This is a genomic window from Candidatus Francisella endociliophora (assembly GCF_000764555.1).
In the GTDB taxonomy this organism is placed as follows: domain Bacteria; phylum Pseudomonadota; class Gammaproteobacteria; order Francisellales; family Francisellaceae; genus Francisella; species Francisella endociliophora.
In genome coordinates this window covers 57,672-173,014 of sequence record NZ_CP009574.1, presented here as the reverse complement: position 1 = coordinate 173,014, position 115,343 = coordinate 57,672, and the positions used below count along the sequence as shown (strand labels likewise).

The following is a 115,343-nucleotide window of genomic DNA, read 5'->3' as shown; positions in this document are numbered from 1 at the left end:
TATTCTTCAGCAAATCTTATTAGATCGGAGCCTTCTTTCATAGCTGGCGTAATTCCAACAAGTTTTTTATCTTTACCAGCTTTTTGGCAAATCCAATCACCAAATATATTTGAATACGTAGGTTTAGATGCTTTTGTTGCCTCTTCACCTGTATGAAAACTAGGTGCTACATGATGAAATTTAATAGGATCAGATTCAGCCTTTGTATATCCTTTGCCTTTTTTAGTAATAATATGTAGAAGCTTAGGCCCTTTATGATCTTTCAGAATTCTTAAAGTCTTAACTAACTCTTTTACATCATGACCATCTACAGGCCCAACATAATAAAATCCTAAGTCTTCAAAAAAATTAGCAGGAACAAACATTCCTTTTGTTTGAGTTTCTACTTTCTTAACTAAATCAAACATCGGAGGGATATTTTTTAAAACTTCCTTACCTTTTTCACGTAAAGCATTATAAAAGCCACCCGAAATAATTTTACTAAAATGTGCAGAAAGTCCACCTACATTATCTGAAATAGACATTTCATTATCATTCAATACGACAAGAATATCTTCTTTCATACCTCCGGCATGATTTAGTGCTTCAAAAGCCATACCACCTGTAATAGCACCATCACCAATTACAGCTACTGTTTTTGAAAACTTTTTCTGTAATCTATCAGCTGATGCCATACCAAGAGCAGCACTTATAGAAGTACTAGAATGACCTACCCCAAATGTATCATACTCACTTTCTGCTCGCTTTGGAAAACCAGAGATACCACCGTCTTTTTTGATAGTAACAAGTTTATCTTTTCTACCAGTGATAATTTTGTGAATATAAGTTTGGTGTCCAACATCCCAAACAATATTATCATGTGGTGCATTATAAATATAATGTAAAGCAACTGTAAGCTCCGTAGCTCCAAGACTACTTGCAAAGTGTCCGCCACTTACATCTAAAGTATCTACCAAAAAACCTCTTAATTCATTGCATAGTTCTTTAAGCTGCTCTTCATCAAGTAATTTAAGATCATCTGGATTATTTATTTCATCTAAAATATTATAATTTGCCATAGCATAAAATCTTATTAATCTATAGAGTAAAACTCTAACTAGTAATTTTGAATTATTACATTTTATCTAAATGCTCAAAATCACATTTAAAACCTATAACTTATTTTACTAGGTTATTTATTCCCACTCAATAGTTCCTGGCGGTTTGCCTGTAACATCATATACTACACGAGAGACTTGTTTTACTTCATTAACAATTCTGTTAGATACTAATGATAAAAAGTCATGTGGTAAATCAGCCCAAGTAGCTGTCATAAAATCAATACTAACAACTGCCCTTAAAGCGATTACATACTCATATCTACGCTGATCACCAACAACACCTACAGACTTAACTGGCAAGAAAACACCAAAAGCTTGTGAGATATCATGGTATAAATTATGTTTATAAAGCTCTTCTGTAAAAATCGCGTCTGCTTTTTGAAGAGTCTCAACATATTCTTTTTTGATTTCACCTAATATACGTACCCCTAAACCAGGCCCTGGGAACGGATGTCTATACAGCATATGAGCAGGCAAACCTAATCCTACACCTAACCTACGCACTTCATCTTTAAAAAGCTCTCTTAAAGGTTCAAGAAGTTTCAGTTTCATTTCTTTTGGTAGACCACCAACATTATGGTGAGACTTAATAACGTGAGCTTTTGATTTATCATTGCCTGCAGACTCAATTACATCACTATATATAGTTCCTTGAGCTAGCCATTTAGCATTTTCAATTTTAGCAGCCTCTTCATCAAATATTTCAACAAAAAGTTTACCAATAATCTTACGCTTAACTTCAGGATCATTTTCACCTTTCAAAGCATCTAAAAATCTATTTTTTGCATTAACACGAATTACATTAATGTCCATATGTTCTGCAAAAACCTTCATCACTTGATCGCCTTCATTTAAACGAAGTAATCCAGTATCAACAAATATACAAGTTAATTGATCTCCGATTGCTTCATGAAGTATTGCTGCCACCACAGATGAATCAACTCCTCCTGATAACCCTAAAATAACTTTATCAGAACCAACTTGTTCTTTAATCTCTTTAATATCATTTTCAATAATATTTTCAATATTCCAAAGAGCATCACATTTACATATTTTTAATGCAAAGTTCTCAACAATCTGTTTACCATTTTCAGTATGAGTCGTTTCTGGGTGGAACTGCACTCCAAAGAAAGGTTTAGTCTTATGTTGCACTGCTGCAACAGGAGCATTTACAGAAGCTGCAATAACTTCAAAATATTCACCTGTATTAGTAACTTTATCACTATGACTCATCCATACTAGCTGTTCATGCTCTAGATCAGCAAATATATTATTAGCAGAATGAGAAATATTTATAATAGCCTTACCAAACTCACTCTGATCAGAACCTTTGACTTCTCCGCCATGTTGCATAACCATTGTCTGCATACCATAGCAAATACCAAGTACAGGTACGCCTAATTCAAAGACTATTTCAGGAGCTTTAGCATCAGAATCATAAACAGACTCGGGACCACCTGAAAGGATTATTCCTTTTGCTTGATAATTTTTGATAAAGTCAGCATCTATATCATGAGGGAAGATTTCACAAAAAACACCAACTTCTCTAACTCTACGAGCTATAAGCTGCGTATATTGTGAACCAAAATCTAAAATCAAAATTTTATGATTATGTATATCTGTCATCTTGTAAAAATTTGAAGAAATGATTAATACGATATTTTATCCTAAAAGAGCCTAATTGTAATTAGCTTTTGGCAATAAAATACTATTTATACCAATCGCTAATATAAATTGGTATTTTTATTACAAAGCAGTTTGTATCTAATTTAAGTTTTGATATATAAGCAATAATTGAGTTTATTGGCAAATATGTATTAACTACTTTTTAAATTTTTGACCTCAAGTAAAACATCTTTGATATTTTCTTGGATCTCAGTAGTTGGTGCTTGAGTAACTACAAATATCTTTAAGAATATAGCACTAGCCACAGCAACTATAAGATTATCATAAGGAAAAGCAACTAATCGCAACTCATGAGCATAAGATATTGCCCATAAAGATATAATATAAGCACAAACAAACCAAGTCTGCTTAAATACTAGCCCAAACTCTGATCGCATAAATACAAACCAATATAAAACACAAACTACAGCTACTAATACAACCAAACATAGTAAGTTAAAAGTGCCTGACCAATAGATAAAATATGAACAAGATATAAAACCTATATAACCAAAAAACTTATAAAATGGTAATTTAAATCTTCTTTCTAACTCTGGAAATTTATTTCTAAAAATTATCAAAACTACAGGTCCTGAAAGACAACTAAATAACACTAAGGAAGATAAAAAATTAACCAAAGCTGTCCATGTTGGAAATTGAAATAAAAATATTAACCCTACAAAAAAATTAATCCAAATGCAGTAAATTGGCACATGATTTTTATTAAGTTTTGTTAGTACTGACTTTTTAAAAAATTCTAAGCCGAAAGCTTGTAAAACTCTACCTGTAACAGCAGTATATACATTCCCTGTACCAAGTGGAGCCACCATTGCATCTATGAATAGAATTGTATAAATAATATGTAAACTAAATAAACTTAACAGTCCCAAAAGAGGAGCAACTCCAGCATTAAAGCCAGCTACTGATTCAGGTACACAAAACATAAACAATAATGATAATGATATGTACATTGTTAAACCAACAACTACTGGCGCTATTAAAGATAGAGGAATTGCTAATTTAGGGTTCTCTGCTGAGTTTGCAACTATCAAACCATTTTGGAAACCTGAAAAAGCAAAGGCTAATCCAGATCCTGTGATTGCCAATAAAATATGCTCAAAATTTACAGTTATATGAGCAGTATTTGCATGATAATTCTTAAATGATCCATAAACAGCTAACATCCCAACAGCAATAGCTATTGGTAAAAATATCTTCCAAATACTAACTATTGAGTTTATTTTAGCAACATTTTTTAGTTGATATGTATTGAGGTAAGTTAAACCTAACATTATTAAAAATGCTATCATAACTCCATAATATGATAAAAATACTCCTTTTGAGCCAGAATCAACTAAATTTGGAAACCAAAATCCAAGATATTGCACTACTGACTGAGCTTCTAATGGCAAATAAACTAGATAGCTAATCCATCCCAGAGCTACAAATAAAAACCCCAAAGTTCTAGAATGGGTAATTCTTAGAAACCTCATTGCTCCAGAAACTATTGGTAACATTGAGGCAACTTCTGCGAAACATAATGCTACAAGCAAAGTTAAAAATGCAGTTATAAACCAGGAGATAATAACCCCCTGCCCTGCTGTCTGGAATCCATAATATGGAGAGAATAGCCAACCACTACCAATCATCCCGCCAGTTGAGATGAATATTACAGCCATTGTAGATAGTTTTTTCATAAATTTGTTTATGTTTTTTGTATCTATTTACTAGTATACATTTATTAAATTCAAAAAAGTAAGTCATTCTACAACTTGATCGTAGAATCCAAGGATCATGTTTTATTATTTATTGTAGTGACAGCATAGTATGCTGTCTTAATCTGATTACTGACAGATCAATGATCTATCACTACTATAAAATTAGTAAATATACTAACAAAACAAGCTTGTTACAGGTCTTATAAAATTAAACTCTGGATACTTGACACCAACAAAGTACAAACCATGTGCTTTTGCCGTTTCAGCTGCTTGGGTTCTGTCTTTCGCTTGTAAAAGTTCTGCTATCCATGTAGGTTGTTTAATCTCAAGTCCAACTTTTAGTAATGAACCTACTAAGTTTCTAATCATATGATGTAAAAAAGCATTGCCAATAACTTCAAAAATTATAAAGTTACCTTGTCTAACAAACTCTGCCTTTTGAATATATCTAAATGGTGTATTTGACTGACATTGCGATGATCTAAAAGATGTAAAATCTTGCTCCCCTATTAGATATTTACAAGCTTGATTCATCTTATCAATATTAAGAAGACGATTCTCCCATAAGCAATGTTCTGAAAATATTGGAGAACTAGTCGCAGAATTGTAGATGATATAATTGTAGGTTCTATTTATCGCTGTAAACCTAGAATTAAAATCATTATCAACTTCTTTGATATCTAGTAGCTTAATATCTTTGGGTAATAGAGCATTTGCTCCTCTTATCCAAGAACTAAGAGATCTGTCAGCATTTGAATGAAAATTAACGACTTGGGAAGTTGCATGAACTCCAGTATCAGTACGCCCTGCACAAGTAACCTCTACAGGCTGATTTGCAATTTTTGAAAGTGCTTGTTCAAGCTCTTCTTGAACACTTGGAGAATGAGTTTGTCTTTGCCAACCGCAATAATCTTTGCCAAAGTATTCGATTTGTAGTAAATAGTTTTTCATATTAGCCTAAAAATTTCATAACTCTAGAGTGTAAAACATCCATCTCTTTTGGAATCAATTTTGAGAAATTAATAAAACCATGAACCAAACTATCAAAATGATAGTGCTGAACTTCAACCTCATGTCTTATAAGCCTCTCAGCAAAAAGTAATCCTTCGTCTTTTAGAGGATCATAACCCGCTGTCATAACTAGAGTTCTTGGCATATTTGCTAGATTCTTAATATAAAAAGGAGATATTTCAGGAGAACTCTTATCCACACTTTCTGAAACATAAAGTTCTGAATACCACATAGTTTTTGCTTTAGTTAAGATATAACCACTCTCAAAATCACTCAAAGATTTAGTTGGCATATGTGATAAATCAACAGATGGATACAAGATAATATTGTTAGCAACTTTAACTTCACCTTTTTGCAATAGATTATATGTTGCAAGTACCGTTAAATTAGCACCAGCACTATCACCCATTAATGTAAATTTTTTCTTAGATATAGCAAATTTTTTAGAATTTTTATAAACATACTCAGCAACAAATTCAACATCATTTAATCCTGCTGGGAATTTATGTTCAGGTGCTAGTCTATAATCAACAGAGAATACTACTCTGTTTGTAGTCTGTGCTAACTTACGGCAAAAAGCATCAAATGACTCTAGCGTACCAGAAACAAAACCGCCCCCATGGGAAAAAACTATAGCCTTTAGTTTCTCTTGGCTGTTTGGATTATAAACTCTCACAGGTATATTATGTCCATCATCATGAGTAATTTGTAGCTCTTGCACCTTTTCCAGATCAACTTTAGGATAGCTGTATAGATTAAGTGATGCTGCAGCTTTTCTTGTAGCTTCTAAATCTCTTCTACTACCCTCACGATCAAACTTACCAATAAATGTAAGTAGATCTTGCAGTTTGGCTGGTATGGTTTTGATACCTCCATATAGATCTGGTACTTTCTTAAGTACTTCCGCTTCAAGAGCTTTTTCATGCTTCGAGTTATCACTACCTATAACTTTTAACCAAGCTTTTTTGTTTGGTGCTAGTGATTCAATCGGTGTAGATAAATATCTTGCAATACCTAGTTCATGGCAATCATTTTCAGCATAGAAAGGTAAATTATGAACCAACCATTTAACTATTTTCTCAGCTTTATGATTATTAGTTTCACGAATTTCTAATACATTGTAAAGATTTTTCACATCATATGACCAAGGTACATAATCTACTATGAAATTACAGCTTATATAGTTAAGCCCTGCCTCTCTAGCAAGCGCAAACTCTGGAAAAGCCGTCATACCAATCACGCCACCACCCATGCTTTGGAAACATTTAGCATCCATTATTGTTGGAAATTGTGGGCCTTCGATACATACATAGCTTTGTTTAAAATGTATATCAAAATCAAATTCACTCTTCTTCTGACGGATTTCTTCGGCAATGCTTTCTGTAATTGGTTTTGATAAAGATACATAATTCAAAAGCCCCTGCTCACAATATGTAAACTCACGCAAAGACTTTGTTCTATCAATAAATTGATATGGAATCACCATATCTCCAGGTTTTAGCTCATCTCTTAGACTCCTAACAGAAGATAAAGCGATAATTGATGTAGCACCATATTTTTTTAAAGCATAGATGTTAGCTTTGTAGTTTATTTGATGTGGCAATATTGATTGACCTAAGCCAGTACGATTAAGAAATAATGCTTCTTGACCATCAACTTTGATTTTAAACAATCCATTTGAACATAACCCAAATGGAGTTTCTCTTGGTAATTCCTCTAAAATCTCAAAATCATCAAAAGATTCAAAACCACTACTACCAACTATTGCCCACATATTTTAACCTTAAAAGTTTGCTTCTAAAATTTTATCATCTTGCAAGAAAAGCTCTATTCTAAACTTATCGCCACGATTAACTATACCAACACCTTTTGGTGTACCTGTCATTAATAAATCATTTTCACATATAGAAATTTCACTTTCGTTCAAAAAATTTATGATCTCATTTGGTTTATACATCATTAAATTATAATCAGCATGTTGAATTAGTTCATTATTTTTATATGCTTTAAAATTTAAATAAGAGATTTCATTCTCAGTAATCTCTACAAAATCGCTTATCACAGCACTGTTATCAAATGATTTTGCTAGTTCCCACGGTAAACCTTTTGCTTTAAGTTTTGATTGTAAAGCTCTATCAGTCAGATCTAAACCAAGCCCTACTGCTTTGATTTTAGAGTCTTTATCAAATGCAAATATTATTTCACATTCATAGTGAGTTTCTCTTTTATCTGATAATTCTAAAGTTTTAGAAATACTAGAATTAGGTTTAATGAAAATTACTGGGCTTTCTGGAGTTTCATTATTTAACTCTTGGATATGCTCGATATAATTTCTACCAACACATATTACTTTTGATTTTGATGTATCTATTTGCATTTTTTTCCTAAATAAACTATACAATATAGTTGATAATGAATAAGTTTATGTAGTGACAGATCATCGATCTGTCAGTTAAATTAACATAATATGAATGTTGTACTTCATATAATTAATTATTATTGAGGTTACAGCTTAAAATCTTCACCAAGATATACTTTGCGCACAGTTTCATCTTCAAGGACTTCTGCGGGAGTGCCCGAAGCAAGCATATTACCTGCATTTACAATATATGCTCGTTCACAAATATCTAGAGTCTCACGTACATTATGGTCGGTAATAAGAACTCCAATACCTCTATCTTTAAGATGGCGAACTACTTCTTTAATCTCAATAACAGAAACTGGGTCAACCCCTGCAAAAGGCTCATCTAGAAGAATAAATTTAGGGTCCATTGCAAGTGCTCTAGCGATCTCAACCCTTCTACGCTCACCACCAGATAAACTCATTCCCAAACTTTTACGAATATGTTGAATACTAAACTCATCCAATAGATTATTTAACTTCTGATCTATATCAGCCTTAGATAGATCTTTACGAGTCTCTAAAATTGCTACAATATTATCTTCAACACTAAGCTTTCTAAAAACAGATGCCTCCTGAGGTAGATATCCTAACCCTCTTCTAGCTCGCAAGTGAATAGGCATTTTTGTAACATCCTCATTACCCATACGAACTTTCCCGCGAGTAGCTGCAACAAGTCCAACAATCATATAGAAAGAAGTTGTCTTACCAGCACCATTAGGACCAAGTAAACCAACAATTTCTCCTGTTGTAACCTTCATAGAAACATTATTTACAACCCATCGAGAACCGTATTTCTTACCTAATCTTTTTGCTTCTAAAGTATATTTTTCCATTTTTATTTAAACCTACATTATTTCATTCTGTGGCTGAGTTGGATCCGTATTTGAATTGTTATCAAATGCCATTGTACTACCACTATTAGCATCTTTATGGTATTCACTAATTGGAGTTAGGCCTACATCTATCTTAGTTTGTTCAGCGACTCCATCCAAAACAATAGTTGATCGTTTATGTCTACTACCAGGAATAGATATTAAGTCATGATTCATATCATAGTTAACCTTTTCACCTTTATATCTATTTCCATTCTGTGTAACTACTGCTTTTTTATTTAATTCTAAATCTTTTTTTGCAACATTATAAATAATTTTCTTTGAAACTCCTTCAACAGGGCCTTTTGTTACTTCTTTACTTTTTGAGAAGTCTGGATTTGCATCTGTTGGGTAGTTATAAAGTTGAGAATTTTCTTCCCCTTTAGATTCCATCTCTAAAGTTTTAACTTCCTTATCTTTACCTAATTGCATAAGTAATTTCTGTCCAGATATGAAATTACACTCTTTTTCTTTAGAGCATAATTTTTTTACATGCTTAAACCATTTCTTTTGTAACTCATTAAAAGGTATTTTATTATCTCTTACAAAATAAGTAGTTCCTTTTTTTATACTAGTTTTGGGCTTCTTACATAAAATATGCATATTATGAATTTGGATAACAAAAACATTATCATAATATGTCAATGTTTTCTTATCATCATCATATACCGCTCTATCTGCACATATAGTTATAGGCCCATAATCTTTTAAAACATTATTAGCAGAATTATCTTCTTTCTCACTATCAGCAACCTTATCCTCTTTCATAGATGTATTATATTTAGAAGAATTATAGTTTATATTTTCTGCATCTTTATCTAGTGATATTCCATATGAAAAACTTAGGCACAGAGCTGCTAGCATTAAGTATTTAGCTTGACGCATAGTAACTCCTCACATTTTTTTTAAGATTAATAACTTTTGACTCAGAATTACCCTTAACCCCAATAGCTGTAGTATTATTGCCAGTATTTGGATCATACATTCTAACAAATCTGTCGTTATAAAAGTCTTTAGAATCATTGTTATAATACATCTCTGATGTCTTTATATAAATCTTATTTGGTGAATATTTACTAGAAGAATTACCATCTGCAGGCTTATTATTATCATCTTTTGATTTATTATCTTTTGAATACATTATAGCATTAACACCATCGTATAAACGTATTAAGTCATCACCTTTTGATTTACTAGAAAAGCCATGCTTTGATTTTACTTCTAAACTTTTTTTACCAGTTTCTTTATCATAGCTTGTTTCAAAAAGATCTGTCATTCTGACATCCTCGTTAACAAATCTTTCAAGTTTATCAGTAACGAAATTAAGAGTTAAATCACCATCTTTGTCATACTTATTATAATGAAAATTAAAAGCTGTCAGCTCCACTTTATCTTTAGGAGAAAATTTTTCAGGATCTCCTCCTCCTTGAAGAGCTTTATAACTTATATACAAAATAGCGATTACTATAACCACAATAGAAAAAATATTAGCGAATAAGGAATATTTTGTGAAAAACCTCATACTTATATTTTATTTCACTCCACCATAATTAACAAAATCATCAATAACTTTATCATATAAGCCTAGTTGCTCTATAATATAATCACAGAATTCTCTAGCAGCCCCATCGCCACCTCTACTTTTACATATATAGTTAGAGTATTTTTTTACAATACTTATAGAATCTACAGGAGTTGCTGATAAACCAACCTTATTCATCAAAATAAGATCTGGTAAATCATCTCCCATATAAGCAATATTTTGATCTTGTAAGCTATACTTTACTTTCAGGCTTTCATAAGCTTTAAGCTTATTTTTTTGCCCTTGGAATATATCTTCAGGATCTACACCAAGCTTTGTAAGTCGATCTTGTACTATTTTAGATTCTTTACCAGTTATAATTGCTATCTTAATTCCTAATTTTTGAACAAGAACTAAGCCTAGACCATCTTTAACATTGAAGTTTTTAAATTCATTACCATCATTAGAGATAATAATCTTACTATCAGTCAAAACGCCATCAATATCAAAAATTAGAAGTTTAATATCTTTTAAATTATTTGTTTTCATTACTAGTACTTAAAAAGAATTGTTAAATTCAACTAGAAATATTATCACAAAAGAGAGAGAGACTAAAATTATTAAAGATAAAAGAGAAAGAATTATTTATAGTTTTTTACAGATTTCTCAATTTCTTGACGAGCAAAAGCGGCATTATCCCAGCCATCAACTTTTACCCACTTGCCAGAATCTAAATCTTTATAATGTGTAAAGAAATGTTCTATCTTTTGAGTAAGATGCTTTGGCAAGTCTTCAATATCATTGATATGATCATATTCTTTAGTTAATTTTGAACTAGGCACAGCGATAATTTTAGCATCAACGCCTCCGTCATCTTCCATCTTGAAAACACCGACTGCTCTACAATTAATCACACAACCTACAGCTAAAGGATATGGAGATAATACTAATACATCTATTGGATCACCATCATCATATAGAGTGTTTGGCACAAAACCATAGTTAGCAGGATATCTCATAGTAGAAGACATAAACCTATCTACAACTATCATATTACTATCCTTATCAAATTCATATTTGATAGGATCACTATCTTGAGGTATTTCAATAACTACATTGAAATCATTTGGAACATCTTTTCCACAAGGTATATTTTTTAGCATAACAATTTCTCCTATATTTTTGCTAAAGTATAAACACCTGATACACTAGCACAGAGTCTATCATAAAAACCTTTGTATTTATAATACATAAATATTAAAATACCCAAAGTATGACTTCAAAATTAGCACTTTTATAAAATTAAAAGAGGAAAAGTATGAAACTTAAGAAAATAGCTTTATTAACAGCTAGTTTGACAGCTGGTATAGCTGTTGCTGCTCCAAATATATCTGCAAGTTCTGATCCATATTTCAATGGTGGTAATAGCGTAAAACAAAAAGATATAATTGTAAAACCTGTAAATATACAATTAGATGCTCCAGCTTGGGTTGCAATGAACTATCGCACAGGCGATATAGTTAGCCAGAAAAATATGGATGTAAGAAGAGCTCCTGCAAGCTTAACAAAAATGATGACATCATATATTGTTGCTAGTGAAATAAAAGCAGGAAATCTTAAGTGGGATACAATGGTTCCAATTAGTGGAAAGGCTGCTAGTACAGGTGGGTCTAAAATGTATGTTAAAGCTGGGGCTAGAGTTTCAGTTAAAAATTTAGTTACAGGTATGGATGTGGTTTCTGGAAATGATGCTACTATTGCTCTTGCTGAGTATATTGGTGGCACTACAGAAGCATTTACTGACCTTATGAACCAAACCGCAAGAGCAATAGGTATGAACAATACTCACTTTGCTAATCCAGACGGTTTACCAGGTGGTACACAATATACTACAGCACATGATATGGCTCTACTTGCAAGATCATATATATATAACTTCCCTGAAGCATATAAAGTATATGATAATAAAGGTTTAGTTTGGAATGCCACAAAACAAGATTCTGTAAGTATTGCAGATCGTAAACAGTGTTTACCTAAATTTGATCGTTCAACAGGGGACGTATTACAAAGCTATTCAGCAAAAGATTTAGACGATGCTACAAAAGATAAATGTTCTAAGCTATTCCCTAAACGTGATAATTTTGTACTTCAAAACAACAGAAATAGACTACTTTTCACATTTGATGGTGCTGATGGTATGAAAACAGGTCATACAGATGAAGCAGGATACTGCTTAGTCTCTTCAGCAAAACAAGATGGGGAAAGGTTTATATCAGTAGTTCTTGGTACGAGTAGTTCTGCAAAAAGAGATAATGAATCAGCTAAATTGTTAAGATATGCGTTAACTAAATATCAAAACATGTTGCTATACAAAGCAAATTCACCAGTAAGCTTAAGTGCAGATAATATTCCCAATGCTAAACCAGGTCAAAAGATTACGGTAGTATCTAATCAGAATATTTACAAAACCGTACCAAAAACTTATATTCCTCACTTAAAACAAGGGATTGAATTTAACCGCGGAGTTAAAGCACCTATTAGAAAAGGACAAGCTATAGGTAACTTAGTAATAACTGTTGGCGATACAAAAGAAAAAATCGCAAGCGTACCAGTAATTGCACAAAATGATATTGCTAAAAAAGGCTGGTGGTAATAAAAACTATAAGTAAGGATCTGAAATGTCTGATAAAGCTAATGATAAACAGCAAGAAACTTTTTTTGAGTTTCCTTGTGAATTCCCTATCAAGATTATGGCAAACCCTCAAAAAGAAACTGTTGAAGCTATACTAAATGTCTTTGAGAAGCATGTTCCTAATCATGATAAAATTGACTTTAAAACTAAAGAAAGTAAAACAGGTAAATATATATCTATAACAGCTATCTTTACTGCTGACAGTAAAGAACAATTAGATAATATTTACAAAGAAATCTCGAGTCATCCTGAAGTTCATATGGTTTTATAAGCTATAGTTAAATGAATATTCTAATTAAAAAACTTGGTTTACAAGACTATAGCTCTATATATCAACAAATGGTTAATTTCACAGCTAATCGAACAGAGCAGACCTCTGATGAGATTTGGTGTGTTGAGCACCCTGCTGTCTTCACTCAAGGCAAGCATGGCAAGCCTGAACATATTCTTAATTTAAATAATATCCCAATAGTAGAAACAGACCGTGGAGGCCAAGTTACCTATCATGGACCTGGGCAAGCTATTATATATTTTTTACTTGATGTAAAGAGAAGTAAGCTTGGTGCTAAAAAATTAGTTACTAATGTAGAGAAAGCTTGCTTAAATATGTTTGAAAAATATTATGGCTTAAAGGCACATACTATAGAAGGTGCTCATGGAATATATATTAATGATAAAAAAATTGCTTCACTTGGACTAAGAATTAAACAAGGTAGAAGTTATCACGGTATAGCTATTAATACAGATATGAATTTAACACCATTTAGTTATATTAATCCTTGTGGATATAGTGGCTTAGAAATGTGCCAAATTACTGATTTTAAAAAGTCTAATGTTCAGATGATCCAAGAACAATATGTTAAAGAATTTATTACTCTGCTAGAAAATTAATAATTCTGATGTAAATCATCTTCTACATCTTGCAATAACTCTTGAGATCTAACTTTATCACCAAAAATATCATATTTAATTTCTAAAGTTGATGAAGTCGGAGTAATCTCGCTAATTGTAATCTCAAATGTACCTTTATATCTTCTTGAATCAACCTTACCATTAATTCGTGATTTTTCATTAGTAAGAGTTTTCTCAGTTAATGTGATATTTTGATTATGTCTAAACTGATCTAATACTGCTTGAGCAACTGATTTAGCAGGATAGTTAAAATTTTCAGAATATGTCGCTTCTTGGTCAATTGCATAAGGTACAAAAAGTATACAACTATTTAATACTCCTAATAAAAGAAGTAGTACACCAACTCTTCTTAAGAAATTAAACACTTTACTGCTCTTCTCAAGCTATTATCATAAATACTTTAATAGTTTATAGCATATTTATGATTATAAAAGCTATTCCTCACAGCACAATTATAAATAATAAACTAGAATTCAACCAGTAGGCAAGTTTGCATTTTTAACCACTAGGCTCAATAAAAATAAAGATGGACTTACATAGCTCCAAATAACTTATATAATTTCAGATGATACCTCCTTGCATATATCTGAAATAAAACGCATTTTTTCATTTTCAGGTAAGTTCATGAGATATTTCTGAATTTTTTTAAATATTTTTCTCTCTACATCCTTAGTTAAATTCTGTATTACCTTTCCTGTAAATCCAGGTTCCATACAAATTATAAGCCCATCAAATTCATTTTTATCACTTTGTATTTTAAGATAGTTGCCTAAAATATTTGCAAAGTCCTTTTTCTCTGCTTCATGAGGGCTGGTTGATGGCTCATATACATTAAAGCTCCCCCTATTCGACATATGTCCACCTGGCTTATCTGTCATTAGCTCACTATCTTTAAGCTTGCTCTCTAGGTGTGATAACTTATCTACTAGCTTAACAGGAGGGTGAAATTCATCAACAGAGTCGTTTGAATTATTAATACAATAAATTTCTGCAGTAGCTGAATCAGCTATAATTAACCATTTTTTCATATTATCTCCTTATGAAAATCTAATTTAAATATATAAATATTATTTTTTATACCAATTACCAGTTTCTTCATCTTTATAGTACTGCTGCTCTACAGCTGACCATGCTACTTTATGGGCAATAGTTTCTAAGTCCTCATTAGTTTTTCTTTTACCCTTATCTTTATATTCTGTACAAGCATTATTAAAAGCTGACTGATAAATATTTTGAGCATGTTTAGGCAGTACATTTTGTACTCCTTTTGGCAGCTCAGCTATCTTATTATAAGGCATACTGTTCTCCTCCGCTTTTAACCATTTACTATTTCCCCACCATTTGGATGTAATACTTGCCCTATAAAGTACTTACTTTCTATTTCATTAGCTAAAAATACATATGCTGGAGCTATATCAGCTGGATGTGCAGGTTCTCCCAATAGACATGCTTTACCAAAATCTTCTACTTTTTCTTTTTCAAAACTTGAGGGAATCAACGGTGTCCAAACAGGTCCAGGTGCTACTGCATTGACTCTTATTCCCTTATCAATAATATTTTTAGCTAGTGATCTAGTAAAAGCTACAATGGCTCCTTTGGTAGAGGAATAGTCGATCAAATCAGGTTTTCCTTTATATGAAGTTACAGAAGCTGTATTTATAATACAATCACCCTTTTGCATATACTCTAATGCTGCTTTTGTAGTATAAAAACAATGGTAAAAGTTAGTTTCAAATGTCGTTTTTAACTGATTATCTGATATTTCTTTAAAGTCATTCTTTGGAAATTGGACCGCAGCATTATTCACTAATATATTTATTTTTCCAAAGTGCTTGTACACTTTACTAATAAAACTCTTACACTGCTGAATATCTCTAACATCTACTTCAAATGCTATAATATTAGCTTTATTATCAGTAAGTTTGTACAATTCGTTTAAAGTCTCTTCTGCATCTTTTTCTTCTCTTTTGTGGTAAGTAAAACCAACCTTAGCACCTTCTTTTACATAGTGAAGAGCGACTGCCTTACCTATACCGCTGTCTCCCCCTGTTATTATAGCAACCTTATCCTTTAACTTATTTGCAGAGCTATAATCTTTGTACATATGTATAGGTTTAACCCTCATATGCTCAGTTAGACCAGGTTGCTGTTGAGGTTTTTCTGATGCTATTTTCATGATCTCCTCCTCTTTTAATTGAAATAAAATTAGATTATCTCTTTTTTGCATTGGCTAAAAAAAGAGATAATTTGATTTTTATTAGCTCCAATATTCTGAGGCAGTACTTGGCCAATTATTTTTATCAAACCCAGGAGCTTTTTCGAACGCTTCTAACATATTATGCAAAACTAACGTATCTTTATATGATTTTTGCTTTGAATTGTACCCCTTTTTTCTTGAGTTAAAAGTCTACTCATATTACACATTTTCTTATTATGTGTTTTATTTTCAACTTCGACAGCTAGATTAACTGACATTATCTCCTGCTTCTTCTACGGAGTCTGAAGCTTCTTCTAACTTATCAGTTGCAGCAGATTTAGTATCCTCAGCTGCATCTTCAACCTTATCGGAAGCATCTGGAGTTACAGCATCTTTTGCACTGTAATATGCATTTTTAGTAGATGTCGCTACTGCATCACCTGCATCATTGAGTTTCTCGCCGGCTTGATTCATCAATGAATCACTATTATCAGTTGCTGCGTATCCAGTTGCTATACTTGACGCTGCTAATACTGCTGTAGTTAAAATAGTAATTTTTTTCATTGCTTTCTCTCCTCTTTTTATGAGTTAAAGTCACGTTCTAATTCTTTTGCTTGCTCTTCAGCTTTTTCTTTACTGATACCATATTTTTCTTGTAGCTTACCAGCTAGTTTTTCTGTGCCAGCTTCAATCTTTTTTAAATCATCATCAGTAAGTTCAGCATACTTACTTTTTACTTTAGCCTTAAACTGTTCCCACTTGCCTTTTGCTTCATGTTTATTCATATTTGCACCTCCTTTTTGTTTATGTGCACCTTTACACTAACATCCATATCAAATAGCAGTAAACCTTTTTACGATTGAGTTTAGTTATAAGAAAATTATGATAAATAGCCTTAGCTTATAGGTAAATAAGAATTTGGATAGCCATATAAGCTCGCATATATGTGGGAGAGAGATGGAGTTGATAGAGTAGGAAGAACTATGGTTATATAAAAAAATGATTATTTTTTCTTTTTTTTAGTTTTTATAAATTCAATAGAGCCTATTCTTTTGAAAAGATAATAGGTCAGCCAATTAAAACCAACTACAAATTTATTCCTTATACTTATTAGAAAAGTTATATGTACACCGCCCCAAATAAACCAACCAAGTTTCCCCTTAAATTTCAAGCCAAAAATATTAGCTATAGCCTCATGTTTCTTAATAATTGCCATACTACCAAGATCTTTATACTTAAAAGGTTTTAATTTTCTGCTTTTTTCTTTTCTCACTATATTACTAGCAATATATTTACCTTGTTGCTTTGCAACAGAGGCTAAGCCTGGTAAGGGATTATTTTCTATATATGAAATATCGCCTGCCAAATATATATTTTGAAAATCTGGATGAGTTAAATCATCTGAAACTTTAATCTTACCTTGATTATTAAGTTGATTACTCATCCATTCACCTAAGCCTTCTCCTTTTAATATAGTACTCCATATAATTGTAGCACCATTATAGGTATTTTTTTCAGTGGTTACCAAACCCTCAGAAATATTTGTCACGGGTTCTTTAAGTTGAATATTAACATTTCGATACTTCAAAGAAGTATATGCATGATTTGATAAATCTTCGGGGAATACCGAAAGAATAGATTTGCTTGCCTCAATTAATATAATAGAGATATCAGCCACTGAGAAATTATTATAAGTTTTTAGAAAATCAGTATGTAATAAGTCTAATATGGCTCCTGTTATTTCAACACCTGTAGCTCCTCCTCCTATAATTATGAAAGTTAAATAATAGTCTCTTTCTGATTTTGATTGAGCAATTTCAGCTAGCTCAAATTGTTCAAGTATATGTGATTTAATATTTTGTGCATCTTGTGCTGTTTTTAAAGAAAGAGTGTACTTTTCCCAGTTTGAGTTACCAAAAAAATCATACCTAACTCCTGTTGCAATAATTAGGTAATCGTAATAATACAAGGTATTATGAATAGTCCTTATTGATTGTTTATTAGGTAATATATCAATAACTTCTTCCATTTTAAATTTAATATTTTTTTGATTAAATAGTTTCCTTATAGGATAGACAACGTTATTTAAAGGAATAAAAGCCGTTGCTGCTTGATATAACATTGGCTGAAAGACATGATGATTATTTTTATCAAACAAAGTAATATCATATTCTCTACTCTTTTGCTTTACTATTTTGTTAAGGAAATTAACTCCAACAAAACCTGCTCCAATAACTATTATCTTTTTCATGTTTATACTCCTATATATCTGGCGAGTATAACAAAATTAATAACTATAGATAAAGACTATAAAGAAAGAAACTAGCAGAAATGTGAAGTATTAAAGATTTTATAAGAATGTCTTTAAGAATGAAGATCTAGATGGATGTTTAAGTTTTCTAAGAGCTTTTGCCTCAATCTGTCTAATACGCTCCCTAGTAACATTAAACTGTTTACCAACTTCCTCTAAAGTATGATCGGTATTCATACCAATACCAAAACGCATCATTAGAACTTTTGCTTCTCTTTCTGTAAGACCTGTCTCGATAAGCTCTTTTATAGCTTCTCTTAAGTTCTCTAAATTAGCAGCCTCTATTGGGGAGTAATTATTTTTATCTTCAATAAAGTCACCAACTGTTGAGTCTTCATCATCACCAATTGGACTTTCCATAGATATTGGCGTATGAGAAATATTAAGAATCTTCTTCAGCTTATCTTTAGTCATATTTGGTGTATGTTCAATAATCTCTTCTTCAGTAGCCTCACGCCCCTTTTCTTGTAGGATTTGACGCTTGATTCTATTTACCTTATTTATAGTTTCAATCATATGTACAGGGACACGGATTGTTCTAGCTTGATCGGCAATTGAACGAGTTATTGCCTGACGAATCCACCAAGTAGCATAAGTAGAGAACTTAAATCCTTTGCGATAGTCAAACTTATCTACAGCTTTCATTAGACCGATATTACCTTCCTGGATAATATCTAAGAAATGTAAACCTCTATTTGTATATTTTTTAGCTTCCGAAACTACCAATCTTAAGTTAGCTTCAATCATCTCTTTTTTTGCTTGAGTAATTTTTGCTTCACTCTTAGAGATTTCAAGATTTACCTTTTTAAGCTCTTCAATATCCATCATCATTAGATCTTGGAATTGATTAATTTGCTTAGTAAGGTTTTCAATCTCACGAATTGTATTATCTGTAAACCTATACTTTTTAATTAATGGTTTAAGCCACTCAGTAGACCCTATAGTATAAATTTCAATAAATTCTTGTCTTGGTGTTTTTGCTCTTTCAACACATAGTCTTAGAATTTTTCTCTCGAACTCTTTAACTCTTGCATAAGGTAAACGAATATAGTCTACTAATTTTTGTAAATGAGATGTTGATAGTCTTAAACATTCAAACTCTTTAACAATATTTGCATATTGTTTTTTAGTTGGTTTTGCTTGATACTCTTCAAACATTTTTTCAAGATTTACAAAAAACTCATACGCTCTTTGTGTGTCAATCTTTTCATCATGATCATCTTCTGCTACTTTTTCTTCAGAAACTTGTTCATCACTAAAACCAGCCATAATTTCATTAAAACGAACATACTTTGCAACAGGCTCTTCTTCAATGTCCTGAGAAGCCATATAGTCTATCGCTTTTTCTTCAACTTCGCGAAAACGCTCAATATATGTTTTGATTACAATTGGATAACTTAGAATTGTGCTAAATACTTCTGTAGTACCTTCTTCAATTCTTACCGCGATTTCTGTTTCACCTTTTTTATCCAAAAGATCTACAATTCCCATCTCACGCATATACATACGTATAGGATCAGAAGTTTTTCCTTTTAAATCATCAAGATTAGCTTCACTAACCTTTCTCTCATCAACCTCTTCTATTTGAGGTGTTCTATCATAAACATCAATACCATTATCAACAAGTATAGCTTCTATTTCTTCATATACTTTTGGATCTTCAGAAACATCACCAGGTAAGGCATCCAAGATATCGGCTCTAGTTAGATATCCTCTTTCTTTACCATCGACTATCAAGTCTTTTAAATCTGAGAGTAAATCTTCTCTTGTCATCTAATACTCCAAAATAGATATTTTTATTTTAAATGTTTATAGCTTTGCTACTAGGTACTTACGCTCCATTTCTTGAACATCAGTTCTAAAAGGTAATGTACCTAGATATTTTAGCCTTTTTTTTACACTAGAGTTTTCAACTCTTTTTAGCATTTCTTTCATCTGTTCTTGATACTTACCATCAGCATATTTTTTCAAAGTATTTTGAATTCCATAGCTTAACAATTCAAAGAAATACTCTCTATAGTCAGGATAGTCCTCTGTCAATAACTGTATAAGTATAACAGCTTCAATTTCATTAGATGAGTCTTCTTTAAGAATTTTCAAGCTTTTTGCCAAAATATCAAGGTTTTTTGATGCGCTAAATATTTCAAAATCATTATGTTCTTGTAAGATTTTAAAATCTGTTAAATTAACTAACAATTCGGCTAACACTGTTTCCTCAAGCAAAAGAGTTTTTGAAAGCCTTTTTTGTGTTAGATTACTATAATTATCTTGCCTATTAATACTGTTATTAGGAGAACTTTTTTTCTTTAATAATTTTTTTACTTGTTCTGTCTTTAGACCTATTTTATCTGCTACAGCTGCTATAATGCTTTCTGAATAAATATTTTCTTGAACATCATAGACAAAACTCTTCAAATTTTCTAAAACCTCTGCTTTAGATTCTGCTTTACTAAGGTCTTTATCATCAGTGAAATTATCAATTAAATAATCTGATACTACTACCGACTTATTTAAAGCCATATTAAAAGCTTCTAAACCATTCTCTTTTATATAATCATCTGGATCCTTGCTATCTGCAAGAGTTAAAATCTTTAATTTTTTATTACCATCAAGTATTGGCAAAATTATTTTAATTGTTCTAATAACTGCATTTTGTCCTGCACTATCACCATCAAAGCATAAGACAACAGAGTTAGTTTCTCTAAAAAGAATCTTTGCATGATTTTGAGAAAAAGCAGTCCCTAAAGTTGCTACAGCTCCATAAAAGCCATGTTGTGCCAATCCAACAACATCCATATACCCTTCAACAACAACTAAGTTTTGTGAAACAGTATTTTGATTTTCTTTCTTTTTTTGTCTGTACTCATATAGACCATATAAAATATGACTCTTTTGGAAAACTATAGTTTCTGGTGAATTAATATATTTGACACCATCGTTATCATCTATAACTCTACCACCATATGCAATAACATTACCCTGAATATTTCTGATGGGAAACATTATTCGACCACGAAAACGATCATAAATATTTCCTTTATCATTTTTAACCACAAGCCCAGTCTCAATAAGTACTTCATTATTGATCTTTATTGATCTTGCCAACTGGGTAATATTGTTCCAACCTTCTGATGAGTAACCAATCCCAAAAAATTTTGCAAGATTGCTATCTATTCCTCTTTTTTTAAGATAATTTATAGCTTTATCTTTCATCGTAGAATTCCCAAGATTCCAACGATAGTACTTTTGTGTAGTTTCTAAAAAGCTAATACATTTATTATAAAGTTGCTCTTTTTGAATGTCTTCTTGTGAGTAGTTCTCATACTCAATCAGTTTACCAACAGTTTCTGCAAGATTTTTTACAGCATCAATAAATTCAAGATTATTAATTTTTTTTATAAAAGTAAGAGCATCGCCAGATTCTTGACAACCAAAACAATGAAAAAAATTTTTATCTGGTGCTACAAAAAATGAAGGAGTCTTTTCATTATGAAAAGGACAACACCCTTTATAGTTTTTGCCTGATTTTTTAAGATTTACATATCTAGATACAACATCAACAATATCAGCAGTAGCAACTAACTCTTTTATAAATGCATTTGAGATTCTTTTTGCCATACTGATATTAAGTTAATTATGCTAAATTTGATTTTACAATGGCACTAACTTTGCTCATATCTGTTCTACCAGCAAGCTCTTTTTTGACACTTGCCATAATTTTGCCCATTTCTTTCATAGATGTAGCACCAACAGATTCTATAGCTTTTTGTACAATTGCGACAACCTCTTCATCACTTAACTGCTTAGGCATATATTTTGTTAAAATTTCGATTTCTTTCTTTTCACCTTCAGCAAGCTCTGCTCTATCAGCTTGGATGTATTGATTGTATGAATCTTGTCTTTGCTTAATCATTTTTGTAATTATAGCTATTACGATTTCATCTGTAATATCAACTTTTTCATCTATCTGTTTTTGCTTAACGGCAGACATAGCCATACGAATAGTTGTTAATTTATTTTTATCTTTATTTTTCATTGACTCTTTCATATCAAGAGTCAGCTGATCAAAAATTTGTGACATTTAATAAGAATTCCTAGTGAAAAATGAGAGCTATATGCTCTCATTAGGAGGTGGATTAAATAATTAAAACTACCTTCTAGCCATCATATTGCTTTTATAAGCTCTTTTAACAGCAGCAGCTTTCTTTCTTTTGCGTGCCCAAGTTGGCTTCTCAAAGTACTCTCTACGGCGTACTTCTGATACGATTCCAGCTTTCTCACAAGATCTTTTGAATCTTCTAAGAGCAACGTCAAAAGGCTCTCTTTCTTTAACTCTAACGCTTGGCATACTTTCTCACCTCACTTAAAATGCCAGTTTATTAGTTTACTAAAATTAGGGAACTAACCCCGTTACAGTTTTATAGGCGGATATTTTAACAATATAGAAAAATAATTGCAAGCATGCGGTATTGATGAATATTCTTTCCCGACAACCACTGTTAAATTAAGTATATCAACTATATTTATAAGGCATAAAATGCTATTATTTACAGTTATAAATTTTAAAGATAATACTACTGGTATAAGTTTTGATAAAGAAAACTAAATTTCTAATAACTTTTTGTTTTTTTACATTTAGTATCCATAGTGGTTTTAGTGCAAGTGCACGCAGTGATATTCAATACTTAGTAAAAAAATATGGCTTAGGAGATGCAAAAATAGCCATTGCGGCTCAGAGAACTCAAACAGGCAATAATTTATACTCCTATGCTCAAAACAGATCTATGAAACCTGCTAGTAATAATAAAGTTTTCACAATGGTTGGAGCTTTATTTTCAATTCCTAGTGATTTTAGATTTACAACATCTGTTAACTACCCATCAAGCAAGGTGAAAAATCACGTCTTGTATGGCGATATGTATATAAAATTCACAGGTAATCCCGCTCTTACAGGCAGTCAATTAGCTTCTCTTATTAGGAAAATTAAAACACAAAAAGGAATATCACAAATAACAGGAGATGTTTACTTAGTTGGTGTTTTTTCTGGGCCATATATTCCAGAAGGCTGGTCTAAGGAAGATAGTACATTCTGCTATGGTGCTCCAGCATCCAGCTTTACATTAAATAGAAATTGTACTGTAATAAAACTTGCAAAAAATGCTAATAGCTTAACAACTAGAGTTATAAAATTAAGTAATGCTAGCAATATTCATATAAATAATTCTGCAAAATATACTAGCGCATCTCAAGCAACTATTATATCAATGGATGATGAAAACGAGTTATATATCAGGGGGTATTTATCTAGAGCTGCAGAAAAAATGTTTAAATTAGCAATAAGAAACCCAGCCCTTAAAACGGTTGATACAGTTAATGATTTCTTGAGTGCTAATGGCATAAAGCATGGAGATGTTACTATTAGTAGTAATATACCCGCAGGATACACTCAACAAATAGCTACTAATTCAGCGACTATTGGTCACTTTATAGATCAAACATTAAAACATTCTGATAATCTATATGCTGAAACAATATTAAATACCATAGGACTTAAACAAAAAGGCATTGGTTCAACAAAAGTTGGTACAGATGCTGTAGAAAGTATTTTATATTCAAAACTTCACTTAGATACATCTGCTCTAACTATGTATGATGGTTCTGGCTTATCGCACTTAGATAGAGTATCTCCTCAGTTTATGGTTAACTTTTTAACCAAATCATTTAATAGTAAAATAGGTCGAAAATTCTATAATTATTTACCGGCTTCTGGAATGAGTGGCACTATAGCATATAGAATGGGCGGCAAGTTACTTGGAAAAGTGCATGCCAAGACAGGAACTTTGTCCGGAGTATCTACACTATCAGGTTATGTATTAACGGCAAAAGACCATCGTGTAAGTTTCTCTATTATGCTTAATGATCTTAACAGATCTCAACGCTATAATGCTCGTAGATTCCAAGATAAGGTTGTAGATGTCTTTTATAGGTACTTATAAATATGAAAAAAATAATTAGATTAACTACATCAATTGCTTCAGTAATCATTCTTGGCTCTTGCTCAACAAAACCTCCAAAAAATATAAACAATGCCTGTAGTATAATTCACCAATATCCTGACTGGTATTACGATATGGTTGAATCATATGACCGCTGGGGTGTACCTTTAAATGTGCAAATGGCATTTGTACGTCAAGAATCTTCTTTTAGAGCTGAAGCAAAACCTTCAATGAAATATTATTTTGGATTTATTCCAAAGGGTCGTGCTTCTAGTGCTTATGGCTATGCTCAAGCTTTAGATGGTACATGGAAACATTATAAAAGAGAAACTAAACAATCTTTTGTATCTAGGTCAAACTATGCAGATGCTGTTGATTTTATAGGCTGGTATCTAAACAATGTTCATAACAAAACAGGCATAAGCAAAACAAATACCTACGATTTATACTTAGCATACCATGAAGGAATTGGTGGATATAAAAGAAGGAGTCATAAAAACAACTCCTTTTTAAAAAACTATGCTCGTAAAACTTCAGATGTTGCTCAAAAATACGCTACTCAGCTTGAAAGTTGTGAAGTACCACGTAAACCACTATTATCTTATATTTTTTAGGGATAAATGTAATGGAGACTTATAAATATATTACAAATATTCGATTTTCAGATACTGATAAAAATGGTCATGTAAATAATGCTAGATATTTTGACTATTTTGAAGAAGCTCGTACTACATGGGCTTATGAAAATACAAATATTATGGAATGGGGAGAGGAAAGCTCTATTCATTTTGTAATAGTTGAACAGAGTTGTAAGTATATACACCCTCTTCTTCACCCTAATAAAATTGAAATTACTCAAAGAATCCTTAAATATAGTGCTGCTAGTATTGAATTTAGCTTTGAGCTGAGAATATTAGGTAGTTCAAAAATTTATACCACAGCAAGTGTAAAAGTAGCCTGCTTTAACTCTAAAAAAAATAAGCTAGAACGTATTCCTAATGATATTAAACAATTAATTATAAAAAATAATGACTAATATAAATAAACAAACTCTTAAAAAGCTTGAAAAACAAATTCTAAGAAAAACCGCTCAAGCGATTAATCAATATAATATGATTGAAGATGGTGACAAAATTATGATCTGCCTTTCCGGCGGTAAAGATTCATATTGCCTACTTGAAATGCTAATGCTATTACAGAAAAAAGCTCCTATTAGATTTGATCTAGTAGCTGTTAACTTAGATCAAAAACAACCAGGATTTCCTGAAGAAGTATTACCTGACTATTTACAAAGCAAAGAAGTAGATTTTCATATTATTGAAAGAGATACATATAGCGTTGTTAAAAGAGTTATTCCAGAAGGTAAAACCACCTGTGGACTCTGCTCAAGAATGCGCCGAGGTATTTTATATGACTTTGCAGAAGAAAATTCAGTTACAAAAATAGCTTTAGGACATCATCGCGATGATATAATTGAAACATTCTTTTTAAACTTATTTTATAATGGGTCTCTAAAAGCTATGCCTCCAAAACTTTTAAGTGACGATAAGCGAAATATTGTAATTCGCCCTCTTGCTTTTGTAACTGAAAAAGAAACTTTGGAATACTCGCAATTAAAAGATTTCCCTATTATTCCATGTAACTTATGTGGCTCACAAGACAATTTGCAAAGAGTCTTTATAAAGGATATGCTTAACAGCTGGGAAGAAAAGAATCCGGAAAGGAAAAATGTAATTTTCAAAGCTCTTTCTAATATATCTCCATCACAGATGTTAGACAAAGAGCTTTTTAATTTTTTTGATATTTTAAAAGATGATATACAAAGATAAGGAGAAAATATGAAACTAAAAAAAGTAGCAGCTATTGTATCATGCACAATACTAGGTATAGCAATTAGCTCATGTTCTGCTGAAAAAGCAGATAATGATACTACAAGTGTTCAAAATATGAATACTAAAGCAAGTACTGAGCAGCAATCACAATCTACTAGTACACAACAAGTAGAAAAAAACCAAACAACTCAATCAGAACAAGCTAAAGATCTAGTTGCAAATACTACAGATACGGATGATTTAAAATTAAAGATGAATGCTGATGCTAGTTATGTGGTTGGTTATCAAGTTGGTTCTGGTATAGCTAAGCAAAATTTCGGTTTAAATAATGATCAAACAATTGCTGGCTTTGAAGATGCTGTTAAAAGCAATCAACCAAAGATTTCAGAATCTCAAATTAGAAGAAATATGGAATCTTTAAAAGATAAAATGATCAAGAAACAATTAGAGGTTTCTGATAATAATAAAACTAAGTCAAAAGAGTTCATATCAAAAGTAGCTGGGCTAGATGGCGTAGTAAAGGTTGATGATGGTGTATATTATCAAACGATCAAACAAGGCGATGGTAAAAAACCTAATGCAGATAGTCAAGTAACTATCTCATATAAAGGTACTACACCAGTTGTTGCTTATGACGCAGATAGTTCAAAATTTGATGATGTAAAAGATGGAAAGTTAATTGGGCCTAGCTTTGACTCAAGTGATGGAGTGACTTTTCCTCTTACAAATCTAATCCAATGTTGGAAAGATGCCCTTCCTCAAATTCAGAAAGGATCTACAGTTATTTTATATTGCTCTCCTGATAAAGCTTATGGTACTAGAGCCCCTGCAAGCATTGGTCCAAATCAAGCTTTAGCTTTTGAAATAACTTTAAAAGATTTTAAGTAAATCCTAGGCTTTTTAAAGCTTCTAAAAATTTATTAGTTATTGTAATTAGAGATACTAATATTTTTTACATACCTTAAGTTCAATAACTATTTATGTTTCTAGCTTTTCCTTTTAACAGCTAAATCACATAATAAAATCATAGCTTGTTTATATTCTGACTCAGGTAAGAAACCTATAGACTTTTTTGCTTTGTCAGCATATTGACAGGCAACTTTATAAGAATATTCAACGGCACCACTATCTTTAACAATAGTTACAATTTCATCTATATTGTACTCGCCTTTTTCTATAGCATTTTTAAGAGTTTGCTGTTTATTAGTATCTACATTAGCTAAAGCATAAATAGTAGGTAAAGTCATTTTACCCTCATCAAGATCATCGCCAATATTTTTTCCTAGACTTTCAGCATCTGAAACATAGTCCAAAACATCATCTGCGATCTGAAAAGCATTACCTAAATAAACTCCATAATTTTTAATATTATCCTGATATTGTAAATACTGTTCTTTACTCAAGCTAATAACGCCTGCTAATTCACAAGCAGCCTCAAAGAGTTTTGCTGTTTTGCAATATATTACATTAGTATAATCTTTTTCTGTGAGTTCAGAATTTCTGGCATTCAAAAGTTGTAACACCTCTCCTTCCGATATTTTATTAGTAGCATCTGCTAATATTTGCATAATTTGCATACTATCTAGGCTCACCATCATCTGAAAAGCCCTTGAGTAAAGAAAATCTCCTGTAAGCACACTCGCAGCATTACCAAATACATTATTGGCTGTCTCCTTGCCTCTACGCAGCTGTGAATTATCAACCACATCATCATGTAAAAGAGTTGCAGTATGGATAAATTCAATAATAGCAGCACACGCTAAGTGATCTTTACCATCATAGCTCAAAGCCCTAGAAAATAGCATTACCAAAAGAGGGCGCAACCTTTTACCTCCACTATTAATTATATAGTGACTAATTTGGTTAATTAAAACTACTTCAGAAGAAAGAGAATCTATAATAAACTGGTTATTATCTTTCATATCTTTTTCAATGAGACTTTGGATATCTTTTAGCTTTTGCATAGCCTATTAAAATAATAGTAGGTAATTAAGAATAAAGAATAAAGGAGCAAAATATATTAATCAATATTTATTATTAAATATGCTGACTTAATTATCTTCATCCTCATTATAAATCTTAAAATGTTTCAAAATTTGCTTATCTTGAGTACTTAGCTCCACTTCTTTTGCATCTGCTGCTTTATTAAACCCTTCTACAAAACTTTTTGAATTTTCTTCATTAATTGTAATCATTTTTTTTAACTTTGACTTATATTGAGCTGCTATAATCATACCAACTTCATATGAATCTTTATCAGATACCTTATTAACATCAGGTTTTTGGTTTAATATGGTATTATCAAATCCTGCTATAAAGTCTTTTTTGCGTAACTCTTGATCCATCGCTTTAAAACTCTTATGAGATACTTTTCCTAATGCTTGACCTATATTATAGGCTGTATATGTATTATCTACAGCAAAAGCACTTCCACAAAACATAATCATTACTAGTAATGCTAAAAATTTATTAAAAAATCTCATTAGTTCAAACAACTTTTCACTATATTTTATTGTTCATCATTTTATCACAAAGCTCTGGTAAGTTTATAGCTAGTTTATATGTGATCGTATTGAAACTAAATTTTTATAAAAAATATACTGAAATATTTGGATTAATACTAAAATTGATAAACAACTTGAAACAACTACAGAAACTAAAGGCCAGCCTAAAAATATAGCACTATTTATATCACATAAAATACTAATCAATGAAAACCCTAAGTAAAATATACTAAACCCCTCTGCTTCTTTTTGACGAAAATTTTTATAAATTTGAGGAAGCCAATAAATGTTATAAATAACTCCACTTATAGAGCCACTCCAAAGCAAAGCATTTTCATTTAGTTTAGTTAAGAAAGTCACTAAAGCTATTATTGCTAAAAAGAAAAATATAAATAATGTATGAATAAAAAAGTATTTTTCTCGTCTATCATTTAAAATCTGAAGCTGCTGTATACTTAAAAAACTCAATAAAATAACATCTACTAAAATATACTGCCATTGCATATTAAATCCAACTGCATAAACCAAATCTAACGCATTAGCAAAAATCATTAATGAATGAGTCCAGAGACTAATCTCAAAAGTCTTATGCTTAAATTGATTATGTATAGTTTGTGGTAAAAAATGAATGAAGTAAATTACTAGTGATATATTTAAAGTTAAATAGCCGAAATTTTCCAATGTTTATCTCCTATTACTTAAACAAAATAATAAGAGTCTGAATGATGGTTCTTATAAAAGAGATATCAAACAAACTCCCTACGCTAATATTAATTAGATCAGGTACAAAGGGTAATTCTCAGCCATTTCTTTCATGAAATTAGCACCCCTGTTGTTGTCACTCACTATAACATAATTTATTCTAGTTTCATATTTTTAGCTGGTAAATTAACGCATCACTATATTTACCATTAGCTTTTTTATAATAGTTTTTACGTTTTGAAATTTCTCTAAAATTAAGCTTATTATAAAGCTTTATAGCACTTTGATTATTAACATCTACTTCCAAAAATATATTCTCAACTTCGGACTTTTTAGAAAACTCATTTAATGATTTCTGTAAAATCTGATAGCCTAAACCTTTTTTCTGATTACTAGCCAATACACAAATATATAAGAGCTCTACTGTTTCAAAAATCTTACTAAAAATAGCTACAGCTAAAAGCTCTTGATTATCATTAATTAAACCAAAAACCATATCATCTGTTAAAGAATCTATAACCTGTTTATCAGACCAGCTAAAATCTTTATCTGATACTCTTATTAAATTTACTACTTCTTTAGAAAAAGATTTATTTAACTGCGAAATCTGCATATTCATAAAGCTTAGAAAGAATATTTTTTTTGCTTTGGATACTAAGCAAGTCTGTATCTTTAATGATAAGATCTTTCTCTAAAATATTAATACCTTTATATTTATCTAATACAGGATCAATTTCTGAATGAAAAATGTTAATCTGTGAATTAAAAAATAAATTAGCAGCAATATTTTTATAGAGATTTATGTTTAATGTGTCTGATATGAAAAAATTTATAAGTTTGGAGCTATTTTTTTCATTCGAGTAAAGAAGTTGAGGTTCTATAACAGCCTCTTCATTTTGTGTTTCTTTTTGTTCTTCAGCGACTACTAAAGATTCAGACTTACAAGGTTTATATTGCTCTTTAAGCTCCCAAAGATCAATATCAAAAACTTCTTGTAACTGATTTTCAAAATTCATTATTTTTTCTCTAATCTATCTACCAGTTTCTTAGGAAAAGAATATTCTTTAAGTTTAACAGACTTTCTAAGTCTATTAACCTCAGAAGGGTTAAGTTCTAGAGTCTTACCTCTTGATATAAACTTGGGTAGAATAATGTCTCCAAACCTAACTCGAGTAAGTCTACTAACAGTAGCACCTATTGCCTCAAACATTCTTCTAACTTCTCTATTTCGTCCTTCAGAAAGAGTTACATAATACCAGAGATTAGCACCTTCTCCACCAGAGAATTTTACATTGTTAAATTTAGCAATACCATCCTCCAGCTCAACCCCTTCTTTAAGTTTTGCGATAGTCTCTTCTGATAATTGTTCACCAAATACACGTACTGCATATTCTCTCTCTATTTCATAAGATGGATGCATCAATCTATTTGCAAGATCACCATCTGTTGTAAATAATAAAAGCCCCGTAGTATTTATATCTAAGCGCCCTACCATTATCCAACGAGATTTAGCCAGCTTTGGTAACGAATCAAAAACCGTTTTTCTACCTTGTTCATCTTTACTAGTACAAACTTCACCCTCTCTCTTATGATATATAATCACTCTAGGTCTAGTCATTGGTTGACCATATAAGTGCAAAGCTTTTCCATCAAAACTAATTTTATCTTTCTCTGTAGCTTTATCACCTATAGTAGCTACCTTACCATTAACTCTAACTCTACCTTGCTGAATAAATTCTTCAATTTTTCTTCTTGAGCCAATACCATATTTAGCTAATATCTTTTGCAATCTTTCAGGCGTTGCTTGGTTAAACTGTGTTGTTCTACGCATCTTTAGAAGTATCTCCTTGCGTTGTTACTTTAGAGAAGAATTTCTCCATATCCTCATCGTTATAATTATTTGATGATAAAATTAATCTTACTGCTGCTGCTTCATTTCTATTATGGGCATATTCAGCTAGCTTCAGTCTTAAGTCTAAAATTCTCTTATTGTTAAAAAATGCTCTATCACCTTTCATACTATAGATAGTTTTATAACAAGCTTTATAATTTTTTGCTTCAAAATACATTTCTGCTAGTCTTAACTTAGCAGCTCTATAATCTTTTCTAAACTGATCTGCTCTTTTCATAAAGTCTAATGCATCTTTTTTTCTTCCTTGCTTATATAAGCATTCAGAATAAAGAAATAAAGTTTGAGCCATATCATTGTTTGATGACATATACATAGATTTTTCAAACAATTCTTGAGCTTTTTTGAAGTCATATTTTTGACTGCATAAATATTGAGCATAAAAATTCATAGCTTCAAAATCTTTAGGATGATAATAAACAGCATTATCATAATATTTTTCTGCTATAGAATTTGCACCAATCATTTGGTAGTAGTATCCTGCTGCATAATCTACTATAGCTAAATTATAACCATGTTCTTTTGCTAGATTCTGTGCCTTTATGAGCCTATCCTTTGCTCTATCTAAATATCCTTCTGTAGTATAAGCAATAACTAATTCTGCTGTTAGTTCAGTAGCTTTTCTATAGTCTGCTTTCTGTTCAAGCTCAGGCTCAGCTGATACTGTATATTTCGCAACATTACCCTCCACCACTTCATTATTCTTATTTTGATTCTGTTGTGAACTGGTTGGTTTTTGTTGATTTGACGGTGTCATACAGGCTGACAAGCCACTAGATAAAATAGTTATAGCTATAATCTTTTTTAAATTAATTGGCATCACTATCCCCAATATTCTTTAGGTATCTTTGCTTTCTATTTGTTTTATCCATTACATCTCCAGCAAGCTGTCCACAAGCAGCATCAATATCATCACCACGCGTCTTTCTGACAGTAGTAACAAACCCTTTATGTTGAAGATATTCTTTAAATTTATGAATTCTATTACCACTAGGCTTTTTATAAGGTGTACCTGGATATGGATTAAATGGTATAAGATTAATTTTAGCAGGAACTTCACGAGATTTTAATAATTCTACCAGAGCTTCAGCATCTGATAAGTTATCATTAACTTCTTGCATAAGAGTATATTCAAAAGTTATATGCTTATGAGGTCCCTTTTCTGCATATAATTTACATGCATCTAAGAGTTCATCAATATTATATTTTTTATTAATTGGAACAATTTCATTACGCAAAGCATCTGTTGGGGCATGAAGTGATACTGCTAAAGATACTCCAGATTGCTCTAGTAAGTCATAGATTCGAGGAACTACTCCTGAAGTGCTAAGTGTTACTTTTCTTCTTGATAAACCATAAGCTAAATCATCCATCATGATATCCATAGCTGGAACCACATTTTCAAAATTCATTAGTGGCTCACCCATTCCCATCATTACAATATTTGTAACTGTGAAATCATGTTCACCATTTTCTTTTGATAGTGTTCTAGCGGCTATCCAAAGTTGAGAGATAACTTCAGCTGATGATAAGTTTCTATTAAAGCCTTGTTTACCAGTAGAGCAAAAACTACAGTTTAGAGTACACCCTACTTGTGAAGATACACATAAGGTTCCACGTCCTTCCTCTGGAATAAATACAGTTTCAACCGCACTGCCACCAACATCAATAAGCCATTTATGAGTACCATCTTTAGATGCTTTACTAAAAACAACTTTTGGTATATTTATTTCTGCTTGCTCTTTTAATTTAGCACGCAAATTTTTACCAAGGTCAGTCATGAAATCAAAATCTATAACACCTTTTTTATGAATCCATTTAAAAACCTGTCTAGCATGAAATTTTTTCTCACCAATACTTAAAAAAAACTCTTCTATTGCTTTTTGATTTAACCCAAGTAAATTTACTTTATTTTGTTGCATAAAAATCTCTTTTCATAAAAATTATTCGTTATAACCCATATCACCAGGTAAAATATTATCATTCTCATTTGTTAAATTCGCAAAACTAACAAACTGACCATCAAAGCGCACATGCACTGTACCAATAGGGCCGTTACGTTGCTTACCTATTATTATTTCACCTAGATTTTTATTATCTTCGCTATCTTTATTATAAACTTCATCTCGATAAATAAACATAATCAAATCAGCATCTTGTTCAATTGCACCAGACTCTCTTAAATCTGACATCATTGGTCGTTTATCTTTACGATCATCTACAGCACGATTTAATTGTGATAAGGCTATAACAGGTATATCAAGTTCTTTAGCCAAAGCTTTTAATGATCTTGATATCTCTGATACCTCAAGCGTTCTGTTTGTTTCATAGCCAGGTATTTTCATAAGTTGAAGATAATCTATCAGAATCATTGATAAACCATCATGTTCATTATATAGCCTACGAGCTCTTGAACGCATCTCAGCAGGAGTTAGTCCTGATGTATCGTCAATATACAACGGCATATCACTAAGATCTTTCATAGCTTTTGTAATCTTAACCCAGTGAGCATCATTTAGACGATTACATTCTTTAAGAAGATTCATCTCAACTCGAGCTTGGGAAGCTAGCATCCTTGTAACAATATCTTCTGATGGCATCTCCAAACTAAATACAAGCACTGGTTTATTTGCAGATTTTGCGACGTTTTGAGCGATGTTTATACCTAATACAGTTTTACCCATAGAAGGACGAGCTGCAATAATCCCCATATTAGCTCTTTGTAAACCAGATGTCATTTTATCTAAATCTATAAACCCTGTAGATGTACCCGTCAAACCTGTACCAGCATCAACTATAGCGCTCATTCTATCAACAAGTTTAGGTATCACAGTCTTTATTGACTCTGGACCTTTTGTCATAGTTTCGCGCTCTTTAGTTATATCTAAGATTCTACTTTCAGCATAATCAATTACATCATCTGGATTTTTTGAATCAGCAGAATAAATTTTCTGAACAATATCATTAATACTATTCTGAAGGCTTCTAAGCTTGGCTTTATCCTTGACTATATTTGCATATGTTTTAATGTTTGAAATAGATGGGGTATTTGTAGCTAGATCGACTATATAAGCCTCACCACCAGCCTCTTCTAAAAGTCCTTCAGTTGCAAGATACTCACTTAGAATTAAAACATCAAAAGGCGTGTTAGCTTGGTTCAAAGCAAATATCTGCTTATAAATAATCTTATGCTTTTTATCAAAGAAATCATCTTCAAGGAGCATATCCTCTACAAGTTCAATATTTTGATTATGTAGAAGTATATTTCCTAAAATAGCTTTTTCGGCCTCAAGAGAATAAGTAGTTTCAGCCAGCTTAAAGTGATAATCTGTAGACATCAAAAACCCTTATTTTAAATACAAAAAAACCATGCCTAACACATGGTTTTAATATTTATACAGAATGTGTTAGTTTATATATTATAAAACTAACCTTCAGAAGCTACAACATTTACTTTGATGTCAGCGTCAACATCTGTGTAAACATGTACAGTAAGCTCGAATTCACCAGTAGTTCTAATAACACCTTCTGGCATACGAACTTGGCTTTTCTCGATTTCTTTACCAGATTCTTTAGTGATAGCTTCAGCAACTTCCGCAGTACCAACAGAACCAAATAGCTTACCACCGTCACCAGCTTGAGCTGCAACTGTGTAAGTTTTATCTTTGATAATATCTGCAACGGCAACTGCAGCATCAAATCTAGCTTTTTCTGCTTTTTCTAACTCAGCTTTTTGAGCTTCGAAAGTTTCGATGTTAGCTTTAGTAGCTTGAACAGCCTTGCCAAAAGGGATAAGGAAGTTTCTAGCATATCCTGGTTTTACGTTTACTACATCACCTAATACACCAAGGTTTTCAACTTTTTCTTTTAAAATAACTTGCATTGTAATCAACCTCCAGTATTAGTTAAAGTGACGATCACAGTAAGGTAATAACGCCAAGAATCTTGCTCTTTTGATAGCTGTAGAAAGCTGTCTTTGATACTTAGCTGATGTACCAGTTACACGACTTGGTACGATTTTACCTGTTTCAGTAACATAAGCTTTTAACTTATTTACATCTTTATAATCAATTTCTTTTACGCCATCAACAGTGAAACGGCAAACTTTACGACGACTCATCTTAAAATCCTTCTATTAAATTACTTCTTTTTCGTTTGATTCCATCATAATAGATGGCTCTGTAACAGCTTCTTTCTTAGAAATTACTAAACGACGTAAAACTGCATCGTTGTATTTTAGGTTTTCTTGAAGCTTCTCTAGAGACTCAACATCACACTCAACATTGAAAAGTACATAGTGTGCTTTATGAAGTTTCTCGATAGGATAAGCTAATTGACGACGACCCCAATCTTCAAATCTGTGGATTTTACCGCCTTTTTCTTCAATGATTCCACGATATTTACCAAGCATAGCATCTAGCTGCTCAGATTGATCTGGATGAATCATTAATACGATTTCATAATGTTTCATTTTGTAAACTCCTTCCGGTTTATCATTTAAGTTAGTTTTTACTGATAAGCTATGCAGAAATTACTTCACATAGCAAAGAGCAAGACAAAAGTATACTAAGAATAGCAAGATATCGCAAGTAATCTACTCAAATATTTAATCAGTTTAAATAAAATTTTTAAAAACTTGCTTACTCAAAGAGTATTTTATGCTCCCTACTGCTAAAATATATTCCATAAACTCGTGACTTTTATCTTATCTAGAGAAAAGTTCTAATTTTAAGGTTAAAACATGAAAGAAAAAATCTCAAAATTTGAAAAATTTTTAACACAACTTCAAAAGAATATAACATCTGCATTAGAAAAATGTGAAACAAACGATGCAAAATTTATCAGTGATAAGTGGGAAAAACCAAATACTCCTGATCAAAAGCTTAAAGGTTATGGTAACTCTATGATTATAGAAGGCGGTGAAATTTTTGAAAAAGGTGTCGTTGCTTTCTCAAGAGTCCATGGAGATGCTTTACCATCGTCCGCTACAGCTAAAAGACAAGAACTTGCAGGTAAATCTTTTATCGCGACAGGCGTATCGCTTGTTATTCATCCTCACAATCCTTTTGTGCCAACATCACATGCAAATTTTAGAATATTTGTAGCAGGAGCTGACGCAGATAATCCAGTCTGGTGGTTTGGCGGTGGTTTTGATTTAACACCTTATTACCCTTTTGAAGAAGATGCTATACATTGGCACCAAACTGCTAAAGATGTTTGCGACAAACATGATAAAGAATATTATCCAAAATTTAAAAAATGGTGTGATGATTATTTCTACCTAAAACATCGTGATGAGTGCCGCGGCGTTGGTGGATTATTTTTTGATGATTTAAACGATAAGTCTTTTGATGAATGTTTTGCATTTGTAACAGATTGTGCAAATTCTTATCTAGAAGCATACCTACCAATAGTAGAGAAAAGAAAAAATCTCGAATACTCTCAAAAACAAAAAGATTTCCAGCTATATCGTAGAGGCAGATACGTAGAGTTTAATTTAGTATTTGATAGAGGGACTATCTTTGGTTTGCAAAGTGGTGGTCGTACTGAATCGATATTATCATCAATGCCTCCAATGGCTACTTGGAAATATAATTGGCAACCTGAAGAAGGCTCAGAAGAAGCCAAAGTTTATGAGTTTATTAAGCCTAGAGAATGGATAAAATAATAATTAACAACATTTATCTCAACATCAGTTATGCTACAATTATTTAACAATTTTTAAAGAATTTTACACTATGAAAACAAACTTTTGTGCAGGGCCTGCTGTAGTTCCAAATACTATAATTGAGCAATTACAACAGATGATGGTCAATTATAAAAATACTGGTGTTTCTTTATTATCTATCTCACATAGAGATAAAGTTTTTGATGAAGTACATACTTCTATTCAAAAAAACTTACGAAACCTACTTAATATTCCAAATAATTACTCTGTGCTTCTTATGCAAGCTGGAGCTACAGCTCAATTCTCTGCAATACCAATGAATCTATCTGATAAACACAAGAAAGCTCTATATGTATGTAGTGGACAATGGTCTGAAAAATCAGCCAAAGAAGCAGCTAAATTTATAGATGTAAATGCTGTTAGCTATGATGAAAAAATCAAGGAAAGCTTTGAAAGTAATAAGTATGACTATATTTACTATACCGATAATGAAACAGTAGATGGTTTTCAAATAAAAAGCCTAGCAAAATCATGCAATACGGAGCTTGTATGTGATATGTCATCAAGCTTCTTATCAAAACCTATAAATATCTCAGACTATGGATTAATCTACGCAGGCGCTCAAAAGAATGCTGGCATTCCTGGTTTAACCATAGTTATTGTTAAAGATTCTCTAATTCAACAAAAAAATAATATCCCTGTAGTTTTTGATTACTTTATTACAAAAAAATCAAATTCTGTTTACAATACTCCTTCTGTAATTTCTTGGGTAACTTTTGAGTTGACTTTAGAATATCTAATTAAAAATTACGGTAACTTAGCTAAAATAGAAATATTTAATAATGAAAAAGCCAAGCTTCTCTACTCTACTATAGATAGTTCTAAAATTTATACTAATGATATAAAACCTGAATATCGTTCAAATATGAATGTAATTTTCCACCTACCTTCTGCTGAGTTGACTGATAAATTTTTAGATAATGCTGATAAAGCAGGTTTTTATGGCTTAAAAGGTCATCGCCAAGTTGGTGGTTGCAGAGCTAGCTTATATAATGCAGTATCTTTAGAAGATGTTAAAAAATTAGTAATATTTATGCAGGATTTTGAAAATGAACAACTCTAAAATTATAACGATTGATGGACCTAGTGGTGTAGGCAAAGGAACTTTAGCAAAAGCCCTAGCAAAACACCTTAATTATAAACTGCTTGATAGCGGTGCTATATATAGATTAGCAGCTCTTCATTGCTATAAAAATAATACCAACCTTGAAAATGAGCAAGAAGTACATCAAGCTCTAGAAACTCTTGATATTAACTTCAAAATTGAAGGTGATATTGTCAAAGTATTTTTAAATAATGAAGATGTAACTAAAGAAATTCGTACTGAGCAAACAGGTATGCTTGCCTCAAAAATTGCTGCTTACCCTTCTGTTAGAGAAATACTTTTAGATAAGCAAAGAGAGTTTGCTACAGAGCAAGGCTTAGTAGCAGATGGTCGTGATATGGGCACTGTTGTATTTACAGATGCTAAATATAAATTCTTCTTAGATGCTGATACAAAAATTACTGCCAAGAGAAGATTCAATGAACTAGAATCTAAAGGGTTAAACCCTGATTTTGATAAAATCTTAGCAGATATTGAGAAAAGAGATTTCCGAGATCGTAATCGTAAAGTTGCGCCTCTAAGACCAGCTGAAGATGCTCAAATAATAGATACTTCAAATTTGTCTATAAAAGAAGTTTTTAAAACTGTAATTTCTAAAATTATTTAAAACCCTACTTTAACTACTTCACCATTAGCTATCCCAGCTACAGCTTTAACATAAGCATTTGCAACATCTACAGCTTTCACTGGCTTATAACCCACAAAAAATGGACCATATTTACCCAGAGCTTCTTCAATGACTGTTGGACTTACTGTATTTATACGAAAGTTTTTATATTCTAATGATGCAGCTTTTACAAACCCCTCTAAACCAGCATTAACTGTAGCAGCTATACTTCCCATAGCTATTGGCTCAACATTTAATATCCCAGTAGTTAAAGTAAATGAGCCACCTTCATTGATATATTTAGAGCCAATTTGCACCAAATTAATTTGACCTAAAAGCTTATTACTTAAGCTTAAGTCCCAATCTTTTTGCTCTATTTCTGCAATAGGTTTAAAAGCCACTTTTCCCGTTGTTGATACTAAAGCATCAAAACTACCAATCTTTTCAAATAACTCTTTAATTGAATTAGGATCTTGAATATCTACAGTAAAATCTGTTTCCTGTCCTGAGAAACTTACAGAAACAACTTCATAGCCAGCGACTTTTAAACTTTCATACGTTGCTGAGCCAATAGTCCCTGTCGCACCAATTAAAACTACTTTTTTGATCATTTTTTATACTCCTAAATACAAAAAAAGCTAGCTACTCTATAAAAAGCAACCAGCTTTATAATTTTTTAGAATAAAGTTATGAGTAATTACTTAGACTCAAGATACTTCATTACAGTTTCTGGAGAAGACTCACCATACGGGTCATCATCAGCGTTATCACGCTTGCCTGGCTCTACAAACATTTTTTCGATTTCGCCATTATCAACAACCATAGCGTATCTCCATGTTCTGTGACCAAAACCTAAGTTAGATTTGTCAACAAGCATGTCCATACCTTTAGTAAACTCACCATTACCATCTGGGATTGGCTTAATATTTTTAACGCCTTGAGCTTGAATCCACTTATTCATTACAAAAGTATCATTTACAGATAACACATAAATATCATCTATACCTAACTCTCTGAATTTAGCTGCATTCTCTTCAAAACCTGGTAGCTGGTAAGTTGAGCAAGTCGGAGTATATGCGCCAGGTAAAGCAAAAACGATTACTTTTTTATTATCAAAAAGATCACTTGTAGTTACATCTTGCCATTTAAATGGATTATCACCACCAATACTTTCATCTCTTACTCTAGTTCTAAAAGTTACATTAGGAACTCTTTTAGTCATTTCTAACTCCTTATTTTTTGTTAAATCAATGTTCTATGTGATCTATTGTATTAATATTACACATAATTTAAAATATATAATAATTATACGCACTATAAGCTTTACTTATATGAATACCCGCACTCTTGAATATATCATAGCAGTATATGAAACCAAAAGTTTTATTACAGCATCAGAAAGATGTTTTGTTAGCCAGCCTGCTCTTAGTATGCAGATAAAAAAATTTGAAGAGTTTATAGGTATTCAGATATTTGAAAGAGGCACAAAGCAAGTATTAATAACAAAATCTGGCATGAAGATTGTCAATCAAGCATATAAAATTCTTGATGAAGTCAACAATCTAAAAAGAATCTCTGACCTACTACTAGATAATGGTAAATTAAGTATTTCAATCGGTGCGTTTCCTACTTTATGCCCATATTTAATGCCTAAAGTCTTACCTATCATAAAAAAAGAGATTCCAAATATAAGCATATCAGTAGTAGAAGAAAAAACTGATATTCTTGTCGATATGCTTAACCAAGGTAAACTTGATTTTGCTTTTTTAGCAACTCCTACGGATAATTACCAGTTTGAAAGAAAAAAGGTCTTTGATGATAGATTCTACGCTGCTGTATCAAAATCAAATCCTATAGCAAAAAATAAAAAAATTTGTGTAACTGAGCTTGTTAAAGAGAATTTAATGATGTTAGATGAAGGTCATTGTCTTAGAGATCAAACATTAAAACTTTGTGCTCTAAGTGATTTTAATAATAATGATTTTAAAGGTAGTAGTTTAGAGACTCTAAGACAAATGGTATCTATAGATGAGGGTATAACTTTAGTGCCTAAAATCGCTTGTACTAAGACAGAGAATGTTAAATATATAGATATTGATAATGCTGATTTTTATCGTGAAATCGATTTAGTTATGCGTAAAAGTTCTGTATACGAAGATTTATTTGCAAAAATTGCTAAGATAATTTCTGAAAACCATTAGAAACATCTTAATCTTTTTTAGTTTCAATAAAAGTCATCATTCCTGAATGCATGTGATAAAGCATATGACAATGTATAAACCATTTTCCAATTGCATCTGATTTTAATGCTATTGTTATAGTTGATTTAGGCTCTACATATAACGTATCTCTAATAACTCCATCATTTATAGATTTTCCGTTAATTTTAACAACTTTAAAGTCATGACCATGAATATGTATAGGATGTGACATACCTGTTTCATTTTGAATCTCAAAGAAATATGTCTTACCATGTTTTAATTCTATAGGAGTGACATTCGGCCATGTTTGATTATTAATTTTCCAAACATAATCTTTCATATTGCCTGTTAGCTTTAAATCTATAGTTTTTTCAACATTATCTATTTTAATAGAATCTTTTTTAGGATGTAACTTCTCTAGTTGTTTATAATTAAAAGCTCCTAAATCGGTACTTGCTTCTTTAGAAATTTTAAGATCTTTATTACTTTTATTGGTAGTTAAGATAAGTCCAGTTTGTTTTTTCTGCCCCTCAACCTGACCTATAATAGGAAAAACTCCTGTCTTAGGAAGTGTAACTTCAATATCCATTCTTTGAGCAATTGCTAACTGAAAGATATTACTTTGATAAGGTTTAACATCTACACCATCCACAGCAACAACCATACCCTTTAAATCACCTAAGTTTATCCAAAAATTTGTCGATGCTGAGCCATTTATAAATCTTAATCTATATGTTTGATCAGGAATTACATCTTTAATTTCAGGATTATCGTCTGTTTTATAATTAGTTAAAAAGCTATCATATTCAACATCATTTAAATCCATCTGCATATTTAGTTTCATAGCCATAGCACCCTTATGCATATGATGCATGTGATGATTACTACCATTATTATGTTTTAGATCTTGCATTATCTTTTCGGGTTTCTTAAAACTGAAATCCTGAAACATCACAATGATATCATTTTTGTTATTATAATTTTTTGGATAAACTATGAGAGGAGCTTCTACATAGTTTTGCTCTTGAAAGCCATAATGAGAATGCATCCAAAAGGTTCCGCTTTGATTTAATTTAAATTTATAAGAATAAGAATTATTAGGTTTAATATAGTCTTGTGTTAATTCTGTACCATCATCTTTGTTCGGTAATAATAAACCATGCCAATGTAAGACAACAGGCTCTTTTAGTTTATTTTTGACAGTAACATTAAACTCATCACCAACTGTTGCATAATAACCCCATGTACCATCTGGCTGTTCTATCGTATTTACAGATACATTTTTTCCATCTACTTTTATATTCTTATCTATAACGAATAACTCTGTAGTATTGCTGTTTGTGTAAGAATAAATAGCTACTATAGATGCTAATGTTATAAAAGCGATTAACATAATTATTCTAGTTTTTTGTTTCATTTATATAACCTTTATAAAAATAACATCCAAATACCCATAGCGATCATCATTATATTTTCAGTTAATGATAAAAATCCAAGAGGTACATTACTATCTCCTCCAACACATGCACATTTCAAATCACGTTTTTGGATATATACAGCATAAAATACAGAAACAGCTCCAATCAGACCAATTACAATAGCTATTATGGTTGCTAAATAACTAAAGATTGATGCAACTATACATATCCCAACAAAAGCTTCGGCAAATGGATAAATATATGAATATCGTACATATCTCATCGCTAATAAATCATAAGTAATAAATTGATTTGAAAAGCTATCTAAATTTTGGAGTTTCAATGTTGCTAAGAAAGAAATACTTAAGCCCATGAATAGTTTTATAACTAACAAATCAAAAACATTACCTAATGTAAAATAACTAAATGCTAGTGCTAATAAAAAAGTCATTGCAAAGACAGCTAACACTGGCTTATAAGATTTTTCTTTTTTGTCTTTTGCTAAATCAAAAAAACCAAGTAAATCATCATAACCTCCTATTCTATCTTCACCTATAAATATCTGAGGTGTAGTTTTTACATTCTGCTTAGTTTTAAAATCATCTGTCTCTTGTTTGTTTTTAAGATGAATATCTTTTATTGAATAACCTTTACGTCTTAATAAATCCTTCGCTTTAATGCCAAAGGGACATATATGTTTATCTGTAACCATTCTATAAATAGTTGCTTGTGGTTTACTCATTAATCTCTCCTTACTCGTATTTTTTAAGTAGCTTCATTAACTCTGATATTCTTTGGTCTAAAGGTATATCAGCATCTTGATGACAAGATTTCTCTAAACAAGATCGCATATGTGTTTCTAAGATTGCTAACTCAATAGATTTCAAAGCACTACGAGCTGCTTTTATTTGTGTAATAATATCTACACAATAGCGTTCACTCTCTATCATATTCTTGATTGCTTCAACTTGACCAGCGACTCTGTTTAATCTACCTAGCTGTTTTTTATGACAAGGATTAGACATTTCCCTCTCCAAAATATACCCATATAGGGTATATAATATCAAAGAAAATCTATTTTTGAAATTTATCTAGCGTTAGAATTAGTATTTGTACTCTCAAATATTTTATCTGCTGATTTTGCTACAAAACCTTGATATAACTTACCATTTTGATCAGGGTACCGCTTCGCAAACTCATAATAGCAACAAGGAATTTCTTTTTTACCCTCGATAAATTTAACTTCAGACTTCCCTGAAACTGTACTTGATTGTTCTAAATAATCTGCAGGTGTTCCTTTAATTTCACCTCCAGAAGTATTTAAAATAAAACCGTTTAACTTAAGAAAATTATTAACTTCTGCAACTTCATTAAAGTTTTTTAAATCATTAATAAAAACAGTAAAATGATTTGCTCTAAATCCAAAAACATAAAACCAAGCTGCATATTCAGACTCTTCTAAAAGTTTCTGATAAGTCTTATAGCTTATAAAACTCCAACTTGCACCAGATGTTAATAAAACTTCTAGATCTTTTAATAAACGACTAGGTATTGCTTCAACATAAGCTTTCAAAGTTTTTTGCAAAAATGGGCTAAACTCTTCAACTAAAAGCTGACTAATAAATATCTTAGGCTGCATGTGATCACTATGCTCAAGATGTATAGCCTTTAGCTTCTTAACTTTAAAATCATAATGCCCACATACTTTATAGCCAATATCTATAAAAGGCTTTGATAGTACATTTATATCTACTTTAGGATCATCTAAAGTTCTTAGTGCGATGTGATCATTGATAGGCTTTTCACCCTCTTCCACAAAAGAATCATAAACTTGTTTAACATGAGGGTTCGCTTTGATATATTGTTCCCAGAGTTTATCTAAAATCTTAACACTCATAAATCACTCCTCCAGATTAAATTTAATACCTTGTGCTAATGGTAAATCTTTACCATAGTTTATCGTGGTAGTTTGTCTACGCATATATGCTTTCCAAGCATCTGAACCAGCTTCTCTACCACCACCAGTATGTTTCTCACCACCAAATGCACCACCAATCTCAGCACCGGAGGTTCCAATATTTACATTTGCAATACCACAATCACTCCCCAAGCTTGATAAAAATTTCTCAGCATTTTGAAGGTTATCGGTAAATATTGAACTTGACAAACCATACTTAACAGAATTATTTAACTCAATAGCTTCATCAATAGTCTCAAAAGGCATCAAATATAAGATTGGACAAAAATTTTCTTCGCCAACTATTTGCATATCAACTTGAGCCTCAATAATTGTTGGTTCTACAAAAAATCCTTCTTTTTCTATTTTCTTACCACCAGTTAAAACTTTACCGCCCTGCTTAACTGCTTCATTCACAGTTTTAGAAAAGTTATCAACTGATGCCTTATCAATAAGAGGCCCCATAAGATTATTCTGATCTAGAGGATCTCCAACTTTTATTTGTTTATAAGCATTAACCATTTTTTCTTTAACTAAATCATAAATTGATTTATGCACAAAAAGTCTACGAAGAGATGTACATCTTTGTCCAGCAGTACCAACAGCTCCAAATACAGCGGCAGGAATGGCTAATTTCAGATTAGCAATTTCATCAATTATGGTTGCATTATTACCGCCTAATTCTAAGATCGACTTACCAAATCTCTTAGCAACTTGCTGACCAACATCTTGACCGACTTTTGTAGAGCCTGTGAAAGATACTAAGTTTACTCTTTCATCATTAACTAGAGTCTTTGATACTTCAATCTCATCAGAAATTACAGTATAAAAAACATTTGGATAATCATTTTTCTCAATTACCTTTTGACAGATATTCTGAATAGCTAGAGAACATAATGGAGTTTTTTCAGAAGGTTTCCAAACTACAGTATTACCACAAATTACAGCTAAAAAAGCATTCCATGACCATACAGCAACAGGAAAGTTAAATGCAGAAATTACACCAACAACTCCCAAAGGATGCCATTGTTCATACATACGATGATTGTTACGTTCAGAGTTCATCATAACACCATATAGCATACGAGATTGGCCAACTGCAAAATCAGCCATATCAATCATCTCTTGAACTTCACCATGACCTTCTTGTTTAGATTTACCCATTTCTAGAGATACTAAACTTCCAAGATAATCTTTATTCTTGCGTAATTCTTCACCAATTAGCCTAACTAGCTCTCCTCTTTGAGGTGCTGGAACTTGACACCATTGTTTAGCAACTTTATTAGCATTTGTAATAGCACTTTGCATATCAGCTACATTTTGATTTTTAACTTTTGCTATTAACTCGCCAGTCGCTGGATTAAAAGTTTCTATAGTATTATTTGCTTCATTGATAGTATATTGCTCTAAGTTTAACTCTTTCAAAATATTCATATACTCTCCTATTTTATTAGTCTGCTTGAACTAATAGCCCAGATTCTTTGTAATATTGACCAAACCTATTACTATAGAAATCTTTTAAACAAATTGACTCTTGGTTTATAAAGCCTCTTGGATCATCATCAGAATTCAATAATAAATCTATACTGACACATAAACTAGTTGCTGTTGTTAATTGCAATGCTGAAAAATGTTTACCAAACATAAGCTTAGATGGATATTTTTGTGCAAAGTGTCGTTCTGTTTTTAAACCTTTGCGAATACCATCTACAGACACGTAAATTAAAACGATATCTTGATTTATCCTAGGTATAGCATTATCCATAATTTTAGCCATAGTATCTAAATCTTCACCAAGCTTCATATCTTGCATTAGGAATTTCATTTTCTCGCAATGCCCTGGATGACGAATACTTTTATAATTAATATTTTTAACCTTACCAGCATATGTTTCTATCATAGAACCAATGCCACCAGAGGTGTTAAATGCTTCATAAGTAAGACCATCAATTTTTATCTCTTCGATATCAGCTAGAGGGGCTAAGGTTCGCTTTTTACCATCAACTACACTTTCACAAGGTTTAGCATACTCATTTATAAGACCCTCTGTTGACCATGTTAAACCATACTGTAAAACATTTGATACATTCAAAGGTAATGCACCTACTCTCATACGTACAGTATCTATTGATTCGAACTCTTGCATTAAATTGTTTGATACAATACTAATAAATCCTGGTGCTAAACCACATTGCGGAGCAAAGAAATTATTCCCTGAATTTTTAGCTATATCCTTAATATAATTTGTAGCTTCAACATCTTCTGTTAAATCAAAATAATTAAGTTCAAGTTCACCAGCTAATTTGGCAATATCTTTATTAAGAAAGAACGGTAAACATGAAACTATAGTTTTAATATTGTACTTGTGTATGTAGCTCTCTAAGTCTTCTGGATTTGTAGCATCTAACTCTACATATTTTAAGTTTTTAGTATTTTTTTCTAATTTAGGTTTATCTTTTGGAATGAATTTATCAATTAGGTGTACTACATAATCACCACTCTCAACCAGTAGACAACTAGTCAAAGATCCAACTCTACCAGCACCTAAGATTATAATCTCTTTCATAAAGCACCTCCAAAGTTACATAATCAGTTATACCATTTGAGAAGTCATGAGTAAATAAATTATGTTACCTCTTATCTTACTAAATTTTAAAACTCACTTTGTTTTCATCTCAAATTATGATAAAACTTTATTATAAACTGATATTAACAATTATAGAGGAAGATATGCTAAGAAAAGTTTCAATGTCAATTGCTCTACTGAGCATAAGTGCAGCAGTATATGCTAATGGAGAAAGAGCAGGAGAGTTTGACACATACAAACTAGCTATAACTTGGGCTCCTGGATTCTGTGCCGAAAACCTAGATAAACAAGAGTGTCAAAACTTAGATAATATGCTAAATAAAGATTATAATTACGCTGTATCTTTACATGGCTTATGGCCGAATGTTAATGGTTCAACAACATACGGTGACTGTATAGATACAAAATTTAGTAAATACAATCCCTCTTCATTTAACAACCTCTTACTAAACTACTATGAACCTGCTGCAAAGTACTGTGATATAAGTGGGTTCTGTTTGCCTGAACATGAATGGAATAAACATGGTACTTGCCAACTTACATGGGATCAACCAGAATTTTTCTATGTTCAAACTAAAATGATTGATACATTTAGAAAATCATTAGTAGATAAGCTTGAAAACAAAGATAGCATTAGAAAACAGGATTTATATAACTTACTTATAGAAAACTTTAAAGGAAAAAACAAAAATGATTTTGATTTAATCTGTAATGATAAAACAGGTAAAATTAAAGAAATAAGAATCACACTAAACAAGAATATTGAAAATATATCTGACGATGAGTGGAGAACTTTAACACCTAGTGATTTAAGTAGTTATATAATACCAACTAACAATTTACACAAAAATTGTGGCGATAATATAGTTCTTAAATAATAAAGTAATAGACTTTATTAAACTTACCAATAGATACAATCCATAATAAAGTAGTCTTACCTTGCTTAACTTCAATATTTTGACGAATATTATTTACCTGAATTATATAGTTACCACTATCAATTTGTTGTTCAAATAAATCAACACTATTTGGAAGTAATAGCCAGCTTCTCAAATCTGCTCTTTTAGGATCTGTTTTAGATAAATCAAATTTTAACGTACTTCCAAGCGCCCCACCTAAAGAGAAGTTTTTATCGATATCTTGTTTAAATGCCTCAATCACAACATTTTGTGTAACAATTTTGGAATAAGCTTCTATAAGAGATCTCATCGCAAAAAGCGTACCATCTAACAAAGTTTCTGTATAAGTGTCAACAACTTCCTGACTGCCTGCTGTAATAGTTATTTTTTTTGGATCAAAGAAATTATAGTTAGTGCTATATACTGGTAACTTTATTTTCCTTAAACCGATATCACCTAAATCTAAATTTGCTTCAGCTGATCTTCTTATATTTACTAATCCTTGTTCATAAAAAACTACTACTCTACCCATTCCCATAGGAAAAGGTGAAGTTTCACTATTAATAGCTGCTTGATATTCACTTTGGCTTTGAATTAAATAGCTATTACCTACAGTATATTTTTGTGCTTTTTCTAAGTCTTTCATAGATTTCTTATAATCTTTTGAGATAGCTGAATCAAGTATAGACTTCAAATAATAACTCATAGGATTACCATAAGCATTAGGAATTCTATCTGAGAAATTCAACATTTTATTTAACTTTTTGAAATCCTCTAAACCTAGGTTTTCTGAAACTATATCATTCCTTTTTAAACTTTTTCTAGCCAAATATGTCATACCATCAGAGATAATATCTTGTTGATCAGCCCATATCTTTGCAATTTCTAAATTATCTAGAGATTTTTGAGCTTCTTTAATACTATTAGTTTTTAAATAATTCAAAGCCTGATAAGTATATAAAAAACTTATTGCATAATCAGGAATATTATAAGCAGTTCTAATATCGTAATAATTATAAGTGTTTTTATCTAGAATTATCCTTTTAGCTTGTTTTAAAGATTCGCCTTCATTTTTAGCAACAGAATTTAAGGCTTTATTATAATTCTTTATAGACCCTTCAAAATCATTACTTAACTGTAATAGTCTAGCAGTTTCCAATTCATTAAGGTTTTCTAACTGTTTAGCATTTCCTATATGAGCATTTTCCTTAATAGCATCATCTAAATTTCCTTGTACTAAATCTTTACGTACTGAGCTAAAAATCCATGGGTAGTTACTTGCAGCAAACTCAACTTTTGTTATAGCTTTCTTAGTTGTACTACATGAGCTTAAAAGAACCATAGCTGAAAATATAAGTATAAATTTATTAGTCTTTTTCATTTTGATAACACCAATGCCAAGGCTCATAAATAAAACCATATTTATTATCTCTTGGAAAACTCATTTTAAAACCAAATCTACCAGCATTCTGAGTAAGCCACTCAAAAGCCATAGTATTTTCAAACTCTTCTGTTAGGACTTCTTTTTCACCTACTGTAGTCAAATCAATAGCCCTACCAGTATGATGCTCACTTTGTCCTGGCAAAGCATTAACTTTAGATATCTGTTCAAGAGTTTGGCCAGCAGCAAGTTTCTTATCAATTATTTGTTGCTGATAAGCATAATTTCTAAATCCAGAGACGATAAATAATTCTATGCCATCACTTTTTGCAGCTTCTTTGAGGGCTATCCATGCGTCATATGTATTTTTTTCAAGTAATAAATCTCTATCAAAAAAATCTTTACCAGCCAACACTAAATCTTCAGCTTTAGCCTCTAGAAAGCTTATTGTTTCTACCATTTAGCCTCTGCTTCTAATTTTAACATTTCTGTAAGGTATTTATCATGCTCATCCAGATTATGAATACTACTATCTGCACTGCGTAAATTTAATTTACTAACATCTATATCAATATTGTTTTTACTAGATGTTTTTTCTGCTTGAAGCATCAAGTTTGTTTGACCACCAGTCATGGCAAGATATACATCTGCTAGAAGCTCACTATCTAGTAAAGCCCCATGGAAATTACGATGGTCGTTTCTAATTTGATATCTTTTGCATAATGCATCAAGGTTGTTTTTTTGAAGCGGATGCTTTTTTCTAGCTAGTTCTAAGCTGTCAATTATCTTAGCAACATGATTTTCAAGAATTCCATACTTATTATCTTTTAAAAGCCCCAGTTCCCAGTTGATAAACGGCACATCGAAAGCTGCATTATGAATTATAACTTCAGCATCAGCAAGAAACTCTATCATTTCTCCTGCTTTCTCCTCAAATAAAGGTTTATCTGATAGAAACTCATTTGTCAGTCCATGAATAGCTAAAGCTCCAGCTTCAACTTCATAATTGGGATTACAATAAAAATGCAGCGTATTACCAGTTACTCGTCTATCAATAACCTCAACAGCTCCAAACTCAATTATTCTATTACCAATTTTAAAATCAAAACCTGTAGTCTCTGTATCTATAAAAACCTGTCTAGACATTAGAAAAACTCTTATGAATATTTGTATATTTAATTATACCAATAGATCACTATAAATATAATGTATAGTTTAGAGAAATATAGCTTTGCCTCTCATTTAGGTGTTCACTACGTGAGTTAATATTTGTATAGTCTAAACCAAGCCAAGACCCATAAAATGCATTATATCTAAAACCTGCTCCATACTGATATGAGTAGTTACTAGAATCTTGTCTAATATGAGAATAATCAACATACGGAATTAATCTCTTGTCAAATATAGTAGCAGTATAACTAGTTTGTAAGGACCATGTTGCAATATTCTTTCCAGATCCTAAAAAACCATCATATATCAAATTAGCACTTGGTCTAACAGAGCCAAAAAATGGTACTCCAGCAATATTCTTCGGACTAACTGATGATGAATTATTTACACCGCCAACACCTTTATCAGTTATTAAAGCTTCTGCTTCAAAGTTTATATCAGATATTGCTATACCATAGTTAATATCAAAAGCTCCTACATTCCCACCAGTTTTACTTTTAAACCCTGAGACATTTGAATAAGCTGCACCAAAAAATTGATAATCTCCCACTGTATCCATTTCATAGATATATTTACTATTTAAAACAAAACCAACGCCACTCTTACTACCAGCATTAGTAACATTAAAGTAACTATCTGGATTAGCATCAAGTAATACTGCATTAAGATGCAAGCTTGCAGTATGGTAAGATAAGTTAATATTACCACCAGATTGCATAAAGTATGTTCTAGTTAAAGTTGGTACATAGTTAGATACTATATCGAAGTTACCATACATAACTGTTGAATTTGCAACATAACCAAAAAATGGCGACTCTGCTAAATTACCAACAATAAAATATAGTGTACTTGGAAAAAAGTTAAACCCGCTATGATCTTCATAAAGTGAAAAACCAACTAAAGCACTAAACCATGATGAGATAGTTGAAGCAGCATAAGCGTCAACATTATATGAAAATTGTTTATTTTCACCTCCTGGAGGGACTCTATTTAATCTTTGCCAATCAATCAAACTAACTCTTGAACCAAAGTAAATATAATCATCCTCTAAAATACCTTGCTGTCTTGCTTGAAGCATAAACAGAGGATCTCCAGTATCTTGCTGGGTGTTTAACATTGCATGGGTAAAAGTCTCACTAACTCGAAACCCATTAAAAAATGATGTTTTAATTGCATTAATGTTTAATGCTTCATTTACTTTATTATCAAAACTTTTTTTAGCTACAGCTTTTTTTTCACTATTTGTTAGAGCTTCTCCCTCTTTTACAGCTAAATCTTGGATAGCCTGTTGGGCCATTTTCTCTTGATCTTTAGTACTTAAGGGAGCTCTATCAGCTAGATATGCCTCATTAGGAAAGACCCTTCTAAAAGCATTAGATTCTAATTTTCTAATAGCATCAGGAGAGTATTTGTTATAATTTTCAGAATTAATAGCTTGTGAATCATCATTAGTAGTAGCTATAGCAACACCAGATATTATAAAAATACTTAGCAAAGAAGCTATTACTTTTTTATACATATTTTATAATTCTTCTATGCCAGAACCACTATCGTTAACTATATTTATAATCTGTTTTTGACTAAGAGCTTCACCTTCTTTGATCTCTATATCATCTATAATATTTGCTTGGTTTCTATTAACAGTTACTTTTTTACCATTTTCATCAATGTAATAAGCGTAACTAAATGCAAAAATAGATATTAAAACTAGAGATAAAGAAAATTTTTTTAGTTTCATTTTCAGGTTTGTATTATACCTTTTTTACAAACTGCGATTTTAGTTTCATAGCTCCAATACCATCCACCTTACAGTCGATATCATGATCGCCCTCTACAAGACGAATATTTTTAACTTTTGTTCCAACTTTGATAACTTGAGATGAACCTTTCAACTTAAGATCCTTAATAACAGTGACTGTATCACCATCTGCGAGTAAATTTCCATTAGAATCTTTAATAGTTAACTCATCATCACTAGCTTCGCCATGCTGCCACTCATAGCCACACTCTGGACATATTAATAATTGACCATCTTCATAAACATATTCTGATTGACACTTAGGACACTCTGGTAAACCTGACATTTCAAAACCTTAATAATTAAAAAGAAGTTTAGGTAAATATACCATTATAAAATATTAAATACCATTATTACTAAAGATGATACTTCTACTTACTATATAAATATCCGTAAATATAAAGCCAAAAGATTATCCTGCTCAACAAAACTATCAGCTTCTCCCTTTACATAAGTATAACTAACTCCAGCCCAAGCATCCGCAAAGGCATTATATCTAGCTCCAGTTTCAACAATTGTTGCATAATTCGTACCAGATTGTTGAATTTGAGAATAGCTAATATATGGAATAAGATCTCTATTATATAATTCTGTTGAATAAGAAAATTGTGATGCCCATGAATATATATTTCCATTATTAGTCAAAAAATTAGTATCCTCTAAAGATGGCAGCACTGAAGCAAAAAAGCTCTCTCTTAAATTAAATGTTGCAGATACATCTGTTTTTTGTGTTACTTTTTTATCAGTAAACACAAACTCATTTATAAACTTAAATTTATTTATATTAATACCAAAATTAAAATCTACTACTCCGATATTATCATTATTATTATTTGTAAAACCTGAAGAATTTGAATAACCTGCTCCAGCATACCAGTAGTTGCCATCCTGCTCTAATTCATATGTATACATTAGATTTGCTGAAACAGCAACTTTACTATTACCCTGATAAGCATTCGCGACTTGTAGAAATTGATTTTCATGGGGAGCTAAAAAAGCTACACTAGAATGTAACCCACCTTCATTATAAGCAATGCTGACATTACCTCCAGATTGCATAAAGTACTTTCGAGTCAGTGTAGGAATAAAATTTGTAACCTCATCAAAACTTCCAAAATCTACCGTTGATAAGCCTACATACGTAAATACTGGAAACTTTTTCAAGTTACCTAGCATAAGATACATATCTCCAGGATTTATATTCCATTCTCCATCAATTGTAAAGGTGTTTAATGAAGCATAAACTGTAGTCCAATCTCCTAAAGTACTCAAAAAATAATATTCAAGGTTATAGTTATTTATAGAATTACCTTGTTCTGTTGATGCAGGAAGCCATATTGGAAGAAATGCTGCTGTTCCACCAAAATATAGACTATCATCTTTTAGCAATCCATTTTGCCTTGATTGTAACTCAAATATTGGACCTTGAGCGGCACCATCTTGTGTATTTAAGACAGCCTCAGACAAAATAACACTATTATCTATACGATCAAACAGTGGAGGCTTAACTTTGTCTAACCCTGTTAGATTTAACATAGATTTCCCTACATCAAACCTATTTTTAGATATTGGGGGCTCAACTATATTTTCTTCAAAAATATCTTCTGCTGATAACTCATTAGATTTTTTTGTATTATTATCTAACTCTCTCAATTTTTGTTGAATATTAATATCAGCAAGATCACTTTCATTAGCAAAACTAGTACCTATAAAAGCTAAAAATAATATAGAAGATAGAATTTTTTTCATTACAAAATATTTTTGATTATTTGTAAGAAGATAGAAATATAAAAAAGATAAAAATTATAGATCTACAACGTGATCTGATAGATATTCTGCCACACCTTCTGGAGATGCTTTCATACCTTCATCACCTTTGTTCCAACCAGCTGGACAAACTTCGCCATGCTCTTCATGGAACTGCAGAGCTTCAACCATTCTAGTTACTTCATCCATATTTCTACCTAATGGAAGATCGTTAACTACTTGATGACGAACTACACCTTCTTTATCAATAAGGAAAGTACCTCTAAAAGCCATTCCACCTTCAGATTGAACATCATAAGCTTTTACAATCTCTTGATTAATATCCGCAACCATAGTGTACTTAACTGGCCCAATACCACCATCATTTACAGGAGTATTTCTCCAAGCATTATGAGTAAAATGTGAGTCAATAGATACAGAAACCACTTCTACACCAAGCTCTTTTAACTTAGCAGTTCTTTTATCTAAAGCAATAAGCTCAGACGGACAAACGAATGTAAAATCTAGTGGATAGAAAACCACAACAGCATACTTACTTTGTATAGCTTTTGCAAAATCAAAGCTATCTACGATTTCACCATCACCTAGAACAGCTGGTGCATTAAAAACAGGTGCTTTTTTACCTACTAATACCATAATCATATCCTCCATCTAATAAATTTTATGGTCAATTTATCGAAATATCGATACCAATTTTGCTTATTAAATATACTTATGTCAACATTATTTATTGTATATAATATCCTTAATAATATTGACTATAGAGAATGTCATGCTTCTGCCTGTACATAAAAATACTAAACTTCTAATTTTTGATTGTGATGGTACTATCGCTAATAATATGCAAATACATATTGAAGCATGGATGAGTGTGTTAAAAGATCGTCAGATAAATATATCATCAATAGATTTAGATAGATATAACGGCTTACCTAGTGAACATCTTTTAAAAGAGCTTTTTGAATTTAAAGATCATGAAATACCAAGCATTTCAGAGAAAATAAAACATGCTTCTCATGAGTTATTAATTCATACCAAGCCAATTCAACCTATTGTTGAGCTTGTTAAACATTACCACAACAAAATACCTATGATTGTTATTTCTGGTGGTAAACGAGAAAATGTACAGAAATCACTAGATGTTTTAAAAATTTCAAATCTATTTGATGAAATTATAACAGCAGATGATAATCATCCTTCAAAAAACTCCTCTAAGGCATTTTCTCTACTAGCAGATAAATATAATCTCACTCCAAGAGAATGTCATGTATTTGAAGATGGCGTACCTGGTCTTATAAGTGCATTACAAGCAGGTATGACTGTTACAGATGTCAGAAATATCAATTTAGATTAAAATATTAAATATCGATTTTTACAGGTTACTGAAAATTATGAAAAAGACATTATTATTAAGTTTACTTTTAGCATCTACTATAGGTTATACGGAAATTATAAATACTGTAACTTGGGAGACCAAAGACGTAGAAAAAAATTACCAGACAAAAGAGTTCTGTAAAGAAAATCTTTCAAATGAAGATTGCGAAAATAATATTAAAAATATCAAAGAGTATGGTATCGATATTAAATCATTGGGTGATAAGAATATTAAAGATATTCAGCTAAATAAAATTTCATACCAAACTACAAACTCATTTCCAGCAACAGGTAAAGTCACATCAAAAGTATCTGGACTGCTAATGATGCCTAATACAGATAGTCCCAAAGGAATTGTTCTTTACTATCATCCTACTGTATTTGATAATGCTGGTTTACCATCTAATTTAAGTAAAGACAATGATACAAGTTTTACATTTAATACAATCTTTGCAGCAATTTATGCAGCTAATGGTTATATTGTTGTCGCTCCTGACTATATTGGCCAAGGAGATGATTATAAAAACTACCACCCGTATGTTTTATATCCTAGACAAACAGTAAATACAGCGGTTGATCTGCTAAATAATGTTAGCAAAAATATCCAAAAAAAATATGATTTAAAAAATTCTGAAAAACTTAATCTCTTCTCCGTTGGTTACTCAGAAGGTGCTGGATATTCTATATGGAGTGCCAAATGTTTAGGTTGGCCTGGAAACTGTAAAGGTGTAAATACACTCAATAAATTATATAAATATAGAGCTGGAGCTGGATTAGACGGTGCTTATGACGTTAGTAATACTACTCTTAAATTTATGATTGATAATAATACTTCAAAAAAAGATAAACTACATAACAAACTAATCACATCAGTTCTAAAACCAGGATTGCTGGCAAATACTTTTATGAGCTATATTAATTATGGTAATACTTCTAAAACTATTACAGAAGATGATTTTGATAAAGGCTTCTTTAATATGCAATGTTCAACTTTCTCACAAGATAAATGTGATATAGAAGGTAAGCATTATACTTTTGATACGTTATTTTTACAAAAACACATTCCTAATGCCAAATTTGCTGGAGCTATATTTAATAGTGCATTATACAAAAAATATCCAAATCAAAAATCAGCGTCTCATTATGCGATACCTACTGGCAATATCTCTATGTATGACTTATTTAATGAAGAAATATTCTCAAATAAAGAACTTATTCAAACCATGAAAGCAGCTGATATTGTTAATTTTGGTGAAAAGACTCGAGTACCGCTATACCTATATACTCTTAAAGAAGATTCCGTTGTTAGTCGACTTAATTACGATAAATTTATGAAAAATGCTAACGCTATTGTTGATGGATTTGTCTTTGACAATAGTAAAATAGTAACTAAAAGTGTTGATTGGCTACCTATCCAACTTGATATAAATGAAGTTGACCATGTCTCTGGAGAACCTTATGCAAATTTATTCGCTTATAAATATATAGATGATATGAACAAACTCTATAGCTATTAATTCTTAACATAGTAATTTATATTTTCACCCTATATACTTAAATAAATATATACTTTATAAATTTTTAAACATGTTCAAAAAGCTTCTGGCTAGTCTAGTGACTATATTTGCTAGTTATCAAATTACTAATGCTGAAATAGTTGACTCAGTAATATGGCAAGCTAAAGAAATCAAAGATAACTATCGTAATAAATACTTTTGTAATCCAACAGTTTCTGAGCATACTTGCAAAAGCAATATAGCTAATATTAAAAAACTTTCTGGTATAAACATTGAGAACTTTGCAAATAAAAGTATCAAGGATGTTAGTTTAAATAAAATCTCATACGAAACGATCAATTCCTTCCCAGCTACTGGTAAGATTGCATCAAAAGTATCTGGGTTACTAATGATGCCAAATATTGATAAGCCAAAGGGAATAATTTTATATTATCACCCTACTGTCTTTAATAGCGCTGGTACACCATCAAACTTTAGAGATGATAATATAACCACTCAGTTATTTGATGTTTTATACGCGGCAATTTACGCTTTAAATGGTTATATAGTAGTAGCTCCTGATTATATTGGCCAAGGTATAGATTATTCAAATCACCACCCTTATGTTTTTTACCCAAAACAAACAGTAAATACAGCTGTTGACTTACTTAATAATTCTACAAAGATTATAAAAGACACATATAATTTAGCAGCTGATACAAAGCTTAATATCTTCTCATCAGGATACTCGGAAGGAGGTGCATATTCTATATGGACGGCAAAATGTTTAGAAAATAAACAAAACTGTCCTAACGTAAATACCTTAGATAATTTATATAAGTATACTGCTGCAGCTGGTTTAGCAGGTGTTTATGATATATCCGACACTACTCTTGATTTCTTAATTGATAATAATGATCCTAAAGAGTATAAACTTAATAATAAATCTCTAACTACAATGTTAAAGCCAGCATTAGTTGCAAATGCTATGGTAGGATACTTAGCATATAGTAATGTTAGCAAAACTATTAGTACAAATGATTTCGATCAAAAATTCTTTAATATGGATTGTGCATTTCCATTTCAATTTTTATGTAATATTAATGGTGAGCAATATAATTTCCAAGAAGCCCTCAAACTAAAGGAATTATCAGAAGCTTCTTTTGCAGGTGCTGCTTTTTATAGTGCTATTTACCGTAAATTTCCTAATCAAGAATCTGCTTCTCACTATTACATTCCTACAGGAAATAATTCTGTATATGATTTATTTAATAAATCAATTTTTAAAGATCCTGAATTAATACAAACTATGAAAGATGCTAATATTGTAAATTATAGCAAAACTACAACGACTCCTCTATTCTTATATAGTTTAGAAAAAGATTCTGTCGTTACTCCCATTAATTATAATAAATTCATAAAAAATGCTAACGATAATGTTACAGGCTATAAACTTGATAATGATAAAGTTATAACTACTAGTCTTTTAAGTTGGATACCTTTTATTGACTTTAATATTTCAGATGTTGATCACATATCAGGAGAAATTTATGCTAATATTTTTGCATATAAATATTTTGATGATTTGAATACAAAGGTTAATAAAAAATGATACAAGCTATTACTGAAAGAACAGGCATACTAGTTAATGATGAAGGACTAAACAAACTCGAAAATGCTAATATCTTTGTTGCTGGTTGTGGCGGAGTTGGTTCATTTGTTATAGAGGCTTTAGCTAGAGCTGGTATTGGTAGTCTTACAATAGTTGATATGGATGTTGTTGATCCTTCAAATATTAACCGTCAACTTATAGCTCTACATAGCACAATAGATACTCCTAAAGTTGAGGTAATGGAAAAACGTATTGCTGATATCAATCCAGAATGCAAAGTTAATGCTTTAAAAACCTTTATAAACCCTGAAAATGCTCAAGAACTGCTAACTAGTCAGAAGTATGATTATGTTGTAGATGCTATTGATACTCTTAACGCCAAAGTTAACCTTGTGAAGACATCTCACGAGCTAGGGCTAAATACTATTTCAAGTATGGGTGCTGGCGGTAAAACTGATCCTACACAAATTAAAGTAGATGATATCTACAAAACTGATATGTGTGCCTTAGCAAGAGCTATGAGAACACGCCTAAAAAAGCAGAAAGTCAAAAAAGGTATTAAAGCAGTATACTCTACTCAAAAAGGCATAGAACCTCTACCTCCCAAAGATCCTGAGCCAAATCAACAAGGTAGATCTCGAGCGACAAATGGAACACTAAGCTATATGCCATCATTATTTGGTCTCACTATAGCTGGTATAGTTATCCAAGAAATAGTTGGTGATGATTTTAATAGATAAAACCCTAGAAATACTTTTTTATATCCTTTAACCTTTATATTTAATATCCGTAAATAAAAGATAAATCAAATATGCAAATGAAATTTAAGCTTAGATATGTGTTATTAGCGATTATTATAATTGCTGCAGCTATTATCGCAACAGACTATACTGAAGATGTAACGGTTGATGCAAATATGAGCGGTTGTGAAATACTTGATCAACACCCTACTTGGAAAACATCACTCAAATCTGCTCAAAATAAATATAATCTACCTCCTGCTTTTGCTATGGGAATTATTTATCAAGAGTCTCGCTTCAAAGCAGAAGCTAAAAGTAAATATTCATCAGCTTATGGCTACGCTCAAGCTATTGATGGCACATGGAAACACTTCCAGCAAGAAGTTAAAACAAACGCTAAACGCAATAATTTTGATGATAGTGTACAATTTATTGGTTGGTATATGTCCCAACTATCAAAAAGTCTTAATCTGAAAATGTCTGATGGTTATAATCTCTATATGGCATATATGCTTGGAGCTACTGGCTTCAAACGTTATAAAAATGGCACATTCAAAAATAAAGCTAAAATCCAAGAAGATAAAAAACTGGCAGCTAAAGTAAAAGCATATACAAATGCTTATACTAATCAATTAAGAAAATGTAAAATTTAAAATCTATAAGCTAAAGTAGTCATAACTTTTGACTGCAACTTCATTATAACCTTCACAGGTTTTGATAATTTTTTACCACCTGCTTTTTCTGCTTCTACCGCATGCTCTGACTCATCTATATACATTTGTTTTAGTATTTCTCTTGAGCGATTATCATTAATTGGTAAACTTTTCAAATGTGAATCAAGATGTTTCATAACCTGTTTTTCAGTTTCTATCACGAAACCATAACTTAAACTATCATTTATTGATCCAGCAGTAGCGCCAATACCAAATGATGCCCAATACCAAAATGGATTAAGTAAACTAGGTTTAGCTTCTAACTCTTCTAACCTCTCTCCACACCATGCTAAATGATCATATTCTTCATCAGCTGCATGATATAGGTGTTCTTTTGTTTCAATTGATTTTGCAACAGACGCTTGCCCTCTATATAGCCCTTGAGCACAAATCTCACCAGTATAGTCAACCCTCATGAGTCCAGCTGCATGTTTTTTCTCACTAATAGTCAACTCACCATCAGTAACGCCTTTACTTGGAGATTTCCTATTAGGATTTAAAGGAACTTTTGTAAATCTAGCATAGCTATCAAACTCATCTACTATTCTATCTAAAAATGATAATTTTCTCATAATTATTTCCTTAATCAATAAAATCCATATAATGCATTAGCTGCAACTACAGCAAATAGTATATTTAAAATCAAGAATACCCATCCAACACTAAAACCTTGCTGTATAGAAAACACCGCATAAATCGCTAAAACAATTCCACATACAACCATAGGCTCATTTCTGCCAAGTAGTATCCCAAGACACAATGCTACAAGCCCTACAAAGGCAAATATTCTCGCAATATTTAATTTAAAACGACCAAAATAATATACAGCAAAACCAAATGATAGTACCAAAAATATCACCATATTATATGTATAGTTAATATTATAAAACACTAAAACAGCACTTACAAAAGCAATTCCCTGCAAACCGCTAAAAAACGGTTCTTTTTGTATTATTGCAGATAAAAACAATAAAAAAGTAGCTAATAACACAATAAGGTTTTTATTATCTATATTAGTTTCAGTAAGTCCAAACATAAAGATAACTAATCCAATAACACCTAACCATAAACCAATATTTTCTATATATTTTTTTAACATACTTTTTAAGTATCAATTTAGTTTATAACAATTATAAATATAAACCATGAGTCTTACAAAACTTTTCATTGGATAACAGCTAAACTATTAGTATAATTACAGCATCTAACTTAAGTTCATTTCTTAGCATAATAAAGGAGATTTTGATGGCTAGAAAAAAAATAGCACTTATTGGTGCTGGTCATATTGGTGGAACACTTGCTCACTTAGCTCTTATTAAACAATTAGGTGATGTAGTTTTATTTGATATCACAGAAGGTATGCCTCAAGGTAAAGCTCTTGATCTTTTACAAACTTGTCCTATCGAAGGCGTTGATTTCAAAGTAAGAGGGACTAATGATTATAAAGATTTAGAAAACTCTGATGTTGTAATAGTAACAGCAGGTGTACCAAGAAAACCTGGTATGTCTCGTGATGATCTTTTAGGTATTAATATCAAAGTCATGCAATCAGTTGGTGAAGGTATCAAACATAACTGCCCTAACGCTTTTGTAATCTGTATTACTAACCCTCTTGATATTATGGTCAATATGCTACAAAAATTCTCTGGTGTACCAGATAATAAAATTGTAGGTATGGCAGGTATATTAGACTCTGCTAGATTTAGAACTTTCTTAGCTGATGAGCTAAATGTTTCAGTTGCTCAAGTTCAAGCTTATGTAATGGGTGGTCATGGTGATACTATGGTTCCCCTTACTAAAATGTCTAATATTGCTGGTGTTTCTCTAGAACAACTAGTAAAAGAAGGTACGCTTACTCAAGAAAGGCTAGACTCAATTGTTTCTAGAACTAGAAGTGGTGGTGGTGAAATTGTTGCCTTACTTAAAACAGGTTCAGCGTATTATGCCCCTGCTGCCGCTGGTATTCAAATGGCTGAAAGTTTCTTAAGAGATAAGAAGATGATTCTACCATGTGCTACTAAAGTAAAAGCTGGTATGTATGATCTTGATGAAGACCTATTTGTAGGTGTTCCAACTGAAATTTCGGCAAATGGCGTTAGACCTATCGAAGTTGAAATTTCTGATAAAGAAAGAGAGCTACTTCAGGTATCTATTGACGCTGTTAAAGGCTTAAATAAAGAAGCAGCAGAAATTTTAGCAAAATAATTTTCTTATTATTTGACAGCAAACCTTATGCTGTCTACATCTTATAATCGTTTCTTCAAAGTCAAGAACAATAATTACTTTTTTACTATTCTAATATCAAAAAAAATTGATAAAATTTAGGTATTAGTACATTAACTATACTAAAATAGTATAGTTAATAAATTACAGAATAACTTTAAATAGGGTTTTACTATGTCTAAAGAAAACTACCTTGGCATTAACATTGATATATCAAAGGATCAAGAACTTTCAGAACAAGCTCAACAGCTACTGACAAATTATTATTGCTTAGAAAATGAACCCTCTCCTCAGTATGGCTTTGCAAGAGCTGCTGTAGCATACTCTTTTGGAGATATGAATCTAGCTCAACGTATATATGATGCTGCTTCAAGGGGCTGGTTCATGTTTGCATCTCCTGTTCTTTCAAATGCTCCTTTACCTGGAGCTAAGGTAAAATCGCTCCCTATTAGCTGCTTTTTATCTTATGTTCCAGATTCATTAGATGGACTAATTGAGCACTCGTCTGAATTAAGATGGTTATCAGTAAAAGGTGGAGGTGTTGGAGGACACTGGTCAAAAGTAAGAGCAGTCTCAGATAAAGCTCCTGGACCAATTCCATTTATGCATACTGTTGATGCTGATATGGTGGCATATAGACAAGGAAAAACTCGTAAAGGATCTTATGCTGCTTATATGGACGTATCTCATCCAGATATCGTTGAATTTTTAGGTATTCGTGTTCCAACAGGTGATGTTAATAGAAAATGTTTAAACTTACATCATGCTGTAAATCTTACTGATGATTTCATGCAAGCAGTTGCTAATGATGAAGATTGGAAACTTGTAGACCCAGATGATAAAACTGTAAGAGACGTTGTCAAAGCTCGTCGTATTTGGGAAACAATTCTTGAGACTCGTTACCGTACAGGCGAACCGTATTTAAACTTTATTGACACAGCAAATAGAGCCTTACCCAAAGCTCAAAAAGATCTTGGACTAACTATTAAAGGTTCAAATCTTTGTAATGAAATACATCTTGTTACTGATGAAAACCGTACTGCTGTATGTTGCTTATCGTCTGTAAATCTAGAAAAATACGATGAATGGAAAGATACGACACTTATTAAAGATTTAATTAGATTCTTAGATAACGTTTTACAATTCTTTATAGATCATGCTGGAGATGAGATATCTAAAGCTAGATATAGTGCTTCTCGTGAGAGAAGTTTAGGATTAGGAGCTATGGGGTTTCATTCTTATTTACAGCTACATAGAGTGCCTTTTGAATCTCAAAGGGCTAAAGAGCTAAATGAAGAAATTTTTAAACTTGTTAAAGAACAGGCAGTTGAAGAAACTCTAATTTTAGGAGAAGAAAAAGGTGAAGCTCCTGATATGGTTGGTACTGGCCGTAGAAATGCTCACCTACTTGCAATTGCACCTAATGCAAATAGCTCATTAATATTAAATACTTCGCCGAGTATCGAACCATGGAAAGCTAATGCTTTCACATCTAGAACAAGAGTAGGCTCACATTTAAATAAAAATAAGTATTTAGAACAAGAATTAGAAAAAATTGGTAAAAACAATGAAGAAACTTGGTCTGAGATTATCACCAATGGAGGCTCTGTACAACACTTAGATTTCCTTAGTGAAAATATAAAAGATGTATTTAAGACAGCTATTGAAATGGATCAAGATTGGCTTGTATATTTAGGTGGAGAGCGCCAAAAATATCTTTGCCAAGGACAATCTTTAAATATATTTTTCCCAGCAGGTGCTTCTCGTGAATACTTACATAAAGCTCACTTCAATGCTTGGAAATATGGTTGTAAAGGATTATATTATCTAAGAACAGAAACATCTAATAGAGCTGAGAATATTTCTAAAAAAGTTGAAAAACAAAGACTTGTAGAATTCTCTGAGCTTAAACAATCAGAAAGCGAATGTATTGCTTGTGAAGGATAAAATAAAATGAATGTTAAGATATATAGTAGAAATGGTTGCCCTTTTTGTGTATGGGCAAAACAATGGTTTGAACAAAATCAAATTGCTTTTGAAGAAATTATTATAGATGATTATAATGAACGTACTAAGTTCTATAATGATATGAATGAAAGTGGCAAAGTTAACTACCCTATTTCAACTGTGCCACAGATATTTGTAGATAATGAGCATATTGGTGGCTTTACAGAGCTAAAAGCATATGCTGATAAAATTTTAAATAAGAAGTAGATATAATGGTTGAAGTAAAAATATACACTAAAACAAACTGTCCTTTCTGTGATCTTGCAAAAAGCTGGTTTGGTGCAAATGACATCCCTTTTACACAAATAACTCTTGATAATGATGAAGAAAGATTTAAATTTTATTCAGAAGTTAACAAGAACATACTTTTAGTAGAGGAGCATGTAAAATCTGTACCACAAATCTTTGTTGGAAATGTACATATAGGTGGTTATGATAACCTTATGGCTAGGGCTGGTGAAGTTGTAGCTAGAGTTAAAGGATCATCTTTAACGACATTCTCAAAAACTTATAAACCATTTAGCTACCCATGGGCTGTTGATCTAACAGTTAAGCATGAGAAAGCTCACTGGATCGAAGATGAGATTGATTTATCAGAAGATGTTACAGACTGGAAAAATGGTAAAATCACAAAAGTAGAAAAAGAATATATAACAAATATTCTAAGACTTTTTACTCAATCAGATGTAGCTGTAGGTCAAAACTACTATGATCAGTTTATTCCAGCTTTTAAGAATAACGAAGTCAGAAATATGCTTGGCTCTTTTGCAGCTCGTGAAGGTATTCACCAAAGAGCTTATGCCCTTTTAAATGATACTTTAGGTTTACCTGATGCTGAATATCATGCTTTTTTAGAATATAAGGCTATGACTGACAAGATTGAATTTATGATGGATGCAGATCCTTCTACTCGCCGTGGTTTAGGGCTATGTCTTGCTAAAACTGTATTTAATGAAGGGGTTGCCTTATTTGCATCATTTGCTATGTTACTTAACTTCCAACGTTTTGGAAAAATGAAAGGTATGGGTAAAGTAGTAGAATGGTCAATTCGTGATGAATCTATGCACGTTGAAGGTAATGCCGCTTTATTTAGAATATATTGCCAAGAGAACCCGTATATAGTTGACAATGAGTTTAAAAAAGAAATTTATCTAATGGCTACAAAAGCTGTAGAACTAGAAGATAAATTTATTGATCTTGCTTATGAGCTTGGAACTATTGAAGGTCTAAAAGCAGATGAAGTAAAAGAATACATCCGTCATATTACAGATAGACGACTGAATCAATTAGGACTTAAAGAAGTCTATAATATTGATAAAAACCCTTTAACTTGGTTAGAATGGATTTTAAATGGTGCTGATCATACTAATTTCTTTGAGAATCGTGTAACAGAGTATGAAGTTGCTGGTCTTACTGGTAACTGGGATGCAGCTTATAAATAACAACTATTTTTTACAGAGGATATAAGATTAAACTTTTTTATTTTTATATAATCATTTTTTCTTATTTATCAAACTTAAAATCGCAGATATTATAAATAAAATTAAAAAAACTACAAAAGCTATCTTAGCAAACCCCGCAGCTACCGAAGCGATACCTCCAAAACCAAAAATTGCGGCGACAATTGCAACAATTAAAAATATTAGACTCCAATACAACATAACAAGCCTCCTTAGTTATACTCTATTACAAATTGAAATATATCATTCATATTCCACTATCAATGGTATTTCCCCAAGCTTAAAATGTCAAATTTGCCTAATTTCTTCTAGCTCCTCCAAAGCTTCAAACCATTCTAATTCAGCCGCTACAATTTTGTCTTTCAGCTGTGAATGCTCAAATAAAATCTGCTGGAGCTTTTCTTTATCATTATATAAGTTTTGATCTTGTAGCTTTTCTTGCATTTGTGAGTCTTGCTGTTGTAATTTTTCTAAAGCTCTTTCTAATTTTTTAACTTTATCCTGCAATGGTTTTAATTGTTTTCTTTTATTTGCTGATAATTTTTTAGCTTGTTTTTTAGAATCATCACTAGGTTTAGATAGTGTACTTGATATATTATTTTCTGCTTTTTTAACTTCTAGAATATATTTGTAATAATCCTTCATATCACCATCAAATGGCTTAACTTGACCCTCGCCTACTAGCATATACTCATCAACTGTTGATTCAAGTAAGAATCTATCATGAGAAACTAGAATAATTGCGCCTTGGAAACTCTGTAATGCTACAGTTAAGGCTTCTCGCACACCGATATCCAAATGGTTTGTTGGTTCATCTAGTAAAAGAAAATTAGGCTCTTGATAAACAATCATAGCTAGTGCTAAACGCGCTTTCTCACCACCTGAAAAAGTCCCTGCTTTTGCTAATGCTTTATCTCCGACAAAATTAAAGCTCCCTAAAAAAGTTCTGAGCTTTTCTTGGGTTGCTTGAGAATCTAAACGTTGCATATGTAACAATGGTGAAGCTTCAGAATCAAGCATATCTAATGAATGCTGTGAGAAGTACCCTACTCTAAGATTTGGATGTTTCTCAATCTTACCTGATAGAATATCAATCTCACCAATTAGAGATTTAATCAAAGTTGATTTACCAGCACCATTTAAACCCAAAAGCCCAATACGCATTTCATTGTAAATATTAAGTTTTACATTATTGAGAACCTTTTTATCACCATATCCTAAATCTGCACTCTGCAAACTTACTAAAGTTCCTCCTAAATGCTCTTTAACTTGCTTAAATTCAAAACTAAATTCTGACTCTGATTTTACTGACTCTATGCGTTGCATTTTTTCAAGCATTTTGACACGACTTTGCGCTTGCTTTGCTTTTGATGCCTTTGCCTTAAATCTATTTACAAAACTCTCTAGATGAGCAATATGCTTTTGTTGTTTTTCAAAACTTTTTTGTTGTAGAAGTTTTTGTTCATAAGCTTGCTTCTCATACGATGAATAATTACCTGTATATGTATCTATATTTTTATTCTCAATATGAAATATCTGTTTAACAACATTATCTAAAAAGATCCTATCATGTGAGATAAGTAGTAAAGAGCCTTTATACTCTTGTAAATATTCCTCCAACCATAAAACAGCATCTAAGTCCAAATGGTTAGTTGGTTCATCTAATAATAAAATATCTGATTCTTGCAGGAGTGCTTGAGCTAAATTTAAACGAATCTGCCAACCTCCAGAGAGCTCTTTTACTTTTTGTTGGAGTTGACTAATACTAAAACCTAAACCAGATAGTAATTTTCCAGCTTGAGACTCTATAGCATAGCCTCCTAGAGATTCATATTCTTCATGATATTTTGAATAATCAACAAAGTTCTCAGACTCTAAAGATTTTTGCATTTGGATCTTTAGTAGCTTTAATGACTCTATACCATTAACTACATAATCAATTACTTTAGCTTCAAAATCATCAACATCTTGCTTAACTGTCACAATACGAGTATTTTTAGCAATCTCAATATCGCCTTTATCGGGTGTTAAATTGCCTTGTATTAGATTAAAAAGTGTAGTTTTTCCTGTGCCGTTTTTTCCAACTAAACCTATTTTTTGATTAGGAAAAACTGAGAAATTAATATCACTGAAGAGCTCTTTTACCTCAACTTGATAAGATACATTTTTAAAGAAAATCATTTAGAGAAAGTTTTTATATTTACTGGACTAAATTATATACCTTATAGCATAAATATAAAAATGCTTTATTTCCTATAGTTTCTAATACCAGCTTACTATTAATTTTTTAAAAAGAGGCTTCTTGTTGACCACCTCCTTCAGAACTTTGTGGTTCTTCTGAATCTGATGAAACTTGGCAAATTGATGGCAACTGAGAATTGGTAAGCCCTAAAGCTGTGCAATTCAAGATATTGCTCCAGAAGAAATTGTAGGGACTAATGATACTGTTGAGTTAATCACAATAGCATTGGTATCTAACTCTAATGCTCCATTACTACCAATACTAGCCCCACTAGGTAAATCACCTAAATCATTTACTGTATATTCAGTACTTCCATTATTATGAGAAATATATTCTGAAGCTTGAACTTTTATACTGCCTAACTTTTCAATTTCCGAGCTAATTTTTGCTCTAGTTGTATAGTTTGGCTATTGCTGCTAGAATCGCAATAATAGCTATTACAACCATCAATTCAACTAATGTAAAACCTGCTTTGCCTTTCCGTTTCATTAAAAATACTTTAATATTCATAAGGTCATTATTATATGGCTTAACATAATTAAACTCAATGCTCACATAGTGTTATTTAGTCTTTAATATTCAATAAGGAATTAACTCTTCACTATTTATCATCAATTCTTTAAACTAACTTTTTATTGTTAGCTTTTTCAATATCATAACCTTATGAGCAAAATAAAAAAAATCATACATATAGATATGGATTATTTCTTCGCTCAGGTAGAAGAAAAAGCAAACCCAATACTAAAGGATAAGCCATTTGCTGTTGGTGGCACTAACCCTAAACGTGGTGTGATTTCTACATGTAATTATATCGCTAGAAAATATGGCGTACATTCAGCTATGCCTACTGCTATAGCTATACAAAAATGCCCTAATCTAATACTATTAAATACAGACTTTGCAAAATATAAGGCTGCTTCTGAAATTATTCGTGAGATTTTTCACTCTTTCACAGATAAAGTTGAACCACTATCTTTAGATGAAGCCTATCTTGATGTTACAGATATATTAAAATATCAAAATAGTGCAACCTTAATCGCTCAAGCTATCAAGCAAGAGATATTTGATAAAACTGGCCTAACAGGATCAGCAGGAGTTGCTCCAAATAAACTGCTTGCAAAAATAGCCAGTGATATCAACAAACCTAATGGACTATACGTAATCACTCCAGAGCAAGTTGATAACTTTGTTAAAGATCTACCTGTTAAGAAACTTTTTGGTGTTGGTAAAGTTTCCCAAGAAAAACTAAAAAATATGAATGTTGAAACCTGCTTAGACTTGCAGCAACTAAGCTTATCTACCCTTATAAATAAGTTCGGCAAATTTGGAGCTAGTTTATATAACTATGCTAGAGGTATTGATAACCGTGAAGTTAATCCTATTCGTATTCGTAAATCTGTAAGTGTTGAGAATACATATTTAGAAGATTTAAAAACTCTCAAAGATTGTTTAGATAAGTTACCAAACTTATATCAAAAACTAACTAGCCGTATGTCAGAAGAGCATTATAAATCTATAGTAGGTATTGTTATTAAATTCACAGATATAAAATTTAATAAAACAAGTCTAACTAGAGTAGCTAAAACTCTAGATCAAGTAGCCCTAAAGAATCTAATAATCGAGTTACATCAAAAACAAAATCATCCGATTCGATTAATTGGTATTGGTATACGCTTGGGTGAAGCTGATAATAAGCAGATGACACTATTTTAAAAAGTCTTTATACTCTTCTAAAACTCTAAAAATCTCCTGCTCATCTACTAACTGATTTAATTTTTGCCTAAACTCTTTAGAGCCTGGTAAATCTTGAAGATAAAAGCTTGCATGAGTACGAATTTCTTTAACGGCTACTTTTGCAGTTTTAAGCTTAATAAGTCTTCTTAGATGCTCACCTAATACTTCGACACGCTCTGCTGCATTTGGTGGAGATATTATCTCACCCGTATTCAAGTACTCTGCAATTTGTCGAAATATCCAGGGATTACCACGAGAAGCTCGCCCTACCATTACAGCATCTACACCTGTATGCTCGATCATAGCTTTTGCACTATGTGGACAAAATACATCACCATTACCAATTACGACTGTATCAACCGCTTTTTTTACATCCCGGATAATATCCCAATTTGCTTTACCAGTATACATCTGCTCACGGGTACGACCATGTAGGGCTATAGCACTGACTCCAGCATCCTCACAAGCTTTAGCCACTTCGATTGCATTTATATTTTCATCATCCCAGCCGATACGCATCTTTACAGTTACTGGTTTATGTACTGCTTTTACTACTTCTGTCAGTATCTCATGGATTCTATCGACATCTTTTAGAAGTGCTGCACCAGCTTGTAACTTCTTAGCAATCTTTGGCATCGGACAACCCATATTTATATCTAAAAAATCACACTCGGTATTCTCAGCAATATATTTTGTCGCACCAACGAAACTTTCAAGGTCTGTACCAAATATCTGTATCCCTAGTGGTTTTTCGCTGTTCTCCATATAGAGCATTTCCATGGTTTCCCAATTTCGCTCTACTACGGCTTTGTTACTCACCATCTCAGTATAGATCAGCCCTGCTCCATGCTCTTTGCATATAGTGCGAAAGGCACTATCACAAAAGCCTGCCATTGGAGCAAGTACGACATTATTTTCGATCTCGATATCTGCTATTTTAAAGCTCATTTTTTCCTATTAAGTTACAATACAAATATAGCTCAATTTTATAATTAATCGTAAATATTGAACTAGTATACTATCTCAATTACTTGAACAGTAATTTTTAATAAAAAAATACATAAAAAGAATAAATAGATAAAAATTTATTAATTAGATTAGTTTTTGAAAGCATTCATGATTGTGGGAACTAATTTAGCATTAAAATCTTGATGTAATTTTACTGACTCACCCTCTACAACTATTAATTCATCTCTTACATTGAAAAGACCTTTAGTAAGTCTATCTTGCAAATCAATACCTGCTTTTTTTGCAAGACCTTCAACAGGACCGATTTGAGCTTTTATTGATGCCCATACAGGAGTTACTAATACAGTATTATATTTAGAATCATCTGATACATCAGATACTTTTAAGTTCTTAAAAGTATCTATATGCTGCTGGATTCCTGGTCCAGCTATTTCTTGTACTTTTACTGTAACTTTTTCTTTTGCTGCACCCATTGCTTTTTCTTTTAATTTACCAAACATCTACATATCTCCTTAGTTTGATTATTGCTTTCAGACATCTCTTTATTAAACGCCTATAATCAACTATAATAATCTGCCATCTTCATGTCAATTAAAAATTAATAAATCAATATATAAATTTTATTTATTTTTTTTACCTTTTAATAAAAACCACTGTCCCATTTGGTTTGACTGCTCAAATGAAATACCATACTTTGCAAACTCTTGTTGAACTTCGTCAACTTGGTTTTCTATAATTCCTGATAATGCTAATCTACCACCTGATTTTAAGCTGCTTGCTATACTTTTACTCAAGCTTATAAGCACATTTGAAAAGATATTTGCTACTACTAGATCAAATTTTTGTGTTGGTTGATTGTCACTAAAGCAAGTTTTATCAGCTACATTATTTTCTTTGGCATTTTTCTGTGAAGATTCTATTGAATTTGGATCTATATCTATACCTTCGGCATAATTAGCACCCAGTTTGACAGCTCCTATAGCTAGCACTCCAGTACCACAACCATAATCCAAAACTGTTGAACCCTTCACAACATGTTCTTCTAACCACTCAAGGCACATCTTAGTGGTTTCATGATTACCACAACCAAAAGCAATACTTGGATCAACTATTATATATATATGATCATTGTCTTGTGGAGGCTCACGCCAGTTTGGATATACTACAATATTTTTACCAATCTTTATTGGCTCATAATCATATAACCAAGCAGCTTCCCATTGCTGATCTTTGATAATTTCATAATTTATTTCACTTTTTAAGCTATTTTCAAAAAATTTTGAAATACTTGAGATTATACTCTCAATATTATGCTGATTTTCATAAAGAATTGTTAAAGTAATTAGATCATCAGATTTTTTAGTTGTTGTAACTGAACCAGCATTATTATCAAAAAGATACTCTTCAAAAAGCTCTAGCTGATTAGAATTAATATCAAAACTCAATTGGTGCCATTGTTGCATTTTTAGATAATTTTTAAAGAATTAGTTTAATTTGAGAATATTATACAGTATTTAAGGCTGACTATAAGACCAGAAAAGTCTATCAGCATCTTGACCAGGACGAAATTCTGATTCTCTATTATCTATATACTCACCATATCTAGAATTAATAAACTCTCTATCTGGTGGCACATATGCTGAACCCTCAGCTCTTTCTTCCTTAACTTCTGGACCATCATACATATTATATGGATCTGCTGGACGCATATAAGCATAACTTATAGCTACCCCTAAAATCCCAAATGATATTAATGCTAATTTTTTCATAGTATATCTCCTTACAAAGACTTGTTAGTCTATTTTCATTATAGCTTACTTATTTTATTTATGAAGAAAATTTAACTTTAGAAAACAAATTATTTGTTACAATTACATCAGGCCAAACTTTGTAATAAAATATATGCAGGAATATAGCAAAGAATATAATAGAAAAGCTATTTTACTAGTAAATCTAGGAACTCCAGATAATTATGATGCTAAATCTATCAAAAGATATCTACGTGAATTTTTATCTGATAGACGTGTTATTGAGGCAAATCCAATATTATGGAAACTAATATTAAATCTTATTATCCTACCTATTCGCTCCAAGAAGAATGTCCATACTTATGAAGCAGTTTGGAATAAAGAGCATAATAAATCCCCTCTTTTACTTTATACCGAAAATCTTGCTAAAGCACTCAATAAAAATTTAGATAACTATATTGTTGACTGTGCTATGCGATATGGCAACCCAAGTGTCGAAAGTAAAATAAAAAGCTTACAAGAGCAAGGGGCTACTGAGATTGCAATATTTCCTTTATACCCTCAGTATTCTGCCACTACTACTGCAACAGTTTATGATGAAGTTTATAGGGTACTAAAAAGTCTTCGTTGGCAGCCAACTATCAAGGGAATTAATCCATATTACGATAATAAGTATCATATACAAACAATAAGCAATCAGGTTAAAGAGCATTTACAAAACTTAGATTACAAACCAGATACTGTTCTTTTTTCTTTCCATGGCTTACCGAAAGAGTACTTTGATAAAGGTGATCCATATTACTGTCACTGTCATAAAACCTACAGATTAGTTAAAGAATCACTAGAAAGTGAATATCCAAATATAGAATTTGCTTTATCTTTCCAATCTCGTTTCGGTCCCAAGAAATGGCTAGAACCTTATACAACTGTAAAACTAGAAGAGCTTGCAAAACAAGATAAAAAAGTGGTAGTTATTGCACCTGGTTTTAGTGTCGACTGTTTAGAAACATTAGAAGAGCTAGCAATTACAGAAAAAGTAAGCTTCCTTGAAAAAGGTGGTAAAGAGTTTAGTCTGATTCCATGTCTAAACGACTCTCAAGAACATGTTGAAATGCTATACAATATTATCAAAGAAAAATTATGAGCAAAAAAACTGCTATCCACTGGTTCCGCCAAGATTTACGCTTAGCTGATAATCCAGCTCTACACTACTCAAGTGATGCTGATGAGACTATCACAATTTTCATATTAGATGAAAATCAACATCTTGGTAAAGCTAGTAAACTATGGCTTCATCACTCTTTAACAAGTCTTAATAGATCACTTGATAATAAGCTAAATCTATATATTGGTAATCCTTTAGAGATTATACAAAAACTTATAAAAGAAAATAATATTACAGATTTCCATTGGAATAGATGTTATGACAAATATAGCATTGATAGAGACACTCAAATTAAAGAATTTCTTGTCAGTAAAAACATAAATGTCAAAAGTTTTAATGGAAGCCTTCTCATTGAACCTTGGGAATGTAAAAAAAATGATGGTACACATTACAAGGTTTATACTCCATTTTATAAAGAGCTAATAAAAGTCCGTAAATATTGTTCAAATATTGCTAAGCCTAGCTTTGCCAAATTGATAAAACTTGATAGCTCAGTGAATTTAGAAGCACTTGAACTTCTAGAGCCAAAATTAGCTTGGCAAGATATTATAAAACAATGGCAAGTTGGTGAAGATGCAGCTATTAATAAGCTTGAAGATTTTTTAGAGAATAAAATTAAAGATTACAAAGTAGCTAGAGATTTTATGAGTACAGATGCAACATCTACCTTAGCACCACACTTACACTTTGGAGAAATATCACCTAATCAGATATTTAATGCAGTACAGAATCTAGATTCTATTGGTACAAATGAAGAGCATTTTATCAAAGAACTTGTATGGCGAGATTTTTGCTACTACCAAGCCTATTATTATCCAAACTTAAATAAAAAAAACATCAATGAAAAATTTGATAATTTCAAATGGGATAATGATTCTAAATTATTAAAAAGATGGCAACAAGGTCAAACAGGTATTCCAATAATTGATGCTGGTATGCGAGAACTTTGGCAAACGGGGTATATGCACAATCGTGTTCGTATGATAGTCGCAAGCTTTCTTATTAAAAATTGCCTAACCCATTGGAAATATGGCGAGAAATGGTTTTTTGACACTTTGTTTGATGCTGATTTTGCAAGCAATAATGCTAACTGGCAATGGGTAGCAGGATGTGGTTTAGATGCCGCACCCTACTTTAGAATATTTAATCCTGTACTCCAAGCTGAGAAGTTTGAAGCTTATGAATATATTCGTAAATATGTCCCAGAAATAACAAAGCTTCCAAATAAGTATTTAGTTAAACCTTGGGAAGCTAGTGAATCAATATTACAAGAAGCTAAAGTTACACTAGGAAAAAACTACCCAAAACCAATTATAGATTTGAAAGCTAGTAGAGCGAAGGCTTTAGAGTTGCATAAGCAGCTAAAATAATTATCAATATTTAGCAAATATTTTTAGCATAATCTAAGATAAGTTTTGCGATCTCAATCTTTGATTTATCTGTATACTCTTCTGATTTTTCTTTGGATAAAATAGTTACACTTGAATTATCATTTCCAAACACACTAGTTGAATTTGCTACTATCATATTTAGATTTTTTCTTTGTAATTTAGATTGTGCATACTCAAGTATATTTTCAGATTCTGCAGCGAAGCCTATTGCAAAAATATTAGGATAAGTTTTTTTACAGTTTGCTAATATATCAGGATTTTTTACAAACTCTAAAGTTAAGTTTTCATCTGTTTTTTTAATTTTATTCTCAAACTTATCTTTGATCTTATAGTCTGCTACAGCCGCACAACCAATAAAAATATCACAATCTTTTGCAACTTCCAACATAGCTTGATTCATATCATCTGCACTTTTAGTAACAATAATTTCTAAGTTAATATGTTCTATATCAAAATTTATTGTTGTTTTTGCTTTTAAAACTATTACTTTAGCGCCCCTATTTAACAGCTCTTTTACTAAAGCTAACCCCATTTTTCCAGAACTATAGTTTGATAAATATCTTACGCCATCAATATCTTCTACTGTAGCACCTACTGTTATTAGTACTTTTTTATCTTTCAAATCTTGAGGTTGCGATAAAATCTCAAATAACTCCTCAGGTTCATGCAATCGACCTCCGCCAATATCTCCACAAGCTTGTACTCCATTATCAGGAGAGATTAAATTAAACCCTAAGCTTTGTAATTTTACGATATTCTCTTGAGTCAATTGATTTTGCCACATATTCACATTCATAGCAGGAGCTATATACACTTTAGAATTATCATCATTGGCAAGCAAACACTGACTAAATAAATCATCGGCTAAACCATAAGCTAATTTTGCAATTGTATTTGCAGAAGCTGGGATTATATAAATTTTATCAGCCCAGCGAGATAGATTAATATGTGCCATACTCTGCTTATAATCAAGCATATTTAAAGACTCATCTGTATAAACATCACAACCTAAAGCTACTAAAAGTTCTGGCTTAATAAACTGTTCAGCACCTTTTGTAATAATAGCTCTACATTCAACTCCACTTTTGATAAACAACCGTATCAAATTTATAGTTTTGTAAGCTGATACACTTCCAGTTATTCCGAATAATATTTTATTTGTCATAAATATTCTCTACTTCACTAAAACTTTCTTTCTTTTATAAAATATTACTATCAATAAGACCATAACCGCTACGGCAATTGCTAACAAATTTACATTTTGTCTAAAATATTCTTCATCAGTAATCCAACCTGCAAATATTATCCCAAAGAAAATACTACTCGTTCGACCTAATGCAAATATCATATTAGTAGCTAGTGATCTAACTTCTGTTGGAAATTCAGTAGCCGCATATTGTGCCCACATGATATTATAACCGCCACCTATCAGTCCGATAAGAACACCATAGATAAATATCATGTCATTTGAAATATATTTATAAGCAAAAATATTTCCTAAGAAAATACAGATATTCACAACAAAAAATAGATTTGGCGATTTGAAATATTGGTTATATATACCACTAAATATACAGCTAATAATATTTCCCGCAAAGAAACCGAATAAAAACAACTTAACCAAACTAGCAAAATTAATATCAGAAGCTATGAACTTTACTAGAGCAAACATAACAGTAATTACAAAAAAATATGGTAATGTTATTAAAAAATTTAAAATAAGTGGTTTACTATAATTTTTTAGTAAATAAGTTATGCTTCCAGCATTTTTAAATCTCTCTTCTGACATATATAGCTCAATAAAATATGGTGATTCCTCTAACACTCTTCTGAAAGCATATATCCCAAGCCCAGCAAAACCACCAAAGATAAACATTACCTTGTAAGAAAGCACTCCAAGCAAGGTTGCAACTACTCCACCAAGCACGCCTAATATATATAATAGACTCATTCCCCAAGCAGCTAATTTGGGTGGGAAAAATTCTACAATTAAAACACTTGAAACTGCAAATTCACTTGCTAATGCAAGATATGCTAAAAATCTAAGAAACATAAACACATAAATATTATCTACAAAAATACAAAGTATTGTAGTAGCAGAATAAAGTAAAATACTATACTTAATAACTGTAATACGACCCAATTTATCAGCTAAGATTCCAAATAAAACAGCACCTACTAATATTCCACCCATTTGAATATTATTTATTAAATAATATGTCTGCTGGATTTTAGTAGAATCTAATATGCCAAACTGCTGTTTTAGCATCTCTACATAAGAAACACTAAATACAGTTAAATCATAGAAATCTATGAAATATCCTAAGCAAAGGATAAGTAAAATCCATTTTGTATTTTTCATAAAGCTTGGAAAAATTTACAACACTATTCTGTATTATAAATTGTAAAAGAATAGATAACTATAGATAAAGAAATTAATCGACAATAATATTTTTTTCATTTGCTGTTGCTTTACAGAATGCCACATATCTTTTATCTGTAACAAACCAGTAGAATATAGCTCCAACAAAGCCTTCAATAATATAATGATCCATTGGAGAAACTATGCAAACAAATATTATAAACGGTAAAATAAGTGGTAAAAGATTTTTTAATCCTATTCTTCTATATTCTATACTTCCGTATATTGTCATAAGAATGATCAATATAATGCTCATATGTACATTAGTTTCTATTTCTACGGTATTTAAAAGTAATGTTAAAATTATAAATACTACTAAACCATATATTCTAGTTTTTGGAGCTAATGCACCCATACTAATTGGAGCAGCCATATATCCAATAATATGAAAACCTGTAACTACAAGCATCAATGCAGTCCAGTTATCTGAGAATAATAAGAATATTATTGATAATAAAAAGTTTGCTAATAATGATCTACGCGAGATATTAAATTTAGGTGTAATATGTGCAAAATATCTTGGCATCTGCCCTTCTGATGACATTGCATATAACATTCTTGAAGAAGCTCCTAGATAACTATACCCTGTTGCAGATGGACTGATCACACTATCAATAATAAGTAAAAATGATATATATCCCAATCCTAAAAGTGTAGCTAATTGAAGCAATGGAGATTCAAAATCTAAACCTGCCCAACCACCTTTACTAACTAGATACTCATGCGGAACAGCTTGCATAAATGCATATTGTAAACCTAAATACAAAATTAGCACTAATACAAGAGCTAACACAATAGCTAACGGTACGTTTCTACCTGGGTTTTTAACTTCACTTGCATAAGCAACAACTGTTTGGAAGCCGTTAAATGTATAAATCAAACCACCTCCAACAATAGCTGTTAGTGCAGAACTAAAACCAAACTGACTATTGTTTGGTATATCAGATGCAAACATACTGACATGATCATTGCTATGCATAAGTGCATATGCGACAAAGATTATAACAATAATTGCTGGAACAGCCATTTTAAATACAGTTATTGCATTATTTACTTTTGATAAAAGCTTAACTCCATAGAAGTTAATAACAAGATATATAAATAATACAAATATTGAAAATATAGTACCAGCAGTAGTTAAGACATTATTGTCCATCAGCCAATCCATAGACTTAACACCAGCAAGATACTGTGTAGTAGCAAGTGCTTCAGATGATATTACAACTACAATACCAAACCAGTTTGCAAAAGCAAACGGCATAGCAAATATATTATTATGAGAAATAGCACTTGATCTTGTTGTAGCACCTCTGACAGGATACAAAGATACTACCTTACCTAAACAAAGAGCTATCATTAGTACTAATAAAGCAGCAAGTATCCATGCTAAAAATGCCCAATTGCCGGCATTTCTTGCTGTTAACTGTGCACTAAATAGCCACCCAGAACCAACCATTGAAGTAGTGCCGATTAGAACAGCACTAAACAACGACATTTTTTTAGTTGTAACATCAGTCATTTTTTGTTCCTATTTTAAATTTTTAAAAGAGCGAGGAAAAGAGGTTTCCTCTTTACAAATTGAGTTATTTTAAATAGCAATGATTTTATCTATTTTTTAATGCTAAAAAATAACCCGATAAGATTTAAATTATCATTTAGGAAAAGGGTTTGCAAGAATTTTTATTCCTCTAGACTCATTAAGGAAGCATTACCTCCAGAAGCAGTAGTGTCAACACTTACAGTTTTTTCTACTACAAATCTACGTAAGTATAATGGAGAAACAGTTTCTATTGCTAAGTTAGTACATCTACCATCATTTGCAACAGTTTCAGCAACAAAAGGAATAATAGCTCCTCTGCGTAATGCTAATGCTTGATGAACTTGCTTAACTGCTGTTACACTTCCAGAAAATGCAACTAGAGCAACTTTACTATTAAATAATAACGCTGAAGTAATCTCTTCTTCATCTGATAATACTAGATGAACAGCATTTGGACTAATTCCAGCTTTATGCATCAATTTAGTAATATGATAAGCAGTAAGGTTTCCTGTATATGCGGGCTTAGCAACTACAGTATTACCTGCTAATAAAGAAGCTACAACTTGTCCTACAAATCTAACTAATAGATCACTACTAGAACACATACTTACTGCTACACCACGCCCTTTCAAGCTTAACTCATCTATTTCACCAGTTGGTCCTGGTAAAAGCTGAGGTTCTGAGAATTCTCTTTTTGCTTGTAGACAGTAATATGTTGCTTGCTCTATGGTTTTATCTATTTGGATTTGAGCATTTTCAATAGACACATTAGATTCAACAACAAGAGATGAAGCGATCAAATTACGCTCTTCTTCAAGTAAATTTATAAATTTCTCTACAAGTTCAGCTCTATGTGTAGCATTAATACTATTCCATATTTCGAATTCTTTATTGGCAATCTTGATTGCTTTATCAACACTATTTACAGATGCACAACATAATTTTCCAATAACTTTTTCATCGGCTGATTTCAAATTATTAAATTTACATTCTTTAGCCTCTATGCCATGGACAATACTTGAAACACTATATTTATCTTTTATTAACTCACTAGTCTTCTTAGTATATTCCGCTATTTTTTCAGCTGAATATTTTTCTTCTACGTTATCAATATTAGATAATGTCTCATTTGCTAAACGATGCATATAATATGGGCCACCAGCTTTTGGACCAGTTCCAGATTTCCCCTGCCCACCAAAAGGCTGTACACCAACAACAGCTCCAACTATATTTCTATTTACATAAACATTTCCTGCTTTTATATTATTTTTAACATAGTTCATTACTTCGTTAATTCTACTATGTACACCAGCAGTTAAACCATAACCTGTCGAATTGATATCCTTAATAAGCTCTGAAAGTTTATTAGCCTTAAACCTAACAATATGTAATATTGGACCAAATTGCTCTCTACCCATATCAGATAAACTCTCTATCTCAAATGCTGTAGGCATTACAAAAGTGCCTTTTTTAGTTTCTTCAGTTGGCTCTGCTTGATATACTAATTTAAATACTTTTTTCTTGTCTTCAATATATTTATTTAGATCATCAGCTGCAGCTTTATCAATTACTGGCCCAACATCAGTATCTATATATTTAGAATCACCAACTTTTAGTTCTTTCATAGCGCCAACAATCATTTTAATATAACTATCAGCAATTTCTTCTTGAAGGCACAATACTCTCAAAGCTGAACATCTTTGGCCTGCACTATCAAATGCCGAACGCATAACATCTGCTGTTACTTGCTCAGGTAGTGATGATGAATCAACAATCATCGCATTTTGACCACCAGTTTCAGCAATAAAAGGAATCATTTCACTATCTTTTCTAGCTAAGTTTTGATTTATATCAGCAGCTACTTCTGTTGATCCTGTAAAGATTACACCTTTACAATCAGATCCTTTTATTAAAGCATTACCCAATACTCTTCCAGAACCAGGAACAAACTGTAATACGTTTTCTGGTAAGCCAGCTTCAAATAATAATTTTGTTGCAGTATACGCAATTATTGGAGTCTGTCCAGCAGGTTTTGCTACTACGGTATTACCTGCTGCTAAAGCTGCTGTAACTTGACCTAAATAGATAGCTAATGGAAAATTCCATGGACTAATACATATAACCGGTCCTCGTCCTTTAAATTCAATTTGTCTTAGACTTTCTGGTAAAGACGACAGCTTTATTGGACCATTAAATTCTCTTCGAGCTTGAGCAGCATAATAACGACAAAAATCCACGGCTTCTCTAACTTCATCTATTCCATTAGTTAAAGTTTTTCCAGCTTCTATCATTGCTATAGCAATAAGCTTATTTGTATTAACCTCTAGTAAATCTGCAAATTTTTCTAAAATATCAGCTCTTTTAGATGCAGCAGTCGCATTCCACTCTATAAAAGCTTCTTCAGCGTTACTCATAGCTTTTTTAGCTACATCAAAATCTGCATTAATAACCGAACCAATTACTTTATTATTATTTGGATTAGTAACATCTTTTGCAGAATCTTTATCAAATGAAACTCCTGTAACTATTGGTAAAGCTTCATAATCATTTCTTAATGTATATCTTTCAATAACATTATACATATCATCTAAGGTCGCAAAATCATTTACATTATGACCTTGTGAATTTAATCTAGGAGCTACAATATCCTTTGGATATGGAATATTTGAATGTTGTCCACAGCCATTTGCTATAGTTTTTTTAACAGGATCTTCAATTAAATCCTCAATTGGTAAGTTCTCATCAACAATTCTATTTACAAAAGAGCTATTTGCTCCATTCTCTAGAAGTCTTCTAACCAGATATGCTAAAAGATGCTTATGTCCACCAACTGGTGCATAAATTCTACATGGAATACCCTCATACCCTTCTTTGCCAACAATATTATCATATAGAGGATCACCCATACCATGTAAACACTGAAATTCAAAATCTTTATTACCATTAGCTAATTCTGTCACAACTGCTACAGTTTGAGCATTATGTGTTGCAAACTGAGGATATATATATTCATTATTATCAAACAATTGCTTAACACATGCTTGATAAGATACATCGGTATGATATTTACGTGTAAAAACAGGATAACCATCTAGACCATGCTCTTGAGCATGTTTGATTTCAGCATCCCAATAAGCACCTTTAACAAGGCGAACCATAAATCTTCTATTAGTTTTTTTAGCTAACTTAGCTAAATAATCTAAAACATATGGAGCTCGTTTTTGATAAGCTTGTACAACAATACCAATTCCATCAAAGCCTTCTAAAGACGGCTCATGAGCTAGCCTTTCAACTAGTTCAAGAGATATTTGAAGTCTTTCTGTTTCCTCAGCATCAATATTCATACCAATATTATACTGCTTAGCCAACTGAGTTAACTTGAGTAACTTAGGATATATCTCTTCATGTACTCTTTGATGCTTAGCAACTTCGTAACGAGGATGTAAGGCTGATAATTTAACTGAAATACCTGGATTTTTCTTTATTTCAGTATTTGTTGCATACTTAGCCAGTTCCTCAGTTGCATCTAAGTATTGATTATAATAATATTCAGCATCTTCCATAGTCATTGCAGCCTCACCAAGCATATCATAAGAATAGCTATAGCCTTTTGCTACTTTTATTTGAGATACTTTGAGTGCCTCTTGTATAGTTTCTCCTAATACATATTGTTTACCAACTATTTTCATAGCTTGCTTCATAGCTTTACGAATTACTGGTTCACTAGATTTTTTAATGAAGTTTTGAAAAACTTTACGATATGATCCTCTGCTATCCTTTAGAATTTTACCTGTAAGCATCAAACTCCACGTTGCAGCATTTACAAATAAATGCTTCTCCATACCCACATGCTCTCTCCAAGCTGCACTTGTAAGCTTATCTTTTATAAGTAGATCTATAGTATATTTATCAGGGACTCTAAGTAATGCTTCAGCTAAACACATTAATACAATACCTTCTTCAGAAGATAAATCATATTCAATCATGAAAGCATCTATACCAGACTTTTTAAGTCTATTTTTTCTAACTTGCGCTACTAGTTTATATGCTCTTTCTCTCACATTTTTTTGTTGAGAATCTGAAATCTGTGCTTTTTCTACTAATCCAGTAACAACTTCTTTTTCATTAGTAATCCAATAATTAGAAATGTTCATTATCTCATTAGAAATAGGATACTTACCCGTATGGTTTAATAATTCATTCATAACTTTATCCTCCTACTTTAAATTTTCCTGATTATACCTTTTCTTTTCACTCGTAATTTTTTTTATTAGCTCTTGATATTTTTTTGGAGGCGTAACTCCTTTAAAAAGCCAATCAAACAAATCGCTATCTTCACTAGTTAAAAACTCTACGAACAATTTCTTTGCATCTAAATCTTCTTTCATATAACAATTATTTAGATATGGAGCTAAAATTATATCAAGCTCTAACATGCCTCTACGAGCAGAATATTTTATTTTTTCAACAGAATTGAATATCAAATCATCATTTTTTACAAACATATTTAATGGACTATAGATACTAGAATGACACTACTATACATTATACTATTGCAACAGCAAATATGCTTGGCAAAATTATTTAAAAAATTACTCTTTTAATTAGCTATACAATTATGTATTATTTGTTTAGATTTACAATTTTATTCAAATGACTACTAACTTATATCTAAGATAGTTTTACCAAACCAAAATTAATAAGGATTAATATCTAATGGCAATTAGTCAAAATGCTATCAAAATACTACAAGAAATCGATGAATTAGACTTATTTAGTAATATATCAGAAGAATGGTCAACCTTACTTAATGAAAAAGATGACACAATCAAAATTAAAAAGCTATATTCAGCTCTTGTTAAAGAAAGTGTTCGTCGTGAAACAGCAGAAAGACTAGCAAAAGATGCAAGATCGTACTGTGACTTAGTTCAAGAACAGTCTAAACAAAGAATCTCTGATTTAAAAGAAGGTCTTGAAAATCAAATAACTTTTTTAACCCAACAGATCAAAGATTTGAAAGAAGAGTCTGCTAAAAATTTAGATTATTACAGAACAGAATTAAAAAAAGCCACTAGAAATCTAATAGATAATAAAAGCTAACTAATATCTGCTTTTTTAAAGATAATTTGAGAAAAATATATTATTAAAAATCTCAACAACCCGTCATAGTTATATTTGCTTACATTCTATTATCTAAAGTTCCCAGTATAAGAAAAACTTTTTTATTTGTACTTCTTGAAAAAACTGCTCTAAAGAACTTGATCGTCTTTTTCTATGTTTAAATTATAATGGTTTGTTATTATTTTTATAAAAAAAAGTAAAACTTAATAATCCTCTAGAAATAACTCTAGCTTATCCATAGACTGTTTTTGTAATTTTAAACTTCCTATACCATTTATCAAAATAAATCTTAACTCACCATTGGAGTTTTTCTTATCAACTAACATAGCATCTAAAAATTCAGTTTTAGTAATATTATCTGGAAAGTTAGTGGAAATACCAAAACTAACAATGAAATCTTTAAAATCTCTAGCTTCTTGTTTAGTTACTAACCCAAGATCACAAGAAAAATCTATAGCCTGAGCCATACCAACTCCAACTGCTTCACCATGTTTTAGATCAAGATATTTTTGACATTTTTCGATAGCATGACCAAACGTATGACCAAAATTAAGTATCGCTCTAGCGCCCGTTATTTCCTTTTCGTCTTCTGCAACTATATCAGCCTTAATTTGACAGCTCTTTTTGACCATTTCTATCAAGGTAGTTTGGTCTTTTGCCAAAATATCATCCTTCTTTAGCTTTAACCAGTGATAAAATTTTTTTGATATAAATGCATATTTAACAACTTCTGCCATGCCGGAGATATATTCTCTATAAGGAAGTGTTTTATAAAAGTCTACTGAAGTATAGACAAATCTTGGCTGATAGAAAGCACCTATCATATTTTTACCTAAAGGATGATTTATTGCTGTCTTGCCACCAACAGAGGAGTCTACTTGAGAAAGTAGAGTGGTTGGAATTTGTATAAAATCAACTCCACGCTGATAAATAGCAGCAGCAAACCCCGTAATATCACCAATTACTCCTCCACCTAAGGCTATAAGCACAGTTGAACTACGAGTAAACTTCCTATTTAATAAGACTGCTAAAATATTATCTAAACTTTGTTGAGATTTATACTGTTCACCATCATCTAAAATACAAGTCTCAACTTTCGCTTTGGATGATATTGATGCTAAAAGCATATCAAGATATAGTTCCGCAACAGTTGTATTAGAGACAACTAAAACTTGCTTATTAGATATATATTGATAAATATAAGAAAAATCTATAATTGAATCTACTAAAATATCATAGCTAGGACTATTTGTAGGATTTACTTGTAGCTTATCAATCACAGCATTGATTCTTCTACTAAGAATGTAGATATTTTGTTAACGATATTTTTAACAGTCGCACCATTTGTTTCAACGACAACATCTGCAATACTTCTATAAAGAGGCTCTCTTTCAGCCATTAATTGTTCTAATACAGGTTTCTTATCATCAACACGAAGTAAAGGCCTCTTTGTATCTTTGGCTGTTCTTTCTAACTGCTGCTCAATAGTTGCTTCTAAATACACAACTTTACCACGTGAAGATAATAATGACCTTGTATCTGGATCTAATATTGCCCCACCACCGGTAGCCAATACAATGTTTTGCTTTTCAGATAAAATTTCTGCAATAACTTCTCTTTCACGATTTCTAAAGCCTTCTTCACCTTCTAAATCAAAGATCCAGTTAATGTCAACACCACATTTTTTTTCAATGGTATCATCTGAGTCTATAAACTCTAACTTTAACTCTTTTGCTAACTGTTTACCTATTGTGGATTTTCCAGCACCTACTGGACCTATTAAGAAAATATTTTTTGTTCTTATCATTTTTGACTCAAAATTATAAGTTTAATTACACACTGTGATAGTAGGACTAATCACCCCTTATATATAAAAATTATAGCTATATACAATACCCAAATATTAAATATTTTGCAAGCATTATATGCTTTTAACTTTGTATTTTTGACTCTATAATTTTAGGAGTTATAAATATTAAAAGCTCCGTATCTTTATCTTCAATTTTTGTACTACTAAATAAATAGCCCAAATACGGTATATCTCCTAACAAAGGAATCTTTGTACGAGTCTCATTTTGAATTTTCTCATAGATACCACCAATAACGACAGTATCACCATCTTGAGCCATAATTTTTGTAGTAACTTCTCGTTTTAAAATAGTTGGTGGCAAATCAGCACCTTCGGCTGTCTTACCTGGAGAGGTACCAACTGAGTTTTTAGTAACAATTATATCCATTACAATATTTCCATCAGGAGCTATTTGTGGAGTAACCTGTAACTCTAATACAGCTTCTTGGAATGCAATTGATGCTGCACCTGATGCTGTTGACTGATTATAAGGAACATCTTCACCTTGCTTAATAAATGCCGTTTCATTATTAGAAACAACAATATGAGGAGATGCTACCTGATTAGCTAGTGATTCATTTTCCAAAGCTTGTATTTCAACAGTTAGCTGCATACCTCCAAAAATACTCCAGCCAAGCTTAGCTGTACTACCAATAAATTGCTGTGCTGGGCTAGGATCATCACCTCCGCCACCGCTCTGCTGATTGCTAAAAGTAGAAAGGCCTATATCAGTACCATTTCCTGTAAGCCCATAGTTAAAGCCTAATTGTAGACCGCTATTTCTCTCAACCTGGACAATCCTTGATTCAATTAAGACCTGATCATTAGGAACATCAATTTCATTTATTACCTCCTTAATTCGAGGCATTTTTTCTTCAGTATCTGTAACAATAAGAGTATTAGTACGAGCATCAGAAGTTATACTTCCACGTGGTGACATAATTCCACCATTTTGCTTAGCCATTGATGTTATAACTGTCTGAGCTGCTTGTGCTGTAGTATAGTTTAAAGGAATAAATTCTGTTACTAACGTAGCATTATTCTCTAATGATCTTTTAGTTTGTAACTCAAGTTGCTCTTGAGCTGCAATTTCTGCAGCTGTAGCAACATATAAGATACTACTCATTTTTTTAGTTGCTAAACCTTTACTAACCAAAACAATATTCATCACCTCATTCCAAGGAACATTCTTTAGATCAATAGATATATTTCCTCGAACACTACTACTCACAACAAGGTTTAGCCCTGCAAATTCAGATAATACCTGTAGCACTGTTTGTACTGGAGCATCTTTAAAAGAAATTGAAATAGGTTCATTAATATTAAAACCTTCTACCCTACTATTACGTCTATCAATTTTGAACTTAAATGTATCACCTTCTTTCAAATCACTTAAAGAAATCCTATCTAATGAATGAAGTACAAAAACGACATTACTACCTTCTTTGTGTACTTTAATAGAGTCAATAATTGTATTAAATACTTTTGTATCAATATTACTAACCCACTTATCAGATATACTTGTATCTTCAAAAGTAATCGTTAAAGTGTAACCATCTTGTGAAAGTTTAGTTTTATAACCTGAGAAACTACTAATATTTTCTTCAAAAGAAACTTCAAATACTGCACTACCATTTAAACTGCGATGAAACTCTAAATCTTTGATATGTTTTTCATTATTAACTCTCTCATTTTCTTCTCTGCCAACTATTTTAGTTTGAGGCTGCTCAGAAGAAGTTGTCTGTGACTGATCCTTTGTATCAGCAGCTAATGATACATCACATCCTAATACACCACCTAAAATTGTTAAAATTGTTAATAATTTCTTTTTTCCAAAAAACATCATTTTACCTTAATGTATGACAGTTTGAATCTTTTCCCAGACTCTCTTTTGTGTATTTTTTTTCCATTCATTAACGACAATACCTTCTTTAGTAATATCACTAACTTGTCCATAATCACGACCTATTAGCATTCCTTCTTTTAGATATAGAGGATTCTTTTCCATAGAATTTTCTACCACTCCCCACCTTTGCTCATTTTGATAAACAACGCCTTTAAACTTAAAAGAACTTATTGGATACTGCTGTAACTTAGTAGATTTTTGTTTCATTATTATTTGCAACTCTTTAGGCACTACAATAGGCTTTAATTTTACAACTTTTTTCTCAGGTTCAGATTTTACTATAGGTTTTCTTTTTTCAAAAGGTAATAAATGATCAATATTAAAAACATTACGTATTTTTGAAAGCCTTTCAAATGTTAGAGTATCACCCTTGTACTCTGGTATATCAAGCTTTTCAGAGCTTTTAATAGTTTTCATCTTTGTTTCGATAAGCTGATCTATCTTTTTAGTTCTTGATTCATAACTAGCAAAAGACACACTATAAACACTAATTAAAATAATTAAAAGTAAGAGCCTAAATACATTATTTATCATACTCATATTAAGCCCCCACTCCTTGACGAGAATAGGTTTGTAAATTAAGCTCTATTACTAACTTATCATCAGATTCTTTTTTAATAGTAATATTTGTAATTACAGCAATATCTTTCATATCAATCAAAGCAACAAATAGCTTAATAAGCTGAGAAAAATTTCCTGTTAGCTTGGCTTTAAAGTCTAAAGCATATAAATCAAGATATTTATTTTTCTGAACACCTGCTGGAGCTAAGTCAATAATAGTAACTTCTGAGCTACTAATAGCTTCATTTAGTGCAGATAAAAATATTGGTACAGAATGACGTTCTGGAATGCTAAATCTTTCCTCGGCATTATGTTGTTCCAAAAGCTTAACTTGTTGCTTCAAAGCTGCTAAATCTTTTTGTTTTTTAACTAATCTAGGAATTTGGGCTTCCATAGAATCAATATGAGTTTTAACCTGCTCTGATTGTGAAAGCACAGGATTTACAAGAACTATATAAAAAAATACCATAAAAATAAGTAATACTACTATCATTATTGGTAGCTTTATCTTTATTGGGGCGTGTAATAACTTATTTATATATTTATTATTTAAAAGGTTCTGTAGTTTGTCTATCATCCTACACTCTCCCCTTTAAAGGCATTATCTTCACCAAACTTAAATTCTAAAGAAAAACTCCTCTGACCATTTTTTTCAGAACCTAAATTTTTAAGCTCAACTTTTTTTACCCTAAATTCAATCTCTAAGTTTTTCATAAATACAGATAGAAGTTTTAAATCTTTCACCTCTCCACTAAGCACAACATCATCTGAGCTAGCCACATAATTAATATTTGTCACATATAATTCATCAGTTACTGCTCGAGAAATTTTTTCTATACCAAGTAAAATATAATATTGACTTGCTTTAATATTTGCTAAATCCGAAGACATATCTAAAAGCTTATCTCTTTGGCTCTTGACAGATTGATATTCAGATGTTTTTTTATTTAACTCTGTAATCTTTGACTGGACATATGATTCAACCTGCATATCCTCCTCACTAGACCAAGAGAATATAGTAGATAAAGCAAACATCAATACAAAAGCTATAAATGCTATAAAAACAAAATCAAACCCTAAGTAGGTTAACTGCTGTTTTCTCCAACGACCACGAATAAAATTAAGCTCTTTCATTATTACAATGCCTCCTTCATAGCAATTGCTACAGGTAAGACATAGCGATAGGGCTGATCAATATCATAATTATAATTATCGTGACTTATATTTACAAAAGGATCCAATTTCTGGCAGTTCTTTTGTGATAATTCTGTTATTGATTCAAATATATTTTCAAAATTTTGTTTAAGTCCATAAATATATACAATATTCTCTTGTATACCAAAATCATCAAAATCATCCCCAGTAAAATCTAAAGACATAAAATCCATAAATCTCAACAATAATTGAATAACTTCATCAACATAGTTAGCATCAGCCATATTGGGATCAAATATTTTTATAGACTCATAATTTCTTAGCTCTCCATCTTTTGAAAAGCTATATATAGATAACTTATCAGAATAAAGACCCAGGAAAACACTATCACCAGGATTTTTAGCAAGTTCAGTCAAAAAAAGTTCCTCTACAAAGCTAGTAATAGCTAACTTATCTAAGGTACATACAGCTAATGCTTTTTTTGTCTTCCTTGAGATATTATGAAATTGTTGAATCTTATCTCTATCTGATACATGATAAACTGTTATAGCACCCTTTTCCTCTATATTATCATAATAATCATATGCTATTTGGGTATAATTCTCAGGATATTTTTTTTTAAAAAAATGCTCCGTTAAATAAGCAAAAACACTTTCTTTTTCAATAACTTCCAAAGCCTTTTTATCACACACAATTTCATCTTTTGTGACATCAATATCGTTATAACATGTAAAACCAAGCTTCAAAAAACGTCCTATTTTATTATCTGCTATAATATTTGAGACAGCTGTACCAATATAATCTGAAGTTAACTCACCCTCAAAATATGCTTCTTCTGGAAAAACATCACTATCACAGCTAACTAGAGAGTATCCTTCTGGACTTTTATTAAGCTTAACAGCAGCAAGAGAAGATCTATCATATTCAATCCCCAAAACTGTCTTTTGAGCTTGCTTACGTCTCTTTTCAAGTAATAACGATATCATAAAAGTTCTTTTGCCTTATTTAGTCTAAAAATTTTGATATTCTATTTCTAGATATATAACCTCATTTATTTTATAATTAAATCAACACTAAGTAAACAATAGATTTTAAAGTTAAGGCTATCAAAGTTATGCGTATAATACTTCTTGGAGCTCCTGGAGCTGGTAAAGGGACTCAAGCAAAAATAATTGAACAAAAATATAATATCGCCCATATATCTACAGGTGATATGATTAGAGAAACTATCAAATCTGGTTCAGAAATTGGTAAAGAACTAAAAAAAGTTTTAGATGCTGGACAGCTAGTTTCTGATGAGTTCATTATTGAAATTGTTAAAGATAGAATATCCAAAGATGACTGTAAAAATGGCTTTCTATTAGATGGTGTACCAAGAACTATTGTTCAGGCAGAACAATTAGATAAACTAGGGGTTGATATTGACTACATAGTAGAAGTCGATGTTGCTGATAATCTTCTTATCGAAAGAATAACTGGACGTAGAGTCCACCCTGCTTCAGGTAGAACTTATCACACTAAATTTAATCCACCCAAGGTCGTTGATACAGATGATGTGACAGGTGAACCATTAATCACTCGTACAGATGACAATGAAGATACAGTCAAAGAAAGATTATCTGTATATCACCAACAGACTTCTAAGCTTGTTGACTTCTACAGAAACTTCTCATCAAAGAATACAAAAACACCAAAATATATAAAAGTTAATGGCGATCAGGCTGTTGAAAAAGTATCTCAAGATATCTTTGACGAATTTAAATAATTTACTCTAAACACTCTAATAATAATTCTGTAAAAGAAATATATTTTAAATCGCTATGATAGGATAAGCCTATCTGACAGCTACGATTAAAACTAACGCCAATTTCACATCCTTCTATCTGTGATCTTAAAGAGTCCAAACTAGTTGCATTTAATTCAGGTGTCGTAAAACCCTTGTCTCCAGCAAAACCACAACAATAAATTCTCTCAGGAGTGATAACCTCACTACAGCATTTATTAATAGCTTGGATATATCTACTATCAATATTTTGTTTTCTTGTAGAACAATCAATATGCAAAGCAACTTTACTAAATTTCTTAGTTAATCCTAAGCTATCAATATTATCCAAGATTAGATTATTAATATTTGATATTTTAATATTTTGATCTTTTGCAAAATTTGCACAAGAACTGTTATCAGTTACAACATAATCATAAGCACTAAAATCCATACTGCTTTTTAGTAGCTCTTGTGATGTCTGCAGCTGTTCGTTGTTCGCTTGTGAATGATACATTTGCCCACAACATTGTCTATTTAGATTATTTGGATAATTAACTTCAAAACCAAGTTTTTCTAAAATTAATTGGTTTGGATATTTTTCATAAGTTTTATCGCCGGCAAAAATCCTATTTGGGCAAGATGGCAAAAGTAAAACCTTCTTTTTATCAGATACTTGAGAGTCGATAAATTTAGACTTTTGAACTTCTGGCATAGTCTCTAAATATATTGGAATAGATTTAAATTTGCCATGAATATTCTGTGTTAAATTATGTAAATTTTTCTTGCCAAGAATATTGCCTGCAAAATTTCCTAATTTAACTTTTTGCTTAGCTATATTTATTTCTCTAGCATGATTAACTAGTTTATTTTGCTGTTCTTTTTTACTTAAAATAAAAGCTCCTGTATCAATATCAACAGGACAGCGAGTCTTACAGAGACTTGTAGTTGCACAAGTTTCAATTCCATAATATTGATAATCTTTTAACCACTGCTGTTTTTGCTGACCTTCTAATTTATCTATTTTTCGTGCAACTGTGTTTCTTTGCCTTGGAGTTAAGCTTAAATTTCTCGATGGGCAAACTGGTTCACAAAAACCACATTCCATACATTTATCTATTTGATTATCTACACTATTTAATTCTTTAAGATTTTTTGTATGAAGATTTTTGTCATTTGTTAATTTTACATCTGGATTTAAAATATTTTGTGGATCAAATAGCTTTTTGATTTGCCACATAATGCCCCAACATTTTTCACCCCACTCAACAATTGCAAATGGAGAAATATTTCTACCACTACCATGCTCAGCTTTTAGAGAACCATTATATTTCTCGGCAACTAATGATGTCAGCTCATGCATAAAACTATCATATTCAATAACTTGCTTTTTATCATTAAAGTCCGGTGTAAGTACAAAATGTATATTCCCAGCAAGCACATGACCAAAAATAGCAGCATTCGTATAATTATATTTATTCAATAGCTTTTTAATATCTACCACCAAGCTAGGTAAATCTAAAATATTTACAGCAATATCTTCAATCAGAACACTACTACCATTTGGTCTTTGCCCAGCTACTGTTGGTAACACACCGTTTCTAGCTTTCCATAAAGTTTGTATTTCACTTTCGCCTTTTCTAAAACCTACTTGGTGTGATATATTTGACTCACTTATATACGCATTTACCTTATTTAACTTGGCTTCTAAAGCTTGTTCATCTTCCTCAGCAAGCTCTACCATAATTGCAGCAATATTCTCATTATCTAAAGAAACCAGAAATGGTTGTAGCTCAGCGACTCCAGAAACTGACTTTAATGATAAATAATCTAAAAGCTCTACAGATGATGGATTAAGAGGAGCCAGCTTAGTAGTTAAGCTTATAAGCTTATCAAGCTGTCCATAAATAAGATTTAGGGCTTTGTGCTTATATTCAGGAACTGTGTTTAAAGTAACACTACTAACAAAACCAAGAGTTCCTTCAGACCCAATAATTAGCCTTTCAATAATTTCAATAGGATCTTCAAAATCCAAGAAAGCATTTAAACTATAACCACTAGTATTTTTTATTGAAAATTTCTTTCTAATAAAATCCACTAATTCCTGACTTTGAACTATTTGCTGCCGAATTTCTATAATTGAATTAATAAACTCTTGTTGATCTTGCTTAAACCTCTCAACACTAATGTTACAAGATGTATCTAAAACACTACCATTAGCAAAAATAATCCTCATTGAATCTAAAGTAGAATATGAATTCTTTGCCGTACCACAACACATGCCACTTGAGTTATTCGCGATAATACCACCTATTTTAGCAGTATTAATAGATCCTGGATCTGGTCCAATTTTACGATCATATATCTTAAGATATTTATTTGCTTCTGCTCCAATTATACTTGGTTCAAGCTTGATCTTTCTGCCATCATCAATGGTTTTATAATTCAACCAAGCATCAGCACCCAAAACAACGAGTACTTCATCTGTTACAGCTTGACCAGATAGACTAGTTCCAGCTGTCCTGAATGTAAGTTTAATATCATATTGACTTGCTAGCTTAATGACTTCAATAACTTCATTTTCATTTTTAACTATCAATACTAGTTTGGGAACCATCCTATATAAACTAGCATCTGTTGAATAAGCGTATCTTAAAAGCTCATTTTGAATTATTTGTTTAGTATTTAAGAAGTTATCTAATTTAGATATAAATTTTTGTAACATTATATAAAATGCTGTGAACAGTACTTGTTGAAAGTATACCTAAGAAAATGAAGAAGCTTAATTGAAAAGTTTATGTTTTTATCTAGAAGTATACCAACCATAACTATAAAAAGACTTCAAAGCTTCATTACTTTGTAAAAACTCAACAAACTTATCTACTTCTGGATTTTTGTTCTCTTTATTAACTACAATGTTAAAATCTCTAGAAATATTATATTTCGGTGAAACATTTACAACCTCTCCTTCATCAGGATTAGATATTGCCCAATCTCTCCAAGTTATCCAAGCATCAGCATTATCCTGCTTGAATGCTTTGAACGCACTACCACTATTTGGAGCAAACTCTATAATATTCTTCCTAAATGCTTTCATAAAGTTAATATCATGTTTTCTACCAACTATATCTTCCCAAACACCAGTACCTGAGGTATTACTATAACCCGCACCATCTATCACTACTATATTAGTATTTGGTTTTGCCAAATCATCTATACCATGAATATTTTTAGGATTTCCTTTTTTAACTAAAATTATCGCATCATGATAATACATAGGTTGTAGATCTTTAATATCAAACTTGTCACTAAAATTATGAATAATACCAGTTGCAGATTGTTGTGATGGTCCAAATAAAATATCTGCATCTTTTTTCGCTTTATCTGTCCAAGTAGATTCAGGACCAAAATTCACATTAACTTTTATATTCGTTTTTTCTTCAAATTTTTTCGCAGCATCAATTAATGCTGTATGAGGTCCTCCTGGACCATATAAATTAACATCTGCATAGACGCTAACTGATACGAATATAGTTAATAATGCCACTACTGATCTAACAAACATAAATTCTCCATTTATTTTTCTATAAAAATAAAATATCATTTTCATAAACTTTAATATTTATCGATTCTATCATGATAAAAAAAATCTTAATTTCAATATTTTTGATATGCAATATAAGCTTTCTTTATGCTTCTACAAACATTTACTCACCCAAAATAAATAGAGAATTTAGAGGTGCTTGGGTTGCTACTGTTCACAATATAGACTGGCCATCTGAACCTGGTTTATCAGTTGATCAACAAAAACAAGAAATATTAAACATACTAAATACTCTTCAGCAAGCTCATTTAAATGCTGTAATACTTCAAGTAAGACCCCAAGCTGATGCTTTTTATAAATCAAACTTTGAACCTTGGTCAGAATTTATAACTGGAGAACAAGATAAAAACCCAGGATATGATCCGTTAAAATTTTGGATAAATGAAGCTCACAAGAGAGGTATTGAACTACATGCTTGGTTTAATCCATATAGAGCAAATATAAACTCTAAAAATTTACCAGATATTCCAAATAATGCTATCGTTAAGTTAAAAACAGATAATTTTTACTGGTTTGTCCCAACTGTTGATGTAGTTCGTAAACATACTCTAAAAGTAATTATAGACGTAGTTAAAAATTATGATATCGACGGTGTTCATATGGATGATTATTTTTATCCATACCCTAGTGATTGCCCAGATGCAGGCTTTCCTGATCAAGAGTTCTATCAAGAATATATTTCTAATGGTGGTACCTTAGAATTAGACGCTTGGCGTAGAGAAGCTGTAAATATCCTTATAAAAGATTTAGCAAGGGAAATTAAACAAGCTAAACCTTATGTGAAATTTGGTATTAGCCCATTTGGTATTTGGCGTCCTGGACACCCTAAGGGTATTGAAGCAGATGTTGATTCTTTTAAAGATCTTGCCGCGGATAGTAAAAAATGGATTAATGCTGGCTGGGTAGATTATTTAGCTCCTCAACTTTATTGGCCAATAGAACAAACTCCTCAAAGCTTTAAAACATTATTAGACTGGTGGATGAAGCAAAACTATAAGAACCATAATATTTGGCCTGGACTGTACACATCAAGAGAAGTTACTAAAGGAAGTGTCGGAACTGATGAAATTGTAAATCAAATTAAAATGACTAGAGATAAATTACCTACAGAGAAAGCAGGACATATACACTTTAGTATGATTGATTTACTTAACAACACTGCTAATATGACAGATATATTAGAAAGTAAAGTATATCAGCAACTAGCTATTACTCCTAATTACTCAAATATTACAAGCTCACCTCAAAGACCAGAATTAAATTATGACAAAAAATCAAAAGAGCTTACAATCTCTTTCCCTGATTTAACTCAAACTATAGCTGTATTTACAAAAGACAAAAATAAAGGCTGGTCAATAAATTACTACCCTGCATATAATAAGAAAGAAATAACTTTAACTATAAAAAATACTACTGAACAAGTTGAAGTAAAACTTATGGATAGATATGGTAATCTTTCTGAGTCTAATAATTTCTATTTTACAGATCTATGACATTATTTACTGACCATTTTAGACAAAAAAAATAGGAAAAACACACCGATAATTGTTATGGTCATATAGAAATATCCTACACTTGAATAACCTAGCTCATGAATCAATACAAGCAGCAAACTTGGTGTTAGACTAGCCAATATCGCCGCAAAATTATAACTAATTGCAGAAGCTGTAGTACTAATAGAAGTTGGGAACACCTCTACAACCAAAGGTAAATAACAAGCAATCATACAACCTACAAATATCTTTTGAATAATAAAGAACATTAGTATTTTAATTTCTGAAGGATTAATTGCCATTTCAAAAAGAGGTATTGCAATAATTGACACTGCTATAAAAGAAATTGCTAAAGTTTTTACCTTACCTATATATTCAGCAATATACCCAAAAAAGATAATAGAAAAGATCATCACTATCAAAGATAATGAAAAACTAAAATATACAAATTCGCTTGATATTGCTTTCTCACTTATAAAGTATGATATATAAAAAAAAGCTTGAATTATTAAGCTTCCAGGAACAAATATTATTCCGACCATTAATATTATTTGTAGTACTTGTTTTCTAAGTGTTCCAAACAACTCTCGTGCTACAGTTCTGCGATCCTCTTGTTCGATATTATTCAAGATTATTTTTCTAGCATAGAAGATTATAAATGCAACACATCCACCAAACAAAAATATTAATCTCCATGCCCAATCATTAATTTGAGTTTCAGTAAATATAATACTTATAAAGTTAATACTTAATGATGCAACAATAGTTCCAATAGGAAATGAAATACCTATAATACTAAAATATTTACTTGCTTTATAACCCCTTAATTTCTCATTTAGTAACGAAAGAGAGTTAGGAAGCTCTGCTCCCATCCCAATCCCTTGCATAATACGAAACACAACAAGTAAAATAATTGAATAATAACCCCAATAATTATATCCAGGTAAAAAAGCAATAAGCACTGAAGAGCTTCCCATCATTAGCATAGAAAGTATTAATATCTTATATTTACTTACTAAATCTCCTAAAAAGCCAAATAAGACACCCCCCAAGAGGTCTAACCAAATACCCTATAGCAAAAACTAGAAATGTATTTAAATTAGTAAGCCATCCAATATCAGTTGGGAAAAAATTTTTACTAATATATGGAGACATAAGAGCATATATAATGAAATCATAATATTCAAATATATTGCCCAAACCTAATGCTATAGAAAGTTTCAATTTCTCTTTATTCATTTACTTCTCACCAAACATAAGCTGTTTTGCCAAATCTCGAATATGGTTAATATTCATAAAATTAGATTTATGTAACCATATTTTTATTTTTTTATTCGAGCCTTGCTGTATAGCATATAAATAAATCCATCCATTAATAATAATATGCTTTTTAATCAGCCAGAAATCACTTTCTTTATCATCAATAATAAACTTCAATGAATTTTCATCAGGATCGCCAGGTAGAATAATTGCGTCAATGGATAATTTGTTACTTCTTAATTCAAAAAATATTGAGAGAAATATTAAGAAAAAACCTAAATAAAGAAGCATATTATTGTGAAAATATGCACCAATAATACAGCTAGTAATAAAAACCAAACAAAAATAGACTAAAGTTCGGTATTTTCGGGATTTTTTGATTTCTAATTGCATTGAAAAAAAGCTACATTAAATCATATCCTAGGGACTTAAGTGCCCTATCATCATCAGACCAACCACTTTTAACTTTAACATGAGTCTTAAGATTAACTTTCATATCAACCAATCTTTCAATATCTATACGCGAGTCTGTACCAATCTTTTTAAGCTTAACTCCTTTAGCACCAATCACAATACCTTTTTGGCTATCTCGCTCAACAAGAATACTTGCATAAATATCAACAATCTTTTTCTCTTCGTCAACCTTAAAACTGTCAATCTCAACAGCTATTTGATAGGGAACCTCATTACCTATAGTTCGCATAATTTTTTCACGGATAATCTCAGAAACTAAAAATTTAATACTTCTATCTGTAACTTGATCATCTTCGTAGAAAAAGTATTCAGACTCTGGTAGAAGCTTCTCAATTCTTGATTCAAGCTCATTAACATTATGACCCTGCTTAGCAGAGACATAAATCACATCATAAAATGATAACTTTTCTTTTATAGACTCTATAAACATAGAGGCTTCCATGGATTTTTTCTTATCAACCTTGTTGACTACAAGAAATATAGGAACTTGGGAATGTTTTAATTTCTCAACGATATTATCTTCAAGCTCAGTCCATTTACCCATTTCTACTACAAATAAGATCACATCAACATCTTTAACCATAGTTGTAGCAGCTTTATTCATAAACTTATTGATAGCTTTAGGCTCTTTGATATGAATACCTGGAGTATCTACATATATAAACTGAGTATCTCCAAGAGTCTTAACACCCGTAATTTGATGTCTAGTTGTTTGAGGTTTTCGTGAAGTAATACTAACTTTATATTTTAGAATATTATTTAATAAAGTAGATTTACCAACATTTGGTCTACCTATAATTGAAATATAACCACATTTTTTCATAAGAATTTTTATAAAAAGAAATAATAATTGATTGTAGCAGTAATTATTTGATGTGTCGATTAATGAATTTAGCTAATCTATCCATTGCTTTTTCAAGCTCAGACATCTCATTAGCACAACTAATTCTAGCAAAACCTGATAATCCAAATGCAACACCTGGCATCATAGCAACATACTCTTCTTTTAATAAAGCGCTACAAAGCTCTGCATCATCTTTAAAGTTAGTATGTTTGATTAGTTCTCTCAAATCAGGGAAAAGATAAAAAGTACCATCAGCACTTTTAACATCAATATAAGGAATTTCCTTTAAACATTTAGTAACGAACTGTGCTTTTTCTTGATAAGACTGTGCAAAATATAGTAAATCTTCTGCTGGCATATTCATTGCTGTAATAGCTGCATATTGAGAAACAGAACAAGCACAAGTGGCAGATTGAGATTGGAACTTTTTCATTGCATCATTTAGAAGCTTAGGAGCAATTGTAAAACCAACTCTCCAACCAGTCATTGCAAAGTTTTTTGATACTCCACTTGCTATTACATATCTGTCTGCTAAATCAGGAGCAACTTCTGTTATCAAAGTCATTCTCTCTTTAAAGAAAAGTTGATCATAAATATCATCACCAATTATCCAAATATTTGGATACTTTCTTAGAAGGTTTGCTAAGTCCTCAATACATTTTTTTGAATAAATCAAACCTGTAGGATTATTTGGTGAATTAATAATTACAGCTTTTGTTTTATCCGTAATATGCTTTTCTAGTTCTGTGACATCTATTTCAAAATTATTTTCAAACTTAGTTTCTACTGCTACAGGCTTAGCTCCTGTTAGAGCAATCATATCAGGATAAGAGACCCAATATGGTGCAAAGAAAATTGCCTCATCGCCCTCTTCTAAAATACAGTTAAAAATATTATGTAAGCTATGCTTAGCACCTGATGTTACACAAACTTGATCTGCAGTAAAGTTAACACCATACATCTTTTTGTAGCGAGCAACTATAGCTTCACGAAGCTCTTTCAAACCATCAACATTTGTATACTTTGTAATATTAGTATTTATAGCCTCAATACCTGCCTGCTTAACTACATCTGGAGTACTAAATCCAGGCTCTCCGATAGCAAGTGAGACTACATCATTGCCTTCATCTTTAATCTGTTTTGCTAATGCTGCCATAGCATTAGTTGGTGAAGTTGAAACATTTTGAATCTTTGTATTTAGCGATGCCATTTTTGTTCCTTATAACTTTTGCACATTAAACTTATTTTGTGTAATTTCAATACACGAATAATTGTCTACATACCTGTATAAATCAGAGTTTACTAAAGGCTCTGATAATACAACAAAACTATTTCTATAACGCTCTTTTAAAGGTAGATTAAGTGTTACTAAAATATCTTCATAATTCATATAGTATAACGATGGCTGATTAGCAATGGTAGAAATTTTTAACGAATAAGATGTTTCTCCACTTGAATATGCCATACTAGCTTTAACTTTTTCTTCTAAACCATTTTTGCGTTGAATCTTTTGGATTTGCTCTATTGATTTAACTATAGCTGATTTAGGATCATTCTCTAAATCATTTGATAACGCTAGCAAAAATAAGGCTTCTGAATCTGTAGAGCCATATCGTATTTTAAAATACTCTGGTTTTATTAATTGCTCTATTTCTTGTCTAATATTATCAAAATTACCAATTGAGCCATTATGCATAAACATTTGGTTTTTAAAAACAAATGGATGACAGTTTAAATGTGATGTTGGAGCAATCGTACCAGCACGAACATGCGCCATAAAATTCCTACTTTTAATATGTTTTGCTATAGATATAAGATTTTGATTGCGCCATGCTGGTAGTGGATCTTTGTAAATACCTGGCTCTTTATGTAGATTTGTATACCATCCAATTCCAAAGCCATCGCCATTAACAGGTACTACTCCTTGTGATGAATGTATACTTTGATGTATTAAAGAATTCTCTGGATCTACGAGAAGGTCACTCATTTTGATCTTTTCGCCATGATACATTATCCACCTACACATTAGAGTTACTCCTTAGTTTTCCAATGACTGGTTCCTCGCAGATATATTGGAAAGGTCTCTTGGGTTAGCTTATTCTGACTTTTTTGTATTTCATACTGTTTAGCAACATATTCAACCACATTACCAACATCTAGTTTAAAGTCTTCCTTTTGAATATCTAACTCTGCAATAGACTCACCAATTAGCTTATAATCAGCATATAATTTTGGAGAATATTCATCTAATTTATAAACATTTTCAGAGGTAATTTCATCTTTTGATATATCATACAAGCCTAAATAAAAGTCTCCCATCTTAGCATCAAGAATAACCGCTACTTTTTCTGATTCACTAGCAAAACTTTTTGCTATAGCAAACATACTTGAGAAACCTACTATAGGAATATCTAATCCAACAGCAAAACCTTGACAAACAGCTGCAGCAAGTCTTACACCAACAAAGCTACCAGGTCCCACTCCATAAGCTATAAAGTCCAAAGATTTTTTATCAATACCAGCTTTATCAAATACACCTTTTATCATTCCTAAAAGGTATTTATTATGCTGGCGAGGAATTTCTCTTGTATCGTTATAAACTTGTCCATTTATTGATAAGGCAACTGAGCAATATTTACTTGAAGTATCTAATACTAAAAAATTCATTTTAATTAACAACCTGCTTAACTTGATAATTCTTGTCTAAAATCACAAACTCCGCATCAAAACCAACTTTAATTTGACCTTTTTTGAAGCCTAGTGATTTAGCTTGGTTTGTACTTGTCATTTTAACAGCATTGTGCAAGCTACAGTTTGTAAATTTCAGAATATTTTCCAATGCCTTATTCATAGTCAAAACACTACCTGCTAACACACCATTCTCAAGCCTAGCCTCACCATTTTTAACGATAACTTTTTGTCCGCCCAACTCAAATATACCCTCTCCAGCATTTTGAGCTGACATAGCATCCGTTACTAAAGCAATATTATCAGAACCTTTTATTTCATAGGTAAATTTGACCATATCAGGGTGTAAATGTATACCATCGACTATCAACTCAGCTAAAACTTTTTTTGACATCAATAAAGCTGTTGCAGCACCAGGTTTACGGTGTTCAATAGGACTCATTGCATTAAATAAGTGTGTAGCATGACTACAACCATGCTCTATTGCATTTAAAGCCTGAGCCATTGTACAACTTGTATGACCTATAGAGCTTATTATATTTTGACTATTACAAAACTCTATTACTTTATGAGCATTTTTTATTTCTGGGGCTATTGTGATTTTTTTCACTAAACTATCACAAGCTAAGTGCCAATTAGCCATTTTAGTTACATCTACCTCTTGGAGATAATTTGGATTTTGCGCACCAATCTTACCTGGTGAGATAAATGGCCCTTCTAAATGAACTCCTGCAATTTTTGCACTTTCATTATGCTCTTTTAAATTATAAGTTTTGATTGCATTCATCGATTTTAAGATATCTTCATTTGATGCTGTCATAGTTGTAGCAAGATAACTTGTGACACCCTGCTTATAAATTGATTTTGAAATCACATCTAATGCATCAACATCTCCATCCATAACATCAGCACCTTTTGAGCCATGTATATGAATATCCAAAAATCCTGGAATCACATAATCATCAGAGCTTAATTCAATGACTGGCAAATTAAAATCTTCTGCTTTTACATCTTCCTTAATAGCAAATATTTTTTTATCTTTGACTACTATATCTTTGTATTCAAAATCATTTTCACCATAAATTTTGGCAGACTTTAGAATATAGCTTTGCATATAAAATCTCTAATGGGTAAAATCTTGTTTTATATTAACCAAATTTATTATTTTTATCTACAATGTTACATTGGTTTCCTGGGCATATGCACAAAGCTACTAAAGAGTTTCGCAAAAAAATGCCATCTATTGATATTGCTATTGAAATTGTCGATGCACGTATTCCTGATTCAAGTAGTAATCATGTTTTAGAAGAGATTGTTGGTGATAAGCCTATTATAAAAATTTTATCAAAAAATGATTTAGCTGATCCAAAGACCACTAAGGAATGGCTAAACTACTATCAAGGCAGTGCTATTGCAGTAAATACTTTACAAGATAAAAACATTGTCAAAAAAATAATTGAACTTGCTCAAAAGAAATGTCCAAATAGAGGCACGGTTCTTAAACCAATTAGAGCAATTATATTCGGTCTGCCAAATGTTGGTAAATCAACAATGATAAATAAGCTTGCAGGTCGTAAAGTTGCTAAAACTGGAAATGAGCCAGCTGTAACTAAATTACAACAGCGTATAGATATTAGCAAAAACTTTATGATATTTGATACACCTGGGATTATGTTTCCAAGCCCTAAAAGTGAAGCTAGTGGTTTTAGAATTGCAAGTATTGGCTCTATTCGTGATACTGCTATGGATTATGAAGGTACTGCTTGTTATTTATTGAATTTTCTTAAAGAAAAAAATACTAAAAACTTTCTAACCCGCTATAGCTTTATTACACAAAAAGATTTACTAGAAAAACACCCGCAAGAGATAATAAAAGATATCTCAGGAGCTAAGACTAATTTCAACATAAAACAAGCCGCTAAAAATATAGTTCATGATTTCAGAGCTGGACACTTTGGTAAACTATCACTAGAAGATACTGAAATTATACAAGCTGAAAAAGAACAACTAGCTAAAGAGCACGAAGAGTTAAATAAAAATCTGTAATTGCCTTAAATATAAGATAAAGCTATTATATAATCTAGTTAGTACTTTATTAGAAACTATAATCAATGTCTGAGCAAGATAATACACCTAAAGAACCCAAAAAAATTGGTTCCATAACTCTTAACAAAAAAAACATAATTAAAGCTCTAGTTACAGTGGGAGTTGTAGGTAGTTGTGCTTTAGGTATAAATAGTTATATTAGTTATAAACATCAAGTCTTTTTGGCAGATCACGCCACAGCTATCTCAGATATTGAAAACAAAAACTCTCAAGGCTACAAAAAAGCCTTTTTACTTTTAAAAGACTTAGTAGACGACAATGATGCAACTTCTGAAGATTATTTCTATTTAGGATATATGTATCAATATGGTTTAGGTACAAATACTGATTACTCTGATGCGTATAAGTATTATAAAAAAGCAACTTCCGATTCTAACCCTCAAGCATATTACCAAATAGCAACTCTATACCGTGATGGTAACGGGGTTAATAAAAGTAGTAAAAAGGCTATTGATTACTTTAAAAAATCATATGATCTAGGTAATAAGCAAGCTATTGTTACACTAGCTGAACTGATAGAATCCAATAATAGATTAATGTCTATCGTAGATTCAGAAATACTTTATGAAATATATCTAGCATATAAATCTGATCAAATAAAAGAAGCAGACCCTACTGTAAAAAATAAATATCTAGCAACTGCAGCAGCACAGGGATATGAGCCAGCTATTATTGTTCAGGCTCGTAACTTCACCAAGGATGGCGATAACTATCGAGCTTTAATGTTATGGCAAACATTATTATATAGCTCTGATCCACAGGTGTCAGAATTAGCTAAAAAAGAAATAGTCAATGTTGAAAAGCTAGTAAAGCAGCAGCGATTAGCTGAAATTGAAAAAGAAAAGAAAGCTCAAAAGGAAGAAGAAGAAAGACAAAAGCAAATAGCTCTAGAAAAAGTTAATAGAGAAAAGCAAATTGACTACAAAAGAAATGTAGGTCTATCTTTACCAAAACAAGATATTAAGACATTAACAGGCCTAACTTACATCAATCTTTTCAATGTTGGTGAGGTTGAGCTACAAGACTTTTATAAAGAAATTATGAATGTGGAAATAGATACAGATTTCCTAAAATCTTATAGTAACTCAGAACTTAGTTATGCAGATGATTTAATCAGATTATCAAAATACAAACATAATAAGTCTTCTTTAAAGTTTGATTTTGCTAAGGATACAAACATCAACAAATACGAAGGTATTGTTTATTATTATTACAACGATACAAGTAAATTTACTCACGATATATTAAATAGCATTATGGATAATATAAATCCTAAGAAATCTGTATTTGAACCTAAAATACATTCAATCACATCTGTAGATCCTCAAACACAGGTTGAAGAAATAGAAAAAGAAAGTGAAGCTGACCAAGAGCAAACTCAACAACAACCACAAAAGCAAGATCAAATTGAACTAACACACCAAGAAAAAATACAAAGAATGCAAGTGTTTGCCCAGAAAGGTGACTTTAGGCAGTTCTATAAACTTGAGCAAGCAGCTAAAAATGGTGATGTTTACGCTATGTATTATGTTGGTGAGTATTACTATAACACTAAGGAATATAAAACTGCTCTGAAATATTTTAATAAAGCTGCTAATGAAGGATATGGTCCTGCATATTACAAACTAGCTACTTTATACTATAATGAAGAAAAAAATGGTGTACCTTATAATAAAGAAAAAGCAATGTACTATTATAAAAAGGCAGCTGATTTAGGTGTAAGAAATGCTAAACATATTTTGATGCTTATTGACTAATATAAAATCAAAGATTTTTACTATTTACTTATAAATTCCATCTTTCCAATGTCTACGACAAACGGATACATATTTTGTATCTATTTCTTTTAAAGAATCATCATCTACAACTATTGGGTTTCCCTCTTTAATTGCTTTACCATTTTGCACCATCATATTAAAACTAGCTTTTTTGCCACAGTGACAAATTGTTTTAACCTCTTCAAGAGTATCTGCAATGGCTAACAGTAATGATGCTGTTTCAAATGGCTGGCCTAAATAATTGGTACGCAAACCATAACAAATAACTGGGATATTTAAATTATCAACAATTTCTGATAACTGCCAAACTTGCTCCTGTGTGAAAAAATGTATTTCATCTATCAATATACAATCTATATGAGTTTTATAATTATAATCTTTAATAAAATCAAAAATATTATCTTTATCAGTTAAAGAGTATGCATCTTGATCTATACCAATACGAGATTTAACTTTGTTAAGCCCTGCTCTTTTATCTATAGCTGATGTTAAAACTAAAGGTTTTCTGCCCCTATCCTCGTAGTTGTATGCCACCTTTAGAAGATCTAATGTTTTACCAGCATCCATTGCTGAGTATCTAAAATACAATTTTGCCATTTCTATAAAACCTTTCTTATAATATTTACACCATGACGGATTGGTAGAACAAGAGTTTCCACATCATCACGCTGATTAACATATTTATTAAAATCATCTAATGCTTTAGCTCTTTTATCTTGAGGGTTTATAACTTCACCTCGCCATAAAATATCATCGACAATTATTAACCCTCTATCTGACAGTTTCTCAATCAAGATATCAAAATAGTTTTGTGTTTGCTTTTTATCCGCATCAATAAAAGCGATATCTACATTATTTGGTAGACTAGAAAGCAAATCAACTGCATCACCTTCACAATATGTAATATTAGGATATTTACCTATAAACTGCCTTGCCAAATTCTCACCAGATTGATTTGGTCTATCAAAAGTATAAATTTTAGCATCTGGAGCTGCTTCTGCCATAGCTATAGCTGACATTCCTGTAAATGTCCCCACATCTACACATATTTTAGCTTGAGTTGTGAATACAAAAAATTGTAAAAGTTTGGTGACTATTTGCTCAGATAGCATTTGAGAACCATGAACACTTTCTTTTGTATTATTTGCCAATTGATTAAGATTACAAGATAAGTTACTAGTATGATCAAGACAATATTGCCAAATATCATCTTGAGTAAACTGATTTTGCTTCATCTGAGATTAGTTTTTATAAAAGTTCTTAGTATTTTGCATTAATGCAAATAATTAGTCCACACTGCAAAAGTGCTTTTAAATATTTTTTGTGATAAAATTTGTGCCAATTTTACTATAAAAAGTATCTTATAAATAACCAATAAGATAAATATTTAAATTTAAAGGTTTTGAATAAAATGAAAGAAGAAAAAAAAGTTTTTATAAAAACTTTAGGCTGCCAAATGAACGAGTACGACTCGCAAAAAATGCACGAAGTACTTAATGAGCATTACATCACAACAAAAACTGATGATTATAAAGAGGCAGATATTATTTTAATTAATACTTGCTCTATTCGTGAAAAAGCTCAAGAGAAAGTGTTCCATCAATTAGGTAGATGGAAGAATCTTAAGAAAAAAAATGAAAATCTAGTAATAGGTGTAGGTGGTTGTGTCGCATCTCAAGAAGGTGAAAATATTATTAAAAGAGCACCCTTTGTTGATCTAGTATTTGGACCTCAAACTATTCACAGACTTCCTGAGATGATTAAACAAAAAAATCAAACTCAAAAATCTCAAGTAGATATTTCATTCCCAGAAGTTGAAAAATTTGACTTTTTACCAGAGCCAAAAGCTGAAGGAACTAAGGCATTTGTATCTATTATGGAAGGCTGTGATAAATACTGTTCATACTGTGTAGTACCTTACACTCGAGGCCCTGAAGTAAATAGGCCCTTTGAAGATGTATTAGGTGAATGTGCTGCATTAGCTGAACAAGGAGTTAGAGAAATTACTCTACTTGGTCAGAATGTAAACCACTACTTAGGCCCAATGGAAAATGGTGAAACTGCAGATTTAGCATTATTAATTCATTTTATTGCAGAGATTGATGGTATTGATAGAATTAGATTCCAAACTTCTCATCCTGTTGAATTCTCACAGAATCTTATAGATGCTTATGGAAGTGTTCCAGAGCTTGCAAATCACCTACACTTACCAGTTCAGCATGGTTCAGATAGAGTTCTTACTAATATGAAAAGAAATCATACTATCTTAGAATTTAAGCAAAAGATTAGAAAACTAAGAGCTATCCGTCCAGATATTACAATCTCCTCTGACTTTATTGTTGGTTTTCCTGGAGAGACAGAAGAAGATTTCCAAAAGCTTCTTGATCTAGTAAAAGATGTAAACTTTGACCAGTCATTTAGTTTTATATATAGTAAACGCCCTGGTACACCTGCTGCTGATTTACCTGATGATACTCCGATGGAAGTTAAAAAGGATAGATTAAAGAGATTACAAGATTTACTAAATAGTAATTCTCAAATCATCTCTAGACAAATGGTTGGTACAGAACAAAATATCTTGGTAGAGGGATCATCTAAAAAAGATGAAAATATCTTGGCTGGCAGAACAGAAAATAACCGAATTGTTAATTTCAAAGGCGATAAATCTTTGATTGGTAAGTTTACAAAGGTTAAAATAACAGAAAGCTTACCAAATTCTCTAAGAGGAGAGCTCATTTAATATATGAATAAAACTCAATTTGTTCTTGAACCATATAACTATGATTCTATGATGCTACTTTGTGGCAATCTTGACGAAAATATTCGCGCTATCGAAAACTACTTCCATGTTGAAATCAAACACCGCGCAGATGAGTTTGAAATCACAAGCGATTCTAGTACAAATAATACTCAAGCAAAAAGATTTATCAAATCATGCTATGCTGAAATTTTGGCTGGAAATACTGAGCTAGATTTAGAACAAATTACAACAATCTTGAATGCTACTGCTAAAGAGAAAGTTAATTCGAAAAAGTCAAAAAGAAAAGTAGAAGAAGCTGAGGTTCAACTTAGAAGTAAAAAGCTCAAGGCTCGTACTCAAAATCAAGCTGTTTATCTTGATAATATCAAAAATAACTTTGTGACATTTGGAGTAGGGCCTGCTGGTACTGGTAAAACATATATGGCTATTGCCTGTGCTGTAGCAGCTTATGAAAAAGGTGAAGTTAGAAGAATTGTACTTGTGCGCCCTGCTGTTGAGGCTGGTGAAAAGCTAGGTTTTTTACCAGGCGACCTAACTCAAAAAATTGACCCTTATCTTCGTCCAATGTATGATGCGTTATTTGACTTTATGGGGGTTGAGAAGGTCACTAAATTGATTGAAAAGCAAGCAATTGAAATTGCTCCGCTTGCATATATGCGTGGTAGAACGATTAATGACTCATTTATCGTATTAGATGAAAGTCAAAATACTACAAAAGAGCAGATGAAAATGTTCTTAACAAGAATTGGGTTTAATACCACCGCAGTTATTACAGGTGATATTACACAGGTTGACTTACCTAAGAATGTCACATCTGGACTAAAGCATGCTTTATCAATTCTTGATAATATTGAAGGTGTTGCTATATCTCATTTGAAGTCTGTTGATATTGTGCGTCATCAAATAGTTCAAAAGATTGTAAATGCTTATGATAAGCATGAAGAGAATATCAAAAATGGATAATTTAATTCTAAATATCATCAACGATGATGAATACCCTATCCCCAGTCAAGACTTACTTCTAAGATGCTTCGAACTTGTCGCTAACAAACACAATCTCAAACAAGCTGAAGTTAATGTCAGTATTATTTCTAATAATGAAATTCAAGAGATAAATAAACAATTTAGAAATAAAGATAAACCTACTAATATTATCTCTTTTGAATTTGAAAAACCTGAAGGTTTACCAGAAGATATAGCTAGTGATTTTTTAGGTGATATTGTCATTGCACCAAAAGTATTAGAAGCTGAAGCTCTAGAACAGCATAAAAAGCTAGAGCATCATTGGCAACATATTTTTATTCATGGCTTATTACATCTTCTTGGTTATGATCATATAAATGATAAAGAAGCAGAAGAAATGGAAGGAATAGAAATAGAATTACTTGCTAAACTAGCGATTGATAACCCATATATTATGCAAGAGAACTAATAAATGTCAGAGAGCAATCCCTTTTTAAAAAAAATCACATCAAGTATTTTCAATATTAAATCAGAAAATGCCCTTATAGAAGCTATTAATAAAGCTGCTGAGAATGAAGTAATTGATAAAACGTCACAAAATATGCTTCTTGGTGCCATGGAAATATCATCTTTAGATGTTGGAGATATCATGATATCTCACACTAAGATTGTCGCTGTTGATATGGCCATGTCAGTTTCTGAAATTCTTGAAAAAACTATTAACTCGAGTCATACAAGGCTACCTGTATACTGCGAAGAAAAATCTGAAGTTTTAGGTATTTTACATTCAAAAGATCTTTTAAAATTAATCTTTGAAAAAGAAATTCAGTCCACTGAAAATGAAGAGCTAAAAGCTGAGGATATTAAAAATATTCTACGCCCCGCTATCTTTATTCCTGAGACAAAAAAACTCAACGCTATGCTTAAGGATTTTAAAAATAGTCAAAACCATATTGCAATAGTTGTTGATGAATATGGAGCAATTTCAGGCTTAGTTACAATTGAAGATGTACTTGAAGAGATCGTTGGTGATATTGAAGATGAGTTTGATATCACAAGTGAAAATATTATCAAAATTGCTGATGATAGATTTGTAATTGATGCTACAACATCTATAGAAGACTTCAATGAATACTTCAACACATCTATAGATGATGATAATGATTATGATACTGTTGCTGGTATGATTATTCAAACTTTAGAATGCCTACCTCAAAAAGGTGATAATATAGTAGTCGATGGCCTGAAATTTACAATCCAAGAAGCCGATAGTCGCAAAATAGTTAAAATCTTAGTCGAGAAATTTAAGAAACAATGAAAAAAATAATATTTAAAATACTCCCTCCTGTATTAAGTGGTGCACTACTTACTTTAGCATTTGCTCCTTTCAGAATAGATATACTAGCTATAGTATCTTTAGTGATATTTTTCTATTTACTAAATAAATCAACAAAGATCCGTAGTGCATTTTTTACATCTGCATTATTCGGCTTTGGTTTTTTTGGTACAAGTATCTCATGGGTATATATAAGTATTCATTTGTTTACAGAATCCATGGCGGCGGGATTATCAGCAGCTGTTGCCTTAGTGATTTTATTAAGTTTTTTACATACAATTCCATTTGGTACTTTTAGTTATATTCTTACAAGAAAAGCTAATAATTTTGCTAAATTATTAATATATCCAGCATTATGGACATTATTTGAAATTGTTAAAGCAAATCTACTTTGGGGTGGTTTCCCATGGGTATCCCTTGGCTACTCTCAAACAGAGTCTCCTATAGTTTGGTATGCTAATGTTGGTGGTGTATATTTAGTTACGTATCTTGTAGCATTTATTGCTTGTTTAATCACATTTTTTATATGCAATAAAACTAGTATAAGAAAAACGACTGCTGTAATTATCACTATTTGTATTTTCTTTGCCGGTGGTTTAATTATTAAGCATAATCAGCCTCAAATAAAAACAAATCAACCTCAAAAAGTAGTGTTAATACAAGGAGATTTTGTACAAGGCTTTAAGTGGGATCGTGATAATTTTGCCAAAATGCAAAAATATTATGAGAATGCTGCTGATAAATATAAAGATTCTTTAATTATTCTTTCTGAGAATGCTATACCAAACTATAGACAGTATATGAGCTCTTATTTCAATAATCTTACAGATATAGCAGATAAAAACAATAATGCGATTTTAGTTGGTTCATTAAGCATAGATCAGAGTGATACTAAATCAAAAATATATAACAGTTCAATTATAATTGGTAAAGGGCAAGGTACATATAACAAGCATCACCTAGTTCCTTTTGGAGAATATTTCCCAATTAAGTTCTTTGGTTATGTTGATAGTGTTGGACTTAGTAGCTTCAATGCAGGCAAAGCACAACAACCAATTATGAGCGCATTTGGCTCTCCATTAGCAAACTTTATTTGTTATGAAGTTGGTTATCCTGAACAAGTAAGAGCACAACTTCAAGGTGCTAAAGTTATATCAGTAATAAGTGATGACTCTTGGTTTGGTGATTCTATTGCTCGTGAACAACAATTACAAATTTCTCAAGTTCGAGCTATAGAGAATGCTAAATATGTACTTACTACAACTAGTAATGGTATTACTTCAATTATCAAACCAAATGGTGAAATTGAAAAAGAGCTACCGAAAGATACTCGAGGTACACTTGAACAGACTATATACCTAAATAATTATCAAACAGTTTGGATGATTGCTGGTATGACTGGACTTTGGCTGTTAGTTGTAATGAGTTTAATAGTTGGATTAATTATAAAAGAAAAGTCTGAAAGAAAGAGATTAACAACCTGATTTTTTATTCACAGCAGCATTTGTAAGATATACTCCTAAAAAGACTACTCCTCCAAATATCAACGATAAAGATGAGATAGTCTCCCCATAAAATAGAAAGCCAATAAGTATTACCATAAATGGCAACATATTCTGAAAGACTGCTGTTTTATATACACCTATTTCTTCTAATGCTCCTAAGTACCAAACATAAGCTATAACTGTTGCAAAAGCAGCTATATAAAGCATGCTACCCCAAAATTTAAGATCCGTATGAGCAAGAGAGCTAAAATCTCCTTTGAATAAACTAACTATTCCAAACATAATCATGCCTATTATTGCACCATAGGTATTAATAGTTATCATATGAACACCCTCTCTAACACAGCATTTACCTAAAATAGCATATGCTGCAAAGCATATAACTGCAAGTATACTCAAAACTTCACCAAGATTAATTTGTATGCCATTTAGACACTCTGATGCACCATTTGAGAATAAAACTACTCCAATAGTTCCTAATAATGCTACTAATATACCAACCTTTGCTTGTTGATTAACTTTTAAGCTAAAGATATAACTAGATAAGATAGTAATCAAGCAAGGAGTAAAAGCATAAATAATAGCGACAATATTCCCTGAAATTAATTTCTCAGCCCAAAGGAAGGTTATATTATAAAGAAATACGCCAAAGAAGCCTACAGCTATTACATAAGCCCATTGTCTTATACTTAGTCTAGGAAAAAAAGTTTTAGTAAAATAAAAGTGTACCACTATAAATATTAATGACGCAAAAGCATAACGAATTAAACCAACTAGATATATATCAACATATCTAAGAGGTAATGGTGCAATATGATATAAGCTCGCCCAAAAAACTAGAGCTAGGATTATTTTTATATATCCTTTAACTAAAGAAGTGTTCATAATAATTATTTTTATCTATTATTTTTGAGATACTCTACTATATCTGGGTTTAATAGTGTAGAGATATCACCGAAATTATCAAAATCTTTTGCTGCTATCTTTCTTAAGATTCTACGCATAATCTTACCAGAACGAGTCTTTGGTAGCTCTGGCGTAAACTGAATAACTTCAGGAGTAGCAACAGGCCCTATTTCTTGACGAACATATTTAACTAAAGACTTTCTTACCTCTTGAAAAGTTTCTTCATCACTATCTATACCTTCTTTTAGGATGCAGTAAACATAAATAGCTTCACCTTTAATGTCATGAGGCATTCCTACAACTGCACTTTCTGCAACGGCTTCATGGGTATTTAACGCTGCTTCAATTTCTGCTGTAGCCATTCTATGACCAGAGACATTGATTACATCATCCATACGCCCTTCTATCCAGATATAACCATCTTCATCTCTCCTAGCAGCGTCACCTGAGAAATAATATCCTTTAAAACTTGAGAAATATGTTTGTAAATACCTATCATGATCTCCATAGATAGTTCTTGCCATACCAGGAGTTGCTCTTTTGACACAAAGAGCACCTTTACCTACACCATGTATTTCATTACCATCTGTATCTAATAATGCTAACTCAACACCAAAGAAAGGCTTAGAAGCAGAACCAGCTTTAAGCTTATGCGCACCTGGAAGTGGTGTTATCATATGCCCACCTGTTTCAGTTTGCCACCATGTATCAACCAAAGGAGCTTGATTATTACCAGCCTTTTCTACAAACCAATTCCAAGCCTCTGGATTAATTGGCTCACCTACAGATCCCAAAACTCTTAGGGATTTTCTGCGAGTGTTTTCAAGATACTCATCACCAACCTTCAACAAAGATCTAACTAACGTTGGTGCAGTATATAAAACACTAACATTATGTTGATCAACTTCTTGCCATAATCTCGAAGCATCTGGATAGGTTGGTACACCTTCAAAAATCACAGAAGTAGCGCCATTTGCAAGTGGACCATACACAACATAAGTATGCCCAGTAATCCAACCAATATCCGCCGTACACCAATAAACATCATGATCTTTATAATCAAAAACAAGTTTATGAGTCATACTTGAATATACTAAATACCCACCTGAAGTATGTACTAAACCTTTTGGTGCTCCAGTTGAGCCAGAAGTATATAGCATAAATAAAGGAGTCTCCGCAGCAAATGATTTTGGAGTATGTTCATTTGATACTTTCTTTAACTCATCTGCATAGTTTATATCTATCTTATCGTTCCAGCTTATATCACTTTTTTCAGTATTTCTAACTACCAATACTTTTCTAATGCCTTCAATTTCAGATACTACTTTATCAACACTAGCTTTCATTGGAATTCTTTTACCTGAACGAACAGCTTCATCAACTGTTATTACAAAATCACTTTTGGCATTTATAATACGCTGTTTCAGAGATTCTGCAGAGAAGCCACCAAATACTACCGAATGTATTGCTCCAATACGAGCACATGCTAGCATTGCATATATAGACTCAGGTACTAATGGCATATAAATAGTTACAACATCGCCTTTTTTTACATCATTATTTTCGAGGATATTGGCCATCTCACAAACACGATGATATAACTCTCTATATGTAATCTTTTTAGATTTCTTAGGATTATCAGCCTGCCATATATATGCCACCTGGTTTGCTCTTTCTGGAATATGTCTATCAATACAGTTATAACAAACATTAAGCTCGCCATCTTCAAACCATTTAATATCAACATGATCAAAGCTGCTATTACAAGCTTTTGTAAAAAGTTTATCCCAGTGAATACGATTTGCTTGCTTTGCCCAAAATTTTTCTGGGTTTTCTAAAGATTCCTTATATAGTTTTTCATATAATTCTGGATTTATATGAGCTTGATCAATAAACTCTTGAGATACTTGAAATTTTGAATATGCCATTTATTTAATAAAAATTTTTAATACTAATTTTCATATTAGCATATTAAATAAGATTTGTGAGTATTTAGATATAAATATTAGACTTAAAGATACTATCTATTTTTCAGATATTGTTTAAACTTCTTTCCTAGTTCATCATGTTGTAATGCTATTTCATAGTTAGCTATCAAAAAACCTAACTTACTACCACAGTCATATCTAGTACCCTTAAATTCATAAGAAAGAATCTTTTCATCTTGCTCTATTAGTTTAGCAATAGCATCTGTCAGTTGAATCTCACCTCCAGCACCTTCAGAAGTTGACTCTAAGCATTTGAATATTTTATTAGGAAGCAGATATCTACCAACTACGGCATTTGTTGAAGGCGCTTTTTCTGGAACTGGTTTTTCTACAATTGCCTTGATTAAATCTTCATTGTTTTTAGCAACTATTCCATAAGATCCTGTTTCTTCTTTTTTCACCTGCTGAGTTGCAATACAACCTCTGATATCAGTTCCTTCTACTGCTTTAATCATCTGTTTTAGCGTACCTGTACCGCAATC

General features: G+C 31.5%; 121 protein-coding genes and 1 riboswitch (2 of these 122 cut by a window edge). Of the genes, 35 read left to right on the top strand and 86 right to left on the bottom strand.

Features of this window, described 5'->3' with window-relative positions; genetic code table 11:
* The 11 genes from dxs to ppa form a co-directional block, all read right to left on the bottom strand.
* Window positions 1-1,058: the 5' portion of a 1-deoxy-D-xylulose-5-phosphate synthase gene (gene dxs / locus QI37_RS00880; RefSeq protein ID WP_040007692.1), read on the bottom strand. 787 nt of this gene lie to the left of the window's left edge; 1,058 of the gene's 1,845 nt are visible here — the first part of the coding sequence; the start codon lies at window positions 1,056-1,058; its stop codon lies off the left edge, out of view.
* Between the two features lie 117 nt (window positions 1,059-1,175).
* A complete protein-coding gene (gene guaA / locus QI37_RS00875) occupies window positions 1,176-2,726 on the bottom strand; it encodes a glutamine-hydrolyzing GMP synthase (protein WP_040007690.1) in 1,551 nt (516 codons plus the stop codon).
* Between the two features lie 191 nt (window positions 2,727-2,917).
* A complete protein-coding gene (locus QI37_RS00870; RefSeq protein WP_040007688.1) occupies window positions 2,918-4,462 on the bottom strand; it encodes an APC family permease in 1,545 nt (514 codons plus the stop codon).
* A 195-nt stretch (window positions 4,463-4,657) separates the two neighbouring features.
* Window positions 4,658-5,434 carry a tRNA pseudouridine(38-40) synthase TruA gene (gene truA, locus QI37_RS00865; protein ID WP_040007686.1) on the bottom strand — a complete coding sequence of 259 codons (777 nt, stop codon included), beginning with the start codon at window positions 5,432-5,434 and terminating at the stop codon, window positions 4,658-4,660.
* 1 nt (window position 5,435) lies between these two features.
* On the bottom strand, window positions 5,436-7,268 hold the full coding sequence (locus QI37_RS00860) for an alpha/beta hydrolase fold domain-containing protein (protein ID WP_040007682.1): 1,833 nt from the start codon (window positions 7,266-7,268) through the stop codon (window positions 5,436-5,438).
* Window positions 7,269-7,277: 9 nt separating this feature from the next.
* A complete protein-coding gene (locus QI37_RS00855; RefSeq protein ID WP_040007680.1) occupies window positions 7,278-7,871 on the bottom strand; it encodes a fumarylacetoacetate hydrolase family protein in 594 nt (197 codons plus the stop codon).
* 128 nt (window positions 7,872-7,999) lie between these two features.
* Window positions 8,000-8,731: an LPS export ABC transporter ATP-binding protein gene (lptB, locus tag QI37_RS00850; protein WP_040007678.1), complete on the bottom strand. Its 732-nt coding sequence runs from the start codon at window positions 8,729-8,731 to the stop codon at window positions 8,000-8,002.
* Between the two features lie 12 nt (window positions 8,732-8,743).
* A complete protein-coding gene (locus tag QI37_RS00845) occupies window positions 8,744-9,655 on the bottom strand; it encodes an LptA/OstA family protein (protein WP_081946969.1) in 912 nt (303 codons plus the stop codon).
* Window positions 9,642-10,292 carry an LPS export ABC transporter periplasmic protein LptC gene (gene lptC, locus QI37_RS00840; protein WP_040007676.1) on the bottom strand — a complete coding sequence of 217 codons (651 nt, stop codon included), beginning with the start codon at window positions 10,290-10,292 and terminating at the stop codon, window positions 9,642-9,644. Before lptC ends, QI37_RS00845 begins: the two co-directional genes overlap by 14 nt.
* Before the next feature lie 9 nt (window positions 10,293-10,301).
* Window positions 10,302-10,841, bottom strand: coding sequence for a KdsC family phosphatase (locus tag QI37_RS00835; RefSeq protein WP_040007674.1), 540 nt, complete (start codon window positions 10,839-10,841; stop codon window positions 10,302-10,304).
* A 92-nt stretch (window positions 10,842-10,933) separates the two neighbouring features.
* Window positions 10,934-11,455, bottom strand: a complete 522-nt coding sequence (gene ppa / locus QI37_RS00830; protein ID WP_040007672.1) for an inorganic diphosphatase — start codon at window positions 11,453-11,455, stop codon at window positions 10,934-10,936.
* Between the two features lie 155 nt (window positions 11,456-11,610).
* Here ppa and QI37_RS00825 point away from each other — a divergent pair, with 155 nt between their 5' ends.
* Genes QI37_RS00825 through lipB form a run of 3 tightly spaced genes read left to right on the top strand, consistent with a single transcriptional unit; the run spans window position 11,611 to window position 13,875 of the window.
* Window positions 11,611-12,945, top strand: a complete 1,335-nt coding sequence (locus QI37_RS00825; RefSeq protein ID WP_040007670.1) for a D-alanyl-D-alanine carboxypeptidase family protein — start codon at window positions 11,611-11,613, stop codon at window positions 12,943-12,945.
* A 25-nt stretch (window positions 12,946-12,970) separates the two neighbouring features.
* Window positions 12,971-13,255, top strand: a complete 285-nt coding sequence (locus tag QI37_RS00820; RefSeq protein WP_040007669.1) for an HP0495 family protein — start codon at window positions 12,971-12,973, stop codon at window positions 13,253-13,255.
* An 11-nt stretch (window positions 13,256-13,266) separates the two neighbouring features.
* Window positions 13,267-13,875 carry a lipoyl(octanoyl) transferase LipB gene (lipB, locus tag QI37_RS00815; protein WP_040007668.1) on the top strand — a complete coding sequence of 203 codons (609 nt, stop codon included), beginning with the start codon at window positions 13,267-13,269 and terminating at the stop codon, window positions 13,873-13,875.
* Here lipB and QI37_RS00810 read toward each other — a convergent pair.
* The 11 genes from QI37_RS00810 to rpsU all read right to left on the bottom strand — a co-directional run bounded on the left by QI37_RS00810 (window position 13,872) and on the right by rpsU (window position 22,752).
* Window positions 13,872-14,261, bottom strand: a complete 390-nt coding sequence (locus QI37_RS00810) for a DUF3568 family protein (protein ID WP_040007667.1) — start codon at window positions 14,259-14,261, stop codon at window positions 13,872-13,874. The two genes, lipB and QI37_RS00810, sit on opposite strands and share 4 nt — an antisense overlap.
* A gap of 186 nt (window positions 14,262-14,447) precedes the next feature.
* Window positions 14,448-14,924, bottom strand: coding sequence for a host attachment protein (locus tag QI37_RS00805; RefSeq protein WP_040007666.1), 477 nt, complete (start codon window positions 14,922-14,924; stop codon window positions 14,448-14,450).
* Between the two features lie 39 nt (window positions 14,925-14,963).
* Entirely contained in the window at window positions 14,964-15,194 is a 231-nt protein-coding gene (locus QI37_RS00800; protein WP_040007665.1) for a ChaB family protein, read from the bottom strand.
* 17 nt (window positions 15,195-15,211) lie between these two features.
* Complete coding sequence (locus QI37_RS00795) at window positions 15,212-16,072, bottom strand: SDR family oxidoreductase (protein ID WP_040007663.1); 861 nt, start codon at window positions 16,070-16,072, stop codon at window positions 15,212-15,214.
* Window positions 16,073-16,360: 288 nt separating this feature from the next.
* Window positions 16,361-16,657 carry a hypothetical protein gene (locus QI37_RS00790; protein WP_040007661.1) on the bottom strand — a complete coding sequence of 99 codons (297 nt, stop codon included), beginning with the start codon at window positions 16,655-16,657 and terminating at the stop codon, window positions 16,361-16,363.
* Between the two features lie 17 nt (window positions 16,658-16,674).
* On the bottom strand, window positions 16,675-16,878 hold the full coding sequence (locus QI37_RS00785) for a CsbD family protein (protein WP_040007659.1): 204 nt from the start codon (window positions 16,876-16,878) through the stop codon (window positions 16,675-16,677).
* Between the two features lie 218 nt (window positions 16,879-17,096).
* Entirely contained in the window at window positions 17,097-18,344 is a 1,248-nt protein-coding gene (locus tag QI37_RS00780) for an NAD(P)/FAD-dependent oxidoreductase (RefSeq protein WP_040007657.1), read from the bottom strand.
* Window positions 18,345-18,443: 99 nt separating this feature from the next.
* Complete coding sequence (gene rpoD, locus QI37_RS00775; RefSeq protein ID WP_040007656.1) at window positions 18,444-20,177, bottom strand: RNA polymerase sigma factor RpoD; 1,734 nt, start codon at window positions 20,175-20,177, stop codon at window positions 18,444-18,446.
* Window positions 20,178-20,213: 36 nt separating this feature from the next.
* The gene (gene dnaG / locus QI37_RS00770; RefSeq protein ID WP_040007654.1) at window positions 20,214-22,022 is read right to left on the bottom strand and encodes a DNA primase; all 1,809 of its coding nucleotides are present in this window, start codon (window positions 22,020-22,022) and stop codon (window positions 20,214-20,216) included.
* Window positions 22,023-22,038: 16 nt separating this feature from the next.
* Window positions 22,039-22,485: a GatB/YqeY domain-containing protein gene (locus tag QI37_RS00765; RefSeq protein WP_040007653.1), complete on the bottom strand. Its 447-nt coding sequence runs from the start codon at window positions 22,483-22,485 to the stop codon at window positions 22,039-22,041.
* Between the two features lie 69 nt (window positions 22,486-22,554).
* A complete protein-coding gene (rpsU, locus tag QI37_RS00760) occupies window positions 22,555-22,752 on the bottom strand; it encodes a 30S ribosomal protein S21 (RefSeq protein ID WP_040007650.1) in 198 nt (65 codons plus the stop codon).
* Window positions 22,753-22,993: 241 nt separating this feature from the next.
* On the opposite strand from rpsU, the gene dacB reads away from it, so the two are divergent.
* Genes dacB through QI37_RS00735 form a run of 5 tightly spaced genes read left to right on the top strand, consistent with a single transcriptional unit; the run spans window position 22,994 to window position 27,120 of the window.
* The gene (gene dacB / locus QI37_RS00755; protein WP_052399110.1) at window positions 22,994-24,400 is read left to right on the top strand and encodes a D-alanyl-D-alanine carboxypeptidase/D-alanyl-D-alanine endopeptidase; all 1,407 of its coding nucleotides are present in this window, start codon (window positions 22,994-22,996) and stop codon (window positions 24,398-24,400) included.
* Between the two features lie 2 nt (window positions 24,401-24,402).
* A complete protein-coding gene (locus QI37_RS00750) occupies window positions 24,403-25,014 on the top strand; it encodes a transglycosylase SLT domain-containing protein (protein WP_040007648.1) in 612 nt (203 codons plus the stop codon).
* Window positions 25,015-25,025: 11 nt separating this feature from the next.
* The gene (locus QI37_RS00745) at window positions 25,026-25,436 is read left to right on the top strand and encodes an acyl-CoA thioesterase (RefSeq protein WP_040007646.1); all 411 of its coding nucleotides are present in this window, start codon (window positions 25,026-25,028) and stop codon (window positions 25,434-25,436) included.
* A complete protein-coding gene (ttcA, locus tag QI37_RS00740; RefSeq protein WP_040007644.1) occupies window positions 25,429-26,229 on the top strand; it encodes a tRNA 2-thiocytidine(32) synthetase TtcA in 801 nt (266 codons plus the stop codon). Before QI37_RS00745 ends, ttcA begins: the two co-directional genes overlap by 8 nt.
* Window positions 26,230-26,238: 9 nt before the next feature.
* Complete coding sequence (locus tag QI37_RS00735; protein WP_040007642.1) at window positions 26,239-27,120, top strand: FKBP-type peptidyl-prolyl cis-trans isomerase; 882 nt, start codon at window positions 26,239-26,241, stop codon at window positions 27,118-27,120.
* Between the two features lie 98 nt (window positions 27,121-27,218).
* Here the strand turns inward: QI37_RS00735 and QI37_RS00730 are convergent, their stop codons facing one another.
* The 12 genes from QI37_RS00730 to rpsF all read right to left on the bottom strand — a co-directional run bounded on the left by QI37_RS00730 (window position 27,219) and on the right by rpsF (window position 35,818).
* Entirely contained in the window at window positions 27,219-28,196 is a 978-nt protein-coding gene (locus QI37_RS00730) for a polyprenyl synthetase family protein (protein WP_040007640.1), read from the bottom strand.
* 87 nt (window positions 28,197-28,283) lie between these two features.
* Window positions 28,284-28,715: an FKBP-type peptidyl-prolyl cis-trans isomerase N-terminal domain-containing protein gene (locus QI37_RS00725; protein ID WP_040007637.1), complete on the bottom strand. Its 432-nt coding sequence runs from the start codon at window positions 28,713-28,715 to the stop codon at window positions 28,284-28,286.
* A gap of 69 nt (window positions 28,716-28,784) precedes the next feature.
* The gene (locus QI37_RS00720; protein ID WP_040007636.1) at window positions 28,785-29,417 is read right to left on the bottom strand and encodes a PQ-loop repeat-containing protein; all 633 of its coding nucleotides are present in this window, start codon (window positions 29,415-29,417) and stop codon (window positions 28,785-28,787) included.
* Window positions 29,418-29,474: 57 nt separating this feature from the next.
* Window positions 29,475-29,577: riboswitch (TPP riboswitch) on the bottom strand.
* Window positions 29,578-29,604: 27 nt separating this feature from the next.
* Window positions 29,605-30,051, bottom strand: coding sequence for a GNAT family N-acetyltransferase (locus tag QI37_RS00715; RefSeq protein ID WP_040010623.1), 447 nt, complete (start codon window positions 30,049-30,051; stop codon window positions 29,605-29,607).
* The gene (locus QI37_RS00710; RefSeq protein WP_040007634.1) at window positions 30,029-30,454 is read right to left on the bottom strand and encodes a hypothetical protein; all 426 of its coding nucleotides are present in this window, start codon (window positions 30,452-30,454) and stop codon (window positions 30,029-30,031) included. Before QI37_RS00710 ends, QI37_RS00715 begins: the two co-directional genes overlap by 23 nt.
* The gene (rluB, locus tag QI37_RS00705; protein ID WP_040007633.1) at window positions 30,454-31,269 is read right to left on the bottom strand and encodes a 23S rRNA pseudouridine(2605) synthase RluB; all 816 of its coding nucleotides are present in this window, start codon (window positions 31,267-31,269) and stop codon (window positions 30,454-30,456) included. Before rluB ends, QI37_RS00710 begins: the two co-directional genes overlap by 1 nt.
* Window positions 31,262-32,167, bottom strand: coding sequence for a CDC27 family protein (locus QI37_RS00700; protein ID WP_040007632.1), 906 nt, complete (start codon window positions 32,165-32,167; stop codon window positions 31,262-31,264). Before QI37_RS00700 ends, rluB begins: the two co-directional genes overlap by 8 nt.
* Complete coding sequence (rlmN, locus tag QI37_RS00695) at window positions 32,157-33,269, bottom strand: dual-specificity RNA methyltransferase RlmN (protein ID WP_040007630.1); 1,113 nt, start codon at window positions 33,267-33,269, stop codon at window positions 32,157-32,159. Before rlmN ends, QI37_RS00700 begins: the two co-directional genes overlap by 11 nt.
* 21 nt (window positions 33,270-33,290) lie before the next feature.
* The gene (gene dnaB / locus QI37_RS00690) at window positions 33,291-34,685 is read right to left on the bottom strand and encodes a replicative DNA helicase (protein ID WP_040007629.1); all 1,395 of its coding nucleotides are present in this window, start codon (window positions 34,683-34,685) and stop codon (window positions 33,291-33,293) included.
* An 89-nt stretch (window positions 34,686-34,774) separates the two neighbouring features.
* Entirely contained in the window at window positions 34,775-35,230 is a 456-nt protein-coding gene (rplI, locus tag QI37_RS00685) for a 50S ribosomal protein L9 (protein ID WP_040007627.1), read from the bottom strand.
* 18 nt (window positions 35,231-35,248) lie between these two features.
* Entirely contained in the window at window positions 35,249-35,467 is a 219-nt protein-coding gene (gene rpsR, locus QI37_RS00680; protein WP_040007625.1) for a 30S ribosomal protein S18, read from the bottom strand.
* Window positions 35,468-35,482: 15 nt separating this feature from the next.
* The gene (gene rpsF, locus QI37_RS00675; protein ID WP_040007623.1) at window positions 35,483-35,818 is read right to left on the bottom strand and encodes a 30S ribosomal protein S6; all 336 of its coding nucleotides are present in this window, start codon (window positions 35,816-35,818) and stop codon (window positions 35,483-35,485) included.
* A gap of 270 nt (window positions 35,819-36,088) precedes the next feature.
* Between rpsF and hemF the strand changes: the two genes are divergently transcribed.
* The 3 genes from hemF to cmk all read left to right on the top strand — a co-directional run bounded on the left by hemF (window position 36,089) and on the right by cmk (window position 38,787).
* The gene (hemF, locus tag QI37_RS00670; protein ID WP_040007622.1) at window positions 36,089-37,015 is read left to right on the top strand and encodes an oxygen-dependent coproporphyrinogen oxidase; all 927 of its coding nucleotides are present in this window, start codon (window positions 36,089-36,091) and stop codon (window positions 37,013-37,015) included.
* A 70-nt stretch (window positions 37,016-37,085) separates the two neighbouring features.
* Window positions 37,086-38,138, top strand: coding sequence for a 3-phosphoserine/phosphohydroxythreonine transaminase (gene serC, locus QI37_RS00665; protein WP_040007620.1), 1,053 nt, complete (start codon window positions 37,086-37,088; stop codon window positions 38,136-38,138).
* Window positions 38,125-38,787: a (d)CMP kinase gene (gene cmk, locus QI37_RS00660; RefSeq protein WP_040007619.1), complete on the top strand. Its 663-nt coding sequence runs from the start codon at window positions 38,125-38,127 to the stop codon at window positions 38,785-38,787. Before serC ends, cmk begins: the two co-directional genes overlap by 14 nt.
* On the opposite strand, the gene QI37_RS00655 is transcribed toward cmk, so the two are convergent.
* Together QI37_RS00655 and QI37_RS00650 are read right to left on the bottom strand one after the other, a co-directional pair.
* Window positions 38,784-39,398, bottom strand: coding sequence for a short chain dehydrogenase (locus QI37_RS00655; RefSeq protein ID WP_040007617.1), 615 nt, complete (start codon window positions 39,396-39,398; stop codon window positions 38,784-38,786). The genes cmk and QI37_RS00655 overlap by 4 nt on opposite strands.
* An 86-nt stretch (window positions 39,399-39,484) precedes the next feature.
* A complete protein-coding gene (locus tag QI37_RS00650; protein ID WP_040007616.1) occupies window positions 39,485-40,009 on the bottom strand; it encodes a peroxiredoxin in 525 nt (174 codons plus the stop codon).
* Between the two features lie 109 nt (window positions 40,010-40,118).
* On the opposite strand from QI37_RS00650, the gene oxyR reads away from it, so the two are divergent.
* Window positions 40,119-40,988: an oxidative stress transcriptional regulator OxyR gene (gene oxyR, locus QI37_RS00645; RefSeq protein ID WP_040007615.1), complete on the top strand. Its 870-nt coding sequence runs from the start codon at window positions 40,119-40,121 to the stop codon at window positions 40,986-40,988.
* A gap of 7 nt (window positions 40,989-40,995) precedes the next feature.
* On the opposite strand, the gene QI37_RS00640 is transcribed toward oxyR, so the two are convergent.
* The 6 genes from QI37_RS00640 to QI37_RS00615 form a co-directional block, all read right to left on the bottom strand.
* On the bottom strand, window positions 40,996-42,405 hold the full coding sequence (locus QI37_RS00640; protein WP_040007613.1) for a multicopper oxidase family protein: 1,410 nt from the start codon (window positions 42,403-42,405) through the stop codon (window positions 40,996-40,998).
* A gap of 11 nt (window positions 42,406-42,416) precedes the next feature.
* The gene (locus QI37_RS00635) at window positions 42,417-43,148 is read right to left on the bottom strand and encodes a MauE/DoxX family redox-associated membrane protein (RefSeq protein WP_040007612.1); all 732 of its coding nucleotides are present in this window, start codon (window positions 43,146-43,148) and stop codon (window positions 42,417-42,419) included.
* A gap of 10 nt (window positions 43,149-43,158) precedes the next feature.
* A complete protein-coding gene (locus tag QI37_RS00630) occupies window positions 43,159-43,431 on the bottom strand; it encodes a metal-sensitive transcriptional regulator (protein WP_040007610.1) in 273 nt (90 codons plus the stop codon).
* A gap of 62 nt (window positions 43,432-43,493) precedes the next feature.
* Entirely contained in the window at window positions 43,494-44,303 is an 810-nt protein-coding gene (locus tag QI37_RS00625; protein WP_040007609.1) for a DUF1338 domain-containing protein, read from the bottom strand.
* A gap of 3 nt (window positions 44,304-44,306) precedes the next feature.
* On the bottom strand, window positions 44,307-45,797 hold the full coding sequence (gene amaB, locus QI37_RS00620; RefSeq protein ID WP_040007608.1) for an L-piperidine-6-carboxylate dehydrogenase: 1,491 nt from the start codon (window positions 45,795-45,797) through the stop codon (window positions 44,307-44,309).
* Between the two features lie 16 nt (window positions 45,798-45,813).
* Window positions 45,814-46,929, bottom strand: coding sequence for a saccharopine dehydrogenase family protein (locus tag QI37_RS00615; protein ID WP_040007607.1), 1,116 nt, complete (start codon window positions 46,927-46,929; stop codon window positions 45,814-45,816).
* A gap of 164 nt (window positions 46,930-47,093) precedes the next feature.
* Between QI37_RS00615 and QI37_RS00610 the strand changes: the two genes are divergently transcribed.
* Complete coding sequence (locus QI37_RS00610) at window positions 47,094-47,828, top strand: ribonuclease T2 family protein (protein WP_040007605.1); 735 nt, start codon at window positions 47,094-47,096, stop codon at window positions 47,826-47,828.
* Here the strand turns inward: QI37_RS00610 and QI37_RS00605 are convergent.
* The 8 genes from QI37_RS00605 to QI37_RS00570 form a co-directional block, all read right to left on the bottom strand.
* On the bottom strand, window positions 47,821-49,230 hold the full coding sequence (locus QI37_RS00605; protein WP_200883200.1) for a COG3014 family protein: 1,410 nt from the start codon (window positions 49,228-49,230) through the stop codon (window positions 47,821-47,823). The genes QI37_RS00610 and QI37_RS00605 overlap by 8 nt on opposite strands.
* Window positions 49,217-49,690, bottom strand: a complete 474-nt coding sequence (locus tag QI37_RS00600; RefSeq protein ID WP_040007603.1) for a M15 family metallopeptidase — start codon at window positions 49,688-49,690, stop codon at window positions 49,217-49,219. The genes QI37_RS00605 and QI37_RS00600 overlap by 14 nt, the downstream gene beginning before the upstream one ends.
* Window positions 49,684-50,376 carry a DNA polymerase III subunit epsilon gene (gene dnaQ / locus QI37_RS00595; protein WP_040007601.1) on the bottom strand — a complete coding sequence of 231 codons (693 nt, stop codon included), beginning with the start codon at window positions 50,374-50,376 and terminating at the stop codon, window positions 49,684-49,686. Before dnaQ ends, QI37_RS00600 begins: the two co-directional genes overlap by 7 nt.
* 49 nt (window positions 50,377-50,425) lie before the next feature.
* On the bottom strand, window positions 50,426-51,919 hold the full coding sequence (locus tag QI37_RS10290; RefSeq protein WP_200883199.1) for a hypothetical protein: 1,494 nt from the start codon (window positions 51,917-51,919) through the stop codon (window positions 50,426-50,428).
* Window positions 51,920-51,922: 3 nt separating this feature from the next.
* Entirely contained in the window at window positions 51,923-52,138 is a 216-nt protein-coding gene (locus QI37_RS00585; RefSeq protein ID WP_040007600.1) for a hypothetical protein, read from the bottom strand.
* A gap of 13 nt (window positions 52,139-52,151) precedes the next feature.
* Window positions 52,152-52,484 carry a zinc ribbon domain-containing protein YjdM gene (locus QI37_RS00580; RefSeq protein ID WP_040007599.1) on the bottom strand — a complete coding sequence of 111 codons (333 nt, stop codon included), beginning with the start codon at window positions 52,482-52,484 and terminating at the stop codon, window positions 52,152-52,154.
* 92 nt (window positions 52,485-52,576) lie between these two features.
* Window positions 52,577-53,947 (bottom strand): DUF3573 domain-containing protein, encoded by a 1,371-nt coding sequence (locus QI37_RS00575; protein ID WP_040007598.1) that lies wholly within the window; start codon window positions 53,945-53,947, stop codon window positions 52,577-52,579.
* Window positions 53,948-54,001: 54 nt separating this feature from the next.
* Window positions 54,002-54,601, bottom strand: a complete 600-nt coding sequence (locus tag QI37_RS00570) for a peroxiredoxin (protein WP_081946967.1) — start codon at window positions 54,599-54,601, stop codon at window positions 54,002-54,004.
* 136 nt (window positions 54,602-54,737) lie between these two features.
* On the opposite strand from QI37_RS00570, the gene QI37_RS00565 reads away from it, so the two are divergent.
* The 5 genes from QI37_RS00565 to QI37_RS00545 all read left to right on the top strand — a co-directional run bounded on the left by QI37_RS00565 (window position 54,738) and on the right by QI37_RS00545 (window position 59,840).
* On the top strand, window positions 54,738-55,319 hold the full coding sequence (locus QI37_RS00565; RefSeq protein ID WP_040007596.1) for an HAD family hydrolase: 582 nt from the start codon (window positions 54,738-54,740) through the stop codon (window positions 55,317-55,319).
* Window positions 55,320-55,356: 37 nt separating this feature from the next.
* Complete coding sequence (locus tag QI37_RS00560) at window positions 55,357-56,856, top strand: alpha/beta hydrolase family protein (RefSeq protein WP_040007595.1); 1,500 nt, start codon at window positions 55,357-55,359, stop codon at window positions 56,854-56,856.
* Between the two features lie 70 nt (window positions 56,857-56,926).
* Complete coding sequence (locus QI37_RS00555; RefSeq protein WP_040007594.1) at window positions 56,927-58,447, top strand: alpha/beta hydrolase; 1,521 nt, start codon at window positions 56,927-56,929, stop codon at window positions 58,445-58,447.
* On the top strand, window positions 58,444-59,187 hold the full coding sequence (locus tag QI37_RS00550; protein ID WP_040007592.1) for a tRNA threonylcarbamoyladenosine dehydratase: 744 nt from the start codon (window positions 58,444-58,446) through the stop codon (window positions 59,185-59,187). Before QI37_RS00555 ends, QI37_RS00550 begins: the two co-directional genes overlap by 4 nt.
* A 71-nt stretch (window positions 59,188-59,258) precedes the next feature.
* The gene (locus QI37_RS00545) at window positions 59,259-59,840 is read left to right on the top strand and encodes a transglycosylase SLT domain-containing protein (RefSeq protein WP_040007590.1); all 582 of its coding nucleotides are present in this window, start codon (window positions 59,259-59,261) and stop codon (window positions 59,838-59,840) included.
* On the opposite strand, the gene coq7 is transcribed toward QI37_RS00545, so the two are convergent.
* Complete coding sequence (coq7, locus tag QI37_RS00540; protein ID WP_040007588.1) at window positions 59,837-60,472, bottom strand: 2-polyprenyl-3-methyl-6-methoxy-1,4-benzoquinone monooxygenase; 636 nt, start codon at window positions 60,470-60,472, stop codon at window positions 59,837-59,839. The two genes, QI37_RS00545 and coq7, sit on opposite strands and share 4 nt — an antisense overlap.
* 14 nt (window positions 60,473-60,486) lie before the next feature.
* Complete coding sequence (locus QI37_RS00535; RefSeq protein WP_040007586.1) at window positions 60,487-60,999, bottom strand: hypothetical protein; 513 nt, start codon at window positions 60,997-60,999, stop codon at window positions 60,487-60,489.
* A 146-nt stretch (window positions 61,000-61,145) separates the two neighbouring features.
* Here QI37_RS00535 and mdh point away from each other — a divergent pair, with 146 nt between their 5' ends.
* From mdh to QI37_RS00515, 4 genes are all read left to right on the top strand, one after another.
* Window positions 61,146-62,105: a malate dehydrogenase gene (mdh, locus tag QI37_RS00530; RefSeq protein ID WP_040007584.1), complete on the top strand. Its 960-nt coding sequence runs from the start codon at window positions 61,146-61,148 to the stop codon at window positions 62,103-62,105.
* 192 nt (window positions 62,106-62,297) lie between these two features.
* Window positions 62,298-64,070 (top strand): ribonucleoside-diphosphate reductase subunit alpha, encoded by a 1,773-nt coding sequence (locus QI37_RS00525; RefSeq protein ID WP_040007583.1) that lies wholly within the window; start codon window positions 62,298-62,300, stop codon window positions 64,068-64,070.
* A 6-nt stretch (window positions 64,071-64,076) separates the two neighbouring features.
* Window positions 64,077-64,337 carry a glutaredoxin domain-containing protein gene (locus QI37_RS00520; protein WP_040007582.1) on the top strand — a complete coding sequence of 87 codons (261 nt, stop codon included), beginning with the start codon at window positions 64,077-64,079 and terminating at the stop codon, window positions 64,335-64,337.
* A 5-nt stretch (window positions 64,338-64,342) separates the two neighbouring features.
* Window positions 64,343-65,572: a ribonucleotide-diphosphate reductase subunit beta gene (locus tag QI37_RS00515; RefSeq protein ID WP_040007580.1), complete on the top strand. Its 1,230-nt coding sequence runs from the start codon at window positions 64,343-64,345 to the stop codon at window positions 65,570-65,572.
* 51 nt (window positions 65,573-65,623) lie between these two features.
* Here QI37_RS00515 and QI37_RS10055 read toward each other — a convergent pair whose 3' ends face one another.
* The 3 genes from QI37_RS10055 to QI37_RS10340 form a co-directional block, all read right to left on the bottom strand.
* The gene (locus tag QI37_RS10055) at window positions 65,624-65,791 is read right to left on the bottom strand and encodes a DUF1328 domain-containing protein (RefSeq protein WP_040007578.1); all 168 of its coding nucleotides are present in this window, start codon (window positions 65,789-65,791) and stop codon (window positions 65,624-65,626) included.
* 87 nt (window positions 65,792-65,878) lie between these two features.
* Window positions 65,879-67,771, bottom strand: coding sequence for an ABC-F family ATP-binding cassette domain-containing protein (locus QI37_RS00505; RefSeq protein WP_040007576.1), 1,893 nt, complete (start codon window positions 67,769-67,771; stop codon window positions 65,879-65,881).
* Window positions 67,772-68,222: 451 nt separating this feature from the next.
* A complete protein-coding gene (locus QI37_RS10340) occupies window positions 68,223-68,321 on the bottom strand; it encodes a prepilin-type N-terminal cleavage/methylation domain-containing protein (protein WP_144242678.1) in 99 nt (32 codons plus the stop codon).
* A gap of 174 nt (window positions 68,322-68,495) precedes the next feature.
* Between QI37_RS10340 and dinB the strand changes: the two genes are divergently transcribed.
* Window positions 68,496-69,545 carry a DNA polymerase IV gene (gene dinB, locus QI37_RS00495; RefSeq protein WP_040007575.1) on the top strand — a complete coding sequence of 350 codons (1,050 nt, stop codon included), beginning with the start codon at window positions 68,496-68,498 and terminating at the stop codon, window positions 69,543-69,545.
* Here the strand turns inward: dinB and dusB are convergent.
* The 4 genes from dusB to QI37_RS00475 all read right to left on the bottom strand — a co-directional run bounded on the left by dusB (window position 69,537) and on the right by QI37_RS00475 (window position 72,304).
* Complete coding sequence (gene dusB, locus QI37_RS00490; RefSeq protein WP_040007573.1) at window positions 69,537-70,514, bottom strand: tRNA dihydrouridine synthase DusB; 978 nt, start codon at window positions 70,512-70,514, stop codon at window positions 69,537-69,539. The two genes, dinB and dusB, sit on opposite strands and share 9 nt — an antisense overlap.
* A gap of 149 nt (window positions 70,515-70,663) precedes the next feature.
* Window positions 70,664-71,035, bottom strand: coding sequence for a hypothetical protein (locus QI37_RS00485; RefSeq protein WP_040007571.1), 372 nt, complete (start codon window positions 71,033-71,035; stop codon window positions 70,664-70,666).
* A 120-nt stretch (window positions 71,036-71,155) separates the two neighbouring features.
* Window positions 71,156-71,998 carry a 50S ribosomal protein L11 methyltransferase gene (gene prmA, locus QI37_RS00480; protein ID WP_040007569.1) on the bottom strand — a complete coding sequence of 281 codons (843 nt, stop codon included), beginning with the start codon at window positions 71,996-71,998 and terminating at the stop codon, window positions 71,156-71,158.
* A 51-nt stretch (window positions 71,999-72,049) separates the two neighbouring features.
* On the bottom strand, window positions 72,050-72,304 hold the full coding sequence (locus tag QI37_RS00475; protein WP_040007568.1) for a hypothetical protein: 255 nt from the start codon (window positions 72,302-72,304) through the stop codon (window positions 72,050-72,052).
* 133 nt (window positions 72,305-72,437) lie between these two features.
* Between QI37_RS00475 and hemH the strand changes: the two genes are divergently transcribed.
* Window positions 72,438-73,427: a ferrochelatase gene (gene hemH, locus QI37_RS00470; RefSeq protein ID WP_040007566.1), complete on the top strand. Its 990-nt coding sequence runs from the start codon at window positions 72,438-72,440 to the stop codon at window positions 73,425-73,427.
* Window positions 73,424-74,818, top strand: coding sequence for a cryptochrome/photolyase family protein (locus QI37_RS00465; RefSeq protein ID WP_040007564.1), 1,395 nt, complete (start codon window positions 73,424-73,426; stop codon window positions 74,816-74,818). The genes hemH and QI37_RS00465 overlap by 4 nt, the downstream gene beginning before the upstream one ends.
* A 10-nt stretch (window positions 74,819-74,828) precedes the next feature.
* Here QI37_RS00465 and coaBC read toward each other — a convergent pair whose 3' ends face one another.
* The 5 genes from coaBC to QI37_RS00440 all read right to left on the bottom strand — a co-directional run bounded on the left by coaBC (window position 74,829) and on the right by QI37_RS00440 (window position 83,306).
* Window positions 74,829-76,004 (bottom strand): bifunctional phosphopantothenoylcysteine decarboxylase/phosphopantothenate--cysteine ligase CoaBC, encoded by a 1,176-nt coding sequence (coaBC, locus tag QI37_RS00460; protein WP_040007562.1) that lies wholly within the window; start codon window positions 76,002-76,004, stop codon window positions 74,829-74,831.
* 9 nt (window positions 76,005-76,013) lie between these two features.
* Complete coding sequence (locus QI37_RS00455) at window positions 76,014-77,201, bottom strand: MFS transporter (RefSeq protein WP_040007560.1); 1,188 nt, start codon at window positions 77,199-77,201, stop codon at window positions 76,014-76,016.
* A 73-nt stretch (window positions 77,202-77,274) separates the two neighbouring features.
* Window positions 77,275-78,780 carry an APC family permease gene (locus tag QI37_RS00450; RefSeq protein WP_040007558.1) on the bottom strand — a complete coding sequence of 502 codons (1,506 nt, stop codon included), beginning with the start codon at window positions 78,778-78,780 and terminating at the stop codon, window positions 77,275-77,277.
* A gap of 161 nt (window positions 78,781-78,941) precedes the next feature.
* Entirely contained in the window at window positions 78,942-83,006 is a 4,065-nt protein-coding gene (gene putA / locus QI37_RS00445) for a bifunctional proline dehydrogenase/L-glutamate gamma-semialdehyde dehydrogenase PutA (RefSeq protein ID WP_040007557.1), read from the bottom strand.
* Window positions 83,007-83,018: 12 nt separating this feature from the next.
* Window positions 83,019-83,306, bottom strand: coding sequence for an FAD assembly factor SdhE (locus tag QI37_RS00440; protein WP_040007556.1), 288 nt, complete (start codon window positions 83,304-83,306; stop codon window positions 83,019-83,021).
* Between the two features lie 211 nt (window positions 83,307-83,517).
* On the opposite strand from QI37_RS00440, the gene QI37_RS00435 reads away from it, so the two are divergent.
* A complete protein-coding gene (locus tag QI37_RS00435; protein ID WP_040007554.1) occupies window positions 83,518-83,901 on the top strand; it encodes a hypothetical protein in 384 nt (127 codons plus the stop codon).
* Between the two features lie 224 nt (window positions 83,902-84,125).
* Here the strand turns inward: QI37_RS00435 and aroB are convergent, their stop codons facing one another.
* From aroB to QI37_RS00400, 7 genes are all read right to left on the bottom strand, one after another.
* Window positions 84,126-85,202: a 3-dehydroquinate synthase gene (aroB, locus tag QI37_RS00430; protein WP_040007553.1), complete on the bottom strand. Its 1,077-nt coding sequence runs from the start codon at window positions 85,200-85,202 to the stop codon at window positions 84,126-84,128.
* Window positions 85,199-85,729: a shikimate kinase AroK gene (aroK, locus tag QI37_RS00425; protein WP_040007552.1), complete on the bottom strand. Its 531-nt coding sequence runs from the start codon at window positions 85,727-85,729 to the stop codon at window positions 85,199-85,201. The genes aroB and aroK overlap by 4 nt, the downstream gene beginning before the upstream one ends.
* Before the next feature lie 124 nt (window positions 85,730-85,853).
* Window positions 85,854-87,614, bottom strand: coding sequence for a type IV pilus secretin PilQ (locus QI37_RS00420; RefSeq protein ID WP_040007550.1), 1,761 nt, complete (start codon window positions 87,612-87,614; stop codon window positions 85,854-85,856).
* 9 nt (window positions 87,615-87,623) lie between these two features.
* On the bottom strand, window positions 87,624-88,211 hold the full coding sequence (locus tag QI37_RS00415) for a pilus assembly protein PilP (RefSeq protein WP_081947007.1): 588 nt from the start codon (window positions 88,209-88,211) through the stop codon (window positions 87,624-87,626).
* Window positions 88,212-88,218: 7 nt separating this feature from the next.
* Window positions 88,219-88,815: a type IV pilus inner membrane component PilO gene (locus QI37_RS00410; RefSeq protein ID WP_040007547.1), complete on the bottom strand. Its 597-nt coding sequence runs from the start codon at window positions 88,813-88,815 to the stop codon at window positions 88,219-88,221.
* On the bottom strand, window positions 88,812-89,372 hold the full coding sequence (locus QI37_RS00405; RefSeq protein WP_040007545.1) for a PilN domain-containing protein: 561 nt from the start codon (window positions 89,370-89,372) through the stop codon (window positions 88,812-88,814). Before QI37_RS00405 ends, QI37_RS00410 begins: the two co-directional genes overlap by 4 nt.
* Window positions 89,373-89,374: 2 nt before the next feature.
* Window positions 89,375-90,379: a hypothetical protein gene (locus tag QI37_RS00400; protein WP_040007544.1), complete on the bottom strand. Its 1,005-nt coding sequence runs from the start codon at window positions 90,377-90,379 to the stop codon at window positions 89,375-89,377.
* 128 nt (window positions 90,380-90,507) lie between these two features.
* On the opposite strand from QI37_RS00400, the gene adk reads away from it, so the two are divergent.
* The gene (gene adk, locus QI37_RS00395; protein ID WP_040007542.1) at window positions 90,508-91,158 is read left to right on the top strand and encodes an adenylate kinase; all 651 of its coding nucleotides are present in this window, start codon (window positions 90,508-90,510) and stop codon (window positions 91,156-91,158) included.
* A 1-nt stretch (window position 91,159) separates the two neighbouring features.
* Here adk and QI37_RS00390 read toward each other — a convergent pair whose 3' ends face one another.
* Window positions 91,160-93,880: an FAD-binding and (Fe-S)-binding domain-containing protein gene (locus QI37_RS00390; protein WP_040007540.1), complete on the bottom strand. Its 2,721-nt coding sequence runs from the start codon at window positions 93,878-93,880 to the stop codon at window positions 91,160-91,162.
* 78 nt (window positions 93,881-93,958) lie between these two features.
* Entirely contained in the window at window positions 93,959-94,720 is a 762-nt protein-coding gene (locus tag QI37_RS00385; protein ID WP_040007539.1) for an extracellular solute-binding protein, read from the bottom strand.
* Window positions 94,721-94,791: 71 nt separating this feature from the next.
* Here QI37_RS00385 and QI37_RS00380 point away from each other — a divergent pair, with 71 nt between their 5' ends.
* Window positions 94,792-96,252, top strand: a complete 1,461-nt coding sequence (locus QI37_RS00380; RefSeq protein ID WP_052399109.1) for a glycoside hydrolase family 10-like protein — start codon at window positions 94,792-94,794, stop codon at window positions 96,250-96,252.
* 2 nt (window positions 96,253-96,254) lie between these two features.
* Here the strand turns inward: QI37_RS00380 and QI37_RS00375 are convergent, their stop codons facing one another.
* The 8 genes from QI37_RS00375 to nagA are packed head-to-tail and all read right to left on the bottom strand — an operon-like array spanning window position 96,255 to window position 102,632.
* A complete protein-coding gene (locus QI37_RS00375; protein WP_158409057.1) occupies window positions 96,255-97,304 on the bottom strand; it encodes an MFS transporter in 1,050 nt (349 codons plus the stop codon).
* Window positions 97,261-97,491 (bottom strand): hypothetical protein, encoded by a 231-nt coding sequence (locus tag QI37_RS00370; RefSeq protein ID WP_040007535.1) that lies wholly within the window; start codon window positions 97,489-97,491, stop codon window positions 97,261-97,263. The genes QI37_RS00375 and QI37_RS00370 overlap by 44 nt, the downstream gene beginning before the upstream one ends.
* The gene (locus QI37_RS00365; protein WP_040007534.1) at window positions 97,492-97,905 is read right to left on the bottom strand and encodes a hypothetical protein; all 414 of its coding nucleotides are present in this window, start codon (window positions 97,903-97,905) and stop codon (window positions 97,492-97,494) included. It abuts the gene before it with no gap.
* A 10-nt stretch (window positions 97,906-97,915) separates the two neighbouring features.
* Window positions 97,916-98,809 (bottom strand): GTPase Era, encoded by an 894-nt coding sequence (era, locus tag QI37_RS00360; RefSeq protein ID WP_040007532.1) that lies wholly within the window; start codon window positions 98,807-98,809, stop codon window positions 97,916-97,918.
* 43 nt (window positions 98,810-98,852) lie between these two features.
* Window positions 98,853-100,040 (bottom strand): pyridoxal phosphate-dependent aminotransferase, encoded by a 1,188-nt coding sequence (locus QI37_RS00355; protein WP_040007530.1) that lies wholly within the window; start codon window positions 100,038-100,040, stop codon window positions 98,853-98,855.
* A gap of 9 nt (window positions 100,041-100,049) precedes the next feature.
* Window positions 100,050-100,856: a class II glutamine amidotransferase gene (locus QI37_RS00350; protein ID WP_040007528.1), complete on the bottom strand. Its 807-nt coding sequence runs from the start codon at window positions 100,854-100,856 to the stop codon at window positions 100,050-100,052.
* A gap of 5 nt (window positions 100,857-100,861) precedes the next feature.
* Window positions 100,862-101,497: a tRNA (adenosine(37)-N6)-threonylcarbamoyltransferase complex dimerization subunit type 1 TsaB gene (tsaB, locus tag QI37_RS00345; protein WP_040007526.1), complete on the bottom strand. Its 636-nt coding sequence runs from the start codon at window positions 101,495-101,497 to the stop codon at window positions 100,862-100,864.
* Window position 101,498: 1 nt separating this feature from the next.
* Window positions 101,499-102,632 carry an N-acetylglucosamine-6-phosphate deacetylase gene (gene nagA, locus QI37_RS00340; protein WP_040007525.1) on the bottom strand — a complete coding sequence of 378 codons (1,134 nt, stop codon included), beginning with the start codon at window positions 102,630-102,632 and terminating at the stop codon, window positions 101,499-101,501.
* A 62-nt stretch (window positions 102,633-102,694) separates the two neighbouring features.
* Between nagA and ylqF the strand changes: the two genes are divergently transcribed.
* Together ylqF and QI37_RS00330 are read left to right on the top strand one after the other, a co-directional pair.
* Complete coding sequence (ylqF, locus tag QI37_RS00335) at window positions 102,695-103,564, top strand: ribosome biogenesis GTPase YlqF (RefSeq protein ID WP_040007523.1); 870 nt, start codon at window positions 102,695-102,697, stop codon at window positions 103,562-103,564.
* Between the two features lie 65 nt (window positions 103,565-103,629).
* On the top strand, window positions 103,630-105,381 hold the full coding sequence (locus QI37_RS00330) for a tetratricopeptide repeat protein (protein WP_040007521.1): 1,752 nt from the start codon (window positions 103,630-103,632) through the stop codon (window positions 105,379-105,381).
* A 24-nt stretch (window positions 105,382-105,405) separates the two neighbouring features.
* Here QI37_RS00330 and QI37_RS00325 read toward each other — a convergent pair whose 3' ends face one another.
* Together QI37_RS00325 and QI37_RS00320 are read right to left on the bottom strand one after the other, a co-directional pair.
* The gene (locus QI37_RS00325) at window positions 105,406-105,999 is read right to left on the bottom strand and encodes a thymidine kinase (RefSeq protein ID WP_040007519.1); all 594 of its coding nucleotides are present in this window, start codon (window positions 105,997-105,999) and stop codon (window positions 105,406-105,408) included.
* A gap of 2 nt (window positions 106,000-106,001) precedes the next feature.
* Window positions 106,002-106,637 carry an O-methyltransferase gene (locus tag QI37_RS00320; protein WP_040007517.1) on the bottom strand — a complete coding sequence of 212 codons (636 nt, stop codon included), beginning with the start codon at window positions 106,635-106,637 and terminating at the stop codon, window positions 106,002-106,004.
* Window positions 106,638-106,813: 176 nt separating this feature from the next.
* Between QI37_RS00320 and miaB the strand changes: the two genes are divergently transcribed.
* From miaB to lnt, 5 genes are read left to right on the top strand one after another with little or no spacing between them, the layout of a single operon-like run.
* A complete protein-coding gene (gene miaB / locus QI37_RS00315; protein WP_040007516.1) occupies window positions 106,814-108,142 on the top strand; it encodes a tRNA (N6-isopentenyl adenosine(37)-C2)-methylthiotransferase MiaB in 1,329 nt (442 codons plus the stop codon).
* Between the two features lie 3 nt (window positions 108,143-108,145).
* Window positions 108,146-109,126: a PhoH family protein gene (locus QI37_RS00310; protein WP_040007515.1), complete on the top strand. Its 981-nt coding sequence runs from the start codon at window positions 108,146-108,148 to the stop codon at window positions 109,124-109,126.
* Window positions 109,119-109,595 (top strand): rRNA maturation RNase YbeY, encoded by a 477-nt coding sequence (gene ybeY, locus QI37_RS10190; protein ID WP_040007513.1) that lies wholly within the window; start codon window positions 109,119-109,121, stop codon window positions 109,593-109,595. Before QI37_RS00310 ends, ybeY begins: the two co-directional genes overlap by 8 nt.
* A 3-nt stretch (window positions 109,596-109,598) precedes the next feature.
* A complete protein-coding gene (locus tag QI37_RS10185; protein WP_040007511.1) occupies window positions 109,599-110,444 on the top strand; it encodes a CorC family transporter in 846 nt (281 codons plus the stop codon).
* Window positions 110,441-111,946, top strand: coding sequence for an apolipoprotein N-acyltransferase (lnt, locus tag QI37_RS00295; protein WP_040007509.1), 1,506 nt, complete (start codon window positions 110,441-110,443; stop codon window positions 111,944-111,946). Before QI37_RS10185 ends, lnt begins: the two co-directional genes overlap by 4 nt.
* On the opposite strand, the gene QI37_RS00290 is transcribed toward lnt, so the two are convergent.
* The 3 genes from QI37_RS00290 to galU all read right to left on the bottom strand — a co-directional run.
* Complete coding sequence (locus QI37_RS00290; protein ID WP_040007507.1) at window positions 111,935-112,852, bottom strand: DMT family transporter; 918 nt, start codon at window positions 112,850-112,852, stop codon at window positions 111,935-111,937. The two genes, lnt and QI37_RS00290, sit on opposite strands and share 12 nt — an antisense overlap.
* Window positions 112,853-112,863: 11 nt before the next feature.
* Complete coding sequence (gene acs, locus QI37_RS00285) at window positions 112,864-114,801, bottom strand: acetate--CoA ligase (RefSeq protein ID WP_040007505.1); 1,938 nt, start codon at window positions 114,799-114,801, stop codon at window positions 112,864-112,866.
* 92 nt (window positions 114,802-114,893) lie between these two features.
* Window positions 114,894-115,343, bottom strand: partial view of a UTP--glucose-1-phosphate uridylyltransferase GalU gene (gene galU, locus QI37_RS00280; protein ID WP_040007503.1) — the 3' portion only. Its footprint extends 414 nt past the window's final position; the window shows 450 of its 864 coding nt (coding positions 415-864); the start codon falls outside the window, past its right edge — the gene reads right to left on this strand; the stop codon is at window positions 114,894-114,896.

Coding starts and splice junctions, on each gene's coding strand:
- QI37_RS00820 (WP_040007669.1), top strand. CDS start 12,971: ATGTCTGATAAAGCTAATGATAAACAGCAAGAAACTTTTTTTGAGTTT.
- QI37_RS00715 (WP_040010623.1), bottom strand. CDS start 30,051: ATGCAGATTTCGCAGTTAAATAAATCTTTTTCTAAAGAAGTAGTAAAT.
- rpsF (WP_040007623.1), bottom strand. CDS start 35,818: ATGAAACATTATGAAATCGTATTAATGATTCATCCAGATCAATCTGAG.
- QI37_RS00825 (WP_040007670.1), top strand. CDS start 11,611: ATGAAACTTAAGAAAATAGCTTTATTAACAGCTAGTTTGACAGCTGGT.
- QI37_RS00535 (WP_040007586.1), bottom strand. CDS start 60,999: ATGTTAAAAAAATATATAGAAAATATTGGTTTATGGTTAGGTGTTATT.
- QI37_RS00765 (WP_040007653.1), bottom strand. CDS start 22,485: ATGTCACAAATTTTTGATCAGCTGACTCTTGATATGAAAGAGTCAATG.
- QI37_RS00605 (WP_200883200.1), bottom strand. CDS start 49,230: ATGAAAAAGACTAATAAATTTATACTTATATTTTCAGCTATGGTTCTT.
- QI37_RS00835 (WP_040007674.1), bottom strand. CDS start 10,841: ATGAAAACAAATAATTTAAAAGATATTAAACTTCTAATTTTTGATATT.
- QI37_RS00785 (WP_040007659.1), bottom strand. CDS start 16,878: ATGAATAAACATGAAGCAAAAGGCAAGTGGGAACAGTTTAAGGCTAAA.
- QI37_RS00655 (WP_040007617.1), bottom strand. CDS start 39,398: ATGATCAAAAAAGTAGTTTTAATTGGTGCGACAGGGACTATTGGCTCA.
- acs (WP_040007505.1), bottom strand. CDS start 114,801: ATGGCATATTCAAAATTTCAAGTATCTCAAGAGTTTATTGATCAAGCT.
- QI37_RS00790 (WP_040007661.1), bottom strand. CDS start 16,657: ATGAAAAAAATTACTATTTTAACTACAGCAGTATTAGCAGCGTCAAGT.
- miaB (WP_040007516.1), top strand. CDS start 106,814: ATGAAAGAAGAAAAAAAAGTTTTTATAAAAACTTTAGGCTGCCAAATG.
- QI37_RS00610 (WP_040007605.1), top strand. CDS start 47,094: ATGCTAAGAAAAGTTTCAATGTCAATTGCTCTACTGAGCATAAGTGCA.
- ttcA (WP_040007644.1), top strand. CDS start 25,429: ATGACTAATATAAATAAACAAACTCTTAAAAAGCTTGAAAAACAAATT.
- dnaG (WP_040007654.1), bottom strand. CDS start 22,022: ATGGCAAAAAGAATCTCAAATGCATTTATAAAAGAGTTAGTTGCTACT.
- QI37_RS00485 (WP_040007571.1), bottom strand. CDS start 71,035: ATGTTTGGTAAATTAAAAGAAAAAGCAATGGGTGCAGCAAAAGAAAAA.
- QI37_RS00800 (WP_040007665.1), bottom strand. CDS start 15,194: ATGCCTTATAATAAGATAGCTGAGCTGCCAAAAGGAGTACAAAATGTA.
- lnt (WP_040007509.1), top strand. CDS start 110,441: ATGAAAAAAATAATATTTAAAATACTCCCTCCTGTATTAAGTGGTGCA.
- tsaB (WP_040007526.1), bottom strand. CDS start 101,497: ATGAATTTTTTAGTATTAGATACTTCAAGTAAATATTGCTCAGTTGCC.
- QI37_RS00290 (WP_040007507.1), bottom strand. CDS start 112,852: ATGAACACTTCTTTAGTTAAAGGATATATAAAAATAATCCTAGCTCTA.
- rpsU (WP_040007650.1), bottom strand. CDS start 22,752: ATGCCAAGCGTTAGAGTTAAAGAAAGAGAGCCTTTTGACGTTGCTCTT.
- QI37_RS00640 (WP_040007613.1), bottom strand. CDS start 42,405: ATGAAACAAAAAACTAGAATAATTATGTTAATCGCTTTTATAACATTA.
- QI37_RS00570 (WP_081946967.1), bottom strand. CDS start 54,601: ATGGTATTAGTAGGTAAAAAAGCACCTGTTTTTAATGCACCAGCTGTT.
- coaBC (WP_040007562.1), bottom strand. CDS start 76,004: ATGACAAATAAAATATTATTCGGAATAACTGGAAGTGTATCAGCTTAC.
- guaA (WP_040007690.1), bottom strand. CDS start 2,726: ATGACAGATATACATAATCATAAAATTTTGATTTTAGATTTTGGTTCA.
- QI37_RS10185 (WP_040007511.1), top strand. CDS start 109,599: ATGTCAGAGAGCAATCCCTTTTTAAAAAAAATCACATCAAGTATTTTC.
- QI37_RS00565 (WP_040007596.1), top strand. CDS start 54,738: ATGCTTCTGCCTGTACATAAAAATACTAAACTTCTAATTTTTGATTGT.
- nagA (WP_040007525.1), bottom strand. CDS start 102,632: ATGCAAAGCTATATTCTAAAGTCTGCCAAAATTTATGGTGAAAATGAT.
- QI37_RS00440 (WP_040007556.1), bottom strand. CDS start 83,306: ATGTTTGTAAAAAATGATGATTTGATATTCAATTCTGTTGAAAAAATA.
- QI37_RS00355 (WP_040007530.1), bottom strand. CDS start 100,040: ATGGCATCGCTAAATACAAAGATTCAAAATGTTTCAACTTCACCAACT.
- QI37_RS00725 (WP_040007637.1), bottom strand. CDS start 28,715: ATGAGATTTTTTAATAAATTTTTAGCATTACTAGTAATGATTATGTTT.
- rplI (WP_040007627.1), bottom strand. CDS start 35,230: ATGCAAGTTATTTTAAAAGAAAAAGTTGAAAACCTTGGTGTATTAGGT.
- QI37_RS00735 (WP_040007642.1), top strand. CDS start 26,239: ATGAAACTAAAAAAAGTAGCAGCTATTGTATCATGCACAATACTAGGT.
- hemF (WP_040007622.1), top strand. CDS start 36,089: ATGAAAGAAAAAATCTCAAAATTTGAAAAATTTTTAACACAACTTCAA.
- prmA (WP_040007569.1), bottom strand. CDS start 71,998: ATGCAACAATGGCACCAATTGAGTTTTGATATTAATTCTAATCAGCTA.
- QI37_RS00780 (WP_040007657.1), bottom strand. CDS start 18,344: ATGAAAAAGATAATAGTTATTGGAGCAGGTTTTGTTGGAGTTAATTTC.
- QI37_RS00635 (WP_040007612.1), bottom strand. CDS start 43,148: ATGAGTAAACCACAAGCAACTATTTATAGAATGGTTACAGATAAACAT.
- QI37_RS00615 (WP_040007607.1), bottom strand. CDS start 46,929: ATGAAAGAGATTATAATCTTAGGTGCTGGTAGAGTTGGATCTTTGACT.
- QI37_RS00380 (WP_052399109.1), top strand. CDS start 94,792: ATGATAAAAAAAATCTTAATTTCAATATTTTTGATATGCAATATAAGC.
- truA (WP_040007686.1), bottom strand. CDS start 5,434: ATGAAAAACTATTTACTACAAATCGAATACTTTGGCAAAGATTATTGC.
- QI37_RS00805 (WP_040007666.1), bottom strand. CDS start 14,924: ATGAAAAAATGGTTAATTATAGCTGATTCAGCTACTGCAGAAATTTAT.
- QI37_RS00400 (WP_040007544.1), bottom strand. CDS start 90,379: ATGATATCGTTATTACTTGAAAAGAGACGTAAGCAAGCTCAAAAGACA.
- QI37_RS00545 (WP_040007590.1), top strand. CDS start 59,259: ATGCAAATGAAATTTAAGCTTAGATATGTGTTATTAGCGATTATTATA.
- dnaB (WP_040007629.1), bottom strand. CDS start 34,685: ATGTCTACAGATTATCACTTTAAGCTGGCTGAAACTACTTATTCTCTT.
- rpsR (WP_040007625.1), bottom strand. CDS start 35,467: ATGAGTCGTCGTAAAGTTTGCCGTTTCACTGTTGATGGCGTAAAAGAA.
- QI37_RS00585 (WP_040007600.1), bottom strand. CDS start 52,138: ATGAAACTAAAAAAATTTTCTTTATCTCTAGTTTTAATATCTATTTTT.
- QI37_RS00625 (WP_040007609.1), bottom strand. CDS start 44,303: ATGAGTGTTAAGATTTTAGATAAACTCTGGGAACAATATATCAAAGCG.
- QI37_RS00710 (WP_040007634.1), bottom strand. CDS start 30,454: ATGAATTTTGAAAATCAGTTACAAGAAGTTTTTGATATTGATCTTTGG.
- dinB (WP_040007575.1), top strand. CDS start 68,496: ATGAGCAAAATAAAAAAAATCATACATATAGATATGGATTATTTCTTC.
- aroK (WP_040007552.1), bottom strand. CDS start 85,729: ATGATAAGAACAAAAAATATTTTCTTAATAGGTCCAGTAGGTGCTGGA.
- QI37_RS00465 (WP_040007564.1), top strand. CDS start 73,424: ATGAGCAAAAAAACTGCTATCCACTGGTTCCGCCAAGATTTACGCTTA.
- QI37_RS00700 (WP_040007632.1), bottom strand. CDS start 32,167: ATGCCAATTAATTTAAAAAAGATTATAGCTATAACTATTTTATCTAGT.
- era (WP_040007532.1), bottom strand. CDS start 98,809: ATGAAAAAATGTGGTTATATTTCAATTATAGGTAGACCAAATGTTGGT.
- coq7 (WP_040007588.1), bottom strand. CDS start 60,472: ATGAGAAAATTATCATTTTTAGATAGAATAGTAGATGAGTTTGATAGC.
- QI37_RS00550 (WP_040007592.1), top strand. CDS start 58,444: ATGATACAAGCTATTACTGAAAGAACAGGCATACTAGTTAATGATGAA.
- QI37_RS00580 (WP_040007599.1), bottom strand. CDS start 52,484: ATGTCAGGTTTACCAGAGTGTCCTAAGTGTCAATCAGAATATGTTTAT.
- QI37_RS00630 (WP_040007610.1), bottom strand. CDS start 43,431: ATGTCTAATCCTTGTCATAAAAAACAGCTAGGTAGATTAAACAGAGTC.
- QI37_RS00860 (WP_040007682.1), bottom strand. CDS start 7,268: ATGTGGGCAATAGTTGGTAGTAGTGGTTTTGAATCTTTTGATGATTTT.
- serC (WP_040007620.1), top strand. CDS start 37,086: ATGAAAACAAACTTTTGTGCAGGGCCTGCTGTAGTTCCAAATACTATA.
- QI37_RS00310 (WP_040007515.1), top strand. CDS start 108,146: ATGAATAAAACTCAATTTGTTCTTGAACCATATAACTATGATTCTATG.
- dnaQ (WP_040007601.1), bottom strand. CDS start 50,376: ATGTCTAGACAGGTTTTTATAGATACAGAGACTACAGGTTTTGATTTT.
- QI37_RS00525 (WP_040007583.1), top strand. CDS start 62,298: ATGTCTAAAGAAAACTACCTTGGCATTAACATTGATATATCAAAGGAT.
- QI37_RS10340 (WP_144242678.1), bottom strand. CDS start 68,321: ATGAAACGGAAAGGCAAAGCAGGTTTTACATTAGTTGAATTGATGGTT.
- QI37_RS00475 (WP_040007568.1), bottom strand. CDS start 72,304: ATGAAAAAATTAGCATTAATATCATTTGGGATTTTAGGGGTAGCTATA.
- QI37_RS00745 (WP_040007646.1), top strand. CDS start 25,026: ATGGAGACTTATAAATATATTACAAATATTCGATTTTCAGATACTGAT.
- QI37_RS00855 (WP_040007680.1), bottom strand. CDS start 7,871: ATGCAAATAGATACATCAAAATCAAAAGTAATATGTGTTGGTAGAAAT.
- QI37_RS00390 (WP_040007540.1), bottom strand. CDS start 93,880: ATGTTACAAAAATTTATATCTAAATTAGATAACTTCTTAAATACTAAA.
- QI37_RS00505 (WP_040007576.1), bottom strand. CDS start 67,771: ATGATTTTCTTTAAAAATGTATCTTATCAAGTTGAGGTAAAAGAGCTC.
- QI37_RS00555 (WP_040007594.1), top strand. CDS start 56,927: ATGTTCAAAAAGCTTCTGGCTAGTCTAGTGACTATATTTGCTAGTTAT.
- cmk (WP_040007619.1), top strand. CDS start 38,125: ATGAACAACTCTAAAATTATAACGATTGATGGACCTAGTGGTGTAGGC.
- mdh (WP_040007584.1), top strand. CDS start 61,146: ATGGCTAGAAAAAAAATAGCACTTATTGGTGCTGGTCATATTGGTGGA.
- ybeY (WP_040007513.1), top strand. CDS start 109,119: ATGGATAATTTAATTCTAAATATCATCAACGATGATGAATACCCTATC.
- QI37_RS00330 (WP_040007521.1), top strand. CDS start 103,630: ATGTCTGAGCAAGATAATACACCTAAAGAACCCAAAAAAATTGGTTCC.
- lipB (WP_040007668.1), top strand. CDS start 13,267: ATGAATATTCTAATTAAAAAACTTGGTTTACAAGACTATAGCTCTATA.
- QI37_RS00410 (WP_040007547.1), bottom strand. CDS start 88,815: ATGATAGACAAACTACAGAACCTTTTAAATAATAAATATATAAATAAG.
- rpoD (WP_040007656.1), bottom strand. CDS start 20,177: ATGACAAGAGAAGATTTACTCTCAGATTTAAAAGACTTGATAGTCGAT.
- QI37_RS00845 (WP_081946969.1), bottom strand. CDS start 9,655: ATGCGTCAAGCTAAATACTTAATGCTAGCAGCTCTGTGCCTAAGTTTT.
- lptC (WP_040007676.1), bottom strand. CDS start 10,292: ATGAGGTTTTTCACAAAATATTCCTTATTCGCTAATATTTTTTCTATT.
- QI37_RS00560 (WP_040007595.1), top strand. CDS start 55,357: ATGAAAAAGACATTATTATTAAGTTTACTTTTAGCATCTACTATAGGT.
- QI37_RS00420 (WP_040007550.1), bottom strand. CDS start 87,614: ATGTTTTTTGGAAAAAAGAAATTATTAACAATTTTAACAATTTTAGGT.
- QI37_RS00750 (WP_040007648.1), top strand. CDS start 24,403: ATGAAAAAAATAATTAGATTAACTACATCAATTGCTTCAGTAATCATT.
- ylqF (WP_040007523.1), top strand. CDS start 102,695: ATGTTACATTGGTTTCCTGGGCATATGCACAAAGCTACTAAAGAGTTT.
- QI37_RS00365 (WP_040007534.1), bottom strand. CDS start 97,905: ATGCAATTAGAAATCAAAAAATCCCGAAAATACCGAACTTTAGTCTAT.
- QI37_RS00385 (WP_040007539.1), bottom strand. CDS start 94,720: ATGTTTGTTAGATCAGTAGTGGCATTATTAACTATATTCGTATCAGTT.
- QI37_RS10055 (WP_040007578.1), bottom strand. CDS start 65,791: ATGTTGTATTGGAGTCTAATATTTTTAATTGTTGCAATTGTCGCCGCA.
- QI37_RS00600 (WP_040007603.1), bottom strand. CDS start 49,690: ATGGTAGAAACAATAAGCTTTCTAGAGGCTAAAGCTGAAGATTTAGTG.
- rluB (WP_040007633.1), bottom strand. CDS start 31,269: ATGCGTAGAACAACACAGTTTAACCAAGCAACGCCTGAAAGATTGCAA.
- dusB (WP_040007573.1), bottom strand. CDS start 70,514: ATGAGCTTTAAAATAGCAGATATCGAGATCGAAAATAATGTCGTACTT.
- rlmN (WP_040007630.1), bottom strand. CDS start 33,269: ATGCAACAAAATAAAGTAAATTTACTTGGGTTAAATCAAAAAGCAATA.
- QI37_RS00650 (WP_040007616.1), bottom strand. CDS start 40,009: ATGACTAAAAGAGTTCCTAATGTAACTTTTAGAACTAGAGTAAGAGAT.
- adk (WP_040007542.1), top strand. CDS start 90,508: ATGCGTATAATACTTCTTGGAGCTCCTGGAGCTGGTAAAGGGACTCAA.
- QI37_RS00455 (WP_040007560.1), bottom strand. CDS start 77,201: ATGAAAAATACAAAATGGATTTTACTTATCCTTTGCTTAGGATATTTC.
- putA (WP_040007557.1), bottom strand. CDS start 83,006: ATGAATGAATTATTAAACCATACGGGTAAGTATCCTATTTCTAATGAG.
- oxyR (WP_040007615.1), top strand. CDS start 40,119: ATGAATACCCGCACTCTTGAATATATCATAGCAGTATATGAAACCAAA.
- QI37_RS10290 (WP_200883199.1), bottom strand. CDS start 51,919: ATGTATAAAAAAGTAATAGCTTCTTTGCTAAGTATTTTTATAATATCT.
- QI37_RS00350 (WP_040007528.1), bottom strand. CDS start 100,856: ATGTGTAGGTGGATAATGTATCATGGCGAAAAGATCAAAATGAGTGAC.
- QI37_RS00405 (WP_040007545.1), bottom strand. CDS start 89,372: ATGAAAGAGCTTAATTTTATTCGTGGTCGTTGGAGAAAACAGCAGTTA.
- QI37_RS00730 (WP_040007640.1), bottom strand. CDS start 28,196: ATGCAAAAGCTAAAAGATATCCAAAGTCTCATTGAAAAAGATATGAAA.
- QI37_RS00795 (WP_040007663.1), bottom strand. CDS start 16,072: ATGAAAATAGCATCAGAAAAACCTCAACAGCAACCTGGTCTAACTGAG.
- QI37_RS00870 (WP_040007688.1), bottom strand. CDS start 4,462: ATGAAAAAACTATCTACAATGGCTGTAATATTCATCTCAACTGGCGGG.
- QI37_RS00450 (WP_040007558.1), bottom strand. CDS start 78,780: ATGACTGATGTTACAACTAAAAAAATGTCGTTGTTTAGTGCTGTTCTA.
- QI37_RS00575 (WP_040007598.1), bottom strand. CDS start 53,947: ATGAAAAAAATTCTATCTTCTATATTATTTTTAGCTTTTATAGGTACT.
- QI37_RS00435 (WP_040007554.1), top strand. CDS start 83,518: ATGGCAATTAGTCAAAATGCTATCAAAATACTACAAGAAATCGATGAA.
- QI37_RS00520 (WP_040007582.1), top strand. CDS start 64,077: ATGAATGTTAAGATATATAGTAGAAATGGTTGCCCTTTTTGTGTATGG.
- hemH (WP_040007566.1), top strand. CDS start 72,438: ATGCAGGAATATAGCAAAGAATATAATAGAAAAGCTATTTTACTAGTA.
- amaB (WP_040007608.1), bottom strand. CDS start 45,797: ATGAATATTTTGAAAGAGTTAAACTTAGAGCAATATACTATCAATGAA.
- QI37_RS00325 (WP_040007519.1), bottom strand. CDS start 105,999: ATGGCAAAATTGTATTTTAGATACTCAGCAATGGATGCTGGTAAAACA.
- QI37_RS00515 (WP_040007580.1), top strand. CDS start 64,343: ATGGTTGAAGTAAAAATATACACTAAAACAAACTGTCCTTTCTGTGAT.
- QI37_RS00320 (WP_040007517.1), bottom strand. CDS start 106,637: ATGAAGCAAAATCAGTTTACTCAAGATGATATTTGGCAATATTGTCTT.
- QI37_RS00415 (WP_081947007.1), bottom strand. CDS start 88,211: ATGATAAATAATGTATTTAGGCTCTTACTTTTAATTATTTTAATTAGT.
- lptB (WP_040007678.1), bottom strand. CDS start 8,731: ATGGAAAAATATACTTTAGAAGCAAAAAGATTAGGTAAGAAATACGGT.
- QI37_RS00370 (WP_040007535.1), bottom strand. CDS start 97,491: ATGAATAAAGAGAAATTGAAACTTTCTATAGCATTAGGTTTGGGCAAT.
- ppa (WP_040007672.1), bottom strand. CDS start 11,455: ATGCTAAAAAATATACCTTGTGGAAAAGATGTTCCAAATGATTTCAAT.